Origin of the sequence: Streptomyces sp. WAC 01529 (assembly GCF_003945545.1) — a bacterium.
In the GTDB taxonomy this organism is placed as follows: domain Bacteria; phylum Actinomycetota; class Actinomycetes; order Streptomycetales; family Streptomycetaceae; genus Streptomyces; species Streptomyces anatolicus.
The window spans coordinates 2,022,751-2,137,010 of sequence record NZ_CP029617.1; the positions used below are offsets into that span (position 1 = coordinate 2,022,751).

Below are 114,260 nucleotides of genomic sequence, written 5' to 3' on the forward strand. Positions count from 1 at the left end.
GGCCACTCGGACCTGGTGCCGTTCTCCACGGAGCGCGCCATCGACGCCGCGATCGCGGCCGACGAGGCGGGCTTCGGGGACCTGCTCGTCGACTTCGCGCACACCTACGGGGCACGCGCGCGTGAGGACCACCAGATCTTCGTGGACCTGTTCCGCAACGGCCGGATCCCGGGCCTGTGAACCTCACAGGCACCCTTTAGGGGTCCCCTACGGAAACACATGGCACACTCCTCCGCGATGGACATATCCGGGACCCAGCTCAGAGCCGTGCGCGCGGCGCTCTTCACGGCGCTCGTCGTGACGCTCTCCGCCGCGTCGCACGTGCTGCTCTCCCGGGTCCCCCTGCCGCTGACGACCGTGGCCGCGATCGCCGCCGCCGTCTTCTTCATCGCGTACGCGCTCGCGGGCCGCGAGCGCGGCTTCGCACGGATCGCCGCCCTGGTGATCCCGCTGGAGCTGGCCGCCGACACGGTGTTCACCGCGGGCCAGCACGTCTGCTACGGCGAGGCGGGCGGCCCGGTGGCCGGCCCGCTGCGCTCCGTCGGCTTCGACGTGCTGTGCGGCGGCACGCCCGTCGGGACGCCGCTGGCCCGGATGACCGCCGACGGGCACGGCGGCGCCGCGGCCCTGCTCGCGGACGCCGAACCGGGCGCCGCCTGGCTGCTGCTCGGGGCGCACGTCGGCGTGGGTCTCCTCGCCGCGGGCTGGCTGCGGCGCGGCGAGCGGGCGCTGGCCCAGCTGCTGCGCGCGGTCGCCGGTGCCACGTTCCGGCCCCTGCTGATCGCGGTCGCCTCGGTGACCGCCACGCGCACACCCGTACGCCGCCTGCCGCGCCCCGAGCGCCGGGCGCGCGTCACGCGTACGCGCCTGCTGGTGCACTTCGTGGGGCGGCGTGGACCGCCGTGCTCGGCCGTCCTCGTCTGAGCACGACCCCCCACCCAGTTCACCCACACGGAGAAAAAGATCATGAGCAAGCGCAACAGCCAGGCCGCCAAGTCCGCCGCCCGTGAGCGGATCCGCGCCCAGCAGGAGGCCGAGCGCAAGCGCGAGAAGCGCAGGCGCACGGCGATCGTCGGCGTCTCGATCGTCGCCGTCCTCGCGATCGCCGGCGGCGTCGGCTACGCCGTGATGCAGGTCAACAAGCCCGACGCGCCCTCCAAGTGGGAGAAGGCCGCCGACGCGAAGGTGGTCGCCCCGGCCAACACCTCGGGCAAGAACGGCACCACGGTCACGCTGGGCAAGTCCTCCATCAAGAACACCGTCCACCTGTACGAGGACCCCCGCTGCCCCGGTTGCGCGGTCATGGAGCAGTCCATCGGCGAGGCGGTCAACAAGGGCATGAAGGACGGCGATTACAAGCTGTCCTTCACCATCGGCACCTTCCTCGACAACAACCTCGGCGGCGAAGGCTCGAAGAACGCGCTGAGCGCGCTCGGGGCCGCCCTGAACGTCAGCCCGGACGCCTTCCTCGAGTACAAGACCGCCCTGTACTCCACGAAGTTCCACCCGTCCGAGTCCACCGACACGTTCGCCAAGGACGACGAACTGCTCAAGGTGGCCGACACCATCGACGCGCTCAAGGACAACAAGAAGTTCGAGAGCGCCGTCAAGAAGGGCACCTACGACGCCTGGGCCATGAGGATGAGCGACTCCTTCCAGTCGGCCGAGGGCGTGGAGTCGACCCCGACGATCAAGATCAACGACAAGGTGATCGAGACGCCGAAGACCCCTGACGCCTGGAAGGCCGCGCTGAAGACGGCGGGCGTCACGAAGTAGCGCACCCTCTGTCCCACCGAAGAGCGGGTCGACTTTCCCTGTTGGCCCGCTCTTCGTCGGTACTGGTCAGTAGTGTGATCACTCGTGACCAGTCGCTTCTCTTCCGCACCCATAGGTGCTTCAACTCCCAGCCGCCGTACGGTCGTCAAGGCCGCGGCCGCCACCGCCGCCCTCGGCACCGCGCTCGCCGCCGCCCCCGCCCACGCCGCCGAAGGCCCCGCCTTCCACCACGGCGTCGCCTCCGGGGATCCGCTGCCCGACGGTGTCCTGCTCTGGACCCGGGTGACGCCCACGCCGGACGCCGTGCCCGGGTCGGGCAACGGGCCCGACACCGAGGTGCACTGGGAGATAGCCGAGGACAAGGGCTTCTCCCGAGTCGTCAGCAGCGGCAGCACCACCGCGCGCGCCACGTCCGACCACACGGTCAAGGCCGACGTAAGGGGCTTGCGCCCGGCGACCACCTATTACTTCCGCTTCTCCGTGGGGGACGCCTCCCCGGTGCACTCCCCCGTGGGCCGCACCCGCACCACCCCCGCGCACGACGCCACCGCGCACGGCGTCCGGTTCGGCGTGGTGTCCTGCGCCAACTGGGAGGCGGGCTACTTCTCCGCCTACCGCCACCTCGCGGCCCGCACCGAACTGGACGCGGTCCTGCACCTCGGGGACTACCTCTACGAGTACCCGAGCGGCGAGTACCCGGCCGCCAAGCACGTCGTACGCCCGCACGAACCCCGGCACGAGATCATCACGCTCGCCGACTACCGCACCCGGCACGGCGTCCACAAGACCGACGGGGACGCGCAGGCGATGCACGCCACGCACCCGGTCATCGCGATCTGGGACGACCACGAGTTCGCCGACAACGCCTGGTCGGGCGGGGCGGTGAACCACACCCCCGGGAGCGAGGGCCCCTGGGCGGCGCGCATGGCGGCGGCCAAGCAGGCGTACTTCGAGTGGATGCCGGTACGCCCCTCCACCGAGGGCACCGTCTACCGCCGCGTCCGCTACGGCAAGCTGGCCGACCTGCACCTGCTCGACCTGCGCTCCTTCCGCTCCCAGCAGGCGGGCACCGGCAGCGGCGCGGTCGACGACCCGGAGCGCACCCTCACCGGCCGCGCGCAGCTCGACTGGCTGAAGGCGGGGCTCGCGTCGTCGGACGCCGCCTGGAAGCTGGTCGGCACCTCGGTCATGATCTCGCCGGTCGCCTTCGGCGCCCTGCCGGCCCATCTCCTCAAGCCCCTCGCGGAGTTGCTCGGCCTGCCCAAGGAGGGCCTGGCGATCAACGTCGACCAGTGGGACGGCTACACGGACGACCGCAAGGAACTCATCTCCCACCTGCGGGACAACGCCATCCGCAACACCGTCTTCCTGACCGGCGACATCCACATGGCGTGGGCGAACGACGTACCGGCCAGGGCGGCCACGTATCCGCTGACGCCCTCGGTCGCCACGGAGTTCGTGGTCACCTCGGTGAGTTCCGACAACATCGACGACATGCTCGGGGTGGCCCCGCACACCGTCTCGCTGGCCGCCGCGGCCACCCTCAGGGCGGCCAACCGCCACGTGAGGTGGCTGGACATGGACTCCCACGGCTACGGCGTCCTCGACATCACCGCCGAGCGCTCCCAGATGGACTACTACGCCCTCTCGGACCGGAAGAGCCCCGGGGCGACGTCGTCCTGGCTCCGCTCGTACCGCACGCGCAGCGGCACGCAGAAGGTCGAGCGGGCGGACGCTCCCGTGCGCTGACCCGTCAGAGCGTCTCCGGCCAGAGCGCCGCCAGTCAGAGCGTCTCCAGGAACCCGAGCGCCGTGCGCCACGTCGTCTCCGCCGCCTCCGCGTCGTGGTCGTCGAGGTCCGGGTCGGTGTAGAGGTGCCCGGCGCCGGGGTAGCGGTAGATCTCCACGTCGGCGCCGGCCCGCCCCATCCGCAGATACCAGGCGCTCAACCAGTCGTCCGTCTCGAAGGGGTCGGGCTCCGCCACGTGCAGCTGCACCGGCAGCCCGTCCACGGACACGTTCTCCGCGATGTCGGACGTGCCGTGCAGGAGCAGCAGGCCGCGCGCCTTCTCGTCGCCGAGCGCGAGGGTCTGCGCGGTCGCGGCGCCCAAGGAGAAGCCCGCGTAGACGAGGCCCCGCTCCGAGTAGGGGGCGGCGGCGAGGATCGCCCGCTTCAGCAGCTCGTCCTTGCCGATCTCGTCCTGGTGGGCCCTTCCGGCCTCGACGTCGTCGAACGTACGCCCGTCGAACAGGTCGGGCGTCCACACCTCGTGCCCCGCGGCACGCAGCCGGTCCGCCGCCGCGCGCACCGCGGGTCGCAGGCCGTACGTCGAGTGGAAAAGCATGATGTTCATGGAGCCATCGTGCCATCCACCTGGGGCCTCCTCCCCCGGAGGAGGCGGGCCGGTACCCCTCCCCTCCGAGACCCGGAGGCGGTACCCCTACCCTCGGAGGCATGGAGAACGTACTGCGTCCGTTGATCGTCATCGGCGGCTCGGTCGTGCTCACAGTGGTGGTCGGCTGGCTGGTCGACTTCGCTTTGCGCCGGGCCGACGAGCGGCATCACGAGACCCCGCTGTGGGGTCTGCTGCGCCGCTGCCGAGTCCCCTTCCACCTGGTGCTGTGCACCGCCCTGCTGCGGGGTTCCTACGGGCAGGCCCAGCTCGCCAAGGAACACTCGGCGGCCATCGGGCGGATCCTCTCGCTCGTCCTGATCGGCTCCGCGGCCTGGCTGGTGGTGCGGATCGCCACGGCGATAGTGGAGTCGTCTTACGCCCGTTACGCCACGGTCCACCGCGATCCGGCCCGCGTCCGCAGGGTCCGTACGCAGGTGACGCTCATCCAGCGCGTGGTCTCCGCGATCGTCGGTGTCGTGGCGGTCTCCGCGATGCTGCTGACCTTTCCCGCCATGCAGGCGGCCGGGACCTCGCTGCTGGCCTCGGCCGGCATCCTCGGCATCGTCGCCGGTGTCGCGGCCCAGTCCACCCTCGGCAACCTCTTCGCGGGCCTGCAGATCGCCTTCGGCGACATGGTGCGGATCGGCGACACCGTCGTGGTGGACGGCGAGTGGGGCACCGTCGAGGAGATCACCCTGACGTTCCTCGCGGTGCGCACCTGGGACGAGCGCCGGATCACGATGCCCGTGTCGTACTTCACGTCCAAGCCGTTCGAGAACTGGTCCCGCGGTGGGGCGCAGATGACCGGCACGGTCTTCTTCCACCTGGACCACTCGGCGCCGGTCCACCAGATGCGCGACAAGCTCCGCGACATCCTGCGCGACTGCGCGGCGTGGGACGGCAGGGACTGGGGCCTCGCGGTCACCGACACGACGCCGAGCACCCTGCAGGTCCGCGCCCTGGTCACCGCGAAGGACGCGGACGACATCTGGACCGTCCGGGTCACGGTGCGCGAGCAGATGGTGCAGTGGCTGACCGAGAAGCATCCGTACGCGCTGCCGAAGGTCACCACGGCCTCGGCGGAACCCGCGCCGAACGGCCACCGCCCCCTGCACCTCGCGCCGAAGGCACCGCGGACCGGCCGCGGCTGACCCCGGGCCGCGCGGCTCAGCGCAGGCTGCGTACGTCGAGGTGGTGCAGCACCCGGTCGACGATCTCCGGATCGGCGCCGGGCTCGCTGCGCGCGGCGAGGACCTCGTGGCGCGCGGCCGACATCATCTCGCGCTGGATGCGCTGGACGGCCTTCAGCCGGTCCACGCGCTTGGCGTACCGCTCGCGCCGCTCCTCGTCGACCACGTCCGGGCTGATCCTGGCCCCGATGTCGAAGGCGCCGCGCAGCAGCCGCTCGGAGACGTCCTCGGGAAGCTCCTCGACCTCCTCGATCTCCTTGAGGCGGCGCTTGGCGGCCTTGGCGGCGCGGACCGCGAGCACCCGCTCCAGCTCCCGCTCCGCGTCGGTGTCGGCGCGCACCCCGAGCTTGCGGACCAGCCAGGGCAGCGTGAGCCCCTGGACGACGAGCGTCGCCATGATCACGCAGAACGCGATGAAGATGATCTCGTCGCGGGCCGGGAACGGAGATCCGTCGTCCGTCTTGAGCGGGATGGCGAGCGCGAGCGCCACGGACGCCACGCCCCGCATCCCCGCCCACCACATGACGACGGTCTCGCGCCAGGTCGTCGGGATCTCCTCGTCGTAGTCCCGGCGCTTGTGCAGCCGCTTGGCGAGCCAGGTCGCGGGCAGCAGCCACAGCAGCCGCCCGCCGACGACGACCCCGACGACGGCCGCGCCCCAGCCGAACATCTCCCACTCGCGGCCGCTCGCGATGCCGAAGACGTTGTGCAGTTCGAGACCGATGAGGCCGAACGCGGCGCCGGTCACCAGGGTGTCGACGATCTGCCAGAAGGTCTGCCCGGTGATCCGCCCGAGCACGTCGTCGGCGTCGACCGCGTTCTCCGCGAGGTAGAGCGCGGTGGTGAGGACGGCGAGCACGCCGGAGCCGAGCAGCTCCTCGGCCAGCACATAGCTGACGAAGGGCACGAGCAGCGTCAGGCCGGTCTGCAGGATGGCGTCGCCGAGCAGCCCCATGAGCTTGTTCGTCAGCCAGCCGAGCGCGAGCCCGACGAGGACGGCCACCACGGCGGAGAGCACGAGCCGGCCCGCGGCGGACGGCCAGGAGAAGGTTCCGCTCACCGCCGCCGCGATCGCCACGTGGTAGAGCACGATCGCCGTGACGTCGTTGAAGAGCCCCTCGCCCTCCAGGATCGACACGAGCCTGCGGGGCAGCCCGAGCGAGCCCGCGACGGCGGTCGCGGCGACGGGGTCGGGCGGCGCGACGAGCGCGCCGAGCGCTACGGCCGCGGCGAGCGGCAGCCCGGGCACGACGGCGTTGGCCATCGCGGCCACCGCCGCCGTCGTCACGAACACCAGTGCCACGGCGAGCAGGAAGATGGGGCGCCGGTTGGCCGCGAACTGCCGCCACGACGTGCGCTGCACGGAGGCGTAGAGCAGCGGGGGCAGCACCAGCGGAAGGATGTAGTCCGGCGGGATCTCGACATTGGGCACGAACGGCAGCAGGGCCATCCCGATCCCCGCGAGCGTCATCAGGACGGGCGCGGGCAGCCCCAGCCGGTCCCCCAACGGCACCGTGACCACGGCTCCCAGCAACAAGACGAGCAGCAGCGCCAGTTGATCCACGGTGCGCCCTCCGGGCGGTCGAGACTTCAACGATCAAGACTCAACCCTGCCACGCGAGGGCGCTCGACGCGTCAGTGCAGCGCCTTGCGCATCGCCTGATGCGGAATCCCGGCGTCCGGGAACTCCGGGCCGTACGCCTCGTACCCCAGGCGCTCGTAGAACCCCAGGGCGTGCGTCTGCGCGTGCAGGTCGACGGCGGTGAGGCCACGCGCGCGTGCCGCGTCCTCGATGGCGCGGACCAGGGCGGCGCCGATGCCGAGGCCGCGGGCCGCCGCCGTCACCGCGAGCCGGCCGAGGGCGCCCACGCCGGTGTCCCCGCCGTTCTTGGCGGCCGCCGCGGCGCCGGTCAGCAGCCGTCCCGCGCCCAGCGGGACGCCGTCCTCGCGCACGGCCAGGACGTGCACGGCCACGGAGTCGTACGCGTCGTACTCGACCTCCTCGGGCACCTGCTGCTCGGCCACGAAGACGTCCTTGCGGACCGCGAAACAGGCCTGGCGGTCGTCCTCGTCCCGCGCCACCCGGATCGTGACACCGGTCACGAGCTCTCCGCCCGCACCCGGTCCAGCGCCTTCTGGAGGTCCTCGGGGTAACCGCTCTCGTACTCCACCCACTGCCCGTCGCCCGGGTGCTCGAAGCCGAGCCGGACCGCGTGCAGCCACTGGCGGGTGAGACCGAGCCGCTTGGCGAGCGTCGGGTCCGCGCCGTACGTCAGGTCGCCCACGCAGGGGTGCCGGTGCGCCGCCATGTGCACGCGGATCTGGTGGGTGCGGCCCGTCTCCAGCTTGATGTCGAGCAGGGAGGCGGCCCGGAAGGCCTCGATGAGGTCGTAGTGCGTGACGGAGGGCTTGCCCTCGGCCGTGACCGCCCACTTGTAGTCGTGGTTCGGGTGGCGGCCGATGGGGGCGTCGATCGTGCCGCTCATCGGGTCGGGGTGGCCCTGCACCAGCGCGTTGTAGCGCTTGTCGACCGTGCGCTCCTTGAACTGGCGCTTCAGCGAGGTGTACGCGCGCTCGGACTTGGCGACCACCATCAGGCCGGAGGTGCCGACGTCCAGGCGGTGCACGATGCCCTGGCGCTCGGCGGCACCGGAGGTCGAGACGCGGTAACCCGCGGCGGCGAGGCCGCCGATCACGGTCGTCCCCGACCAGCCCGGGCTCGGGTGCGCGGCCACGCCGACCGGCTTGACGATCACGACGATGTCGTCGTCGTCATGCACGATCTCCATGCCCTCGACGGGCTCGGCCACGATCTGCACCGGGGCGGGCGCCTGCGGCATCTCCACTTCCAGCCAGGCGCCGCCGTGCACCCGCTCGGACTTGCCGACCACCGAGCCGTCGACCGAGACCTTCCCCGCCGCGGCGAGCTCGGCGGCCTTGGTGCGGGAGAAACCGAACATGCGAGAGATGGCGGCGTCTACGCGCTCGCCCTCCAGGCCGTCCGGCACGGGCAGGGTGCGGATCTCGGGAATCGTACTCACCCATTGAGTATGCAGGAGCCCACTGACACTCCCGCACCACAGGCCTGCCGCACCGACCCGGGCTCAGTCCTCGTGGACGGTGCCGTCCGGGTCGAGCCCCCGGAAGGAGAGCAGCACGATCAGGATGCCGCCGCAGACGATCGCCGAGTCGGCGAGGTTGAAGACCGCGAAGCCCTTGGGGGCGATGAAGTCGACCACCGCGCCCTCGAAGACGCCCGGCGCGCGGAAGATCCGGTCGGTGAGGTTGCCGAGCGCACCGCCCAGGAGCAGGCCGAGCGCGATCGCCCACGGCAGGCTGTAGAGCTTGCGGGCGAGGCGGGCGATGACCACGATGACGGCGGCCGCGATGCACGTGAAGATGATCGTGAAGGCCTCGCCGAACCCGAAGGCGGCGCCCGCGTTGCGGATCGCGTTGAAGCGGAGCCAGTCGCCGAAGATCTCGATCGCGTCGTGGTGCTCCAGCTTCGCGACCACGATCATCTTGCTGACCAGGTCGAAGGCGTACGCGATCGCGGCCACGACGAAGAGCACGGCGATCTTGCGCTTGCCCTTGGGCCGCTGCTCGCCCTCGCCCTCGCCCTCGCCGATGACCTCGCCGGACCGCTCCGGCTCGTCCCCGGCCGTCTCAGGGATGTCCGGCGTACCGATGATGCGCTCCGCCTCTGCCACGTGAGTCCCTCAACCTAGGTACCTGACTGGGGACGAGGGTACGGCACACACGTACGGGCCCGGGTGTCCAGGCCGTGCTCAGGAGCGCCGTTCCTGCTTCTGCTTGCACTCGACGCACAGGGTCGCGCGCGGGAAGGCCTGCATCCGCGCCTTGCCGATCGCATTGCCGCAGTTCTCGCAGAGGCCGTACGTCCCCGCGTCGAGGCGCTCCAGGGCGCGCTCGGTCTGCACCAGCATCTCGCGCGCGTTGGCGGCCAGCGCCATCTCGTGCTCGCGCGTGATGTTCTTCGTACCGGTGTCCGCGTCGTCGTCGCCCGCCCCGTCGCCGGAGTCCCGCATCAGCCCCGCCAGGGCCTCCTCGGAGGACGCGATCTCGCTGCCGAGGCGCAGCGCCTCGCTCTGCAGCTCCGCGCGGGCCTCCTGGACCTCTCCCGGAGTCCAGGGGTCCTCGCCCGGCCGGACCGCCAGCTCACCGGGGTGCGCCGCGGCCGCGCGCGCCTTGGGCACAGCCGTCGACTTCGCCGCCGCGGTCGCCGTGCCCGGAGTCTTCTTCGCAACCACTGTCGTGGCTCCCGTCGTCTCCGCGGCCTCAGCCGCATCCTCGGCCGCGGTCGCGACCGTCTCGTTCTCCGTGCCGTGTGCGCCTTGCGTGTCGGGGGTGCCCGGGGTGCCATGCCCGGTCGTGCGCTTCGCGGGGCTCTTCTTGGCGGGGCCCTTCTTGGCGGGACTCTTCTTGGCGGGACTCTTCTTGGCGGGACTCTCTTTGGCAGCGCTCTCAGAGCCCGCCTGGGACACCGGCTCCACCCCGTGAGTGACCCCCTCCTTGGACGCGGCCTTCTTGGCGGCAGCCTTCTTGGCCGGGGCCTTCTTCGCCGGGGCCTTCACTGGCTCCCCCATCACGGCCTTCTTGGCCACCGCCTTCTTGGCGGCCACCTTCTTGGCCACCGCCTTCTTCACCGCGGCCTTCTTGACGGCGGCCTTCTTCGCCACCGTCTTCTTCACCGCGGTCTTCTTCCCCGCCACCTTTCCCTCGGCTTCGGACGCCGCCCCCGCGCCGGTGGATCTGCCGGACGCCGACTGCTGTACGGCGGTCTTCTTCGCCACCATGGCCGCGGCCCCTTCACATATTGTGATCTTGCTCGCGAATCGTGCTGGGACGATAAATCGACTCCAGGCCCGCGGCAACGGGGCACGCCGCCCGATGCGCCGCCCCGCGGCTCCCGCACGGCGAGTCTGCAAGCGTTGTGCCCAACTCCCTGCCGGGTAATCCGCCGGCCGGCGCGCGCCCGGGATCCGCTCGCCCCCTGTCTCGCCATTCGGGTCAGTCCGCGCCCGCCCCCGGCGCCCCGCGCGGCTCCCGGAAAACCGGTCGGCCACGCCTGCCCGGGCGCCGTACACTGGGCGGCAGCGAGAAGCGTGGATGGGGACGAGTAGCGGCGTATGCGGCCATGAGCGACCCGGGGACGGTGTGAGCCCGGGGGCGAGCGCGACGTGAAGATCACCCCGGAGCCGCCGGAAGAAAGCCGAAGCCCCGACGCGGAGGCGAGTAGACCCGGTATCGCGACCCCAATGAGGGGGCTCACCGGCGCGGACCCCGTTCCGGAGAGCCAAGGAGGGTGGTACCGCGGGAGCGCGCCGCACCAGGCGCACACGGCTCTCGTCCCTCCGACGGAAGGCAGCACATCCGCCGGAGGAGCTCGTTGAATACGCCGCCGCAGTACCGCCAGGTGCCCGCCCAGGTCGACCTGCCCGCCCTTGAGCACGCCGTGCTCGACTTCTGGCGCGAGCAGAAGATCTTCGCCAAGAGCCTGGAGCAGTCCGAGGGCCGCCCCGAATGGGTGTTCTACGAGGGCCCGCCCACCGCCAACGGCATGCCGGGCGCCCACCACATCGAGGCCCGCGTCTTCAAGGACGTCTTCCCCCGCTTCCGCACCATGCGGGGCTACCACGTCGCCCGCAAGGCCGGCTGGGACTGCCACGGCCTCCCCGTCGAGCTGGCGGTCGAGAAGGAGCTGGGGTTCAACGGCAAGAAGGACATCGAGGCGTACGGCATCGCCGAGTTCAACGCCAAGTGCCGCGAGTCCGTCACCCGCCACACCGACGCCTTCGCCGAGCTGACGACGCGCATGGGGTACTGGGTCGACCTCGACGACGCGTACCGGACGATGAACCCCGAGTACGTCGACTCGGTCTGGTGGTCGCTGAAGGAGATCTTCAACAAGGACCTCCTCGTCCAGGACCACCGCGTCGCCCCCTGGTGCCCGCGCTGCGGCACGGGCCTCTCGGACCACGAGCTGGCGCAGGGCTATGAGACGGTCGTCGACCCTTCCGTCTACGTCCGCTTCCCCCTCACCTCCGGTCCCCTCGCGGGCGAGGCCGCCCTCCTGGTCTGGACGACGACGCCCTGGACGCTCGTCTCCAACACCGCCGTCGCCGCGCACCCCGACGTCACCTACGTCGTCGCGACCGACGGCGAGCAGAAGCTCGTCGTCGCCCAGCCGCTCGTCGAGAAGGCGCTCGGCGAGGGCTGGGAGACGACCGGTGAGACCTTCACCGGCGCCGAGATGGAGCGCTGGACCTACCAACGTCCCTTCGAGCTGGTGGAGTTCCCGGCTCCGGCGCACTACATCGTCAACGCCGAGTACGTCACCACCGAGGACGGCACCGGTCTCGTCCACCAGTCCCCCGCCTTCGGTGAGGACGACCTCAAGGTCTGCCGCGCCTACGGCCTGCCGGTCGTGAACCCGGTCCGCCCCGACGGCACCTTCGAGGAGGAGGTGCCCCTCGTGGGCGGCGTCTTCTTCAAGAAGGCGGACGAGGCGCTCACCAAGGACCTCGACGACCGCGGCCTGCTCTTCAAGCACATCGCGTACGAGCACAGCTACCCCCACTGCTGGCGCTGCCACACGGCGCTCCTCTACTACGCCCAGCCGTCCTGGTACATCCGCACCACGGCCCTCAAGGACCGTCTCCTCCAGGAGAACGAGAAGACCAACTGGTTCCCGGACTCGGTCAAGCACGGCCGCTTCGGCGACTGGCTGAACAACAACGTCGACTGGGCGCTCTCCCGCAACCGCTACTGGGGCACCCCGCTGCCCATCTGGCGCTGTGAGGAAGACCACCTCACCTGCGTCGGTTCGCGCGCGGAGCTGTCCGGCCTGACCGGCACCGACCAGTCGGACCTGGACCCGCACCGCCCCTTCATCGACGAGATCACCTTCACGTGCCCCCAGGAGGGCTGCGCCGCCACGGCCACGCGCGTGCCCGAGGTCATCGACGCCTGGTACGACTCGGGCTCGATGCCGTTCGCGCAGTGGGGCTACCCGTACAAGAACAAGGAACTCTTCGAGAGCCGCTACCCCGCGCAGTTCATCTCGGAGGCCATCGACCAGACCCGCGGCTGGTTCTACACGCTCATGGCCGTGGGCACCCTGGTCTTCGACAAGTCGTCCTACGAGAACGTGGTCTGCCTCGGCCACATCCTCGCCGAGGACGGCCGCAAGATGTCCAAGCACCTGGGCAACATCCTCCAGCCCATCCCGCTCATGGACCAGCACGGCGCCGACGCGGTGCGCTGGTTCATGGCGGCCGGCGGCTCCCCGTGGGCGGCGCGGCGCGTGGGCCACGGCACCATCCAGGAAGTCGTCCGCAAGACGCTCCTCACGTACTGGAACACGGTCGCCTTCCAGGCGCTGTACGCCCGTACGACGAAGTGGGCCCCCAGCGACGCCGACCCGGCGCCCGCCGACCGCCCGCTCCTGGACCGCTGGCTGCTCAGCGAGTTGCACGCGCTGACCGACCAGGTCACGCAGGCCCTGGAGGGCTATGACACCCAGCGCGCGGGCAAGCTCCTGTCCGTCTTCGTCGACAACCTCTCCAACTGGTACGTACGCCGCTCCCGCCGCCGCTTCTGGCAGGGCGACAAGGCGGCCCTGCGCACCCTGCACGAGGTCGTCGAGACCGTCACGCGCCTGATGGCCCCGCTGACGCCGTTCATCACCGAGCGCGTCTGGCAGGACCTGGTCGTGCCGGTCACCCCGCAGGCCCCGGAGTCGGTCCACCTCTCCTCCTGGCCCGAGGCCGATCTGTCGATGATCGACCCGGAGCTGTCCCGGCAGATGGTCCTCGTACGACGCCTGGTGGAGCTGGGCCGCGCCACGCGCGCGGAGTCGGGCGTCAAGACGCGTCAGCCGCTGTCCCGCGCGCTCATCGCGGCGACCGGCTTCGAGTCGCTCAACCCGGAGCTGCACACCCAGATCACGGAGGAGCTGAACGTCTCCTCCCTGGCGTCGCTCTCCGAGGTCGGCGGCTCGCTGGTCGACACCACCGCCAAGGCGAACTTCCGCGCCCTCGGCAAGCGGTTCGGCAAGGGCGTCCAGGCGGTCGCCAAGGCCGTCGCCGACGCCGACGCCGCCGCGCTTTCGCTGGCCCTGCGCGAGGGCACGGCCTCCGTCGAGGTCGACGGCGAGACGGTGACGCTCGCCCCGGACGAGGTCATCATCACGGAGACCCCGCGCGAGGGCTGGTCGGTGGCGTCCGACTCCGGTGCCACGGTCGCCCTCGACCTGGAGATCACGGAGGAGCTGCGCCGCGCGGGCCTGGCCCGTGACGCGATCCGCCTGATCCAGGAGGCCCGCAAGAACAGCGGCCTGGACGTCGCGGACCGGATCGCCCTGCGCTGGACCTCCACGGACCCGGCGGTGGAGACGGCCCTGTCCGAGCACGCCGGACTGATCGCGGACGAGGTGCTCGCCACGGACTTCGCCGCGGATGAGGCCGACGACACCTTCGGACAGCCGTTCACGGACGACTCCCTGAAGCTGACGTTCCGCCTCCGCAAGGCGTAAGCGCGCACGAAGGCCCGGTCCCGCCAGAGCTTCTGGCGGGACCGGGCCTTTCGCGTGCACGCCCGCATACGCGAAAGGCGTTCACGCCCGCACACGCAAAAGGGCCGGGCCCCCAGAGACTCTGGGGGCCCGGCCCTGAACGCTGCCGACGCCTAAGGCGTGCTCACGCCCGTCAGTTGTCGTCCTCGTCGATGAGGAAGCCACGCATCGGCGACGGAGCCTGCTGCATCGGCTGCTGGCCCTGCGGCCGCACCGGCGCCATCGGCTGGGTCATCGCCGGGGACATCTGCTGCTGGCCGCCGTAGGACGGACCACCGGCACCCTGGTTGCCACCCATCGACTGGTTGCCGCCGTAGGACGGGGCACCCGCACCGGCCGGAGCCATCGACGGCGCCGGGGACGGCGGCAGCGAGGCGGTGGCCGGAGTGCGCGGCGGGGCCAGCGAGTCGTCGGCCTGGGTCTCCAGCTGACGCAGCTGCGACTCCAGGTAGGACTTCAGGCGCGTGCGGTACTCGCGCTCGAAGCCTCGCAGGTCCTCGACCTTGCGCTCCAGCGTGGCGCGGGCGGACTCCAGGGAGCCCATCGCGACGCGGTGCTTCTCCTGCGCGTCCCGCTCCAGGGCATCGGCCTTGGCACGGGCGTCACGCTCGAGACCCTCGGCGCGCGAACGGGCCTCGCCGACGATCTTGTTGGCCTCGGAACGGGCCTCCGCGATCGCCTGGTCGGCGGTCTGCTGCGCAAGGGACAGCACGCGAGCGGCGCTGTCACCACCGGGGCCCTGACCGGGCTGCGGCATCTGCGGGCCGTGGCCACCCATGGGACCGCCCATGGGGCCGCCCATCTGACCCTGACCCATCGGGCCGGGGCCCTGCGGACCACCCTGCTGCGGGTGGCCCTGGCCGTGTCCGCTGGGGCCTGCGGGCAGCTGCGGTGCGCCGCCGGGCAGCTGCGGCGGGCCGCCCATCGGGCCACCCATCTGCTGCTGCGGCGGGACCGGCTGCGGACCCGATATAGCGGCGGGCACGGGGGCGCCGGGACCGCGCTGGTCCTGCGGCCCGTCGGGACCCTTGCGCATACCGCCCTGCTGCTGGTTCTGAGCAGCGGCGCGGGTGGCGGCGGCCAGCTTGGCGCGCAGGTCCTCGTTCTCGCGGAGCAGGCGGGTCAGTTCGGCTTCGACCTCATCGAGGAAGGCATCGACCTCGTCCTCGTCATAGCCTTCTCGGAGGCGGACGGTCGTGAACTGCTTGTTCCGCACGTCCTCGGGGGTCAACGGCATCTCTTCACCTCAACGTAGTCGTCGGCATTCGGCAAGACCGTAGTTGACATCGCGCTCACAGCCGGCTCACAACGGAGATCAGGATGTAGACGATGATCATCAGTACGAAGAAGGACAGGTCGAGCGCCACGCCCCCGAGACGCAGCGGCGGAATGAACCGCCGCAGAAGCTTGAGCGGTGGATCAGTGACAGTGTAGGTGGCCTCCAGAACGACCACCATCGCCTTGCCGGGTTGCCATGAGCGGGCGAACTGGAAGACGTAGTCCATGACCAACCGGAAGATCAGGACGATGAGGAAGCACATCAGCGCGATGTGAAGCACTTGCAAGACCACGCTCATGTCCGCGGTTCCCTCTCCCCTGTTTCTCGTACTGCGTCGTTCCGGTACTGCGTCTGAGGCAACTACTTCATCACTTACGTCTCAGCTCTGGTTGAAGAACCCGCCCTCTGCGATGCGAGCCTTGTCCTCCGCCGTTACATCGACGTTAGCAGGCGACAACAGGAACACCTTCTGCGTCACCCGCTCAATGCTGCCATGCAGACCGAAGACCAGACCGGCGGCAAAGTCGACAAGTCGCTTCGCGTCGGTGTCGTCCATCTCGGTCAGATTCATGATCACCGGAGTGCCCTCGCGGAAGTGTTCCCCGATGGTACGGGCCTCGTTGTAGGTCCGCGGGTGCAATGTGGTGATGCGGTAGGGCTCCCGCTCGGACACGACCTTGGGCATGATCACCGGTGCGTTCTTCTCCAGGCTCTGGCGTTCAGGTGTGATGGATGCCACGGGGGCGATTCGTGCCGGACGTCCGGATTCCGCGGCTAGCGAAGCGGAATGGGCCGCCGGTTCTCTGGGGGCGGGAGGCTGCACCACTCGTACCGATTCGTCCCGTTGAGACTGATGGGACTGGTGCGACTGATGCGGCGGTTCGTGCCGCCTGCGGTCGCGCTCGGGCTCCGGCTCGGGTTCGAACTCGTCATCGGGGTCGAACCCCGGACCGTCGTACCCATCGTCCTCCACGAGGCCGAGGTAGACCGCCATCTTGCGCATCGCGCCGGCCATGCTCTGAGTCCTCCGCTCTGTGGTGGATCGGCTGTCGTCACCAACTGCCCGCGATCCACGAGGTATCCCCGCCCAACAGCGAGAATGACCATATTTTCTGCTGTGGTCCGACTTCTTGGCGACGTTACCCGAGCCCGGGTCGGACTCCGAGTACCGCCGTACCGACGCGCACATGTGTCGCCCCGGCCGCCACGGCCTCTTCGAGGTCCGCACTCATCCCTGCTGACACCATGTTCGCAGCCGGATGAGTCGCGCGCATGAGGGTTGCGAATTCCATCAACCGCTCGAACGCCGCCTGTTGCCGTCCCGCGTACGGGCCGGTGAGCGGGGCCACCGTCATCAGGCCGTCGAGCCGCAGCCCCGGCGCCCCCGCGACGAGGTCGGCCAACTCTTCGATTCCGCCCGGGCCCACGCCGCCGCGCTCCCCGCGTCCGTTCTCCTCGGCGTCGAGCGCGACCTGGATCAGACAGCCGACCTCCCGCTCGGCGCGCACGGCGGCCGCCGAGAGAGCCGTGACGAGCCTGGGCCGGTCAACGGACTGCACCAGATCGGCATAACTGACCACGGAACGGACCTTGTTGGTCTGCAACTGACCGACGAAGTGCCAGGTGAGGGGGAGGTCCGCGCACTCGGCGGCCTTCGGTGCCGCGTCCTGGTCGCGGTTCTCCGCGACATGGCGCACACCCAGCTCCGACAAGATCCGTACGTCGCTCGCCGGGTAGGTCTTGGTGACCACGATCAGGGTCACTTCTTCCCGCTTGCGCCCGGCGGCGGCGCACGCGGCGGCGATGCGCTCCTCGACCTTCGAGAGATTCGCCGCGAGTTCGGTCCTACGGTCCGTCATGCGTTATCAGTCCAGCCAGACATAGCCCGCGAGGCGACCGGTCGTGCGGTCGCGGCGGTACGAGAAGTGGTCAGCGGATTCCAGCGTGCACACCGGCGACTGCTCCCGGTCGCGCACCCCGAGCCGCTCGAGCTGCGCGTGCACCCCCGCGGTCACGTCGACCGCCGGCGTACCCCAGCTCGTCTCGGCGTACGCCGCGGGCTCGACGGCGGCGACGTCGTCGCGCATCGCCCCGGGCACTTCGTAACAACGCCCGCAGACGGCGGGCCCGGTGCGGGCGACGATGCGTCCCGCCTCCGCGCCGAGCGCCACCATCGCCTCCACGGCGGCCGGGACGACGCCCGCGGCCATCCCGGGGCGTCCGGCGTGCGCCGCCGCCACGACCCCCGCGGCCGGATCGGCCAGCAGGACGGGCGTGCAGTCGGCGGTGAGGACGGCGAGCGCGAGGCCACGGCGGGCGGTGACCACCGCGTCGACGGCCGGGATCTCGGCCCCGGCACCCCAGGGCTCGTCGACCACGGCGACCTCGCGGCCGTGCACCTGGTTCATCCAGACGACCCGGCCCGGGTCGACGCCGAGGGACTTGGCGGCCAGCGTCCGGTTCTCCCGCACGGCTGCGGCGTCGTCGCCGACCGCGCCGCCGAGGTTCAGCTCCTCGTACGGAACGGCGCTCACCCCGCCCCACCTGTCGGTGAAGGCGAAGTGCGCGCCGCTCACGGTGCTGTGCTCGCTTATCACTTCAAGAAGTCCGGCACGTCCAGCTCTTCGGCCTGGCTGTCCTGGTACGGACGGGCCGGCGGGACCTGCGGCGGGGTCGCGGGCGCGGAGGGCGCCTCGCTCGCCGGGGCCGCCTCGGCGGGCTCCGGGGTCGAGGGCTCGTCGCGCGTCGTGACGCTGCCGAGACCGCTGAAGGCCGGCCGGGACGGTTCGGCGGGGCGCGAGACCGGCGCCGCGGACGGTGCCGGCTCGTCGCGCTTGGCGGCGGAGCCCGAGCCGGACGCCGCGCCAAGGACGGTGTCCCGCTTGGACGGTGGCTGCCCGCCGTCGAAGCCGGCCGCGATGACGGTGACCCTGACCTCGTCGCCGAGCGCGTCGTCGATGACCGCGCCGAAGATGATGTTGGCCTCGGGGTGCGCGGCCTCGCTGACCAGCTGGGCCGCTTCGTTGATCTCGAAGAGGCCGAGGTCCGAGCCGCCGGAGATGGAGAGCAGCACACCGCGGGCGCCGTCGATGGACGCCTCCAGGAGCGGCGAGGAGATCGCCATCTCGGCGGCGGCCACCGCGCGGTCGTCGCCGCGGGCCGAGCCGATGCCCATGAGGGCCGAACCGGCCTCGGACATGACCGACTTCACGTCGGCGAAGTCGAGGTTGATCAGGCCGGGCGTGGTGATGAGGTCGGTGATGCCCTGGACGCCGGAGAGCAGGACCTGGTCCGCCGACTTGAAGGCGTCGAGGACGGAGACCTGGCGGTCCGAGATGGACAGCAGTCGGTCGTTGGGGATGACGATGAGGGTGTCGACCTCTTCGCGCAGCTCCGCGATGCCGTCCTCGGCCTGGTTGGCGCGGCGGCGGCCCTCGAAGGTGAACGGCCGGGTGACCACGCCGATGGTGAGGGCGCCGAGCGAGCGCGCGATGTTGGCGACGACGGGTGCGCCGCCGGTGCCGGTGCCACCGCCTTCGCCGGCGGTGACGAAGACCATGTCGGCCCCCTTGAGGACCTCCTCGATCTCCTCGCGGTGGTCCTCTGCGGCCTTGCGGCCGACGGCCGGGTTGGCCCCGGCGCCGAGGCCGCGGGTGAGTTCACGGCCGACGTCGAGCTTGACGTCGGCGTCGCTCATCAACAGGGCTTGCGCGTCGGTGTTGATGGCGATGAACTCGACGCCCTTGAGACCGACCTCGATCATCCGGTTGATGGCATTGACACCACCGCCGCCGACACCGATGACTTTGATGACTGCGAGGTAGTTCTGCGGTGCTGCCACGTCGAAGGCCTCTCGCCTCGAGTTACGTGTCGCCGTTTCGCATCGATGCGAGGCGGCGACTGATGCCGAATGGGACGGTCCGAACGCCGACCCGAACCCTAACGCTGAAGTTTAGGGTTACCAGTGTGTCTGTTCTCTGGACTCTTCCGAACAGGACACTAAGTCGACAAGTGGCGCACGTTCAACGAACACGCCGAACCTCCCGTTTTTCTTTTCACCCTATGTGATCAGCCATAGCGATGCCGAACCAGGGTGCTGGCCTGCACGGATACGCGTCAACTCCCCGATGACGCGGGGGCCGTGGGGACGCTCACATCGAAGTGCCGTGCCTCCGGCGCCGCTTTCATCAGTGCGGTGAGGGTAGTGGCTTTCGTACGCCCCTTCTCGCCACTTCCCCAGACGACCGTGCGGCCGCGGCTCAACTCCAGCGAGATGGAGTCGTACGAACGGACCTTGACGCTCCGCGTATCCCGGGCGACCGCTCCGGGCAGGTCGCCCGCGACCCGCACGGCTTCCCGCAGCAGGCGGTCGGTGCCGAACCGGCGCAGGCTGGCCGCCGCCCCGCTCTCCCGGTCCGGCGTCAATTCGAGCAGCGGGATGCCCGTGGGCGCGTGCTCGACCGTGGCGAATCGCACTCCCTCGGCGTCCACTTCGACGAACTTTTTGCCCTTTTCGATGAGGAGAACCGGCTTGCGTTCCGTCACTTTGAGACTGATTCCGTGCGGCCATGACCGGACGGCCTCAACCGAGTCAATTCGGGGCAATTTCGAGCGGAGACGGCTCTCGAGAGCGTCCGTGTCGACCGAAATCAGCGGTTCCCCGACAGGGGCCCGCGCCGCCTCGACGACCTCTCGCGGCGTCAGCACCTGGGTGCCGGACGTCCTCACGCGCTCAAGACGCAGCCACTGCGAGCCGTAGAGCATCCACAGGCCCCCGGCCGTCAGGAGCACGGCGAGGGCCAGGAGCGCGACCAGGGTGCGTGAGCGGGGCAGCCTGACGCGGCGGACGCGCTGCGGGCGGGGCGGGCCGGACTTCTGCTGCTGCCGTTCGGCGGTGGTCGGTCCGGCCACGGTCCCCTGCCTTCTCACGCGTTGCGGCGTGACGCAATCGCCTCGTACACCATGCCGACGAGCAGCTCGTCGGCGTCCCTGCGGCCGAACTCCGAGGCGGCGCGGGACATCTCGTACAGCCGGTGCGGATCGGCCAGTACGGGCAGGACGTTGCCCTGGACCCACTCGGGCGTCAGTTCCGCGTCGTCGACGAGCAGTCCACCGCCCGCCTTGACCACCGGCTGGGCGTTGAGCCGCTGTTCGCCGTTGCCGATCGGCAGCGGGACGTAGGCGGCGGGGAGCCCGACGGCGGAGAGTTCGGCGACGGTCATCGCGCCCGCGCGGCAGAGCATCATGTCGGCCGCGGCGTACGCGAGGTCCATCCGGTCCACGTACGGTACCGGGATGTACGGGGGCATTCCCGGCATCTGCTGCACATGCGGCAATTCGTTCTTCGGGCCGACCGCGTGCAGGATCTGGATGCCCGCGCGCTGGAGCACCGGCGCGACCTGCTGGACGACCTCGTTGAGCCGCCGGGCGCCCTGGGAGCCGCCGGAGACGAGCAGCGTCGGCAGGTTGGGGTCGAGGCCGAAGGCGGCGCGCGCCTCCGGGCGGACCCGGGCCCGGTCGAGCGTGGCGATCGTGTGGCGCAGCGGGATGCCGATGTAGCGGGAGTTGCGCAGCTTGCTGTCGGGGGTGGCGACGGCCACCCCGTGCGCGTACCGCGAACCGATCTTGTTGGCGAGGCCGGGGCGCGCGTTGGCCTCGTGCACCACGATCGGCACCCCGGCCCGCTTGGCCGCGAGGTAGCCGGGCAGGGCCACGTAGCCGCCGAAGCCGACGACGCAGTCCGCCTTCGTGCGCTCCAGGATCTGCTCGGCCGCCTTGATGGTGCCGCGCAGCCGTCCCGGGACGGTGATCAGCTCAGGGGTGGGCTTGCGCGGCAGCGGGACGGCCGGGATCAGCGCGAGTTCGTAGCCCCGCTCCGGTACGAGCCGGGTCTCGAGTCCGCGCTCCGTGCCCAGGGCCGTGATGCCCACGGTCGGGTCCTGCCTCCGCAGGGCGTCCGCGAGGGCGAGCGCGGGCTCGATGTGGCCGGCGGTCCCCCCACCGGCGAGTACGACATGCACCGAAATTCACCGCTCTCCGGACGAACGCGCCTTGACGCGCCGTCGCATCGTGTTCCATCTCACCCGAGGTTGCCGCATGGCCAGGGCCGCCTTCGCAGCGGGGTCCGATCGCGCGAAGGCGATGAGGAGCCCGATGGCGAACATGGTCGGCAGCAGGGCCGAACCCCCGTAGGAGAACAGCGGGAGCGGGACACCGGCGATCGGCAGCAGACCGAGCACCGCACCGACATTGATCACGGCCTGGGCCGTGATCCAGGTGGTCACGCCTCCCGCGGCATACCTCACGAAGGGGTCCTCCGTGCGTCCGGCCACGCGGATACCCGCATAGCCTAGAGCCGCGAACAGGGCGAGCACCGACAGTGTCCCCGCCAGACCGAGTTCCTCCCCGGTGATGGCGAAGATGAAGTCGGTGTGGGGTTCAGGGAGTTGACCCCATTTTTCCACACTCGCGCCCAGTCCGGAACCGAAGAATCCGCCGGAGGCCAGAGCATAGATGCCGTGCACGGCCTGCCAGCACTGGTCGCCGGGGCCCGGGTCGGTGGCGCCGATGCAGGCGAGCCTCGCCATGCGGTTGGGGCTCGTCTTGATGAGGATCACACCGAGCAGGGCCGCGACGCCGAGCACCCCGGCGAAGAGCCGGGTGGGGGCACCCGCGAGCCAGAGCAGGCCGAAGAGGATCGCGGTGAGAATGATCGCGGTGCCCATGTCGCCGCCGAGCATGATGAGCCCGAGCAGCATGAAGGCGACCGGGACGAGCGGCACCAGCATGTGTTTCCACTGGGTCAGGAGCCGCTTGTCGTGTTTACGGGCGAGCAGGTCGGCGCCCCACAGGACCAGGGCGAGCTTGCCGAACTCACTGGGCTGGAGCTGGAACGGGCCGCCCAGATAGATCCAGTTCTGGTTGCCGTTGACGCTGCGCCCTATCCCCGGGATCTGCACGAGCACCATCAGGAAGACGCTCACCGCGAGCATCGGATAGGCCAGCGCGCGGTGGAGTTTGACGGGCATCCGCATCGCGACGAGCAGCAGGATCGCGCCGAGCACGGCGGCGACGAACTGCTTGCGGAAGAAGTACGAGGCGGGCAGGGAGAGCTGGAGCGCCTGGATCATCGAGGCGGAGTAGACCATCACCAGGCCGAGCACGGTGATCAACAGACTGCTGCCGAAGATCAGATAGTACGCCGTGAGCGGCCGGTCCCAGGCCCGGCGGACCCTGGCGGGCAGCCGCCGGAGCCCGTTCTCGCCCGGGGGGTGGGAGGCGCCTCTGGCGCGTACCGGAGCCGGTCGTTTGGCGACCCGCACGGAAGACCTGGCCACGTTCCCCTCCCAAGGGTGTGCCCGGCGCCGGCCGGACGGAAGACCCGGTCAGGCGCGCGTGGAGCCGAGTTCGCGGACGGCGTCCGCGAACGCTTCACCACGCTTGTTGTAGTTGGTGAACATGTCCATCGACGCACAGGCCGGGGCCATCAGCACGGTGTCCCCCGGCTGAGCCAGCTCCGCCGCCCGGCGCACCGCCTCGGACATCGCCCCAGTGTCGGTCCGGTCGAGGTCGACGACCGGGACCTCGGGGGCGTGTCGCGCGAGGGCTTCGCGGATCAGCGCGCGGTCGGCGCCGATGAGGACGACGCCGCGCAGCCGCTTGGCGGCGCCCGTGACGAGTTCGTCGAAGGTGGCGCCCTTGGCGAGCCCGCCCGCGATCCACACGATCGACTCGTACGCCGCCAACGACGCCTGTGCCGCGTGGGTGTTGGTCGCCTTGGAGTCGTCGATGTAGGCGACGCCCGCGACCTCGGCGACGTGCTCGATGCGGTGGGCGTCGGGGCGGAAGGCGCGCAGGCCGTCGCGGACGGCCGTGGCCTGGACGCCGAAGGCGCGGGCGAGGGCGGCGGCGGCGAGCGCGTTGGCGATGTTGTGCGGCGCGGGCGGCTCGACGTCGGAGACCTCGGCCAGCTCCTGGGCCTGCTTCTGGCGGTCCGGCACGAACGCGCGGTCGACCAGGATGCCGTCCACGACGCCCAGTTGCGAGGGGGCGGGCGCGTTCAGCGTGAAACCGATGGCGCGGCAGCCCTCTTCGACGTCGGCCTCGCGGACCAGGTCCTCGGTGGCCTTGTCGGCGACGTTGTAGACGCAGGCGACGTGATTGCCCTCGTAGATACGCCCCTTGTCGGCGGCGTACGCCTCCATGGAGCCGTGCCAGTCGAGGTGGTCGGGCGCGAGGTTCAGGACCGCCGCGGAGTGGGCGCGCACGGAGGGCGCCCAGTGCAGCTGGTAGGAGGACAGCTCGACGGCGAGCACGTCGTACGCGTCGTCGCCCGCCAGGACGACGTCCACGATCGGGGTGCCGATGTTGCCGACGGCCGCCGTGCGCAGGCCCGCCGCCTGAAGGATCGAGGCGAGCATCTGCGTGGTCGTGGTCTTGCCGTTGGTGCCGGTGATGGCGAGCCAGGGCGCCGCGTCCGGCCCGCGCAGCCGCCAGGCGATCTCGACGTCGCCGACGACGTCCACGCCCGCCTTCGCGGCCTCGGCGAACAGCGGCGACGAGGGCTTCCAGCCCGGCGAGGTGACGACGAGGTCCGTGCCGGGCGGCAGGCTCGTGGCGTCCCCGAGGCGTACGGAGATGCCCTCGCCCCGCAGCGCGGCGGCGCGCTCCTCGTGCACCGCGCCGGAGCCGCCGTCCACGACGGTCACCGACGCGCCGAGGCCGGCCAGGGCGCGAGCGGCGCTGATGCCGCTCACGCCGAGACCGGCGACGGTGATGTTCCTGCCCTGCCAGTCGTGCGCAGTGCTCACTTTTCGGCTGCCCATCCCGCGTAGAAGAGACCGAGGCCGACGATCACGCACATGCCCTGGATGATCCAGAAGCGGACCACGACAAGGACCTCGGACCACCCCTTGAGTTCGAAGTGGTGCTGGAGCGGCGCCATCCGGAAGACCCGCTTCCCGGTCATCCGGAACGAGCCGACCTGGATGACGACCGACATGGTGATCAGGACGAAGAGGCCGCCGAGCAGCGCGAGGAGCAGCTCCGTGCGGGAGCAGATCGCGAGGCCCGCCAGCGCGCCGCCGAGGGCGAGCGAGCCGGTGTCGCCCATGAAGATCTTGGCGGGCGAGGTGTTCCACCACAGGAAGCCGAAGCAGGCGCCCATCAGGGCGGAGGCCACGACCGCGAGGTCGAGCGGGTCCCTGACCTCGAAGCACGCCTGGGGGTTGGTCAGCGTCGTGGCGTTGGCGCAGGACTCCTGGTACTGCCAGACACCGATGAAGGTGTAGGCACCGAAGACCATCACGGAAGCGCCGGTGGCGAGGCCGTCCAGACCGTCGGTGAGGTTCACGCCGTTCGACATCGCGAGGATCATGAACAGCGCCCAGACCACGAACAGGACCGGGCCGATCGACCAGCCGAAGTCCGTGACGAACGACAGCTTGGTGGAGGCCGGCGTCTGGTTGCGGTTGTCCGGCCAGTTCAGCGCCAGCACGGCGAAGCCGATGCCGACGATCAGCTGGCCGGCCATCTTCGCCTTGGCGCGCAGACCGAGCGAGCGCTGCTTGACGATCTTGATGTAGTCGTCGAGGAAGCCGACGAGGCCCATGCCCGCCATCAGGAAGAGCACCAGCAGGCCGGAGAGGGTGGTCTCCGTGCCCGTGATGACCTTCGTGAGGAAGTACGCGATGAGCGTGGCCAGGATGAAGGCGATGCCACCCATGGTCGGCGTACCGCGCTTGCTGTGGTGCTCGCGCGGGCCGTCGTCCCTGATGAACTGGCCATAACCCTTGCGGGCCAGGAGTTTGATCAGCAGCGGCGTGCCGACCAGGGTCAGGAAGAGCCCGATCACACCCGCGAAGAGGATCTGCCTCATCGGCCGGAGACCTGCCCCTCAGAAGACACCGCGGCGCCGTCGAGCAGCGCCGTGGCGACCCGCTCGAGACCGACCGATCTGGACGCCTTCACCAGCACGACGTCTCCCGCGCGCAGCTCGCTGCGCAGCAGGTCGATCGCCGCCTGTGCGTCGGACACGTGCACCGACTCCTCACCCCACGAACCCTCGTTGTATGCGCCCAGTTGGAGCCAGGACGCTTCCCTGCCCCCGACTGCCACGAGCTTGCTCACGTTGAGCCGGACGGCAAGGCGTCCGACCGCGTCGTGCTCGGCGAGACCCTCGTCCCCCAGCTCGGCCATCTGACCGAGCACCGCCCACGTACGGCGCCCCTTGCCCATGGCCGCGAGCGCGCGCAGGGCGGCTCGCATGGACTCGGGGTTCGCGTTGTAGGCGTCGTTGACGACCGTCACACCGTCCGGGCGCTCGGTGACCTCCATCCGCCAGCGGGACAGCGTGCCCGCCTCGGAGAGCGCGAGGGCGATCTCGTCGACGGACATGCCCAGCTCATGGGCGACGGCGGCCGCGGCAAGCGCGTTCGACACGTGGTGCTCACCGTACAGCCGCAAGGTCACGTCGCTGCACCCGGAGGGTGTGTGCAGCGTAAAAGCAGGCTGTCCGTTCTTCGTGAGACGGACATTCTCGGCACGTACGTCGGCGTCCTCGGCCTCTCCGAAGAGCACCACGCGCGCCTTGGTGCGCGACGCCATGGCGCGTACGAGCGGGTCGTCGGCGTTGAGGACCGCCGCCCCGTCCGCGGGCAGCGCCTCCACCAGCTCACCCTTTGCCACCGCGATCTGCTCACGGCCGCCGAACTCGCCGATGTGGGCGGTGCCGACGTTCAGGACGAGGCCGATCTTCGGCGGGGTGAGGCCGGCGAGGTAGCGAATATGGCCGATTCCGCGCGCCCCCATCTCCAGGACGAGGAACCTCGTCTCGTCGGTGGCGCTGAGCGCGGTCAGCGGCAGGCCGATCTCGTTGTTGAGGGAGCCGGGCGTGAAGACCGTGGGTGCCTTGCGCCGCAGCACCTGGGCGAGCAGGTCCTTGGAGCTGGTCTTGCCGACCGAGCCGGTCAGCGCCACCAAGGTGGCGCCGAGCCGGTTGACGACATGGCGTGCGAGGGCGCCGAGCGCCGCCTGCACGTCGTCCACGACGATGGCGGGCACGCCGACCGGCCGCGAGGCGAGCACGGCGACCGCGCCCGCCGCGACCACGTCGGCCGCGTAGTCGTGGCCGTCCACGCGCTCGCCGACGAAGGCGACGAAGAGGCTGCCGGGCTCCACCTCACGGGAGTCCCGGACGACGGGTCCGGTGACCTGGGTGGCCGGATCCGGTATGTCGTACGTCTGCCCGCCGACGACGGTGGCGATCTCGGCGAGGGAGAGGGCGATCACAACTTCATCCCTGGGTTTGCTGGATAGCTTCGCGAAGTACCTGGCGGTCGTCGAAGGGACGCACCACCCCGGCGATGTCCTGTCCCTGCTCGTGGCCCTTGCCCGCGACCAGGACGGTGTCGCCCGGCTCGGCGCGGGCGACGGCCGCGGCGATGGCGGCGGCGCGGTCCTCGAAGACGGCGACCTCGCCGCGCTCGTGGATCGGCACCTCCGCGGCGCCCGCGAGCATCGTGGCGAGGATCGCGAGGGGGTCCTCGCCGCGGGGGTTGTCGGAGGTCAGTACGGCGGTGTCGGCGAGGCGGGCCGCGGCCGCGCCCATCGGCATCCGCTTGGTCTTGTCGCGGTCGCCGCCGCAGCCGAGCACGATGTGCAGCTTGCCCTCGGTGACCTTGCGCAGCGCGCGCAGGACCGATTCGACGGCGTCCGTCTTGTGGGCGTAGTCGACGACCGCGAGGTAGGGCTGGCCCGCGTCGACACGCTCCAGGCGGCCCGGGACGCCGGGCACCGCGGCGATGCCGTCGGCGGCCTGCTGCGGGTCGATCCCCGCGGCGGCCAGCGAGACGATCGCGGCGAGGGTGTTGGCGACGTTGAACGGCCCGGCGAGCGGCGACTTGGCGGTGACGCGCTCGCCCTTGGGGCCGACGGCGACGAACGTCGAGTCGAGCGGCCCGACCTCGACGTCCTCGGCGCGCCAGTCGGCGTCCGGGTGCCCCTCGGCGGAGAAGGTGATGACGGGCACCTCGGACTCGGTGATGAGCCGACGCCCGTACTCGTCGTCGAAGTTGACCACGCCGAGCCGCGAGCGCCGCTTGGTGAACAGCTGCGCCTTGGCCTGGAAGTAGTCCTCCATGTCGGAGTGGAACTCCATGTGCTCCGGGCTGAGGTTGTTGAAGACGGCGACGTCGAAGACGCAGCCGTCCACCCGCCCGAGCACCAGGGCGTGGCTGGAGACCTCCATGGCGACCGCCTCGACGCCGCGCTCGCGCATCACCGCGAAGAGCGCCTGGAGGTCGGTGGCTTCCGGGGTCGTCCGCTCCGACTTGATGCGGGTCTCGCCGATGCGCATCTCGACCGTGCCGATGAGGCCGGTCGCGCGCAGGCCCTTGAGGCCGCCCTCGACGAGATACGCGGTCGTGGTCTTGCCGGACGTGCCGGTGATGCCGATCTGCAGGAGGTCGCGGCCGGGGTGGCCGTAGACCGTCGCCGCCAGCTCGCCCATCCGCGCGCGCGGGCTCTCGACGACCAGGACCGGGAGGCCGGTCGCGGCCGCGCGCCCGGCGCCGGTCGGGTCGGTGAGGATCGCCGCGGCGCCGAGGTCGGCGGCCTGCGCGACGAAGTCGGCACCGTGCATCCGGGCTCCGGGCAGTGCTGCGTAGATGTCGCCGGGGCGGACCGCGCGGGAGTCGTGCGTGATGCCCGTGATCTCCGCCTCGCCTTCGACGGCGACGCCCAGCTGGCCCGCGAGCTCCGTCAGTGAGGCCGCGAAGACCTGGTCCGGCCGCGGCGGTCCCGGATATGTCACGGGAGCGCCCTTCTGGGTGGTTTGGGACTGATCAGCGTGTGGCACGGCGGTGAGCGTACCGGGCTGACCCCTCTCGGAGCGAAGTGAGGGGCGTGGCGAGGGGTGGTTCCCGGGGTCCGGGGTGATCGTTGTCACGGGCGGTTCCTGGTCGGTCTCAGGGCTCGAAGGTGACGGGGAGGCGTGCCGGACCGCTTCCCGTGGGCGGGACTTGGAGGGTCTTCAGGGCGAACTCCATGACTTCCTTGTAGATGGGCCCGCAGATCTGGCCGCCGAAGTAGCTGCCCTTGGTGGCGTTCTGGATCGCGCAGTAGACCGTGACGCGCGGCTTGTCGGCGGGGGCGAAGCCGGCGAAGGACGAGGTGTAGCCCTTGTAGCGGCCGGTCGCCGGATCGACCCGGTTGGCCGTACCGGTCTTGCCGGCGACGCGGTAGCCGGGGATGCGGGCCTTGGTGCCCGTGCCCTCCTCGTCGTCGACCACGGATTCGAGCATCTGCGAGACCGTCTTGGCCGTCTTCTCGCTCACCACGCGGGTCTTCTTGGGCTTCGGCGCGGGCGTGAAGCGGCCGTCGGGGCCCTTCGTGCCGCGCACCAGCGTGGGCTCGACGCGTACGCCGCCGTTGGCGATCGTCGAGTAGACCGAGGTGGCCTGCATGGCGTTGATGGAGACGCCCTGCCCGAAGGGGATGGTGAACTGCTGCGAGGTGGACCACTTGGCGGCGGGCGCGAGGATGCCGGAGGTCTCGCCGGGGAAGCCGAGCCCGGTCTCCTTGCCGAGGCCGAACTTGCGCAGGTAGGAGTAGAGGACCTTGTTGGCCTCCTGCTGCGTCTTGCCCAGCTGCCCGGTGGCGAGGATCGTGCCGATGTTCGAGGACTTGGCGAGGACGCCGTTGAGCGTCAGGTGCCAGGTGGGGTGGTCGATGTCGTCCTGGAAGAGGCGGTCGCCGCGGTGCAGGCGATTGGGGACCGTGACGTGCGTGCCGGGGGTGGCCACGTTCTCCTCGAGGACCGCCGCCATCGACATGACCTTGGCGGTGGAGCCGGGCTCGAAGGCGTCCTGGAGCGCGGCGTTGCCGAGCGCCGCGCCGTTGGCCTTCGAGAGGTCGTTCGGGTCAAAGCCGGGGGCGTTGGCCATCGCGAGGACCTCGCCGGTCCTGCTGTCCTGCACTATCACGTAGCCGCGGTCGGCCTTGGACTTCTCGACCTGCTCGGTGATGGCGTTCTGCGCGGCCCACTGGATGTCGCGGTCGATGGTGAGTTCGACGTCGGAGCCGGGCACGGCGGGCGTCTCCGTGGAGCCCGCGGTCGGCACCTGGCGGCCGCCGGACTGGGCGTAGCGGATCTTGCCGTCCTCGCCCGCCAGCTGCTTGTCGAGCTGCCGTTCGAGACCGCCGCCGCCCTCGCCGTCGGCGTTGACCCAGCCCAGTATCCCGGCGGCCAGGTCGTGGTTCGGGTAGACCCGCTTGCTGCTCGGGTCCGCGAGGACACCGGCCAGGACGTTCGGGGAGCCGGGGTCGATGCCCGCCTTCTCGGCGAGCGCGCCGCGCAGGTCCTTGATCTGCTTCCACACCTGGGGGGTCTGGCGGCGCGCGAGCAGGACGTAACGCGTGTTCGACTTCTTGAGCTTTCGGGTCAGCTCGGAGACGTCCTTGTCGAGGATGGGCGCCAAGAGCGCCGCCGCCTGCTCGGGGGCGTCCTTGGTCTTCATCTCCTTGGGCGTGAAGAGCGTGGGGTCGGCCGTGATGTCGTACGCGTCCACGCTGGCGGCAAGCTCGACGCCGCCGCGGTCGGTGATGCGCCCGCGCTCAGCCGCCAGGGTGTGCGTGAAGTAGCGGTTCTTCTCGGCCTTGGCGGCGTACACATCGGCGTCCACTGCCTGCACCTGGAGCAGCCGCACGACGAAGGCCAGCATCACCAGCGTCAGGCCCAGGCTGACCATGCGAAGGCGCGGGCGGGGGCTGCCCAGGCGGATGGTGCGGGGCTTGGCCTTCGGGGCGGGGCGGCGGGCGGCGGGGCGGCGCCCCGGGGGTGCCGGGCGGCGGGGCGCGGCGGAGCGCGCGGGCCTCGCGGGCCTTGGCACCCGGCGCCGCGGGGGTTCCCTGTCGGACACTTAACGTCACCTGCCGGAGGTCGTCGTTTGGCCGGGGTTCGTGGGCCGGGGAGCCGCGGTCGGCGCGGTGGTGGGCGCCGGGGCGGAGGCCTGGGCCGGGGGCGAGGGCGGGATCGAGACGGAGGCGGCGGGGGACGCCACCTCCTGGGGGCGCGGCTCGGACTGGCGCAGCGCCGCGGGCCGGTCGGCGGCGGCGCCGGGCACGCCGCGCACGGTCCCGTCAGGGTTCAGGAAGGCGGGGTCGCCGCCGGGGACCATGCCGAGTTCGTCGGCGCGGCGCTGGAGGGCGTCGGGGGCCGCGTAGCCGTCGACGTCGCGCTGGAGCTGCTGCTCCTCCTCGGTGAGGTCCTTCGTCTCCCTCTTGAGTTCGCTCACCTGGAACGAGCCTTCGTTGAGCGAGGAGTTCAGGATGAGCAGCGTGATCAGGCCGCCGCCGAGGAGCAGGACGACGAGGAGGACGAAGGGCGTGCGCGCGGCCTGGCTGGGGCCCTGGGGCAGCAGTCGCGCGAGGCGGGCGGCCCTCCCCCGCAGCTCGGGCTTCTTGCTCATGGAGCCTCCTCGCGGACTCGGCTCGGCGGACTTCGGCTCACGGGCCCTTCGGTGTTCCGGCGGGCCGGGGCTCAGCCGACGTCCTCACGGACGCGCTGGGCGCCCCGCAGTCGCGCCGGGGCCGCCCTGCGGTTCTCGGCGACCTCTTCCTCGGTGGGCAGTTCGGCGCCGCGGGTCAGGAGCTTGAGGCGCGGCTGGTAGCGCTCGGGGACGACGGGCAGGCCGGGGGGCGCCGTGTTCGCGGCGCCGGCCGCGAACACCTGCTTGACCAGGCGGTCTTCGAGCGAGTGATACGACAGGACGGCGATCCGGCCGCCGACGGCGAGCGCCTTCACGGCCGCCGGGATCGCCCGCTCCAGGACGCTCAGTTCGCCGTTGACCTCGATGCGCAGGGCCTGGAAGGTGCGCTTGGCGGGGTTGCCGCCGGTGCGCTTGGCGGCCTGCGGCAGGGAGTCGCGGATGAGCTCGACCAGCCGCGCGCTGTTGGTGAACGGCTCCTTCTCGCGCTCGCGGACGACGGCGCTCACGATGCGCTTGGCCTGCTTCTCCTCGCCGTACTGGCGCAGGATCCGCACCAGTTCGCCGGGGGCGTACGTGTTGAGGACCTCGGCCGCGCTGATGCCGGTCGTCTGGTCCATGCGCATGTCCAGGGGCGCGTCCTGGGCGTACGCGAATCCCCGGTCCGCCTCGTCGAGTTGCATGGAGGAGACGCCGAGGTCGAACAGGACGCCCTGGACGCGCCGGATGTCCAGGCGGTCGAGCACCTCGGGAAGCTCGTCATAGACGGCGTGCACGAGGGTGGCCCGGTCGCCGTAGGGGGCGAGGCGTTCGCCGGACAGGCGCAGCGCTTCCTTGTCGCGGTCCAGGGCGATGAGGCGGGCCGCGGGGAAGGTCGCCAGGAGGGCTTCGCTGTGGCCGCCGAGGCCGAGGGTGCAGTCGACGACGACGGCGCCGGGCTCGGCGAGGGCGGGGGCCAACATGTCCAGGCACCGCTGGAGCATCACCGGGACGTGTCGGCTGTTGTCGGTCAAGGGGCCCTCTCAGGTCCGGCGCGGCGTCCGTACGCACTGCCGGGTCCCCGCCCGCTCCGTGAAGGGGAATGGGCCTGCCGGCGCCGGGGAAGTGGCGTCAGCCGACCGGGAGCGGGAGGAGGCCGAGCCGTACGTACGCGCCGCGCACGTGGGGATTCAGGGAATCTCCGGGATGTGCGGTCCAGCGGGGAGCAGGTCACGTCTCCCGCTTCGCGTCACTTTAGTCCACGGTGTCTCCCGGTCAATCAACCGGCCTGCGCGTCGCGGGCCGGTCCGAAGAGAGGCATGAATCGGCCGGAGCCACCCGTTCGGCCGCCGCCCCACACCCCTGTGGAGTACCTCACAACAAGAGTTTTTGGCGATCTTTGTCCCTTCTCACGGCGGGCCATGTCGATCAGTGACCACTAACGTCTGAACCATGTCGACTTCCGCATCCCCTTCGGGCCACTCCCCCGCAGAGCCGATCGGCGAGTCAGCCGCCGGCCCCGTCATCGAACGTCTGGTCGAGGCGAACGCGCGGTACGCCGCCGACTTCACCGACCCCGGCATGGACGCCCGTCCCGTGCTCGGCGTCGCCGTCGTCGCCTGCATGGACGCCCGCCTCGACCTGCACGGCGCGCTCGGCCTGCGGCTGGGCGACTGCCACACCATCCGCAACGCGGGCGGCGTGGTCACCGACGACGTGATCCGCTCCCTGACCATCAGCCAGCGCGCGCTCGGCACCCGCAGCGTGGTCCTCATCCACCACACCGGCTGCGGCCTGGAGTCCCTCACCGAGGAGTTCCGGCAGGACCTGGAGAAGGAGGTCGGGCAGCGGCCGACGTGGGCGGTGGAGTCCTTCCGCGATGTCGACCAGGACGTACGCCAGTCGATGCAGCGCGTGCGGACCTCGCCGTTCCTGCTGCACACCGATGACATCCGCGGATTCGTGTTCGACGTGACGACGGGACTGCTGCGGGAGATCGACCCTGCGTGACTGACAAAAGGTCGTAAGACCCGACAAATCGCCGCCAGTTATCCACAGGCGAGTGACACGACCCGCCATGCCCAACAACAATGCGGGGGTGGCATCACGCGGACCATCTACGCGTGGTGCCGGTGAATTCGGGGTGGACCGGGCCGCACACACGAGGGGCGGCCCGGAGAACGGGCCGAGGAGGGCCGGGTGACGACCTATGACGATCGAGCGAGCCTCACAGATCTGACCACCACAGCGGAGCGTGTCCGCAGGTCGGTGGAGGGTGTGATCGAGGGCAAGCCGGAGGTCGTACGGCTTTCGCTGACCGTGCTCCTCGCCGAGGGCCATCTGCTCATCGAGGATGTGCCGGGCGTGGGCAAGACCATGCTCGCCAAGGCACTGGCGCGGTCCATCGACTGCTCGGTGCGGCGGATCCAGTTCACGCCGGACCTGCTGCCGTCGGACATCACCGGGGTGTCCATCTTCGACCAGCAGCGCAGGGACTTCGAGTTCAAGCCGGGGGCGATCTTCGCGCAGATCGTGATCGGCGACGAGATCAACCGCGCCTCTCCGAAGACGCAGTCCGCGCTCCTGGAGTCCATGGAGGAGCGCCAGGTCACCATCGACGGGCAGACGTACGAACTGCCCAGCCCGTTCATGGTGGTCGCCACGCAGAACCCCGTGGAGATGGAGGGGACCTATCCCCTGCCCGAGGCGCAGCGCGACCGTTTCATGGCGCGCGTCTCGATCGGCTATCCGGGCCCGGAGGCCGAGTTGCAGATGCTCGACGTGCACGGTGGCGTCTCGCCCCTGGACGACCTCCAGCCGGTGGCGCACGCGCACGACATCGTGAAGCTCATCGACGCGGTCCGCACGGTCCACGTCGCCGAGGCCGTGCGGCGGTACGCGGTCGACCTCGTCGGCGCCACCCGCAACCACCCGGACCTGAGACTCGGGGCCTCCCCGCGCGCGACGCTGCATCTGCTGCGCGCGGCCAAGGCCTCCGCGGCGCTCAGCGGCCGGGAGTTCGCCCTGCCGGACGATGTGCAGGCCCTGGCCGTCGCGGTCCTCGCGCACCGCCTGCTGCCCACCGCGCAGGCCCAGCTGAACCGGCGTACGGCCGAGTCGGTGGTCCTCGAGATCCTGCAGCACACCCCGGTCCCCGCCGCCGCCCAGCCGGGCGGCGGTTTCTTCGCCCAGCAGCCGCCCGGCGCACGGAGGCTGTGATGACGGCCGGGGGGAGGCCGGCGGGCACCGCCGAGGACGACAAGGGCGGGGTGCGCACGGCTCTCGCGGGCCTGACCACCCGCGGGCGCTCCTTCCTCGCGGCCGGTGTCGCGGCCGCCATCTGTGCCTACGTCCTCGGCCAGAGCGACCTGCTGCGCGTCGGGCTGCTGCTCGCCGTGCTGCCGCTGGTCTGCGCCGCCGTCCTCTTCCGCACCCGCTACCGCGTCGCGGGCAGCCGGAGGCTCTCCCCCGCGCGCGTGCCGGCCGGTTCGGAGGCCCGCGTCCATCTGCGCATGGACAACGTCTCCCGGCTCCCCACCGGCCTGCTGATGCTCCAGGACCGGGTGCCCTACGTCCTCGGGCCCCGGCCCCGCTTCGTCCTCGACCGCGTCGAGGCGGGCGGGCGCCGCGAGGTGTCCTACCGCGTCCGCTCCGACCTGCGCGGCCGCTATCCGCTCGGGCCGCTGCAACTGCGCCTGGCGGACCCCTTCGGGATGTGCGAACTGACCCGCTCCTTCTCGACGTACGACACCCTGACCGTCATCCCGCGCGTGGAGGCACTGCCGCCGGTGCGGCTCACGGGCGAGGCCAAGGGGTACGGCGACGGGCGCAACCGCTCACTGGCGCTCGCCGGTGAGGACGACGTCATCCCGCGCGGCTACCGCCACGGCGACGACCTGCGCCGGGTGCACTGGCGCTCCACCGCGCGCTACGGCGAGCTGATGGTCCGCCGCGAGGAGCAGCCGCAGCGGGCCCGCTGCACGGTCCTCCTGGACACCCGGGGCGTCGGCTTCCGGGGCGCGGGACCCGACTCGGCCTTCGAGTGGGCGGTCTCGGGCGCGGCCTCCACCCTGGTACACATGCTCGAACGGGGCTTCTCGGTGAGGCTGTTGACCGACACGGGCACCTCCGTGCCGGGCGAGGGCTCCGACGGCTTCGCGGGCGCGAGCCAGGAGTCGGCGGACGCGGCCGGGCTGATGATGGACACCCTCGCGGTGATCGACCACTCCGAGGAGGCCGGGCTCTCGCGCGCGTACGACGTCCTGCGCGGGGGCAACGAGGGCCTTCTCGTCGCCTTCCTCGGCGACCTCGACGAGGAGCAGGCGGCGGTGGTCGCCAAGATGCGCCAGCGCAGCGGCTCCGCGGTCGCCTTCGTCCTGGACGGCGAGGCCTGGGCGCGGGGCCCGGGGGCGGCGCCGTCCGCCGCCGGTGACGCGCGGGTGGAGATGCTGCGCGCGGCGGGCTGGACGGCCCTCGCCACGCCCGCGGGCGCGAGCCTGACGGAGCTGTGGCGGCAGGCGGACCATGCCCGCGCCAGTGCGGGCCCCGCGCCCGCCGCGGGGACGACGACCGGGGGCTGGGCATGACGACCGGGGCTGGGCACGAGGGCCGGGGGCCGCGCGTGCGGACGCGTACGACAGTGGGGGGACGGTCATGAGTGGACGCGCGCGGCTCGCGCTGTGTGCCACCACGGCGACGCTGATGGCCTCGGGCGCGCTGCTGCCGCTCGTCGATCCGGCGACGTGGTTCCTCCAGGCGGTGATCCTGCTGGCGGTGCAGAGCGGGGTGGGCGCGCTGGCCCGGCGGGTGCCGCTCGCCAGGCCGCTCACCGTGGCGGCGCAGGCGCTGGTGACGCTGCTCATGCTCACCCTGGTCTTCGCCCGCGAGCAGGCCCTCGCGGGGCTCCTGCCGGGCCCCGACGTGTTCCGGCGCTTCGGGATGCTCCTGGAGGCGGGCGGCGAGGACGTCGGGCGGTACGCGATCCCGGCGCCGCTGAGCGACGGCATCCGGCTGATGCTGGTCGGCGGCGTCCTGGTGATCGGCCTCGCGGTGGACGCGCTGGCGGTGACGTTCCGTACGGCGGCCCCCGCGGGCCTGCCGCTGCTCGCGCTGTACTCGGTCGCGGCGGGGCTCTCCGGGGACGGCGCGGGATGGCTGTGGTTCCTGCTGGCCGCCGCCGGGTATCTGCTGCTGCTCCTCGCGGAGGGGCGGGACCGGATCGCGCAGTGGGGCCGGGTGTTCGGCGGCGCGGCGCGCGCTCCGGGGCGGGTCTCCGGAGGCCTGGAGAGCAACACCGGAGTGATCGCCCCGGTCCGCACGGGGCGGCGGATCGGCGCCTTCGCGCTGGGTGTCGCCCTGGTGGTGCCGCTCGCGCTGCCGGCCCTGGACGGGGGTCTGCTGGGCGGCTCCGACGGTCCCGGCGGCAGCGGCTCGGGCGGCGGCGGGACGATCTCCGCCGTGAACCCCCTGGTCGCGCTTCAGGACAGCCTGAACCAGCCGGAGGACCGCGAGGTCCTCTCGTACCGCACGAACGCGGAGCGGACCGACGAGCTGTATCTGCGGATCGTCTCGCTCGACCAGTTCGACGGCACCACCTGGAAGACCACCGTCCGCGGCATCGAGGACGTGCCGTCACCGCTTCCCGAGCCCCAGGGACTGCTGCCCGACGTCCGCAGGACCGAGATCCAGACCAACATCACGGCCGACGGCGACTACGCGCAGAACTGGCTGCCCATGCCGTTCCCCGCGAGCCAGGTCGAGATCGGCGGCCGCTGGCGGTACGAGCCGGTGGGCCGCGCGCTCGTCGGCGACCGGGGGCAGACCACGCGCGGCGCCGAGTACCAGGTCAAGAGCCTGGTCCTGGAGCCCACGGCCGAGCAGCTGGCCACCGCGGCCGAGCCCCCCGCCGCTCTGCGACGCGAGTTCACCAAGGTGCCGGACTCCCTGCCGCAGATGGTCGCGGACACGGCCCGGCGGGTCACCAAGGGCTCGGCGAACCCCTACGAGCAGGCGGTCAAGCTCCAGGACTACTTCGCGTCGGACGGCGGCTTCACGTACAACACCCAGGTGCGGGCGGGCAGCGGTCCCGCCGCGATCGAGAAGTTCCTGCGGCAGAAGGAGGGCTTCTGCGTCCACTTCTCCTTCGCGATGGCCTCGATGGCGCGGACCCTGGGCATACCGGCGCGCGTCGCGGTCGGTTTCACGCCGGGCTCCGCGCAGGCCGACGGCACGATGTCGGTGGGGCTGCGGGACGCGCACGCGTGGCCCGAGCTGTACTTCGAAGGCGTGGGCTGGACCCGTTTCGAGCCGACCCCGAACCGCGGCACGGCCCCCGAGTACACCCGCTCCGATGTCCCCTCCGGTGACGCGGGCGACCCGGACACCCCCGAGCCCTCCCGCTCGGCGGAGCCGTCCGCGGCGCCTTCGGCGTCCGACAGCTGCCCGCCGGACATGCGCAGGCAGGGCGGGTGCGCGAGTGCCGCCCCGCAGGTCGCGGCCGGTTCGAGCGGTGGCGGGCCGCCCCTCGGGACGATCGTTCTGGTGGCCCTCGCGGCGCTGCTCGTGATCACGGTGCCGCTGCTGCCGCTGCTGTGGCGGGCCCGGGTCCACGCGGCGCGGCTGGGTTCCGGGGGGCGTGCGCCCGCGGACGCCGCGGCGCGGACGCTCGCCGCCTGGCTGGAAGTGACGGATACGGCCTGGGACCACGGCATTGAGCCGGACGAGTCACAGACCCCCCGGAAGGCCGCCGCGCGGATCGTGCGCATCGGGCAGTTGCCGACGGGTCCCGCGGAGGCCGTCCATCGGGTGGCGACCGCCGTGGAGCAGGTGCTTTACGCGCCGAATCCGCGGCTTCCCGCGACCGGGCTCTCCGAGGACGTGCGGCGGGTGAGCGAGGGGCTGCGCGCCACGTCGACCCGGTCCGCGCGGCTGCGGGCGACGCTCGCGCCGCGTTCGGCCGCACGGGTGGTGTGGGCGGTCTCGGACCGCTGGACGGCGTTCGGCGCACGCTGGAGCGAGCGGGTCGCCAAGCGGTGGACGGCACTGACCCGGAGGCTGCCGCGGCGGGCTTCGCAGGAGGGGTGAGGGGGCGGGCCTTCGGCCTGGGGCCGGGAGGCTTGAGGCGGCCGGGAGGCTTGAGACGCCAGGGCCAAGGCGCCGCGCCTTCGCCCGGACGCACGTGAGGGGTGACCGCCGACCGGCGGTCACCCCTCACGCACACTCACTTCTGCTGGGTCGGCCTTGCGGGGGCCGGGCTACTGACCACCCTGCTGTTCGTCGCGGCGGCGCTGCCACCGCTGCTCGATGCGGTCCATGACGGAACGGCGCTGTCGCGTCTGCCGACGGGCCTGGGGCCCACCCTGCGCGGCGGCCGCGCCCGTGGGCTGTTCGCCCGGCTTCGGCGCCTTGCGCCAACCGGTGACGGCAAGCACCGCACAGCCCAGCATGACGAGGAATCCCACCACGCTGATCCAGATCTGCTGGGCGACCATTCCGGCCATGAGAAGGGCGATGCCCACCAGGAAGCCGACGACCGCTTGGTAGACCCGCTTCCGGGTGTACGTACGCAGCCCGCTGCCCTCAAGCGCTGTCGCGAACTTGGGATCTTCGGCGTACAGCGCTCGCTCCATCTGCTCGAGCATGCGCTGCTCGTGCTCCGAGAGCGGCACGGAGTCCTCCTCATCGTGCAGTCGCCGGGGCGACTGGGGGTCCCCTTCAGGATAGGCAGGGAATCGCCCCCGTGAAACCCGCCCCTCTGCGCCAACTTCGCCAAACCGGACCTTCACATCGCTCCGGCTCACTAGAGCGTGCATTCCCCAGCGGCCGGACCGTCATGCAGGACGGTGTCCCTCGATCATACGGCGCCTGTAGCCCGTTCGGGGGGCCTGTGGCGTACTCCATCTGCGGCTGCGTCGCTGATCAGCAGGGCAGCCCCAGCCGAACCTCAGGCCTCGCCGGTACCGCGCGCCTCACCGAGCACGTGCAGCTGGGTGGCGACGGAGTGGAAGGCGGGCAGTTCGGCGGCGGCGGCCTCCAGCTGGAGGAGGGCCTCCATGGCACCCGGCTCGGTGTCCACGAGGACGCCGGGGACCAGGTCGGCGAAGACCCGCACGCCGTGCACCGCGTCCACCCGCACGCCTGCGGCCTCGACCAGCTCGGTGAGCTGCTCGGCGGTGAAGCGGCGCGGCACGGGGTCGCCCGCGCCCCAGCGGCCCGCCGGGTCGGCGAGCGCCGTCTGCGCCTCCTTGAAGTGGCCGGCGAGGGCGCGCGCGATGACGGCCCCGCCGAGGCCCGCGCCGAGCAGGCTGAGCACGCCGGAGGGCCGCAGCGCGTCGACGGCCAGGCGCACGCCCTCGGCCGGGTCGTCCACGTACTCCAGGACGCCGTGGCACAGGACGGCGTCGAAGCCGCCGCGCTCGACCACGTCGAAGAGGCCGAGCACATCGCCCTGGACTCCGCGCACCCGCTCGGCGACACCGGCCTCGGCGGCCCTGCGCTCCAGCGCGAACAGGGCGTTCGGGCTGGGGTCGACGACCGTGACGCGGTGGCCGAGGGCGGCGACGGGCACCGCGAAGTTGCCGCTGCCGCCTCCGGTGTCGAGTACGTCCAGCGCGGGGCGCGACTCCCGCCCCGTGACCTCGGCGCGGCGGTCCAGGGCATCCTTCAGGACGTCCCAGACCACGGCGGTACGGAGCGAGGCGCGGGGGCGGGAAGGGTCGGAGCGCACCGACGCCGTGTGCGGGCGGTGGTGGGAGACGGGCGGGCGCATCGGGTCCGACACGGCAGTTGACTCCTCGGCGCGTGGGGTTGCGATCGTCCCCACCCTATTGCCTGCCGCGCGGTGCCCCGGACGTCCGTCCCAGGGCGTGGACGCGCCGGTCAGAGCGCGTCCGGCGCTTCTCCCCGGCCCGGGCGCTCACCTCCCCCGTCCGGCCGCGCCTCTCCCCCGCCCGGCCGCGCCTGTTCCCCGTCCGGCCGCGCCTGTTCCCCGTCCGGCCGCTCCTGCCTCGGCTGGGGCAGCACGGGCTGGAGCACCAGCGTCCGCTCGACCAGGCGCAGGAACATCGCCACGTCACGGAGCAGGTCGTCGGCGTCGCGGGCGGTGGCGGCGCCCCGGATGCCCGCCTCGGCGCGGGCCCTGCGGGCGGCGCCGGAGGCGAACAGGGCGCTCCACTCGGTCAGTTCGGGGGCTATCTCGGGCAGGACTTCCCAGGCGCTGCGGATGCGCTGCCTGCGGCGCGGGCTCGTCTCGGGCCGCCCGCGCGCGGCCAGCACGGCGGCGGCGGTGCGCAGGGCGGCGAGGTGGGCGGTGGCATAGCGCTCGTTCGGAGCGTCCAGGCGGGCGGCCTCGTCGATTCCGGCGCGGGCCTGGGCGAGCAGTTCGAGGGCGGCGGGCGGGGCGGTCGCGCGGCGCAGGACGGGGTGGACATCGCTCGCCGGGCCGGCCAGTGAGGGTGCGGGGCGCACGGCGTGGTGCCGGTGCGCGGCTGCTGCGGAAGTGCTGGCCATGACGAACCTCCTGTCGTCGTGTGACGGCGCAGTGGCCGTATGTGCCCATCGTGGAGTACGGCACTGACAATCGGCTCTGACCTGCCCCTTTGCCTGGGGCGGGGGTACGGGCTTACTTTTGAACTGACTGGTCAGTACAGAAGAGAGGTCAGGGGGGACTGTGGACGGATCGACCGACGGCGTGCACGCGGCCGCCGTCACCGCCGAGGACTTCGGGCTCAAGGGGCCGCGGGGCTGGGCGTTCCGCGGCATCGACATCGACGCCGAGCCCGGGTCGCTGATCGCGCTGGAGGGCCCGTCGGGGTCGGGCCGCACCTGTCTGCTGCTCGCTCTGGCGGGACGTATGCGCGCCACCGAGGGCCACGCGTGCGTGGGGCGCTTCCGGCTGCCCAAGCAGTTGGCCGCGGTGCGCCGGATCAGCGGGCTCGGGCCCGTGCCCGGCGTCACCGATCTCGACCCGGCCCTGACCGTCGCCGAGCACCTGCACGAACGGGCGCTCCTGGAGCGGCGGTTCGGCGGACCGCTGCGGGGGCTGCTGCGGCCGCGCGACGAGCGCAGGAAGGAGACGCGGCTGCGCGTCGACACCGCGCTGGCCGCCGCCGGGCTCGACATGGAGTCGCTGCCCAAGGGCCGCCGGACCTCCGTGCGCGACCTGGAGCGGCTCGAGATCCTGCGGCTCTCCGTGGCCCTCGCGCTGATCGGCGAGCCGCTCGTGCTGGGCGTCGACGACACCGACCTCAAGCTCTCGGACCGCGAACGGGCCGAGGCCTGGGGCCTGTTGCAGTCCCTCACCGAGCGCGGGACGACCGTCGTGGCGGTGTGCGGTGAGGCGCCCGAGGGCGCGGTCGTGGTGCGCACCGGCGCCCGGGACGAGGAGACCGGGCGGGAAGAGCCCGGCACCGACGACGACACCGACGACGACAAGGAGACGGCGGATGCGCTCGCCGAAGCTGGCCGCACTTGAGCTGAGGCGCTTCGGCAGGGGGAAGCTGCCACGCGCCGCGCTCGTCGCGCTCCTGCTGCTGCCCCTGCTGTACGGCGCGCTGTACCTGTGCTCCTTCTGGGACCCGTACGGCCGGCTCGACCGCATCCCCGTGGCGCTCGTCAACGACGACAAGGGGGCCACCGCACAGGGCAAGAAGCTTCAGGCGGGCGACTCCATCGTCGACGGGCTGCACGAGAGCAAGACCTTCGAGTGGCACGAGGTGAGTGACGCCGAGGCACGCCGGGGCGTGGAGGACGGGACGTACTACCTGTCGCTCACCATGCCGTCGGACTTCAGCAAGCGCATCGCGTCGAGTTCGGGGGAGTCTCCGGAGACGGGCGCTCTGCGGGTGCGTACGAACGACGCCAACAACTACATCGTCGGGCAGATCTCGCGGACGGTCTTCTCCGAAGTGCGCAGGGCCGCGTCGACCAAAGCCTCGCGCTCCTTCCTCGACAAGATCTTCATCTCGTTCTCCGACATCCACGACAAGACCCAGAAGGCCGCCGAGGGCGCCGACCGGCTCGAAGGCGGCATCGGCAAGGCCGAGAAGGGCACCAAGGACCTCGCGAAGGGGCTGGGGGACGCCAAGAAGGGCAGCGGCGACCTGGCATCGGGCATCAAGAAGCTCCACAAGGGCGCGGGTGAACTGAAGGACGGCTCCAGGCGGGTCGCGGACGGTACGCACAAGCTCGCGGGCAAGGTGAACGGCACCGCGGACAAGGTGCGGCCCTTCCTGAAGGACAACGGCAAGACCATCGGGGACACCGCCCAGTTGGTCGCCGACTCCTCCAAGGCGATGCGCCGCAACCTCGACGACTGGGTCAGGCTCGCGCCCGGGGCCGCCAAGGACGCCGAGAAGAGCTCCAAGGTCATCGGCGACCTCTACACGAAGCGGTGCGAGAAGGCTCCGGTGCCCGACCCCGGCTGCCCCGAGTTGAAGGAGGCCAAGAAGGCCGCCGAGAACGTGTCGGCCATCGCGGACGACATGAACACCTTGATCAAGGACCAGCGGGGCGACGTCAAGAAGCTCGACAAGCACCTGGCCACCCTCCAGAAGAAGTCGCAGGCGCTCGCCGACCGCGCCCCGCACCTCGACGAGGACCTGGAGAAGGCCGTCACCCGGATCAACCAGCTCGACAAGGGCGCGGGCAAGGTCGCCGACGGCGCCAGGAAGCTGCACACGGGCCTCGGCACCGCCAAGACGGGGGCCAAGGACCTCGACTCGGGCATCGGCAAGCTGCAGACGGGCGCGAACGACCTCAAGGGCGGCATGTTCAAGCTGGCCGACGGCTCGGCGAAGCTCTCCGGCGGGCTGCACGACGGCGTCAAGAAGATCCCCGACTACGACAAGAAGGACCGCGACGAGCGCACCGACGTCATGGCCGACCCCGTGCAGCTCGCCTCCCGGTCGATGCACAAGGCGCCCAACTACGGCACGGGCTTCGCGCCCTACTTCATCCCGCTGTCCCTGTGGGTCGGCGCGATGGTGGCGTACATGGTGATCCAGCCCCTCAACCGGCGCGCGCTCGCCGCGGGCGCCTCCGCGTGGCGCATCGCGCTGGCGGGCTGGCTGCCAGTGGCAGCCCTCGGGGTCCTCCAGACGGCCGCCCTGATGTCCGTACTGCACTGGGGCCTCGGCCTCCAGATGGCCAGGGCGGCCGGCACGATCGGCTTCCTCTGCCTGGTCACGGCCTGCTTCGCGGCCATCGTGCAGTGGCTCAACGCCCGCTTCGGGGCGGCCGGGCGGATCCTCGTCCTCGCCGCGCTGATGCTCCAGCTGACGTCGGCGGGCGGCACCTATCCGGTGCAGACCAGCCCCGGCTTCTTCGGCGCGATCCACCCCTTCCTGCCGATGACCCACGTCGTCGACGCCCTCCGGAGGCTGATCACTGGCGGCGGCCTCGGCCCCGTCTGGCAGGCCTGCGCCGTCCTGACGGCGTTCACGCTGGGCGCGCTCGCGCTCACCGCGCTCTCCGCGCACCGCAAGCAGGTGTGGACCCTGGACCGGCTGCACCCGGAGCTGACCCTGTGAGCGCGACACGGCCGGGGAGCCCGGCGAGACCTGTGAGAATCAAGACCATGGACAGCAGTGCAGGCAGCACCCGCCGCGAGGCCACCCGGCAGAAGCTCTACGAGGCGGCCGTCACCCTCATCGCGGAGCAGGGTTTCTCCGCCACGACGGTCGACGAGATCGCCGAGCGGGCCGGGGTCGCGAAGGGCACCGTCTACTACAACTTCGCGAGCAAATCGGTCCTCTTCGAAGAGCTGCTGCGGCACGGCGTGGGCCTGTTGACCGCCTCCCTGAAGGAAGCGGCCGAGGCGACGGAGAAGAGCGGCGGCAGCAAGGTCGACGCCCTGGACGCGATGATCAGGGCCGGTCTCGTCTTCATCAACCGCTACCCCGCCTTCACCCAGCTGTACGTCGCCGAGCTGTGGCGCACCAACCGGGCCTGGCAGTCCACCCTCCTGGTCGTCAGGCAGCAGGCCGTCGCCGTGGTCGAGGACGTCCTGCGCGGGGGCGTGGAGAACGGCGAGCTGAGCGACGAGATCGACATCCCACTGACGGCCGCCGCGCTCGTCGGCATGGTGCTTGTGGCCGCCCTCGACTGGCAGGCCTTCCAGCCGCAGCGCTCCCTGGACGAGGTGCACGCGGCGCTCTCGCGGCTGTTGCAGGGCCGGGTGAGCGGCACGCGCGCGTAGCGCGCACGGCAGCGCGCACGACGGCGCCGGTCCGGTGCCCCCTGTTCTCCAGGCGGCACCGGACCGGCGCTTTCCTCGTGTCCCCCCGAACCCCCGTTCGCCCCCCGGGTGGTCGCCCCCCGAGTCACCCCCGTACCTCGCTCCCGCCTCGCGGCGGGAGGAGCGGCCAAGGGCGCGGCGCGGTTCCGCCGCCCCGTGTCGGCGGTACCGGCGCCGTGCCCTTCTCCGTGCCCCACACTCTGCCGTCCGCGCAGGTGGGGGCCCATCCGCGCGCGTACTCATCTCGCGATCTAGGTACACGTACTCAGGAGTGCGCGCTCATCCCCAGGCCGGCCCGCCCCGGAGTGGTTACGATCACGTCCGTGTCCGTACTCCCCCTGGTGTTCACCAGCGGCTGGGCGAGCGGGATCAACGCGTACGCCGTTGTCCTGCTGCTCGGCGTCTTCGGCGCGACCGGGATCAGCGACGAGGTCCCCGAGGCGCTTCAGCGGCCGGATGTGCTGATCGCCGCCGGTGTGCTCTTCGTCTGTGAGGCCGTCGCCGACAAGATCCCGTACGTCGACTCGGTCTGGGACTCGGTGCACACCGTGATCCGGCCGGTGTCCGGAGCCGTGGTGGGGGCGCTCCTCGCGGGGCAGAGCGGGTCCCTTCCTGACCTCGCCGCGGGGGCCGTCGGCGGGTCGACGGCGCTGGCGAGCCACGCGGTGAAGGCCGGGACGCGGATGGCGATCAACACCTCGCCCGAGCCGTTCAGCAACGTCGTGATGAGCACGGCCGAGGACCTCGGGGTCGGCGGGATCATCTCCTTCGCGATGTTCTACCCGGAGGCCGCCGCGATCATCGCGGCGGTGCTCCTGCTGCTCGGCCTGTTCGTGCTGTTCTTCCTCGTCTCGCGCATCCGCCGGTTCCTGCGGCGCAGGGCGCAGCGGCGCGAGGAGAGGCGGCTCGCGGCGCGCACGGGGCCGCCACCGCCCTGAGGCCGGGGCCGCGGCGTGACTGTCGGTGGCGGCCGATAAAGTCCCTGGCATGGCACGGATTGTGGTGATCGGCGCCGGGATGGGCGCCATGACGGCCGCCGCCCGGCTGGCCGTCGCGGGCCACCGGGTGGTGGTGTACGAGCGCGGGCGGACGTACGGCGGCTCGCTCGGCGTGGTCGAGCGTGACGGGTTCACCTTCGACACCGGCCCGGGACTCCTCCCGCTCCCCGCGGTCTACCGCGACGTGTTCGTCAAGACCGGCAAGGAGCCCCTGGAGAAGTGCGTCACGCTCTCCCAGGTGGAGCCCGCCGTGCGCCATGTCTTCGCCGACGGCACCACGACCGACCTGCCGAACGCCTCTCGCGCGGGCGTCGGCGAGGCCCTGGACGCGGCCCTCGGCGACGGCGCGGGCGCCCGCTGGGCGGCGTTCATGAACCGCGCGCGGGAGACCTGGGATCGCACCCGCCGCCCCCTCCTGGAAGAGCCCCTGTACGCGAACTGGCAGGTGCTCGGCGCCCGCGAGCCGTACCCCGCGGTGCCCCACAAGCGCCTGCTGCGCCGCGAGCGCCGCGCGGCCACGCTCGCTGAGATCGGCGCTCTCGAGCTGGGCGGCGACGCCCGCCTGTCCGCGCTCCTGGAGCAGTTCGCCCTCGCGCAGGGCCTCGATCCCCGGACGGCCCCGGCGAGCGCGGCCGTCCTGCCGTACCTGGAGCAGACCTTCGGCACCTGGTCGGTGCGGGGCGGTATGCGGGCGCTGGCCACCGCGGTGTACGAGCGGTGCCTGGCCCGTCGGGTCGAGTTCGTGTTCGATGCGGCGGTGGTCCGGATCGTCGAGAAGGACGGCCGTGCGGCGGGCGTGGAGCTGGCGGACGGTACGACGGCCGACGCGGACTTCGTGGTCGCCGGAGTGGCCCCCACCGCCCTGCGCCAAATGCTCTCCGGCGTGGACATCCGGGCGGAGGGTGACGTCCCCCCGCGTGCCGGGCTCCCCAGCCGTCTGACGGTCCTCCTCGCCCTGTCCGGCGCCCGCCCCGAGGGCACCCCGCACCGGACGGTGGTGCACTCCGCCGACCGTCAGGACGAGTTGGGCCGCCTCTTCGGGGAGCGCCCCGGACTCCCCGCCTCCCCCACGGTCACGGTGCTGCGCCCCGACGACCCGGACCTCACGCCCGACAGCGCGCACGAGGCGGTGACGCTCACGGCGACGGTGCCCGCGCACCTGGAGGTGACCCCGGCCGATGTGGAGCGGGTGATCTCCCGCGCCGAGGCCGCGGTCCCCGGGCTGCGCGAGCGCCTCCTGTGGCACGAGGTGCGCACCCCGGCCGACATCGCGGAGGCCACCGGCGCCGAGGGCGGCGCGGTCCCGGCCCCGGCGCTCGCCGCGGCCGGCGGAAAGCTCCTGCACCCGGCCAACAGCACCCGCATGCCGGGCCTGTTCGCGGTCGGCGGCTGGTCGCACCCCGGCGGCGGCCTGCCCCACGCGGGCATGTCGGGCGCGCTGGTGGCGGGGCTGATCGTCGAGGGGCCGGAGTTCCGCGGCTCGCAGTGACAGTGCCGCCCTCCGGAGAGGCTCAGCAGGGCCTCAGTAGCGGTACTGCTGCCCGTTGTGGCCGGAGTGCCCCTGACCGTCGGCGGGCCCGTCCTGGTAGGGGTACGGCTGCTCCTGCGGGAGTTCACCGCCGTAGGGCTCGTCGGTGGTGCGCTGGTGGGGCACCCAGACACCGCCGGGCGGGGTGTCGGTGTAGGCCTCGCCGAGCCCCGGCCCCCCGAGCCCCGACTCGCCGAGCCCGCCGTAGGTGTCGCCGCCGTACGGGGCGTAGCTCTGCTGATCGCTCTGCTGGTCGCCGTACGCGTCGTAGCCCTGCCCGGCGCCATAGGTCTGCGTGCCCACGTACGGATCGGAGTACGCGGCGTACTGCTGGTGCCCGGTCTCGTCGTAGCCGTAGCTCTGCTGGTCGTAGCCGGTGTAGGCCGCGGCGTCATAGCCCTGGCCGTCACCCTGATAGGTGTCGCCCGCGGCCGGCGGGGCGTACGCCGCGTCGCTGTACACGCCGTACTGCCCGGTGTCGTCGGGCAGCGGCTCCGGTGCGTAGACGCCCGGGTCGTGCGCGGGCGGCGGCGGGACCTGCTCGTACTCCAGATCGGAGACCTGGAGCGCCGGTTCCGTCACCGGCGCGGCGGCCCGCGACGGCTTCTTGCGGCGCTTGCTGAGCCCCGGCTTCCCGCCGAGCGCCCAGCCGGTGGAGAAGCCCCGGCGGAACGAGAGCGTCACATACGTCTGGCCCGTGGCGAAGGCGATGGCGCCGACCGCGATGACCCACACCGCCGGCAGCAGCACGCCGACGACGACACCGAGGAAGCCCACGAAGGCCAGCAGGCGCCAGCGCAGCCTGGCCTTGTACTGCAACAGGACCTCGCCGAGCAGCCACAGCGCGACGAACCCGAACGCGATGTAGAGGACCGTCCAGCCCACGTACGCCCCTCTCCCCTACGGCCGCCGCCCGTGGATACGGGGGTACGGCCGTTCAAGCCTGCCGGTGCAGGCCAAGATTCTCGTAGATTTCCAGCGTCGCCGTGGAGTTGTTGAGCGTGATGAAGTGCAATCCCGGCACGCCTTCGGCCAGCAATCGCGCGCAGAACTCCGTCGCGAACTCGATGCCAATGGAGCGTACAGCGGCGGGATCGTCTTTCGCCGCGAGGATCCTGTCTTTCAGCTCGGCCGGGAACACGGCGTTGCTGAGCTGGGGCAGCCGGTCGAGCTGGCGGACGTTGGTGACCGGCATCATCTCGGGGATGATCGGCGTCGCGCAGCCCGCCGCCTCGACGCGGTCGCGCAGCCGCAGGTACTCCTCGGGGTCGAAGAACATCTGCGTGATCGCGTAGTCCGCGCCGGCCCGGCACTTGTCGATGAAGTGCCGGGTGTCGGACTCCCAGTCGGGCGAGCGGGGGTGCATCGCGGGGAAGGCGGCGACGCCCACGCAGAAGTCGCCGGACTCCTTGATCAGTTCGACCAGCTCGGCGGCGTAGGTCAGGCCCTCGGGGTGCGCGACCCACTCGCCGAGCGGGTCGCCCGGCGGGTCGCCGCGGACCGCGAGCATGTTCCGGATCCCGGCGTCCGCGTACTGCCCGATGATGTTGCGCAGCTCGGCCACGGAGTGGTCGACGGCGGTCAGGTGCGCGACGGGCGTCAGGGTGGTGTCGGCGACGATCTGCTGGGTCTCCTTGACCGTGCCCGTACGCGTCGAACCGCCCGCTCCATAGGTCACGGAGACGAAGTCCGGGGCCACCGCCTCGACCCGGCGCAGCGCGTTCCACAGATTCCGCTCGCCCTTCGGGGTCTTCGGCGCGGAGAACTCGAACGAGTACGTCTTCTTGCCGGTCGCGAGCATGTCGCGCACGGTGCGTGCGCGGTCAGTCCTGGTGGAAGCTGTGCCTAGGGCCATACGGGCAGGTTAGCCAGGCCTCGGCGGTCCCCCAACCGAGTCTTGGGATTTCGCCGTATTTGCCGGTTTCTTGTCCACGGATCGGACACGGACCGGACACGGCCCGGGGCGGCGCTCGGGCACCGCCGAACCGCGGCTCGGGCGGCCGCGGCTCAGTCTGCCGTACGCAGCCGCTTCGCGAAGTCCGCCGCGGCCGCACCCGGGTCGTCGGCCTCGGTGATCGCCCGCACGACGACCACGCGCCGCGCGCCCGCCTCGAGCACCTGGTCGAGGTTGCCCGCGTCGATGCCGCCGATGGCGAACCAGGGGCGGTCCGTGCCGAGCGCGGCCGTGTAGCGGACCAGGTCGAGGCCCGGGGCGTAACGGCCCGGCTTGGTGGGGGTGGGCCAGCAGGGGCCCGTGCAGAAGTAGTCCACGCCCTCCTGGGCGGCGGCCGCGGCGGCCTCGGACTCGGCGTGCGTGGAGCGGCCGATGAGCACGTCGTCGCTGCCGGCGCCGAGGATGGCGCGGGCGGCGGGGACCGGCAGGTCGCCCTGGCCGAGGTGCAGCACGTCGGCGCCGATGGCGTGCGCGACGTCCGCGCGGTCGTTCACCGCGAGGAGCTTGCCGTGGCGGCGGGCGGCGTCGGCGAAGACCTGGAGGTGCTCCAGCTCCTCGCCGGCCTCCATGCCCTTGTCGCGCAGCTGCACGATGTCGACGCCGCCCGCGAGGACGGCGTCGAGGAACTCGGGGAGGTCTCCCTGACGCTTGCGGGCGTCCACGCACATGTAGAGCCGGGCGTCGGCGAGCTGGGCGCGCGGATGGTCGGCGGCCATGGAGAGGTCCCCCCGGTGTCGATGGGCGCGCGGGCCGCGCGTCACGCGGCCCGCACCCCGAACGGTGTCTTCAGTCGTACGACGAACGCCTGCTCAGACGGCGAGCGCCTGGGCGCGGCGCTTCACCTCCGTGCCGCGATTCTCGCTCAGTGCCTGCGCGGGGGTACCGGGCAGGGACGGGTCGGGGGTGAAGAGCCACTCGAGCATCTCTTCGTCGGAGAAGCCGTCGTCCCTCAGGAGCGTCAGGGTGCCTGCCAGGCCCTTGACGACCTTGTCGCCGTCGATGAAGGCGGCCGGCACCTGAAGCGTCCGGTTCTCACCACGGCGTACGGCGATCAGCTGGCCCTCCTTGACCAGCTGGCGCACGCGCGTGACCTCGACATCGAGCATTTCCGCGATGTCGGGGAGGTGGAGCCAGGCGGGGACGAGAGCGTCGGTCTTTGCGTCAATCTCGGTCACGGGGCAAGGGTATCTCCGGCCGGGGGCGTGGGCGTGCGGGGCGCTCCTGTGGGGGAGCGTTCTACAGCGCCGCCTTCTTGAGCGGGACCGAGGGGTCCACCGCCAGGGCCGGGTCCAGGCGGGTGGCCGTCTCGATCAGTTTGCGGCCCTGTGCCAGGTCCCTGGGGCGGCCCACCGCGAGGACCGCAACCAGGGCGCCCTCGCGCAGCCAGCAGGCCGACCAGGCCACACCGGCGGGGTCGCCGCGCCAGACCAGTTCGTCGGAGTCGGTGTGATGGCCCGCGTACTGCACGAAGCGGCCGAACTGCTCCGACCAGAAGTACGGCACCGGGTCGTACGCCATCGGGGTCTCGCCGATGATGTTCGCCGCCACCGTGCGCGGGCCCTGGAGGGCGTTGTCCCAGTGGTGCACGAGCAGGCGCTCGCCGTACCTCCCCGACGGGAAGGAGGCGCAGTCGCCGACCGCGTACACATCCGGCGCCGAGGCGCGCAGGTGGTCGTCGGCCACGACCTCCCGGTGGGCGCCGAGAGCGATGCCGGAGCCGGTCAGCCAGGCCGTCGCGGGCCGAGCGCCGATGCCGACGACGACGGCGCCCGCGGGCAGCCGCGCCCCGTCGGCGAGGATCACGGCGCCGGGCTCGACGCGCTCCACGCGCGCGTGGGTGCGCAGTACCGCTCCGGAGTCGGCGTACCAGCCCGCCATGGGAGCGGCGACCTCCGCGGGCAGCGCCCCCATGAGCGGGCGGCCCGCGGCCTCCACCACGGTGACGGCGCAGCCCGCCTCGCGGGCGGCCGTGGCGAACTCGGCGCCGATCCAGCCCGCCCCCACGACCACGATGTCGTGCTGCTCGGCGAGGACCGGCCGCAGCCGCTCGGCGTCGTCCAGGGTGCGCAGGAGGTGGACCCCGGGGACGCCGTCGGCGCCCGGCAGCCGGATCGGTTCGGCGCCGGCGGCGAGGACCAGGACGTCGTAGGCGACCGGGCCGTCGGCGGTGTCCAGTTCGTGGTCGGCGGGCCGCACCCCGGTGACCTCGCGGCCCAGGGTGAGGCCGATGCCGAGCGCCTCGAAGTCGATGTCGAAGGCGGAGCCCTCCGCCTTGCCGAGCAGCACCGCCTTGGACAGCGGCGGCCTGTCGTACGGCTGGTGGGGTTCCGCCCCGATGAGGCTGACCGCGCCGGTGAACCCCTGTTCGCGCAGGGCCACGGCGGTCTGCACCCCGGCCATTCCGGCACCGACGATGACGACGTGCCGACCGGCCCCGCCCTGCTGCTCGCTCTGCCTCTGCTGCTCGCTCTGCCTCTGCTGCTCGCTCACCCGATCACTGTAGGGCGGCGGGCGGCGACGCCTTCAGAGGCGGGTGAGGAGATCTCTGACACACCGTCACCGCCCATACCCGGACAGCTCCCCCTACTGCCGCGCGGGGCGACGGGCTAGGGTGGCCGGTGCAGAGCACTCGCGGGAGCCCGGACGCACCGGGCTGAGAGGGAGGCTGGGACGGCCTCCGACCGTACGAACCTGATCCGGGTCATGCCGGCGAAGGGAGGGGCTGGACGCCCATGCAGCCATGTACCTCATCAGATACGTCACCATCCGATACGCCACCACCACGGACCTCGCCCTCACGCACCCCAGCGGCGGACGCGCCACCGGCGGGATCGAGGGCCCCGACGGACGTCCTCGTCGTGGGGGGCGGGATCATCGGCCTGGTCACGGCCTGGCGGGCCGCGCAGCGCGGGCTCTCCGTCGCCGTCGTGGACCCCGCTCCCGGCGGCGGTGCCGCGCAGGTCGCTGCGGGCATGCTGGCCGCCGTCACCGAGCTGCACCACGGCGAGCAGACCCTGCTCGCGCTCAACCTCGCCTCCGCGCGCCGCTATCCGGGCTTCGCCGCCGAGCTGACCGAGGCGAGCGGCTGTGGTCCCGACGGCCTCGGCTACCGCGCGTGCGGCACGCTCGCCGTCGCACTCGACTCCGACGACCGCGCCCATCTGCGCGAACTGCACGCCCTCCAGCGCCGGTCCGGACTCGCATCGGAGTGGTTGAGCGGCCGCGAGTGCCGCCGTCTCGAACCGATGCTCGCGCCGGGTGTGCGCGGCGGGCTGCGCGTCGACGGCGATCACCAGGTCGACCCGCGCAGGCTCGCGGCGGCCCTCCTGGTGGCCTGCGAGCGGGCGGGCGTGATCCTGCACCGCGCGTGGGCCGAGCGGCTCTCGGTCGTACGCGAGCGGGCCCGCGGAGTGGTCCTGGCGGACGGCACCGAGCTGCACGCGGGTCAGACCGTGCTGGCGGCGGGCAGCCTCAGCGGGCGCCTCGCGGGCGTCCCCGATGACGTCCTGCCGCCCGTACGGCCGGTGAAGGGGCAGGTGCTGCGGCTGAGCGTGCCGAAGCCGTACGCGCCGTTCCTGAGCCGCACCGTGCGCGCCGTCGTGCGGGGCAGCCACGTCTACCTCGTGCCGCGCGAGAACGGCGAACTCGTCGTCGGCGCCACCAGCGAGGAGCTGGGCTGGGACACCACGGTCACCGCGGGCGGCGTCTACGAACTCCTGCGGGACGCCCACGAACTCGTACCCGGCATCACGGAACTGCCGCTGACCGAGACCCGCGCGGGCCTGCGCCCCGGCTCCCCGGACAACGCGCCCCTGCTCGGGCCGACGCGGCTGCCCGGCCTCCAGCTGGCCACCGGCCACTACCGCAACGGCGTCCTGCTGACGCCCCTGACGGGCGATGTCATGGCGCACTCCCTGGCCACCGGCGAACTTCCCGACGAGGCGCTGGCGTTCACCCCGAGGCGCTTCGCCGAGCCCTCCCTCGTCCCCCCTACGCAGTCGTTCACGGAGCAACCCGCATGAGTACGCCCTTGTCCGTATCCGTCAATGGAGAGGTGCGGGACGTGGCCTCGGGCACCACGCTCGACGCCCTTGTCGCCACCCTCACCGCGGCGCACTCCGGTGTCGCCGCCGCCCTCAACGAAACCGTCGTCCCGCGCGCGCGGTGGGCCAGCACGGAGCTGGCCGCCGGTGACCGCGTCGAAGTACTCACCGCCGTCCAGGGAGGCTGATCCGACCATGGCAGACGACCCCTTCGTCCTCGGCGGGCTCACCCTCTCCTCGCGCCTGATCATGGGCACGGGAGGGGCGCCGAGCCTTGACGTCCTGGAGCGCTCCCTGATCGCGTCGGGCACCGAGCTGACCACGGTCGCGATGCGCCGGCTCGACCCGGGCGTGCAGGGCTCGGTGCTCTCCGTCCTCGACCGGCTCGGCATCCGCGTCCTGCCGAACACGGCGGGCTGTTTCACCGCGGGCGAGGCCGTCCTGACCGCCCGTCTCGCGCGTGAGGCGCTCGGCACCGACCTGGTGAAGCTGGAGGTCATCGCGGACGAGCGCACGCTGCTGCCCGACCCGATCGAACTCCTGGACGCCGCGGAGACCCTCGTCGACGACGGCTTCACGGTCCTGCCGTACACGAACGACGACCCGGTGCTCGCGCGCAAGCTCCAGGACGTGGGCTGCGCGGCGATCATGCCGCTGGGCTCCCCCATCGGCTCGGGGCTCGGCATCCGCAACCCCCACAACTTCCAGCTGATCGTCGAGCACGCGCGCGTGCCGGTGATCCTGGACGCGGGCGCGGGCACGGCGTCCGACGCCACGCTCGCGATGGAGCTGGGGTGCGCGGGTGTGATGCTCGCCTCCGCCGTGACGCGGGCGCAGGAGCCGGTCCTGATGGCGGAGGCCATGCGGCACGGCGTCGAGGCGGGGCGCCTCGCGTACCGTGCCGGGCGGATCCCGCGGCGGCACTTCGCGGAGGCGTCCTCTCCCGCGGAGGGCATGGCCAGGCTCGATCCGGAGCGGCCCGCGTTCTGACATCCTCGCCGCGCCAGGGGGCCTGTTCGCTCGCAGCTGGCCGCCGGTGGGGGCTTGGCGCGCAGCTCCCCGCGCCCCTTACGGGGCGCCCCTTCCCGTCGCCTGTCACAGCTCGGCTTCAGTCCCGCCCTGAATTCACCCGGGCGGAACGGGCTGTCGGTGGCGGCTCGTAGACTCCCCTGCGTGGACACGACCCTTCAGGACCCCCTCGTCGGGCAGCTGCTCGACAGCCGTTACCGGATCGAGGGGCGCATCGCGGTCGGCGGGATGGCCACGGTCTACCGGGCCGTGGACACCCGCCTCGACCGCGTGCTCGCGCTCAAGGTGATGCACCCCACGCTGGCGGCCGACGCCTCCTTCGTGGACCGTTTCATCCGCGAGGCCAAATCGGTCGCCCGCCTCTCGCATCCGAACGTGGTCGGCGTCTTCGACCAGGGCACCGACGGGTCGTACGTCTATCTGGCGATGGAGTACGTCGCGGGCTGCACGCTGCGTGACGTCCTGCGCGAGCGCGGCGCGCTCCAGCCGCGGGCCGCGCTCGACATCCTGGAGCCGGTCCTCGCCGCCCTCGGCGCAGCGCACCGCGCCGGGTTCGTGCACCGCGACATGAAGCCGGAGAACGTCCTCATAGGGGACGACGGCCGGGTGAAGGTCGCCGACTTCGGGCTCGTACGCGCGGTGGACACCGTCACGAACACGACCGGCACCGTCCTTGGGACCGTCTCCTATCTCGCCCCCGAGCAGATCGAGCACGGCACGGCGGACACCCGCGTGGACGTGTACGCGTGCGGGGTCGTGCTCTACGAAATGCTGACCGGCGCCAAGCCGCACACGGGCGACTCCCCCGCCCAGGTCCTCTACCAGCACCTCAACGAAGACGTGCCGTCCCCGTCGGCTGCCGTACCGGGGCTCGCCCTCGAACTGGACGAGCTGGTCGCCTCCGCCACGGCCCGCACCCCCGACGTGCGTCCGTACGACGCGGTGGCCCTGCTCGCCCAGCTCAGGGAGGCGCGGTCCGCGCTCAGCGAGGAGCAGCTGGACGCGGTGCCGCCGCAGGCCCGCACCACGGGGCACGACCACCACGACAACGCCGAGGACCGCACCAGCGTGATCCCGCGCGCGGCGCGCTCCACGCAGCTCCCGCTCCCCGCCGGCGGCGACCAGGACCAGGACCAGGACCAGCGGGGTCAGCGGGACCCGATGAACCGCACCAGCGTCCTGACCACACCGCCGCCCGCGCCGCCCGCCGGGGCGCGGTCGGGGCGCGCCCGGTTCGACCCGCGCCGCCGCACGCTCGTGGTGGTCGCCGCGGTGCTGCTGGCCCTCGGTCTCGGCGCGGGCGTCTGGTACATCAACTCCGGCCAGTTCACGGAGGTCCCGCCGCTGCTCGCCAAGACCGAGGCGCAGGCGAGGCAGCGTCTCGAAGAGGCCGGTCTCGAGGTCAAGGACGTCAAGCGCGCGTACAGCGACACCGACAAGCGCGGCACGGTCATGGACACCGACCCCGCGGCGGGCGACCGCATCCGGCAGAACGGCCAGGTGACGCTGACCGTCTCGCGCGGCCCGGAGAAGGTGAAGGTGCCGGACGTCAAGGGCATCCCGCTCGCGGAGGCGAAAAAGGAGCTGAAGAACTCCGGCCTCGCGCCCGGCATGGTCACCAAGGGCTTCAGCAGCACCATCGACAAGGGCTCCGTGATCAGCACCGACCCGCGGGCAGGCTTCACCCGCAAGGCGGACTCGGCCGTCGCCCTGGTCGTCAGCAAGGGCCGCGCGGTCCTGGTCCCGGACGTGACGGGCGAGTCCGAGGCGGACGCCGTCGCCGACCTGAAGGAGGCCGGGCTCAAGGCGAAGATCATGCCGACCCGTGTCCACTCCGAGGACGAGGACAAGGGTGACGTGGCCAGGCAGTCCCCGGTGGAGGACAGGCCGCTGGCCGAGGGCGACACGGTCGAGCTGACGATCTCCAAGGGCCCGCCGATGGTCGCGGTCCCGGACGTGACCGGGATGGACGTCGACGACGCCGTGGCCAAGCTGGAGTCGGCGGGCTTCGACGTCGAGAAGGACCGCGGCCTGCTCGGCCTCTTCGGGGACACGGTGAAGGACCAGTCGGTGGACGCCGGCGACAAGGCACCGAAGGGGTCGACGATCACCATCGAGATCCGGTGACGAGCGCCGCCCCCTCCGGGGCCGGTGCCACCCGCCTTTCGATGGCCGATCCCACTCACCTTTCGATGACCGATCCCGCCCCTCGCCGATGACCTATCCCACCCCGCTCCGGTGGCCGTCCGCCCCCGCGGCCGTGCCACCCTGGACGGTGTGAGCAGCAACAAGTCCCCCCTGAAGGCGCCCATGGCGTCCCTGGGCGCCGCGTCCCGCAATCCCGTCGGCGCCCATGTCCCCGTCGCCGGCGGTCTCGCCTCCGTAGGCCTGCCGTACGCCCGCGACCTCGGCGCGGAGGCCGTCCAGGTCTTCGTCGCCAACCCGCGCGGCTGGGCGACCCCGCCCGGCAACCCGAAGCAGGACGAGGCGTTCCGCGCGACCTGTGCCGCCGAGGGCATCCCGGCGTACGTCCACGCGCCCTACCTCATCAACTTCGGCTCGCACACCGAGGCGACCGCCGAGAAGTCCGTGGACTCCCTGCGGCACTCGCTGCGCCGGGGCCGCGCGATCGGGGCGCTCGGAGTCGTCGTCCACACCGGTTCGGCAACGGGCGGACGGGACCGCGAGGTCGCCCTCAAGCAGGTGCGCGAGCTGGTGCTGCCGCTGCTCGACGAGCTGACGCACGACGACGACCCGTTCCTGCTCCTGGAGTCCACGGCGGGCCAGGGCGCCTCCCTCTGCTCCCGCACCTGGGACTTCGGGCCGTACTTCGAGGCGCTGGACTCCCACCCCAAGCTGGGCATCTGCCTGGACACCTGCCACATCTACGCCGCCGGCCACGACCTGACCGGCCCGAGCGGCATGAAGCAGACCCTGGACCTGCTCGTGGACACGGTCGGCGAGGGCCGTCTGAAGCTCGTGCACGCCAACGACTCCAAGGACGTCGTCGGCGCCCACAAGGACCGGCACGAGAACATCGGCACCGGTCACATCGGTGAGGACCCCTTCCGCGAGCTGATGCTCCACCCCGCCACCGAGGGCGTACCGCTGATCATCGAGACGCCCGGCGGCAAGGAGGGGAACGCGGCGGACGTGGCGCGGCTGAAGGGGCTCAGGAGCAGCTAGCGACTCTTGAAAGGTACCCCTGGGGGGTATACGGTTCCTGTGCGGCAACAGGAACCGTTATCCGACGTTGGGGGCTCTCATGCAGCACGACACACACGCCGAACACGCGCACCACGGCCACGAGCACGGCCCCGGCAAGGTCAGCTGGCGTATGGCCGCCCAGGCCACCCTGCACTGCCTCACCGGCTGCGCCATCGGCGAGGTGCTCGGCATGGTCATCGGCACCGCGCTCGGCTGGGGCAACGTGCCGACGATGGCGCTCGCGATCGCCCTGGCGTTCACCTTCGGCTACGCCCTCACCCTGCGCGGCATCCTCAAGGCGGGCGTCGACTTCAAGACGGCGTTCCGCGTCGCGCTGGCCGCCGACACCCTCTCCATCGCGGTGATGGAGCTGATCGACAACGGCGTGATCGCGCTGTGGCCCGGCGGCATGGACGCGCACCTGAGCGACCCGATGTTCTGGTGGATCCTCGCCCTCGCCCTGGCCGCCGCGTTCGTGATCACCACGCCGGTGAACAAGTGGATGATCGGCCGCGGCAAGGGCCACGCGGTGGTGCATCAGTACCACCACTGAGCGGGTGCGCCGGCTAGAGCTCGGGGCCGTCCCCGGGCTCTTCCTGGTAGGAGTAGCGCTGCTCCCGCCAGGGGTCGCCGACGTTGTGATAGCCGCGCTCCTCCCAGAAGCCGCGGCGGTCGGCGGTCATGTACTCGACGCCGCGGACCCACTTGGGGCCCTTCCAGGCGTACAGATGGGGCACCACGAGGCGCAGCGGGAAGCCGTGCTCGGCGGTGAGCAGTTCGCCGCCCTTGTGGGTGGCGAAGATCGTGCCTTCGGCGGCGAAGTCGGCCATCCGCATGTTCGAGCTGAAGCCGTACTCGGCCCAGACCATGACATGGGTGGCCTCGGGCGCGGGCGGCGCCAGCTCCAGGAGCGTGCGGGCCGGCACCCCGCCCCACTCGGCGCCCAGCATGCTGAACTTCGTGACGCAGTGCAGATCGGCGACGACCGTGGCGTACGGCAGGGCCGAGAACTCCTCATGGGTCCAGCAGTGCTTCTCGCCGTCCGCGGTGGCCCCGAAGACCCTGAACTCCCAGCGCTCCGGGCGGAACTTCGGCACCGGGCCGTAGTGCGTGACCGGCCAGCCGCGCTGCAGCCGCTGACCCGGCGGAAGCTCCGGCTCCGCTGCCTGTCGAGATGCGCGTTCCGCCAGCTGACCCATGACTCCATCCTGACAGACGGGGGAAGGTGGACGTGACCAGACGAAGTCTGACAGATACGGATTCGGGCAACTCCTACTAAGCGTGCACTTACTGGACGGCTTCCGAACGCCGGTGCAAAGATGCGCGCTACCTGCCCAGTTACCCGTGTGGAAGGAGCCTCTGCGATGCAGGGCGACCCCGAGGTCATCGAATTTCTCAACGAGCAGCTGACCGCCGAGCTGACGGCGATCAACCAGTACTTCCTGCACGCCAAGATGCAGGAGAACTTCGGCTGGACGAAGCTCGCCAAGTACACCCGCGCAGAGTCGTTCGACGAGATGAAGCACGCGGAGGTGCTGACCGACCGGATCCTCTTCCTCGACGGTCTGCCCAACTACCAGCGGCTCTTCCACGTCCGGGTGGGCCAGACGGTCACCGAGATGTTCCAGGCGGACCGGCAGGTGGAGGTGGAGGCGATCGACCGCCTCCGGCGCGGGATCGAGGTGATGCGGGCCAAGGGCGACATCACGTCCGCCAACATCTTCGAGTCGATCCTCGCGGACGAGGAGCACCACATCGACTATCTCGACACCCAGCTGGAACTGGTCGAGAAGCTGGGCGAGCCGCTCTACCTGGCGCAGCTCATCGAGCAGCCGGAGAGCTAGGCCGCCGCAGGGCTGGACCGCCGGAGGCCTAGGCCGCCTCGTCCAGCGAGGTCAGCACGGGCTCTCCCTGGTCGACGAGCTCGCGGCGCGGGCACGCGCCCCGGCCGAGGAGTGCCTGGATGCGGCGCACGCACGAACCACAGTCCGTGCCCGCCTTGCAGGCCGAGGCTATCTGGCGGGGGGTGCAGGCACCGTCCTCCGCGTGCTTCTTCACCTGCGCCTCGGTGACCCCGAAGCAGTTGCAGACGTACACGCGGCTCACCTCCCGGACGGGGACGGACGGACAGGACTCATCGGTAGCGCCGTCCCGATTGATCGGTGAGGCTAACCTAACCTTACCCATGTCTCCGGGCACACAAAAGCCCCCGATACGCCGGTGGGGCGCGGATCACATGGATCCGCGCCCCACACGTACGTACAGCCGATTTCCTACTGGTCGCGGTACATCTCCGCCACCAGGAACGCCAGGTCGAGCGACTGGCTGCGGTTGAGCCGCGGGTCGCAGGCCGTCTCGTAGCGCTGGTGCAGGTCGTCGACGAAGATCTCGTCGCCGCCGCCCACGCACTCGGTGACGTCGTCACCGGTCAGCTCGACGTGGATGCCGCCCGGGTGCGTGCCGAGGGCCTTGTGGACCTCGAAGAAGCCCTTGACCTCGTCGAGCACGTCGTCGAAGCGGCGGGTCTTGTGGCCGGAGGCCGCCTCGTAGGTGTTGCCGTGCATCGGGTCGGTGATCCAGGCGACGGTCGCGCCGGACGCGGTGACCTTCTCGACCAGCTCGGGCAGCTTGTCGCGGACCTTGTCGGCGCCCATGCGGACGATGAAGGTCAGCCGGCCGGGCTCGCGGTCGGGGTCGAGGCGCTCGATGTACTGCAGCGCCTCCTCGGCCGTCGTCGTCGGACCGAGCTTGACGCCGATGGGGTTGCGCACCTGGGAGGCGAACTCGATGTGCGCGCCGTCCAGTTGACGGGTGCGCTCGCCGATCCAGACCATGTGGGCCGAGGTGTCGTACAGCCGCCCGGTGCGGGAGTCGACGCGGGTCAGCGCGCCTTCGTAGTCGAGCAGCAGCGCCTCGTGGGAGGCGTAGAACTCGACGGTCTTGAACTCCTCCGGGTCGGTGCCGCAGGCCCGCATGAAGTGGAGCGCGTTGTCGATCTCGCGGGCCAGCTGCTCGTAGCGCTGGCCGGAGGGGGACGACTTTACGAAGTCCTGGTTCCAGGCGTGCACCTGGCGCAGGTCGGCGTAGCCACCGGTGGTGAAGGCGCGGACCAGGTTGAGCGTGGAGGCGGAGGCGTTGTACATCCGCTTCAGGCGCTCGGGGTCCGGGATCCGGGCCTCTTCGGTGAAGGCGAAGCCATTGACGGAGTCGCCCCGGTAGGTCGGGAGCGTCAGGCCGTCGCGGGTCTCGGTCGGCTTGGAGCGCGGCTTGGAGTACTGCCCCGCGATGCGGCCCACCTTCACGACGGGCACGGAGGCCGCGTACGTGAGGACGGCGCCCATCTGGAGCAGGGTCTTCAGCTTGTTGCGGATATGGTCGGCCGATACGGCGTCGAAGGCCTCGGCACAGTCGCCGCCCTGGAGCAGGAACGCCTCTCCCTTGGCGACAGAGGCCAGTCGGGCGCGCAGCTGGTCGCACTCGCCCGCGAAGACGAGCGGCGGATACGACTCGAGGTCCGCGATCACATCGCGCAGAGCCTCGGCATCCGGGTACTCGGGCTGCTGCGCCGCGGGCAGGTTTCGCCAGGTGTTGCCACCGCTGGCGGTGGTCTTAGCGTTCACGGTCACCTCGTCAACATTACGGGGTCCAACGCGCCGTCCATTCACCCGCTCACCAAGTGAGACGCAGGAGACACGGACGAGCGCCCGGCCCGTGCGGCCCGCTCCCCCGCGCTCGGTGCCGTGAGGGCGAGCCTCCGGTGCACGCGGCGGAGCATCAGGCGGGCCATGAAGGGGTGGGCGGGCCTGACCGCGCCCCAGTAGAGCCGGGCGCGCCAGGTGTCGGCCCGCACGGCCGTACTGAGCGTGACGTGCCGCTCGTCGACCAGGATCGAGGCGCGGGCGTTCAGGCCCGCCGTGTTCACGTCCATCAGCAGTTCGTCCTCGTCGCGGGCGAGGACCGGGAAGGAGTCGCCAAGGACGCCGGTCCACGCGCCGGGGTCGCGGGGCAGGCCGGGGCGCATGTCCAGGCGGTACGCGTCCTGGTAGCCGGGCCGCTCCACGGAGGCGCGGAGCAGGCGGGCCTCCTGAGGCACCTCCACCGTGCGAGCCCTCGGCCACCAGAGCCTGTGGAGCAGCCGCAGCCAGGGCGACCAGCGCACGGGCCGCGCGCAGCCGCCCGCCACCGCGCGCTCCATGTTGTCGAAAAGCTCTTCCACGATCGAGTCGTGGGCCGGGCGGACGGCCGTCGGCCACAGGAGGCGGTCCACTCCGCGCCAGCGCGTCTCCAGGACGTGCCGCACCCGGCAGCGCCCCTCGTCCAGCGGCTCGACGGTCAGCTCGTGGAAGCCCTCTTCCGGCGGGGTGAAGGCGAAGCGGACGCGGCGGCCCGGTTCATGGGCCACGACCGCGTACCGGATCGGGCCGTGGCCGCCGGTCGCGCCGACGCCCAGGGGGCGGTCGAAGGTCATCGGCTCCCAGGCCGGGGAGGGGAAGACCGGGTCATCCTCGGCGGAGAGCCGGTCGAGCAGCGCTCCGACCGCCTCCGCCGAAGCCTCGATGACCCGCTCGTGCTCGTTGCGTACGACTCCCATGCCGCACCTCCATACGCTGGCGTATGGTCCACCGTACGGTACCGTATGGACATGGCGCAACGGCAGCAGAGGAAGAGTCCGGCCAAGCCCCGGCTGTCCGCCGACGACTGGGCGGACGCCGCGCTCGCCGCGATCGGCGAGGGCGGTCTCGCGGCCGTCGCGGTGGAGCCCCTCGCCGTCCGTCTGGGCACGACCAAGGGCAGCTTCTACTGGCACTTCGCGGGCCGTGACGCGCTCATCGAGGCCGCCCTCGACCGCTGGGCCAAGCTCCACACCGAGGGGATGATCAGCCACGTGGAGGCCGAGCCCGACCTCCGCAAGCGGATCCGCCTGCTTTTCGCCGAGTCGGTCGGCGCCGCCGCGTCCGGCTCGCTGGAGGTCTCCCTGCTCGCGACCGCCGGCCACCCGCAGGTGGCGGCGGCCCTGCGGAAGGTGACCGAGCGCCGCGTGGCGTACGTCGCCGAACTCTTCGCGGGACTCGGCTTCCCCGAGGCGGAGGCCCGCAGGCGCGGCCTGCTCGCGTACAGCGTCTATCTGGGCCACACCCAGCTCGGCCACGCGGTGCCCTCGGTACTGCCCGCCGCGCACGAGTTCGGCGCGTATCTCGACGAGAGCCTCGATCTGCTGATGATGCGCTAAGGTGCCGGACATGCACGCGCAGACGACGACTCGTAACTGGTGGTGGCCCGCTCATCCGGCGGCCCACTGACTGCGCGTACCTAAAACTCGCGAAGGCCGCCCGAGGGGCGGCCTTCTGTGTTTCCCGGACTCCCGGGGGCGGGGCCGTTCCTCTCCGAGTGAGAAGGAACAGAACCCATGCACACGACAGGACCCCGGCAGTCGGCCGTCCTCGCCGACCTCCTCTCCGATGACCGCCCCTTCGCCCTGCTGCGCCGCCGCACACCGGGCCGCGACCACGACACGGTCGAGGTCCTCATCGGCCCCACCGGCACCTACGACCGTCTCGCGGACATCCCCGAGGGCCTGGCGCTCGTGCCCTTCCGGCAGATCAGGGAGCGCGGCTTCGACGTCCGCGACGACGGCACACCGCTGACCGTCCTCACCCCCGAGGAGAGTCACGAACTCCCGCTCGAAGCGGCCCTGTCCGCGCTGCCCGCGCACGAGGTGCGGGTCGAGGGCGGCGCCTTCGACGTGGACGACGCGGCGTACGCGGACATCGTGGGGCGCGTCCTGCGCGAGGAGATCGGGCGGGGCGAGGGCGCCAACTTCGTCATCCGCCGTACGTACGAGGGTGAGATCCCCGGCTTCGGCAGGGCGGACGCCCTCGCACTCTTCCGGCGGCTCCTGGTGGGCGAGCGGGGCGCGTACTGGACGTACGTCGTGCACACGGGGGACCGCACGCTCGTCGGGGCGAGCCCCGAGGTGCATGTGCGGATGTCCGGCGGGACGGTCGTCATGAACCCCATCAGCGGCACCTACCGCTACCCGGCCGACGGGCCCACCCCCGACGACCTGCTCGCCTTCCTCGCCGACGGCAAGGAGATCGAGGAGCTCTCGATGGTCGTCGACGAGGAGCTGAAGATGATGTGCACCGTCGGCGACAAGGGCGGCGTGGTGGTCGGGCCGCGCCTGAAGGAGATGGCCCATCTCGCGCACACCGAGTACGAGCTGCGGGGCAAGTCGTCGCTGGACGTGCGCGAGGTCCTGAAGGAGACCATGTTCGCGGCGACCGTCACGGGGTCGCCGGTGCAGAACGCCTGCCGGGTCATCGAGCGGCACGAGGCGGGAGGGCGGGGCTATTACGCTGGCGCGCTCGCGCTCGTCGGGCGGGACGCGGGCGGCGCGCAGACCCTGGACTCCCCCATCCTGATCCGCACCGCCGACATCTCCGCCTCGGGGAGGCTGCGGGTGCCGGTCGGCGCCACGCTCGTGCGCGGCTCGGACCCGGCGGGCGAGGTCGCGGAGACGCACGCCAAGGCGGCGGGCGTGCTTGCCGCCCTCGGCGTACGCCCCGGGCGGCCGCGCCAGGAGGCCGTGCGCCCCGCCCTCGCCGACGATCCACGCGTGCGTGCCGCTCTGGACGGGCGGCGCGCCCACCTCGCGCCGTTCTGGCTGCGGATGCAGGAGCCGACTCGTGAGCTTGCCGGGCACGCGCTCGTCGTGGACGGCGAGGACACGTTCACGGCAATGCTCGCGCACGTCCTGCGCTCCCTGGGCCTCGCGGTCTCGGTGCGGCGGTACGACGAGGCGGGGCTGCGGGAGGCGGTGCTCGCGCACCGGGGGCCCGTCGTGCTCGGTCCGGGGCCCGGCGACCCGTCCGACCTCACCGACCCGAAGATGCGGTTCCTGCGCTCCCTGACGGCGGAGGTGCTCCGGGGCCACGAGTACGGCGTGCTCGGCGTCTGCCTCGGGCACGAGCTGATCGCGGCGGAGCTGGGCCTGGAGATCGTACGCAAGGACGTGCCCTACCAAGGCGCGCAGACGGACGTCGACCTGTTCGGGCGGACCGAGACGGTCGGGTTCTACAACAGCTTCGTGGCGCGCTGCGACGACGAGGCGGCCGCGGAGCTGGCCGCGCACGGGGTCGAGGTCAGCAGGGACGCGGCGAGCGGTGAGGTCCACGCGGTGCGTGCGACGCGTCGTGCCGGAGGCGCGCCAGGAAACGCGTTCGCGGGCGTGCAGTTCCACCCGGAGTCGGTGCTGACGCTGCGCGGGGCGGGGATCGTGCGCGAGCTGCTCGGTCAGGTCCTCGCGGAGGCGGGGACGAGGAAGTTCTCGGAGCGGCGGCCCGCCGTGTAGTCCAGGACGTTGCGCAGGGTGGTGTCGATGATCTGTCCGACGGCGTCCGCGGTGTAGTACGCCTGGTGAGAGGTGACCACCACGTTCGGGAACGTCACGAGGCGGGCCAGGGTGTCGTCCTCGACGACCTCAAGGGACTTGTCGAGGAAGAAGAGGCCCGCCTCGGCCTCGTACACATCGAGCCCCACACCCGTGAAGCGCCCGGCGCGCAGCTCCGCGACGAGCACGTCGGTGTCGATCAGCCCGCCGCGGCTGGAGTTCACCAGGATCGCGTCGTCCTTCATCGTCCGCAGCGCGGCGGCGCCGATGAGGTGCTGCGTCGAGGGGAGCAGCGGCACGTGCAGGCTGATCAGGTCGGCCTCGGCGAAGAGCTGCTCCTTCTCCACGTACGTCATGCCCAGCTCGACGCAGGCCGGATTGCGCACGGCGTCCCAGCCGAGCAGCTTCATGCCGAAGCCGTGCGCGATCCGGGTGAACGCCTCGCCGATCTTGCCGGTGCCGAGCACGCCGACGGTGCGGCCGCGCAGATCGCGGCCCATCAGGCCGTCGAGGCGGAAGTCGAAGTCGCGGGTGCGGTTGCTCGCGCGGACGATGCGGCGGTTCACGGCCATCGCCAGGGTCCAGGCGAACTCGGCCACGGAGTACGGCGAGTACGACGAGACGCGGGCGACGGTCAGGCCGAGGCGCTCGGCGACCTGGAGGTCGATGTTGTTGAACCCGGTGGAGCGCTGGGCGATCATCTGCGTGCCGCCCGCGGCGAGGGTCTGAAGGACGTGGTTGTCCAGGGTCGCGTTGACGCTGGAGGAGATGATCTCGTAGCCGGTGGCGATGGGGGCGGTGTCCTCGTTCAGGAACACGTCCAGACAGCGGATGTCATGGTGTCCCTCGAAGGCCTTCTCGATCAGCGGCTTCTCGTCGGACTGCACGCCGAATGCGAGGATCTCCATGGCGTGAGTCTAAGTACCGGGTGCTGGGACGGCACCCGGAGCGTTGGCCGGGGCCGTCCCTCGTGCGCCTACGTCTGCGGGCCGTCGTGGGCTGGTCGCGCAGTTCCCCGCGCCCCTTTGGGGCGCTCCTCTGCGGGGTGCTCCTTAGCGGGGTGCTCTGCTCAGCCGAAGAAGACACCGACCTCCGTGTACAGCGCCGGGTCCACCGTCTTCAGCTTCGCCGTCGCCTCCGCGATCGGGACGCGGACGATGTCCGTGCCCTTGAGGGCGACCATCTTGCCGAAGTCGCCGTCCCGTACCGCCTCGATCGCGTGCAGGCCGAAGCGCGTGGCGAGCCAGCGGTCGAAGGCGCTCGGGGTGCCGCCGCGCTGGACGTGTCCGAGGACCGTGGTGCGGGCCTCCTTGCCGGTGCGTCCCTCGATCTCCTTGGCGAGCCATTCGCCGACCCCGGAGAGGCGGACGTGCCCGAAGGAGTCCTGCGTACCGTCCTTGAGGACCATCTCGCCGTCCTTGGGCATCGCCCCTTCCGCGACGACGACGATCGGGGCGTACGACGCCTTGAAGCGGGAGGTCACCCATGCGCAGACCTGCTCGACGTCGAAGCGCTGCTCGGGGATGAGGATGACGTTCGCGCCGCCCGCGAGGCCCGAGTGCAGGGCGATCCAGCCCGCGTGACGGCCCATGACCTCGACGACCAGGACGCGCATGTGGGACTCGGCGGTGGTGTGCAGGCGGTCGATCGCCTCGGTCGCGATGCCGACCGCCGTGTCGAAGCCGAAGGTGTAGTCGGTGGCGGAGAGGTCGTTGTCGATGGTCTTCGGGACGCCCACGACCGGGACGCCGTACTCGTCGGTGAGGCGAGCGGCGACGCCGAGCGTGTCCTCGCCGCCGATCGCGATGAGGGAGTCGACCTCGTACTTGGCGAGGTTCTCCTTGATGCGGCGCACGCCGTTCTCCGCCTTGAACGGGTTGGTGCGCGAGGAGCCGAGGATCGTGCCGCCGCGCGGCAGGATGCCGCGGACCGCGGGGATGTCGAGCGGGACCGTGTCGCCCTCCAGCGGACCGCGCCAGCCGTCCCGGAAACCGACGAAGCCGTAGTCGTACTCCTGCACGCCCTTGCGGACGATGCCCCGGATGACGGCGTTGAGCCCGGGGCAGTCGCCGCCGCCGGTCAGTACGCCGATTTTCTTGGCCCCCATGGAAGAGTCCCTTCGCCTCAGTGACCTGACGCGAGTCACGCTAATGGTGATCCAGGTCACTCAGGGACGGGGCGGACGGTCAATTCCTCTGCCACGCTGGGGAGTTGATCACGGGCGTTCACTCTTACGAGGGGTCACGCGTCGTCGGCCTTGTCGGCCTAGTCAGCCTTGTCACCCTTGTCACCCTTGTCGATGCCCCGCTCTATCGCGTACCGCACCAGCTCCACCCTGTTGTGCAGTTGGAGCTTGCCCAAGGTGTTCTGGACGTGGTTCTGCACGGTGCGGTGGGAGATGACGAGGCGCTCGGCGATCTGCTTGTAGCTCAGGCCCTTGGCGACCAGGCGCAGGACCTCCGTCTCGCGGTCGGTGAGGCGCGGGGCACCCGGGTCGTCCGGGGTGCCGGCGGCGGGCTCGGTGGCCAGGCGGCGGTACTCGCCGAGGACCAGGCCCGCGAGGCCGGGGGTGAAGACCGCGTCGCCGACGGCCGTACGGCGCACGGCGTCGATCAGCTCCTCCGTCGACGCCGACTTCAGGAGATAGCCGGTGGCGCCGGACTTGACCGCCTCCAGGACGTCGGCGTGCTCGCCGCTCGCGGAGAGCACGAGGACGCGCAGCGCGGGGTTGGCGGCGACCAGCTCCTTGCAGACCTGGACGCCGGGCTTCAGCGGGAGGTTCAGGTCCAGGACGAGGACGTCGGGGGCGGCGGCCTGCGCGCGCCGGACGGCCTGCTCGCCGTCCCCCGCGGTGGCGACCACGTCGAGGCCGGCCTCGGCGAGGTCACGGGCGACGGCGTCCCGCCACATGGGGTGGTCGTCGACGACCATGACCTTGACGGGGCCCGCTCCCCCGCCGGTGTCCGCGGCCGGTTCCCGCGGATCCGCCTGCCGGTCCAGCTGGCTCTGCTCGCTCATCGTCTCTTTCCTGCCTTCCCCCGTGCGTCCCGCGCCGCTTCGCGCGGGACTCTCAGTTCCACTTCCGTGCCCTGGCCCGGCACCGAGATCAGCTCGGCCGTGCCCCCGATCTCCCGCAGCCGCCCCCTGATCGACAGGGCGACACCCAGGCGTCCCTCCCCCTCGGCCTCGGCGAGCCGTCCCTCGGGGATGCCCGGGCCGTCGTCCCTGACCGTCACGATCACCCCGTCCGGCTCGTCCTCGACCAGGATCCAGGCGTGGGCGTCCGCTCCGGCATGTCTGCGGACATTGTCCAGCGCGGCACCGACAGCGGCCGCCAGCTCCCTCGCGGCGGGCGCCGGGAGGAGGACCGGGGCCCCCGGTTCGGAGAGCGTCACCCTCGACCCGGCGTGCGGGGCGAGGAGCGGGCGCAGATCGCGGGGCACGGCGGCGGTGCCGTACTCCTCGTCCGGCTCCTCGACCGCCCGTACGAGCGCGCCCTGCGAGGCGTCCTCCGAGGCGCGCGAGGCGGGCACCAGGCCCCCGGCGACCAGGGTGCGCAGCGCCACCTCCTGCTCGCCCGCCAGCCTGCCCAGCTCCGCGGCCTCGCCGCCGATGGCGGTGCCGCGCCGCTGCACCATGGCGAGGACCTGGAGGACGCTGTCGTGGATGTCGCGGGCGAGACGTTCGCGCTCGCGGGTGGCCGCCTCGATCTCCAGGGCGCGGGCGAGGGTGCGCTCGGAGGCGCGGGCCACCTCGACGACGTATCCGATGGCGATGGAGGCGATGCAGACGAGCAGGACGTTGTGGACGGTGTCGCGGCTGAACGCCCCGCGCTCCACCACGTTGGCGACACCCACCAGCAGGGAGGCGAAGGCCGCCCAGCGCCAGCCGCCCTTGATGGCGTAGGCGAGGACGGCGCCGGCGGTCCATATGGAGGGCAGCGTCGGACCGCCCTCGACGATCCGCTGATGCGAGTCGGCGAACGGGGTGAGCAGGATGCCGGTGAGGGCCACGGTCAGGTCGATGACGAGGAACCGCTTGGTGCAGCTCGCGGCGTTCGCCACGCGGGGCAGCGTGCCGAGCGTCCACCCGGCGAGCACCACGTAGTAGGCGATGGCGAGCCAGGGGCGGTCGAGCTTCTCGTGCGCCGTCGCGAAGAGCCCGATGGCGTACAGCATCGTCAGGACGCGGTAGCCGGTGAGCGCGCGCCACAGCGGCTGCTCCACCGACATCCGCATGACTCTCTCGCGCTTGGCCATGTCCCCCACCGCCGCGTCCCGACCGCCGTGCCCCGCACCGCCGTGTCCCTGCCCCCGCCCCTGAACGGACGCGGCTAGGCGCCCGACCGTTCCTTGTCCCCCGTCTTGGCGGCCGCCTTCTCGGCGGCCGCCTTCTCCGCCGCCTTCTCGATCGCCTTGGCGGCCTTGGCGGCCTCGGCGATCTGGCGCTTCGCGGCCGTCGCGTACATGTCGACGTACTCCTGGCCGGAGAGCTTCATGATCTCGTACATGACCTCGTCGGTCAGCGCCCGCAGCACGAAGCGGTCCTGCTCCATGCCCTGGTAGCGGCGGAAGTCGAGCGGCTTGCCGATGCGGATGCCGGGGCGCATCAGCTTCGGCATCAGCTTGCCGGGCGGCTGGATCTTCTCCGTGTCGATCATGGCCACGGGGAGCACCGGCGCTCCCGTGGCGAGCGCCACGCGCGCGAGGCCGCCCGGTTTGCCGCGGTAGAGGCGCCCGTCGGGCGAGCGCGTGCCCTCGGGGTAGATGCCGAACAGCTCGCCGCGCTCCAGGACCTCGATGCCGCTCTTGATGGCCGCCTCGCCCGCGCCGCGGCCGCCGGAGCGGTCCACGGGGAGCTGGCCGACGCCCTTGAAGAAGGCGGCGGTCAGCTTGCCCTTCACGCCGGGGGAGGTGAAGTACTCCGCCTTGGCGATGAAGGTGACCTTGCGGTCGAGGACCGCGGGGAGGAAGAAGGAGTCCGAGAAGGAGAGGTGGTTGCTCGCCAAAATCGCGGGGCCCTCGGCGGGGACGTTCTCAAGGCCCTCCACCCAGGGCCTGAAGCCGAGCTTCAGCGGCCCTCCGATGGCAACCTTCATTGCGCCGTAGATCAAACCGAGTGCCTCCTGTTTCTGTGGATCAGACCTTAACCCGGGGTACGGCCAATGGGCCCGACGACCCTGGTCGGTGTCAGTCCGGTCGCGTACGGTGAAGTACTCCTCTCCACTTCTCGCAAGCTGTCACGTTCTCCCTAGCTGTCACGACTCCCCTTGCCACATCTCACGAAGGAGACCGAAGGTGCCGGTCCTCCCCGGAGCCGAGCCATACCGCCACGAAGGCGGCGAGGTCGGCGTCCTGCTCTGCCACGGCTTCACCGGATCCCCGCAGTCGCTGCGCCCCTGGGCCGAGTATCTGGCGGAGCGCGGCCTGACCGTCTCGCTGCCGCTCCTTCCCGGGCACGGCACCCGCTGGGAGGACATGCAGGTCACCGGCTGGCAGGACTGGTACGCGGAGGTGGAGCGCGAGCTGCGGGGCCTGCTGGAGCGGTGCGAGCGGGTCTTCGTCTTCGGGCTCTCCATGGGCGGCGCGCTCGCTCTGCGCCTCGCGGCCAAGCACGGCGACGCGATCAGCGGCATCGTCCTGGTCAACCCGGCGAACAAGCTGCACGGCCTGTCCCCCTACGCGCTCCCGGTCGTCCGGCACCTCGTGCGGACGACGAAGGGCATCGCGAGCGACATCGCCAAGCCCGGCTCGGTGGAGATCGGCTACGACCGGGTGCCGCTGCACGCCGCGTACTCCCTGCGGATCTTCTTCCGCCTTGTCGACGGCGAACTGCCGCAGGTCACCCAGCCGTTGCTGCTGCTCCACAGCCCGCGCGACCACGTGGTGCCGCCCGCCGACTCGGCGCGCGTCCTCAGCCGCGTCTCGTCCAGGGACGTCACGGAGATCCTGCTGGAACAGAGCTACCACGTGGCGACGTTGGACCATGACGCGGACCGGATTTTCGAGGAGAGTTACGCCTTCGTCGGCCGGCTCGCCCCCAGTGTCGGCAAGGAAGGGACGGCCACCGGTGGCTGAGCACGAGGCGGACCGCGACGAGAGCCGCGACGAGAGCCGCGACGACGAGAGCCGCGAGCCCGAGCGGGCCCCCGCGAAGAACCCCGAGAAGAGCGCCGAGAAGAACCTCGAGAAGAGCAGGGCGCCCCGTGACGGCGGGCTGCCGCTGGATGAGGACGCCGCCTGGCAGGCGATCGTCGCGGGGTACGGCGAGGAGCCCGCGGACCCGCCCGGCGCGAAGCCCTTCAAGTCGGTCGAGGACCTGGCCCTCCTGGAGTCGGAGACCAACGGCCCGACGGACGCCGCCCCCGCGCAGGACGGCCCCGTGAAGGACGCCCCCGACGCCAAGTCCGGCCCGGGACCCGGCGGCGACAAGCCGCTCGGCAGCTCCGTCTCCTTCGCGCCCGGCGTCGGCGGCCCCCGCGACTACACCGCCCCTGAGCCCACCGAGGACGACTTCGACGCGGACGACGAGGGGCACTTCGTGCCGCCGGAGCCGCCGCCGCTGCCCGAGGCCGACGTGACGGCCAAGTTCGCCTGGCTCGCGGTGCTCGGCGGCCCGCTGCTCATCCTGCTCGCCGTGCTGCTCGGCTGGCAGATGACGTGGTGGCTGACGACGCTCGGCATCGGCGGCTTCCTGGGCGGCTTCGCCACGCTCGTGACGCGGATGCACAGCGGGGACGAGGACGAGGACGACGATCCGGGGCGCGGCGCGGTCGTCTGAGCCCGCGCGCAGCCGCGCAGCCCCACTTCAAGGCCCGTCCGGAGCGCTCCGGGCGGGCCTTCGGCGTGCCCGGGACACGCGGGACACGGCGAGGGAGCCGCCCGCGGCACGGGAATGGAACCCGATCCCGCCGAGCGGCGAAGGAGAGGTGAACCACCCGCACGAGCCCAAGCCTTCGAGGCGTTCGTACGAACGAAAGGAGCCCCGATGACCGTCGACCCCGGCGTCCCCCTTCCCCTGGGGCAGGGCGAGCAGAGCGACGCCTGGTCCATCGAGCGGTCCCGGGACGAGCCCGAGCAGTTCGCCGCCCTCTTCGACCGGCACGCCGACTCCGTCCATCGGTACGCGGCGCGCCGGCTCGGTCCCGAGGCGGCGGAGGATCTGATGGCGGACACCTTCACCACCGCCTTCAAGGAGCGCCACCGCTACGACCTGGCGCGGGCCGACGCCCGCCCCTGGCTCTTCGGCATCGCGACCAACCTCATCGGGCGGCACCGCAGGGCCGAGGCCCGCCGCTTCAAGGCGCTCGCCCGGGTGCCCGAGCCGGTGCCGCACGAGGAGCCGGTCGCCGACCGCGCGGTCGCCCGCGTGGGCGCCGAGAGGATGCGCGGGGAGCTGGCGGCGGCGCTGGCCCGGCTCCCCGCACGCCACCGTGACGTGGTGCTCCTCGTGGCGTGGGCCGACCTCGGCTACGAGGAGGTGGCGCACGCGCTGGGGGTGCCCGTCGGCACCGTCAGATCCCGGCTGCACCGGGCCCGCAGAACACTGCGCGAAGCACTGGGCGGATCCGATCCGACAGCTTTCCAGGAGGTACACGCCCATGAACGAGCTCGATGAACTGCGCCGCTGGGAGGCGGGGGCGCCCCCGCTCGACGACGACACCCGCCACCGCGCGCGGGTGCGGCTCTTCGCCGCGATGAACGAACAGCCCGCAGCGGTACGGCCGCCGGGGCGCCGGCGCGTGCCGCGTATCGCCCTCACCGGCCTCGTGGCGGCCGCGGTGGCCGCGACCGTCCTGGTCACCGTCGACGGCGCGCGGGAAGGACAACAGGCCAAGCCGCCCGCCGTCGACTCCCCGAACGTGGCCAACGTCGCCGCGCCGAAGGTGCTCAACGGCGCGGCCGACTGGGAGCGCAGGCACGAGCGGCAGACCGTGGTGCCTCGCGACGACCAGTTCATCTACTCCAAACGGATCATCAGGGAGACGGAACGGAAGACCGGCAAGGTCAGGACGTACACCGACGAGATGTGGGACTCGGTGGACGGCTCCCGGAGCTCATTGACCATGGAGCTCGGCAACATCATGTGGGAGGAGCCCCTGGGCGAGGGCGAGAGCGTGTGGCCGCCCCGCAGGTGGGACGAGCTGAAGAAGCTGCCCACCGACCCCGAGAAGCTCGTCCCGGCCATCGTTTCCGCGGGCGCCTCCAACGGGTCGATCAGCGACTTCACCGAGGACGACCGGTGGCAGGCCTACTTCCTGCTGGGCGAGCTCCTGAAGGCGCCGGTGCTGCCCGAAGGGCTGCGCGCCGCAGCCTACGAGGGGCTGGCGCTCGTGCCCGGCGTCAAGACGGTCGAGGGGGTCGAGGACTCGGCCGGGCGTACCGGTGTGGGGATCGCCTACCCCGGCCGGTTCAAGGGCCGGTACCTCATCTTCGACGCGAAGTCCTATGAATTCCTGGGCTTCCGCGACGAGCGGATCTCGCGCGACGGGAAGAAGACGTACGTCCAGCTGTCGCACACGGTCGAGTGGGCGATCGTCGACAAGGTGAGGCAGCGCCCGTGAGGCTCACCGGGTAGCGGGAACCCTGAGGGCGGCCAGGACGGGCAGATGGTCCGTGGCCGCCCTCAGGTCTTCCCCGGTGACCCCGGGCAGGTCCAACGGCACGCCGCAGCCGAGCACTTCGATGCCGGGCGTGGCGAAGATCGCGTCGATGCGCTGGTGCGGGTCGGCGGGCGTGGAGGTGTTCTCGCCGCCCCAGGGCTTGGCCGTCCAGCAGTCCTGGAGCCCCTCCGCGAGCCTGCGGAACGTACGCCCCTGCGGCCGCTCGTTGAGGTCGCCGCCCGCGACCGCGTGCTCCACGCCCATCCCGGCGAGCCGGTCGAGCAGCATTCCGCCCTGCGCGTACCGCTCGTCGGTCTGCAGGCTCAAGTGGCAGCTCAGGACGCCGAGTCGGGCGCCCCCGAAGCGGACGACCGCGGTCGCGAAGCCGCGCCGGTGCAGCCCCGGGGTGAGGGGCAGCAGGACGTCCTCGGTGTGCTCGACGGTCGCCCGGAGCGAGCAGAGCAGCGCCGGGCCCGACGCGGTGCCGCCGCCGGAGAGGATCACGAGGTCGGCCGCGCGCGCGAGGCGGGCCAGCTTCTTGCGCCAGCGGAAGAACCGCGGCGCCTCCTGGATCAGGACGAGGTCGGGGGCGCAGGCGGCGATGACCCGGGCGAGCGCGTCGGTGTCGTCCCGCATCGAACGGATGTTGTAGCTGAGCACCCGGATGACGGCGGAACCGTCGGATTCGGTGCGCGAGTTGGGGAGCGAGGAGGTCGAACTCGTCGGCATGGCGATCAAGATACGCGAACGCGGGACAGAGACAGCGAACGCCGGACGGGCTGGGGAGATCCAGCCCGTCCGGCGTTTGAGGACGAGCGCGCAGCGCGATCGACGGCACCCGTGGCGCGGCCAACGGCACTCCGGCGCAGGGTCACATGACCGGATCAGGCTCCCGAGCCAGGTCCGCCGCGCCGACAAGCCCCGCCTTGTTGCCCAGCTGGGCGGCGATGACCTGGGCCTCGGGGCGCCAGGCGGCACCGACGAGCCAGCGCTTGAAGGACTTGCGGATCGGGTCGAGGACCAGCTCGCCCTCGTCCGAGAGGCCGCCGCCGACGATGAACGCGGACGGGTCGAAGAGGGACGCCAGGTCGGCGAGGCCCGCGCCCGCCCAGCGGGCCAGCTCGCGGTAGGAGTCGATGGCGACGGCGTCACCCTGCCGGGCGGCCATCGAGATGTGCTTGCCCTCGATGCCCTCGGGGGTGCCGTCACCGAGCGAGAGGAGGTACTCGGCGTTCTCGGGGGTGGCGTTGGCCCGCTGGCGCGCGTACCGCACGAGGGCGCGGCCGGAGGCGTACTGCTCCCAGCAGCCCTGGCTGCCGCAGCCGCAGAGCAGGCCGTCCGGGACCATCCGGATGTGGCCGAACTCGGCGGCCACGCCGAAGTGGCCGCGGCGCAGCTTGTTGCCGATGATGATGCCGCCGCCGAGGCCGGTGCCGAGCGTGATGCAGATGACGTTGCGGTGGCCCTTGCCGCCGCCGAACTTGTACTCGCCCCACGCGGCCGCGTTGGCGTCGTTCTCCACGACGACCGGCAGCCCGACGCGCCTTTCGACCTCGTCCTTCAGCGGCTCCTGCCGCCAGTCGATGTTCGGCGCGAAGTAGACCGTGGAGCGCTGGCGGTTGACGTAGCCGGCGGCGCCGATGCCGACGCCGACGATCTCGTGTCCGGCCCGCGCGCCTTCCACGGCGGAGGCGATCGCGTCGACGATGGCCTCGGAAGTACCAGGGGTGGGCACCTTGAAGGTCGAGAGGATGTTGCCGTCCTCGTCGACCACTCCGGCCGCGATCTTGGTGCCGCCGATGTCGACGCCGATGGTGAGTCCCATGAATCCCTCAGTTCGATCGAGCCCCGCTACGGCCCACCGTACCCGAGGGGGGTCAGTCGAGATCGATGTGTTCCCCGGTCGCGGGCCCCTCGTCCCGGCGATCGGTGCCCTTGGCGTCGCCGCCCGCCGCGCCGCCCGACGTGTCGCCGCCCGCCGCGCCGCCGCGGGTCCAGCGGCTCTCCTGCTTCTCGACCGCCGAACGGTAGGCGGCGAGCAGTTCGGAACCGGCCGCCGCCAGGTGGTCGAAGACGTCGGGGTTGCGCTCGATGACCGGCTCGACCACGGCCTTCGCCTGCTGGACGACCTGCTTCACGGTCTGCTCGACGACGCCCTGGCCGACCGCGCCGAGCAGCGGCGACTGGAGGCCGGAGAGCTTGTCGGAGACGGCGTCGACGAGCTTGCGCAGCTCCTCGGCCGCGGAGCCGGGCTGCGGCCCGTACTCGGCGCGGCGGCGGGCCTGCTCCGCCGCGAGATCCTCGGCGCACGCCTTCTCCCACGCGTCGGCGTCAGCTTCGGCAGCGGCTGCGGCTGCGGCTTCGACGTGCGGAGCTTTACGCTCGGATGCATCGCTCATACCACTCGACGTTACCCGAATGGCGGTATCCCGTTCACCGTCCGTCGGGCCACAGCCGCGGGTCCGGCGTGAACCGCACCCGCAGCTCGCCCTCGCGCAGCCCGGCCCCCGCGACGGAGCAGCGGCGCAGCGCGGACGGCAGGGGGACGATGCGGCGGAAGGCTCCGGCGGTGACGACGAGTTCGTCGCCCCGCCGGACCAGGCCGAGCTGCTCACGTACGGCGCCGGGGAGCGGTATGTGCCAGATGTAGGCATGGTCCTCCTCGTCGGCGGACGCCTCGGTGACGGGCCACTCGACGGGCGCCGGGGCGGGGCTCGGGGCGGGCAGGCCGAGGGCGGCGAGGTCGTCGGCGCCACGCGGATCGTGGCCGAGGTGGCGGACCGTTCGGACGGGCTCGTACGCCGTCTCCCACTCGTCCAGCGTCTTGCGCTGCTGCGCGAGGAGCGCCGCCGACCAGGTGTCCGCGGACGCGTCGGGCAGGACGCGGTTGGCGAGCAGGAGGTCAGTGCGCAGGCCTTGCAGGGCGAGGCCGGTGGCGGCGGAGGCGAGGGCGTCGGCGCCCGCGGGGCCCGGCTCGGCGACCAGGCGCACGGTGGTCTCGGGTGCCTCGATGACGGCCTGGGCGGCGGCCAGCTCGCCCTCCAGGCGGGCGGCGCTCTCGTACAGCCAGGCGGCGGGCATCGGGACGCCCGCGAGGCGCCCGAGCATGGGGCGCAGGGCGCGGGCGGCCTGCCGTTCGGGCGGCAGGAGCCTGCGCAGATAGCGGCGCAGCTGCTCGGGCAGGGCGAGGACGGCGAGGGCTTCGGGGGCGGGCGGCAGGTCGACGACCACGGTGTCGTGGGCGCCCTCTCGGGCGGCGTCGCGCAGGGCGCGCAGCAGGGCCAGCTCGCCGCTGCCGGGCAGCGGGGTCAGCTCCTCGCCGTCGAGCCGCTCGGCACCGAGCAGGTCGAGTGCGGAGGCGGCACGTTCCTGCAAGGCGAGCAGGTCGTCCCGGAAGCGGTCGGCGGGCGCGAGGCGCCGCGCGGTGAGTCCGGGGTGCGCGTCCAGGTCGCCGAGCACCGCGCCCAGGGTGTCGGTGCGGTCGGCGCTGATCACCAGCGTCCGGTGGCCCGCGCGGGCGGCGGCGAGCGCGGTGCCCGCGGCCGCGGTGGTTCGTCCGGCGCCGCCGGGGCCGGTGACGAGGAGGGTGCGCATAAGGGTGAACGGTACGTCAGCGCGGGGCGCGGGCCTGGGGTGCGGGTCCGCCTGCTCGCCGTGGGGGTGGGGTTGTCTGGCGGCTGACGGTGGTTGTGGGTTGCTCGCGCAGTTCCCCGCGCCCCTGAAAGCAGGGGCTCCGCCCCGCTTTCCCGCTTGTCCCTCGGCCCCTCAGCCCTCCCCAGGCCCCTCGGACCCCTCAGGCCTCTTTGGACTCGACCCGCTTCTTCAGGCCCGCGAGTGCGCGGTCGATGATGACCTTCTCGGCCTTGCGCTTGATCATGCCGAGCATGGGGATCTTGACGTCGACGGTCAGCCGGTAGGTGACCTCGGTGCCGGTGCCCGCGGGCTTCAGGAGGTACGAGCCGTCCAGGGAGCGCAGCATCTGGGACTTGACGAGGGTCCAGCTGACCTCGTTCTGCCCGGTCCAGGTGTAGCCGAGGGTCTGGTCGTCCTTGATCGCGCCCGCGTCCATGACGAGGCGGACCTGCTTGGCGCGGCCCTGCTCGTCGGTGGCGAGCACCTCGGCCTCCTTCACCTCGCCCGTCCAGTCCGGGTAGCGGGCGAAGTCGGCGATCACTCCCATGACCTCGGCCGGGGCCGCCTCGATCATGATGCTCGAGCTGGTGTGTTCCGCCATCGCTGTGGCTCCTCCAGATGCGGTCCGGGTCCGGTACGGGACGTCTACCGCGTGAAGGCTACCGCGCGCCACGAGGTCACCACTCCAGGGCCCAGGGCCTGCCCGACCCGGCGAAGTGGCCCACGTTCACGCACTCCGTCGCGCCGACGCGCATGCGCCGGACCAGGGGCTGGTGGACGTGGCCGAAGAGCGCGTACTTGGGGCGGGTGGCGCGGATCGCGTCGAGCAGGGCGCGGCTGCCGCGTTCGAAGCGGCGGGCCACGGTGTCGTAGAGGAGTTCGGGGACGTCCGGCGGGATGTGGGTGCACAGGACGTCGACCTCGCCGACCGCCTCGATCTTGGCCGCGTACTCCTCGTCGCTGATCTCGTACGGCGTACGCATGGGGGTGCGCAGGCCGCCGCCGACGAAGCCGAAGACGCGGCCGCCGATCTCGACGCGCTGGCCGTCGAGGACGGTGGTGCCGGGGCCGGCGTATTCAGGCCACAGAGCCGGGATGTCGACATTTCCATAGGTGGCGTACGTGGGGGTGGGAAAGGCCGCGAAGAGTTGCGCGTACTGCTTGCGGACCGCGCTCTCGATCGCCGGGCCCCGGTCCACTCCCGCCCACAGCCGCCTGCCGAACTCCCTGGCCTCCTCGAAGCGGCGGGCGGTGCGCAGCTCCACCAGCCGGGTCGCGTTCCGCGCGCCGAAGAGGTCGGGGAAGATGCCGCGCGAGTGGTCGGCGTAGTCGAGGAAGAGTACGAGGTCACCGAGGCAGACGAGCGCGTCGGCGCCGTCTTTCGCGCGGGCGAGATCCGCCGCGTTGCCGTGCACGTCACTGACCACATTGACCCGGAAAGCTGGCATACCGATCACCCTAGGACGGGCGCCTGACGGACGGTAGGGCCCGGGCCGGCGGCCGGACCTGCGGTTACTTCCGAGTCGTAAAGGCGGTGGCGTACTCTGCGGTTCAGACCAACGGCGACGTGTGACGCACCGAACATCTGGGGCCGCCCCCCTACCGAACAAGCCATACCGATGGGTAACGTCCGGGCAGTCCAGTAGTGCTCAGCCCCCCACTCGACTGAGCACCTGCCCGATCTTGGACCGCACCGTCGCAGCACACAACGTCGTGGCGCCGGCGCCCTATGTAGGAGCAGCAGTCTTGCGCGAGTTCAGCCTTCCGGCCCTGTACGAGGTCCCTGCGGACGGCAATCTGACCGACATCGTCCGTAGAAATGCCGCGCAGCACCCGGATGTCGCCGTCATCGGCCGCAAGGTCGACGGCAGCTGGCAGGACGTTGACGCCAGGACCTTCCTCGCGGAGGTGCGCGCCACCGCCAAGGGCCTGATCGCCGCCGGTGTGCGGCCCGGCGACCGCGTCGGCCTGATGTCCCGTACGCGCTACGAATGGACGCTCCTCGACTTCGCCATCTGGAGCGCGGGCGCGGTGACCGTGCCGGTGTACGAGACGAGTTCGGCCGAGCAGATCCAGTGGATCCTCGGTGACTCCGGTGCCGTCGCCTGCGTCGTCGAACTGGACGCGCACGCCGCCACCGTGGAGTCCGTACGCGACCGGCTGCCCGCCCTCGCGCACATCTGGCAGATCGACAAGGGCGCCGTCGAGGAGCTGAACCGCGCGGGCGCCGAGGTCACTGACCGGACCGTCGACGAGCGCTGCGCGGCCGTCGGCGCCGACGACCCGGCCACCATCGTCTACACCTCGGGCACCACGGGCCGCCCCAAGGGCTGCGTGCTGACCCACCGCAGCTTCTTCGCGGAGTGCGGCAATGTGGTGGAGCGCCTCAAGCCCCTCTTCCGTACGGGCGAGTGCTCGGTCCTGCTCTTCCTGCCCGTCGCGCACGTCTTCGGGCGCCTGGTCGAGGTCGCCGCGCTGATGGCGCCGATCAAGCTGGGCCACGCGCCGGACATCAAGCACCTCACGGACGAACTCGCCTCCTTCCGCCCGACCATGATCCTGGGCGTCCCGCGCGTCTTCGAGAAGGTCTACAACGCGGCGCGCGCCAAGGCGCAGGCCGAGGGCAAGGGCAAGATCTTCGACAAGGCGGCGGACACGGCGATCGCGTACAGCTGCGCGCTCGACACGGTCTCGGGGCCGTCCCTCGGCCTGAAGATCAAGTACAAGGTCTTCGACAAGTTGGTCTACAGCAAGCTGCGGGCGGTACTCGGCGGCCGCGGCGAGTACGCGATCTCCGGCGGCGCCCCGCTCGGCGAGCGCCTCGGCCACTTCTTCCGCGGCATCGGCTTCACGGTCCTGGAGGGCTACGGCCTGACGGAGTCCTGCGCGGCCACCGCCTTCAACCCCTGGGACCGCCAGAAGATCGGCACGGTCGGGCAGCCGCTGCCGGGCTCCGTCGTGCGCATCGCCGACGACGGTGAGGTCCTGCTCCACGGCGAGCACCTGTTCTCGCGGTACTGGAACAACGAGGGCGCCACCGAAGAGGCCCTCGCCGACGGCTGGTTCCACACCGGTGACATCGGCACGCTCGACGAGGACGGCTATCTGCGGATCACCGGCCGCAAGAAGGAGATCATCGTCACGGCGGGCGGCAAGAACGTCGCCCCGGCCGTCATCGAGGACCGCATCCGCGCGCACGCGCTGGTCGCCGAGTGCATGGTCGTCGGCGACGGCCGCCCCTTCGTGGGGGCGCTCGTCACGGTCGACGACGAGTTCCTGGGCCGCTGGGCCGCCGAGCACGGCAAGCCCGCCGGGTCGACGGCGTCCTCCCTGCGTGACGACGCGGATCTGCTCGCGGCGATCCAGAGCGCGGTGGACGACGGCAACGCGGCGGTCTCCAAGGCGGAGTCCGTACGGAAGTTCCGGGTCCTCAGCTCCCAGTTCACGGAGGAGTCGGGGCATCTGACGCCGTCGCTGAAGCTGAAGCGGAATGTGGTGGCCAAGGATTATGCGGACGAGATCGAGGCGATTTACCGCGGGTAGCGTGGGCGGGGCGCCCACTCGCCGTGGGGGGTCCTCCCGGTTCGCGGCTCTCGGTCTCGTCGTGGTTGCTCGCGCAGTTCCCCGCGCCCCTAAAAGCCGGGCTGCGCCCGCTTTTATGGGAAGCGGGGCGGAGCCCCTGCTTCAGGGGCGCGGGGAACTGCGCGAGCAAGCGACGACGGCCGTCGGACGCCCGACGGCCTCAGGCCGCAGCCCCGTAGGCGCTACAAGAGTTCCCGGAGCCTCTCCGCCAGGAGGTCCCAGCGCCATTTCTCCTCGACCCAGAGGCGCCCCCGCCCGCCCATGCGGGCCCGCAGCTCCGCATCCGCGAGCAGCGCGGTGATCCTCTCCGCCGCCTCCTCGGGGGCGCCGCCCCGGACCACCCAGCCCGTCTCCCCGTCGAGCACCGCGTCCGGCGCCCCGCCGGAGTCGCCGGCGACCACGGGAAGGCCCGTCGCCGACGCCTCCAGGTAGACGATGCCGAGGCCTTCCACGTCCAGGCCCCCGCGCCGCGTCCGGCACGGCATGGCGAAGACGTCGCCCGCGCCGTAGTGCGCGGGCAGCTCCGACCACGGCACCGCCCCGGTGAAGCGGACGGAGTCGGCGACGCCGGTCTCGGCGGCGAGCTTGCGCAGGTCGTTCTCGTACGGCCCGCCCCCGACGATCAGAAGCACCGCCTCCGGCTCCGCGGAGAGAATCCTCGGCATGGCGAGGATCAGCGTGTCCTGTCCCTTGCGCGGCACCAGCCGCGAGACGCACACCACCACGGGCCGGTCGGTCAGCCCGAGCCGCGCCCGCACCACGTCCCCGCCGGAGCCGGGGTGGAAGGTCTTCTCGTCGACGCCGGGCGGGAGTTGCACCATCCGCCCGGCCGCCGCGGGCGTCAGCGCGGCGGCGATCCGCGAGCGCGTGTACTCCCCGAGATAGGTGATCGTGTCCGTCGACTCGCCGATCCTGCGCAGCAGTTGACGTGAGGCGGGCAGCTGGGCCCACCCGGCCTCGTGCCCGTGCGTCGTGGCGACGAGCCGCCTCGCCCCCGCCTTGCGCAGCGCGGGCGCCATGAGTCCGAGCGGGGCCGCCGCCCCGAACCACACCGACGTACAGCCGTGTTCGCGCAGGAGCGAGGCCGCGCGGCGCGTGACGCGCGGGGTCGGCAGGAGCATCGTCGTGGGGTCGCGTACGACCTTGAAGGGCTGCTCGGCGTCGAAGGCCGCGGTGGCCTCGGCGCCCTCGCGGCCGCGCTTCCAGGTGGAGGCGTAGACGACGAGCTCGGCGGGGTCCAGGCGCAGCGCCATGTTGTGCAGGAACGCCTGGATGCCACCGGGCCTGGGCGGGAAGTCGTTCGTGACGATCAGGGTCTTGTGCATCGCGCCCGACAGTACCGAAGGCGCCGGTGCCGGAAGCGCCCGGCCGCACCGATCGGCCCCGCCTCTTCGTCCGCGCCCGCCCCGGCCCGGCATCATGACTCCCCGAATCACAATGAAGTACGCAAAAAGGGGCGACAAGCACATGGCGTACATGGCGCGCATCCTGGCCGTCTGGGTCCTGACCAGGGCCCTCCTGCTGCTCTGCGTCTTCCGTGTGCTGACCGCCCCCGGCCCGGATGTCACCAGCGACGTCTCCGTCATCTACCAGGGCTGGTACGAGATCCTGCGCACCGGCACCTTCCCGCTCGACGACGTCACCTGGCAGTACCCGCCCGCCGCCGCCCTCGCCGTCCTCTCCCCCGCCCTGCTGCCCTTCCTCGGGTACGCCTCCGCCTTCTTCGTCCTCGCCCTCCTCGCCGACGCGGCGGTCTGCGGGCTGCTCCTGTACACGGGGCGGCGGCCCGGCAAGTCGCTGCGCGGCCTGTGGGTGTGGGTGGCGGGCGTGCCCCTGCTCGGCCCGACCGTGTACGCGCGCTACGACGTGATGGTGACCGCCGTCGCGGTCGCCGCGCTGCTCGCCGGGGCCCGGCATCCGCGCACGATGGGGGCGCTCGCCGGGTTCGGGGCGCTGCTCAAGGTGTGGCCGGTGCTGCTGCTCGTCGGGGTCCCGCGCGGGCGGGCCACCCAGCGGTCCTGGACGGCGGCCGCGTGCGCGGCCCTCGGCGCGACGCTGGCGTTCCTCGTGGCGATGCCGGGCGCGCTCGCGTTCCTCACCTTCCAGCGCGACCGCGGCACGGAGGTGGAGTCCCTCGGCGCCCTCGTCTTCCACGTGGGGCGCCACCTCGGCTGGCGGGGCGAGGTGCGGCTCAACTACGGCTCGGTGGAGTTCCTCGGCCCGTACGTCCCACTGGTGAGCACGGCGGCGCAGGCGCTGTCCGCGGCCGCCTTCTGCTGGCTCCTTGTGTGGCGGCTGCGCGCGCGGGCCTGGTCGGCGAGCACGCTCGCGGACGCGGCGTTCGTGGCCGTGCTGCTCTTCACCGCCACCAGCCGCGTGATCAGCCCTCAGTACATGCTGTGGCTCGTCGGCGTCGCCGCCGTCTGCCTGGCGTTCCGCACGAGCCGCATGGAGGTGCCGGCCCGGCTGGTCCTCGCGGCCACGTTCGTGACGTTCCTGGAGTTCCCGGTGTGGTTCTCGCACGTGGTGGCCAGCGACCCGCTCGGCGTCGCGCTCTTGGTCGTACGCAATGGCCTGCTGGTCGCGGCGGCCCTGCTGGCGTGCCGCAACCTGTGGCGGCAGACCGTGTCCGAGCCGCGCGGGCGGGCGCGGCAGCCGGTGCCGGAGCAGGTCAGCCAAGCTCCGAGCGCAGATACGTACGCCAGCGCGCCGTGAACTCCTCGGGCGTGGTGTCCAGGACGTCGTGCAGCGCGTCCCGCACCGCGCCCGCCCGCTTCCCGTGGTCGCCGACGGCCCGGTAGAAGTCCGTCAGCTTCCGCTCGCCCCACCGCTCCGCGATCATCCGGCAGGCCAGCCACGCGCCCTCGTACGACGCGGCGAGCCGCCCGGCGTCCCGGCCGAAGCCGAAGTCCGCGTCTCCCGGGAGCGCGTCCGGCAGCTGTCCGCCGCGCACCGCCCGCCGCAGCTCGGGGGCGGCCTGCGGCGCGGTGCGCCCCGTGCCGCGGTAGCCCACCCAGTCCGCGAAGCCCTCGGAGAGCCAGAGCGGGGTGGCCGGTGACGTCTGCGTGCGGGTCGCCACGTGGGCCGTCTCGTGGGTCAGGACGACCTGCTTGCCGAAGTCGCCGAGGACGCCGTACGCCTCGGGGTTGACGATGATCCGGTCCGCCGGGGCCCGCCCCGAGCCGCCCGCCTCGCCCGTGGTGACCGCCGCTATCCCCCGGTACCCGGAGGCGGGCGCCCCGAGGAGGCCCGCCATGCCCTTCAGGGAGCGGGGGACGATGACGACGACCTTCCGCGGCCACTTCCCCGGCCAGGCCGCCCGCACCGCGGGCACCGCCCGGTCGGCCAGCTCGCGGTAGCCGCGCAGTTCCCGCGCGCTCCGCCCGACGCCGAGGACGAGGCTGGTGGCGCCCCGCACCGCCCGCACCCTTCCCTGGTCCCACAGCTGCTCGCCCGCCTTCTTCGCGGGCCGCTCGGAGGTGACGTACCACTGCCCGCCGTGCCGTGCCAGCGAGAGCGTGCGTTCGGCGACGAGCGGGGCGCGGTCGTGGCCCTCGACGCGGTAGCGGATTTCGGCGCTCGCCGTGGCCCGGGAGCCGGAGCGCTCCAGGCGGTTGAGGCGGTACTCCCAGGCGTCCAGCGGGATGCCGCGGACGTGCGCGAAGAGGTCGGCCGCACCGGGCGCGGGCCGCTCGGTGCGCGCGTACGCCTTCTCGTCCCCGTCGAGGACGGCGTGTGCCCGGCGCTCCAGGAGTCTGCGCACCTCGCCCGCGGCGGAGTCCGGGACCGGGTCGGCGCCGCATCCGGCGAGCACGGCGAGGCAGAGCGCGACGCACAGCGCCACCACCCACGACCCACGTCTGTGACCAGCCACCACCCGCCCGATCGTACGGGGCGGTGGTGAACCGGCCGCCGGTCAGACCCGCGTGACGGAGGAGACCGGCATCATGCCGACGGGGTCGTAGCGGACCGGGGCGCCGGGGTAGGGGGCGTGCACCACCTGGCCGTTGCCCACGTACATCCCGATGTGGCTGGCGTCGTCGCGGTAGGCGACGAGGTCGCCCGGCTGCGCCTGGGCGAGGGGCACCTGCCGTCCGGCGTACCGCTGGGCCTGCGAGGTGCGCGGCAGGCCGACCCCCGCCTGGGCGTACGACCACTGCATGAGGCCCGAACAGTCGAAGCCGGAGGGGCCGTTGGCGCCCCACACGTAGGGGCGGCCGACCGCGGACCTGGCGGCGGCGATGGCGGCGGCGGCCCGCGAGGAGGACGGGGCGCCGCCCGCTTCGGGCGCCACGGGGCGGCTGCCGGAGCGCGAGGACCTGTCGTGCGCGGCGCGCTCGTCGCCCGACAGCGAGTTGAGCAGCTTCCGGGCCTTGGCCAGCTTGTGTTCGACCGTGCGCTTGTGGCGGGCGACGAGGGTGCGGCTCTTCTCCAGCTCGGCGAGCTTGCGCCCGGCCTCGGTGCGCTTCTGCGCGAGGCCGCGCTGGGCCTGCTGGAGATCGAGGAGCTGTCCCGCGTGCCGGGCGCTGACGCGGTCCAGGGCGGTGGCCTTGTCGAGGTAGCCGTCCGGGTCGGAGGAGAGCATCAGCTGGAGCGCGGGGTCGATGCCGCCCTCGCGGTACTGGGCCCCGGCGAGCGCGCCGAGCGCGCCGCGCATCTGGTTGATCCGCTCCTGGCCCCGCGCGATGCTGTCCCGGGCCCGCTCGACCTGGGCGCGCAGCTTGTCCGCGCGCTCGTCGGCCTTGTTGTACGCCTCGGTCGCCCGCTCTGCCTGTGCGTACAGCCGGTCCACCGTGGCCCGGGTGTCGGACGGCTTGTCCTGCGGCGCGGCGCCCGCGGGCGCCGCGGCGAGGGCGGCGGCCGCGGTGGCCGCCGCCGCCGAGAGGACGGTGACGCGTGTGCCCCGGTCCGGGCCGGGCTGTGCGGGACGGCGATGGAACCCCACGGGTGGCCGCTCTCCCTTCCGCTGACGACCCCCCGGCTCTCCGGGGGAATGCGCGCCGACAGTAGCCGTGCGACTACGCGGCGGCCAACGACCCGCAAGGGTGCGGACAGCCCGGCGCCCCGCTTCAGACGCAGGTCATCAGCGGGGCGCGGGGTCAGCGGCGGTTGCCGGAATTCGCCCGTTTGGGCGGCTGCGGCGGGGTGTTGACGTCAGAGGGGCTCCGGGCGCGGCGGCCGGGTCAGACGCGGACGCCGAACTGGAAGTCGCCGAGGTACCCGATGGCCTCGTAGCGCACCACGGCGCCGGGCTTGGGAGCGTGCAGCACCTGGCCGTTGCCCGCGTAGAAGCCGACGTGCGCGAGGTTGTTGAAGAACACCAGGTCGCCGGGCTTCAGTTCGCCCCGGCCGATCCTCGTGCCGTCGTTCTGCTGCGTGTACGTGGTCCGGCTGATGGAGACACCGGCCTGCGCGTACGCCCACTGGGTGAGGCCGGAGCAGTCGTAGGAGTTGGGGCCGGTGCCGCCGGAGACGTACGGCTTGCCGATCTGGGTGGCGGCGGCGCTCAGGGCGGCGGCGCCGCGGTTGGAGGCGGGGGCCTCGTCGCCGAGGTCGGCGCGCTTGTCGGCGGCGCGGCTCGCGCGCTGCTTCTCCTTGGCGGCCAGGTCCGACTTCTCCTTGGCCGTCAGCGTGTTGAGGAGCCTCTGCGCCTCGCCGAGCTTGCCCTGGACCTCTCGCTTCTTCTTGCCGAGTTCCGTGCGGGTGTCGGCGAGGTCGTCGAGCTTGCCCGCGGCCTCCTTGCGCTGCTGCGCGAGGTCCCGCTGCTTCTTCTGGATCTTCTTGAGCGAGTCGACCTGCTGGCTGCTCAGCTGGTCGAGGGTGGACGCCTTGTCGAGGTAGTCGTCCGGGTCGGAGGAGAGGAAGAGCTGCAGGGAGGGGTCGATGCCGCCGGAGCGGTACTGGGCGCTGGCCATCGAACCGAGGCCGTCGCGCAGCTCGTTCAGCTCTTCCTGGCCGTCGGCGACCTTGTCCTGGAGAGCGCCGATCTGCTTCTCCAGCTTCTCCTGCTTCTCCTTGGCGCCGTTGTACCTGTCGGTGGCCCGCCCCGCGTCTTCGTAGAGCTTGTCGACCTTGGACTTGACCTCGTCCTTGCTCGGCTTCGGCGCGGCCTGGGCGGCGCCTTGCGAGGTGAGGGCCACGGCAGCGGCGGCGGTCGCGGTGAGCACGGTCACGCGGGTGCGGCTCGGCTGCTTGGGTCGACGGTGGGACGCCACTCGGGCGGCTCCTTCTTCCTCCAGCCGCCCTACCAGGCGCGGCGGGCGGGTACCACCGCCGCCACCCCGGATGGGTGATCAACCGAGCGGGGGTTCGAAGGGTGACCCTAGTGACCTTCTTGTGATCAGTTCAAATCTCATCAGTAAAAAATCGGTCGCCAAGCGCATTCTTTACCGATAACGCACAGCCAGTGATGATCTTCTGACGCTATGTCGTACGAGGCACTGCCCAATTCGGGCATAGGGCCCAGGAGTTACTTGCGGCTCCTTAGCCCCGCGAAAGCCTCTTCAGCAGCACCGCCGAAGCCACCGGCCGCGCCCCCGCCTTGGCGATCCCGTCGGCCACCTCGCGGTCGGTCGAGACCACGACCACGGGCCTGCCCGGCGGCTCCGCGCGCACCAGCTGACGGATCAACTCATCAGCGGTCACACCCGGCTTGGAGAAGAGCACCCGCACCCCGCGCGGCGGCGCGAGCAGCACGGGCGCGGCCAGCTCCGCCCCGTCGAAGACGCAGGTGACCTCGGCCCCCGACTGGAGGGCGAGCTGGGAGAGCGAGCCGAGCAGCCGCAGCCGCTGCTTCTCCAGCGGCATGGTCGGATAGCCGGTTTTAGTGACGTTGTAACCGTCGACGACCAGGTGCGCCTGGGGCAGCGCCAGCAACTGGTCGAGGATCGCCGGGTCGTTCTCGGAGAGCGCGCGGGCGGCGATGTCCTTCGGTGACATCCGGCCGGGCTCTACGGCGTCGACGGTCTCGGCGGGGCGTACGGAGACGGGCGGCAGGGCCAGTTCGCGCCGCAGCCCCTGGGCCGACTCCAGGACCGTGTCGAGCAGCAGCCGCACCCGCATGTCCTCGACGCTGCGCCCCTCGCGCGCCGCCCTGCGGCTGGCCTCCAGGGCGGCCTCGGTCTCGCCGAGCCGCGCCTTGAGCCGGCGCGCCTCGCTCTCGGCGGCGGAGATCTGGGCCTGCCCCTCGGCACGGATGGCCTCGGTCTCGGCGGTGGCCTTGCGCAGCGCCGCCTCCCCGCGCTTGACGTCGCTGAGCGCCCCGCGCAGCTTGCGATGCATCGATTCGGCTTCCCGGCGCGCCGCCTCCAGCTCCGCGCGCAGCCGCTCGGTCTCCGCCCTGGTCTGGCCGCGGGCCGCGGCCAGCTCCGCGCGCAGCCGCTCCAGCTCGGCCTTGGTCTCCTCGCCGGCGCGCTCGGCGTCGGCCCGCTGGGCCTCCTCGCCCGCGGCGGTCACCAGCTTCACCCAACCGGGGGGACGCAGCACATAGGCCGCCGCGGCCACGTCCAGGGGATCGGCGGCCGGGGGCGGGGATCCCGCGTCCAGCGCGCCGGCCAGCTCGGCCTGCGCCTCCCTGAGGCGTTCGCCGATGCGCTGGCGGAAGAGGGTGTCGTTCTCCAGCGCCGCCGCCATGGCGTTGGCCGCGAACTTCGCGCGCCGGGTGGGCGTGAAGCGGGCGTACTGCCGCAGCTGGCCGGGCAGCTCGGCCAGGGTCAGTCCGCCGAAGCCGTCCGAGACGATCTGGACGACCCGTCGGCGTACCCCGTCGGGCAGCGGGCGGTCGAGCACCTCAGCGGTGCCGTCGTCCGGCTCCCCGCCTGCGCTCTCCACCATCCGTCACCCCACTAGCTGTGCGGGCCCCGCTCCCTCAGGAGCCGGTGCCCGGCCTGTCCACGAGTTCCACCTGATCCACCGCGTTGCACCAGCGGCAGCGCACCGACTCGATGGTCTCACTGACCACCTCGCGTTCCTCGACGTTCGACTCACCGGCCAGGTCGAGATGCACATACTCGACGACCTTCGACGTCCGGGTCACGTCGAAACGCGTGAGATTGCCGCAGAGCGTGCAGCGCCACCGGGTGGTGTCGGTCGGCAGGGGAACCGTCATCGTTGCTGTTCGCTTCCGTCGGTGGCCGTGGCGCGTCCGCGCTCTTGCGCGGTGCGTATTGCCCGTAACCCTAAGGCCTGTAAGGGGCGCCATGCGGCGGCCTCCGGTGCGGCATGGCGGTCTATGCGGTTAGCGCCCGTTACGTCATGCTCTGACCATGATCAATGCATGGGGTCCGAAGGGGGCCCGGCTGCTCAGGTGCCGGTCCGCCCCGGTGACGTACGGACTGATCGCCGTCTGCTGCCTGGTCTTCGTGATCTCCCCGGTCTCCGGGTTCAATCCCGTCCACGGCACCGGAGAGCGGCTGCTCGCCGCGCAGCAGGCCTACTTCGAGCGCTGGGGAGTGGTGCCCGCCGAGCTGTTCAGCGGCGCCCCGCGCGCCGCGCTCGGCCCGTTCACCGCGCTGTTCGTGCACGGCAGCTGGGTGCACCTGCTCGGGAACATGCTCTTCCTGTACGTCTTCGGGGCGATGGTCGAGGAACGGATGGGCCACCTCCAGTACGCGCTCTTCTACGTCAGCTGCGGCTACCTCGCCCTCCTCGCCTACGCCGCGGCGCACGCGGGCTCCGGCCAGACGCTCGTCGGGGCGTCGGGGGCGATCTCCGCCGTGCTCGGCGCCTTCCTCTATCTCTTCCCGAAGGCGCGCGTCACCAGCCTCTTCCCGTTCCTCTTCTTCCTGCCGCTGCGCTTTCCCGCGTGGGTGGTGCTGCCGTTCTGGGTGGCGTTGCAGTGGCTGGCGGCGGGGCAGGGCGGCAAGGGCACGGGGGTGGCCTATCTGGCGCACCTGGTGGGCTTCTCGCTGGGGTTCCTGTACGCCTGGGGGTGGTCCGTACGGAGGGCTAGAGTGAAAGCCCCAGCAGTACCGGCCACCGAGGGAGACAGCCAGCCGTGATCACCGCGATCGTGCTCATCAAGACCAGCGTGGACCGGATTCCGGAGATCGCCGAGTCGATCGCCGCGCTCGACTCGGTCAGCGAGGTCTTCTCCGTGACCGGTACGTACGACCTGATCGCGATGGTGCGGGTGCCGCGCCACGACGACCTCGCGGACGTCATCCCCGGCAGGATCAGCAAGATCCCCGGCGTGGAGGCGACGGACACGCACGTGGCGTTCCGTACGTACTCGCAGCACGACCTGGAGGCGGCGTTCGCGATCGGCCTCGACTCGTAGCCGGGCGCCGCCCCGCCGGGGCACTGTCCGCCGGGGCACTGTCCGCCGGGGCGCCGTCCGCCGGGGCGCTGTCCGCCGGGCTCCGTCCATGAGGGTTTCTTCATCTTCGGCTCATCCTGACGAAGAGGTACGCCGTGCACCCTCGCTCTCATGGTCTTCTCCCACCGCATGGCCGCCCTGGCCGCCGTCGTGGCGATCCCGCTCGGCATCGCCGCGACCAGCTATGCCCTGACCGACGATCCCCAGCCGCCCAAGGTCCCGCCGAAGGTGCGGCTGGAGAGCGGCTCGCCGTCCGCGGAGCCGACCATTCCCCGGCCCACCCCCAGCGACGAGACGGTCTCCCCGCCGCCGGTCAGCGAGAAGTCCTCGGGCGATGACAACGACGACGACGGCAGCGACGGCCGGCACGACGACTCCGACGACTCCACCGACGACGACGGCCCCGGTGACGACGGCTGAGCCACCGCGCCACCGGATCTCCGCCCGGGTCCGCATCCTGCTGTGGCTGCTCGTGGTGATGGCCGCCGCGCTCGCCGCGGTCGCGACCACCACCCGCTCGGTGCTGCTGCGCGACGCCGACCACCGGATCGACCGCCTCCTCGCCCAGGAGACCGGGGAGTTCACCCACTTCGTACGCGAAGGCGTCGATCCGCGCACGGGCGAGAAGTTCACCGACCCCGACCCGCTCCTGCGGCTCTTCCTGTCACGGCAGTACGCCGACCCCGACGAGGAACTGCTCGGCCTGATCGGCCGCGCCGGCGCCGGGCCCGCCACGAAGGAGCAGTCCCGCGAGCCGCGGTCCGGTCCCCCGCTCGCCGAGGACCCCGCGTCGCTGAAGGCCGTCTTCGACTCCTCCGGCGCCACCGGCACGCTGCACCGCCCCGACGGCGAGGTCCGCTGGTCGAAGGTGGTGATCAAGGCGAGCGGCACCCATCCGGAGGCGGCCTTCGTCGTCGCCTTCCACCCGGCCGGCGAACAGGCCAAGGCCAATGACGTGTTCACCATGCTGCTCGCCATCTCCGGCGTCGCGCTCCTGATGACGACCGGCATCGGCTGGGCGGTCGCGGGCCGCATCCTCCGACCGGTGCGGCTGGTGCGCACGACCGCGGCGCACCTCACCGAGCAGGACCTCACCCAGCGCATCCCCGTGCAGGGCCGGGACGACATCGCGGCCCTCGCCGAGACCTTCAACGGCATGCTGGACCGGCTGGAGCGGGCCTTCGCCGCGCAGCGCGAGTTCGTCGACGACGCCGGGCACGAACTGCGCACCCCCATCACCATCGTCCGCGGCCACCTGGAACTGATGGACACCGCCACCGAGAACGCGGCGGAGCGCGAGGAGACGATCCGCATCGTCACCGAGGAGCTGGACCGGATGAGCCGCATCGTCGAGGACCTGCTGCTGCTCGCCAAGGCCGAGCGCCCCGACTTCGTCACCCCGGAGCCGGTGCAGCTCGCCGAGCTGACCGCGGACGTCTTCGTCAAGGCACGCGCGCTCGGCGAGCGCGACTGGCACCTCGCCGAGGTCGCCGACGCCGAGGCCGACCTCGACGCCCAGCGCGTCACCCAGGCGATGGTGCAGCTGGCGCAGAACGCCGTCCAGCACACCGTCCCCGGCCAGCGCGTCAGCATAGGGTCCCGGCTGCGCGAGGGGCAGATCGAGCTGTACGTCGCCGACAGCGGGCCCGGGGTGCAGCCGCAGGACGCCGCGGTGATCTTCGAGCGGTTCCGCCGGGGCACCGCCCGGCGCGGCGCGCGCGGCACCGGGGCGGGGCTCGGCCTCGCCATCGTGAAGGCCATCGCCGAGAGCCACGGCGGGCGCGTCGAACTGCGCCCCACGCCCGGCGGCGGCGCCACCTTCGTACTCGTGCAGGCACAGCCGGAAGGGGCGGCCCACCCATGAACCGCATTCTGATCGTCGAGGACGAGGAGCGCATCGCCTCCTTCGTCGAGAAGGGCCTGCGCGCGGGCGGCTTCACGACCACGGTGGTCGGCGACGGCGAATCCGCCCACGACTACGCCCTGACCGGCGGCTTCGACCTGATCGTGCTGGACATCGGACTGCCCGGCAAGGACGGCTTCACGGTCCTGCGGCAGCTGCGCGAGGCCCGGGTGACCACGCCCGTGATCGTGCTGACCGCGCGCGACTCCGTGCGGGACACCGTGGCGGGCCTGGAGGGCGGCGCCGACGACTGGATGACCAAGCCGTTCCGCTTCGAGGAGCTGCTGGCACGGGTGCGGCTGCGGCTGCGCACGGCGGCGCGGGCGCCCGAGGTGACGGTGTTGCGCAGCGGTGGACTGAGCCTGGACCTGCGGACCCGCAGGGCGCGTTCGGAGCAGCGGACGGTGGACCTGACGGCACGTGAGTTCGTACTCCTCGAACTCTTCCTGCGCCATCCCGGGCAGGTCCTCTCGCGGGAGCAGATCCTCTCCCACGTGTGGGGGTACGACTTCGATCCCGGGTCCAACATCGTGGATGTGTACGTGCGCGCGCTGCGCAAGAAGCTGGGGTCGCAGCGGGTGGAGACGGTACGCGGAATGGGGTACCGCCTCCCGGCGTGACGACCGGCACCCCGCGACCGGCATCCCGCGGCCGGCGCCCGGCCCCCGGCGGCCTGACGGCCCGTGAAGTTCCCTTCATGTACCGCTCATCGAGGGCTCACCGCACCGCCCCACGCTGAAGAGCGTGCCCCTGAACCCCCGTCAAGCCGTGACTGCCTGCGCGGCGCTCAGCGTCTGCGCACTGCTGCTCGTCCCCGGCAACTTCCCTGGCCTGAGCGGCGACGCCCGCCTCACCCTTACCGTCTTCGCGCTGGCGACCTGCGCCTGGATCAGCGCGCCGATCGACGACACCTACATCGCGCTCGGCGCGGGTCTCGCCCTCACCGCGACCGGCGTGATCAGCAGCGACACGCTCTTCGGCACCCTCGGCGAGGAGACGGTGTGGCTGCTGATCTGCGCCTTCGTGCTCGCCGCCGCCGTCGCGCACAGCGGGCTCTCGGGGCGGGCCGCGGCCTTCCTCGTCAGCGGGGCGCGCAGCGTACGGCAATTGACGCATCTGACGACCGCCGCCCTGGTCGTGACGGCCTTCGCGGTGCCCGCCACCTCGGGGCGCGCCGCGCTCGCGCTGCCCGTCTTCCTCGCCCTCGCCAAGGTCCTCGCCGACCGCAGGCGGCTCGTGGTGATGCTCGCGCTGCTCTTCCCCACCGTCATCCTGCTCTCCGCCGTGGCGACCCTGATCGGCGCGGGCGCGCATCTGATCACCGTGTCGGTGCTGTGGGAGGCGACCGGTGAGCGGATCGGGTTCACGCAGTGGCTGCTGCTCGGGCTGCCGCTCGCCCTGGCGTCCTCGCATCTGGCGGCGGAGGCCGTGCTGTTGACGACCACGCGGCGCGCGGATCGCGAGGGCCCGGTCCGCATCACCCTCGACCAGCTCCAGGAGCACAGCGAGCAGCCGGTGACCGGCCCCTGGGAGCCCGCCGAGACGCGCTGCGCCCTGCTGCTCGCCACGGTCGTCGCGCTCTGGTGCAGCGAGCCGCTGCACCAGGTGCCGCCCGCCGTCGTCGCGTTGATCGGCGCGGTCGTGGCGGCCTCCCCTGCCCTCGGCACCGTACGGCTCAAGGACGCCCTGAAGACCGTGCCGTGGTCACTGCTCCTGTTCATGGCGGCCACGATGGCGATGGGCGTCGCGCTCGCCGAGTCGGGGGCGGCGAAGTGGCTGGTCAGCGGCTTGCCGCCAAACCTGCCGCCGTGGCTGTTCCTCACCGCCGTCGTCACGGTCAGCACGGCCGCTCACCTGGTCCTGCAATCCCGCTCGGCGCGCTCCTCGGTACTGGTCCCGCTGGTCGTCGCGGCGGCCGTCGGCGCGGGCGTCAACCCGGTCGCCGCCGCCCTCGCCTCCACGGCCGCCGCGGGCTTCTGCCACACGCTGCCCGCCTCCGCCAAGCCGGTCACGCTCTTCGCCGACCTCCCGGGCACCCCCACCTACACCCCCCGTGACCTGCTGCGCCTCTCCGCGGTCCTGGCGCCGCTGACCGCCGCGCTCGTCCTGCTCTTCGCCCTGACGCTCTGGCCGCTGCTCGGCGTCCCGCTGCGCTGACCACCCCCGCCGCCACCACCCTGGAGACCCGCATGCTGACCCGATTCGCCATCGCCCCCAGCGGCTTCAAGGAGTCCCTGTCCGCGAACGCCGCCGCCGAGGCCATCGCGGCGGGCGTACGCCGTGTCGTCCCGCACGCCGAGACCGATCTGATCCCCCTGGTGGACGGCGGCGAGGGCACGGCCCGCGCGCTCGCCGCCGCGGAAGGTGGCCGCCTCGTCGCGCTGCCCGCCACCGGCCCCGTGGGCCAGCCGATCGGCACGCACTTCGCGCTGCTGCCCGACGGCACCGCGGTCGTCGAGATGGCGGCCGTGGCCGGGCTCTCCCTGGTCCCCCGCGAGCTGCGCGACCCGGGCGCCACCACGACGTACGGCGTCGGCGAGCTGATCCGCGCCGCGCTCGACACGGGCGCCCGCCGCATCCTGGTCGGCTGCGGCGACTCGGGCACCTCCGACGGCGGCGCGGGCGCCCTCCAGGCCCTGGGCGCCCGCCTCCTGGACGTGGACGGCTGGGAACTGCCACGCGGGGGACGGGAGTTGAAGCGGCTGAGCCGCATCGACACGAGCGGCCTCGACCCGCGCCTCGCCGAGACCGACATCCGGGTGGCCTGCAACCCGTTCAACGTCCTGTGCGGCGAGCGTGGCGTGGCCCGCGTCTTCGGCCCGCAGAAGGGCGCGACCGCCACACAGGTGGCGGAACTGGCGGCTGCCCTGGAGCACTGGGCGTACGTCCTCACCCGCGACCTGCGCGTCACGGCGGACCTCTTCGACGGCCCCGGCACCGGCGCGTCGGGCGGCCTCGGCGCCGGGCTCGCCGCGCTCGGCGCCCGGCTCCTGCCCCGCTTCGACGTACTGCTCGGCCGGCTCGACCTGGACGCCAGGCTGGCCCGCGCCGACCTCGTCGTCACCGCGGAGGGCGCCCTGGACCACCAGACGCCGCGGGGCAAGATCCCCGCCGAGGTGGCCCGGCGCGCCAAGCGGTCCGGCCGCCCGGTCCTGGTGCTCGCGGGCACCATCGGAGAAGGCGCGCACACCGTCCGGGCGCTGGGCGTCGACGCCTACAGCGCCATCCTGCCCGCCCCGGTCTCGCTGACCGAGGCGCTCGGCCGGGGCGGCGAGTTCCTCACCGACGCGACCGAGCGGGCCTTGCGGATGATCCAGCTGGGGTCGCGGCTGCCGACCGGTCCGGCGACGGCACGGCTGCCCGCGGGTCAGGCGGCGGCGCTGGTGTCGGGCACGCAGCGGCCGTCCTCGGTGCGGTAGTTCCACCGAGCGCCGTCCGCCACCAGCTCCTTGACGGCGCGTACGAAGCGCTCGACGTGTTCGTCCGGGGTGCCCGCGCCGAAGCTCACGCGGATCGCGTTGAGCGACTTCTCGCCGGGCGCGGCCTCGGGGGCGCCGCACTCACCGGGCTCGTCGGCTTCGCCGCCGAGCAGGGTGCGCAGCAGCGGGTGGGCGCAGAACAGGCCGTCCCGTACGCCGATGCCGTACTCGGCGGAGAGCGCGGCGGCGAAGTGCGAGCTGTTCCAGCCGTCCACGACGAAGGAGATGACACCGACGCGCGGCGCGTCGTCCCCGAAGAGCGAGAGCACCCGAACGGCGGGCACCTCGGCGAGCCCTTCGCGCACCTTGCGGATCAAGTACCGCTCGCGGGCCACCAGCTCGTCGAAGCCCGCCTCGGTGAGCGCCTTGCACGCGGAGGCGATGGAGTAGACGCCGATGACGTTCGGCGAACCGGCCTCGTGGCGGGCGGCGGTCTCGTGCCACTCCACGTCCACGCCGCCGCCCGCTTCCTTGGGGCGTCGCGCCACCTTGCGCGAGGCGCCGCCGCCCGCGAGGTACGGCTCGGCCACCCGCAGCCAGTCGGAGCGGCCCGCGAGCACGCCCGAGCCGAAGGGCGCGTACAGCTTGTGCCCGGAGAACGCGACCCAGTCGACGTCCGACTCCCGCACCGATACCGGGTGGTGGGGCGCGAGCTGCGCGGCGTCGAGGACGATCCGGGCGCCGTGCGCGTGCGCGGCGGCCGCCAACTCCCGGACGGGCCACAGCTCGCCGGTGACGTTCGAGGCGCCGGTCACGCACACCAGGGCGGGCCCGTAGGGGTCGCGGTCGGCGAGGGCCCGCTCCAGGGTCTGGACGGCCTCTACGGGGGTGCGGGGCGCGTCGAGGTAGGTGACGCGGGCGTCCCGCCACGGCAGGAGCGAGGCGTGGTGCTCGGTCTCGAAGACGAAGACCTGGCACTCGGCGGGCAGCGCGGCGGCGAGCAGGTTCAGCGAGTCGGTGGTGGAGCGGGTGAAGACGACCTGGTCGCCCTCGCGGCAGTCGAGGAACTCCGCGACGGCCGTACGGGAGTTCTCGAAGAGGTCGGTGGAGAGCTGCGAGAGGTATCCGGCGCCGCGGTGCACGCTGCCGTAGTACGGCGCGTACGCGGCCACGTCGTCCCACACCCGCTGGAGCGCGGGCGCGCTCGCCGCGTAGTCGAGCGCGGCGTACGTCACCTCGCCGCCGGTGACGAGCGGCACGGTGACGTCACGGCCGAGGACGGCCAGCGGGGCACAGACGGACGAGTCGGCGGCGACAGCGGAAACAGACATGGCGAACTCCCGTAAGAGGCAAGTGAGTTCACTGCGAGGACGCACGTACGGCGCGCATGCGACAGGGGCACGGCATGGGTACGGCGGTGCAGTGAGGAAGAGAAAAAGGTGTGCGGAAAGGGGCCGAAGGCCCTAACACATTCGCTTGCTCACGAGACTGCTCCCTTGAGGACCAGGACCCCAGGGCTGTGACATTCACCGATGTCCAGGGGTCCGCGCTTGCCATACGCCTTGCTGCGTACGACCTGGTCTTCACCCGGGGCACCCCGCCACGGACGGAGGGTTGCCGGACAGCGGGCCGGGGCCGTAGTCGCTGTCACTCATGACCTGTCCAGCATCCTGCCACACGATCTTCGACGCGCAAGGCGCAGTCCAGAATCCGGACTGCGCCTTGCGTCACACGGGTGGCCGGAGGGTCAGCGGTTGCTGGCCGCCACCCACCGCTCCAGGGCCTTCTTCGCGGCCCCGGAGTCGATCGCCCGGGCCGCCTTCTCGATGCCGGCGCGGATCTGCTCCTCCAGGGAGGCGTCGGTCGGGTCGAGGGCGACGAGCGCCGCCGCGGAGTTCAGCAGCACCGCGTCCCGCACCGGCCCGCTCTCGCCGTCGAGCAGCCGCAGGGCGACCTCCGCGTTGTACGAGGCGTCCGCGCCCCGCAGCGCCTCCACGGGCACCAGCTCGATGCCGACGTCACGGGGGTCGAAGGCCTCCTCGCGCACCGTCCCGTCCCGCACGACCCACACCCGGGAGGTGGCCGTCGTCGTCAGCTCGTCGAGCCCGTCGTCGCCGCGGAAGACCAGCGCCGAGGAGCCGCGCTCGGCGAGCACCCCGGCGACGATCGGCGCGACACGCGCGTCGGCCACGCCCGTGGCCTGGGCCCGCACCTTGGCGGGGTTGGTGAGCGGGCCGAGGAAGTTGAAGGTCGTCCGGATCCCCAGCTCCTTGCGGGCCGGGGCCACATGGCGCAGCGCCGGATGGAACTTCACCGCGAAGCAGAAGGTGATGCCCGCCTCCTCGGCCACCTCGACGACCCGCTGGGGCGTGAGGTCCAGATTGACGCCCAGCTTCTCCAGTACGTCGGAGGCGCCGGACGCGCTGGAGGCGGCGCGGTTGCCGTGCTTGACGACCTTCGCGCCCGTGCCCGCGACGACGATCGCGGACATGGTCGAGATGTTGACGGTCTTCGCGCCGTCGCCGCCGGTGCCGACGATGTCGACGCTGGGCCCCGGCACGTCGATGACCCGGGCGTGCGCGTACATGGCGCGTACCAGGCCGGAGATCTCCTCGACGGTCTCCCCCTTGGCCCGCAGCGCGACCGCGAACCCCGCGATCTGCGCGTCGGTGGCCTCGCCGCGCATGATGCGGTCCATGGCCCAGGCCGTGTCGTCGGCGCTCTGGTCGCGCCCGTCGAGCAGGCCGTTCAGTACGTCGGGCCAGGAACGGCCCGCCGCGGTAGTGCCTCCTGCGGGGGTCACAGCGCTCATAGCCGCTCCTGGTCTTCGTCCGTATGGAAGGAAACCCCGGTCTGCCGGGGTGGGACCACCCGGGGTGGGACCACCCTATCCAGCCCCGGGGACGGCAAAGAGCCCCGTCCAGGCAATGGACGGGGCTCTCGCCGTGGCGACCGTGTTGGTCAGGGCTCTAAGAGCCTCAGGTGATCAGTGGTGGCCGTGGCCGCTGGTGATCTCCTTGTACTCCTCGGCGGTGGGCTTGGGGATCTGGTTGTCCTCCCCGTAGTAGCCCTTGGAGAGCTTGGCCCGGAGCTTCTGCGAACCGGACACCTTGCGCTCGACACCGTTCTCGTCGACCGTCGGGCCGATCTCGACCGGCGCGTACTGCTCGTGCGCCGTGAGGGTGTGCAGCTGACCCTGGTCGAGCGGCTCGTGGACCTCGATGAACTCACCGTGCGGCAGGCGCTTGATGATGCCCGACTCGCGGCCGTGCAGCACCTTGTCCTTGTCGCGGCGCTGGAGACCCAGGCAGATCCGCTTGGTGACGATGAAGGCGATGACCGGGGCGACGAAGAACCCGATCCGCACGAACCAGGTGATCGCGTTGATCGACAGGTGGAAGTGCGTGGCCCAGAGGTCGTTTCCACCACCGATCAGCAGGACCATGTACCAGGTGATCCAGGCGACACCGAACGCGGTCCGGGTCGGCACGTTGCGCGGCCGGTCCAGGACGTGGTGCTCGCGCTTGTCGCCGGTGACCCAGGACTCGATGAACGGGTAGACCGCGATGGTCACGAGGACCAGCGGGAAGATGACCAGCGGGATGAAGACGCCCAGGACGAGCGTGTGACCCCAGAGGTTGATCTCCCAGCCCGGCATGACACGGATCAGGCCTTCGGAGAAGCCCATGTACCAGTCGGGCTGGGCGCCGGTCGACACCTGGTCCGGACGGTAGGGGCCGAGCGCCCAGATCGGGTTGATCGAGGCGATCGCCGAGATGGCCGCGATGACACCGAAGACCAGGAAGAAGAAGCCTCCGGCCTTGGCCATGTACACGGGCAGCAGCGGCATGCCGACGACGTTCTTGTTGGTCTTTCCGGGGCCCGCGAACTGCGTGTGCTTGTGGTAGAAGACCAGGATCAGGTGCGCCACCATCAGGCCGAGCATGATGCCGGGCAGCAGCAGGATGTGGACCGAGTAGAACCGGGCCACGAAGTCGCCGCCGGGGAACTCCCCGCCGAACAGGAACATCGACAGGTACGTGCCGACGACCGGGACGGACAGGATCGCGCCCTGCATGAAGCGGACACCGGTGCCGGAGAGCAGGTCGTCCGGGAGCGAGTAACCGGTGAAGCCGGTGAACATGCCGAGGACGAACAGCAGGAAGCCGAACAGCCAGTTGACCTCACGCGGCTTGCGGAAGGCGCCCGTGAAGAACACGCGCATCATGTGCACGAACATGCCGGCGAGGAAGATCAGCGCCGCCCAGTGGTGGATCTGCCGGATCAGCAGACCACCGCGCACATCGAAGGAGATGTGCATGGTCGAGTTGAACGCCTCGGACATCAGCTGTCCCTGGAGCGGGACGTAGCTGCCGTGGTACTCCACCTCGTTCATCGACGGGTGGAAGAACAGCGTCAGGTACACACCCGTGAGGATGATGATGATGAAGCTGTACAGGCAGATCTCGCCGAGCATGAAGGACCAGTGGTCCGGGAAGATCTTGCGCATGTTGGCCTTGGCCAGGGAGTAGATCCCAAGACGGCCGTCGGCCCAGTCGGCCACCCGCTCGCCGGCGGGTGCCTTCTTCTTGTTGTCGCTGCTCATCAGGTCAGCCCCTCTCGAAGAAGGCAGGACCGACGGGCTCTTCGAAGTCGCCGAGCGCCTCGAGGTAACCCTCCTCGTTCACGCCGATCCGCAGCTGCGGCAGGGCGTGACCAGCGGGGCCGAAGATCACTCGGGCGCCGTCGGAGAGGTCGAAGGTGGACTGGTGGCACGGGCAGAGGACGTGGTGCGTCTGCTGCTCGTACAGGGAGATCGGGCAACCCACGTGGGTGCAGATCTTGGAGTACGCGACGACGCCTTCGTGCGACCACTCGAGCTCGCGCTTGTCCTTGATGTTCTCCGGCTGAATCCGGACGATCATCAGGGCGGCCTTGGCGATCTGGGTCTGGAAGTCGTGGTCGTGCTCCGACATGCCCTCGGGCATGGCGAACGTCAGCGATCCGACCTGGACGTCCGAGGGGCGCAGCGGCTCGTGCGTGTTCATGTTGACGAGCTTCTTACCCTTGGCCCACTTGGTGTGCCGGAGCTTGTCCTCCGGCAGCGGACCGAGGTCGCGCAGGAGGACGACGCCGGAGAGCGGGACCAGGGCGAGCGCGCCGAACATCGTGTTGCGGATCAGCTTGCGCCGGCCGAACTGCGACTCCTCGGCACCGGCCTTGAAGTCGGCCATGACCTTGGCCCTGACCTCGGGCTCCGCCTCGATCGGGTGACGCTCGTCAGCGACCTCCACGTCGGACATCAGGGTGCGGGCCCAGTGGACCGCGCCCGCGCCGATGCAGAAGAGCGCCAGACCGAGAGTCATGCCCAGGGCGAAGTTCAGACCGCTGATGTGACCGATCGGCCAGATGAAGACGCTCTTGTCCGCCGGGATGGTCACGAACGCCGCGATGAAGCCGACGGTCGCCAGCATGGAGAGCATGAACATGAAGGCGATCGCACGCTCGGAGCGCTTCGCGGCCCGCTCGTCGATGTCCTGGATGCGGTGCTGGTGGGGCGGAAGGCCCGGGTCGGCGAACGGGTTCTCGTCCGCGACCGCGACCGAACCGTGCTCGGGCTCGGTCACCTGCTTGCTGGGCAGGTTCTCTTCTGGAATCTCTTGGCTACTCATGACTTCTTGGCCTTTGCGGTCCGAGCGGCGACCCACACGGCGACCGCGATCAGCGAGCCGAGACCGAAGATCCAGCCGAAGAGGCCTTCACTGACCGGACCCAGACCGCCCAGCTTGAGACCACCAGGGCTCTGGGTCTTCTCGCCGTTGACCGCGTCGAGGTACGCGATGATGTCCTTCTTCTCCTTCTCCGGCATCGTCGTGTCGGGGAAGGACGGCATGTTCTGCGGGCCGGTCTGCATGGCCTCGTAGATGTGCTTCGGGGAGACACCTTCGAGCGACGGCGCGAACTTGCCGTGCGTCAGCGCGCCACCTTCACCGGTGAAGTTGTGGCACTGGGCGCAGTTGGTGCGGAACAGCTCGCCACCCTTGGCGATGTCCGCCCCGTCCGGGTTGTACTGCTTCTCGGTGGGGACCGAGGGACCGGCACCCAGCGACGAGATGTACGCCGCCAGCTGGTCGATCTGGGCCTGGTTGTAGATGACCTTCTTCTTGGGCGCCTGGGCGCCCTGCTGCTGGAGCGGCATGCGCCCGGTGCCGACCTGGAAGTCGACCGCCGCGGCGCCCACGCCCACCAGGCTCGGACCGTCGGAGGAGCCCTGACCGCCGGTTCCGTGGCAGCTGGAGCAGCCCACGGCGTAGAGCTTCTTGCCCTCGTCGATGGCGAGGGACTGGGCGGTGTCATCGGCTTGCGCCTTGTCCGCCGGCGCGAACGCGGCGTACAGCCCCCCGGTGGCCGCCAGCGCGAGGAGTAGGACGACGACCGCCGCCAGCGGATGGCGTCGTCGTGCGGAGAGCTTTTTCACGGATTACCCCGGTGTCAGGATCTTCTGCGTCGATGCTTCTGGAATGTTTCGGTACGTCGCGTGAGCGACCCCGCCGATTACTTGATCATGTAGATCGTGGCGAAGAGGCCGATCCAGACCACATCGACGAAGTGCCAGTAATAGGACACGACGATGGCTGCGGTCGCCTGTTCATGGGTGAACTTCCTGGCCGCGTAGGTCCGGCCGAGGACCAGCAGGAAGGCGATCAGGCCGCCTGTCACATGCAGTCCGTGGAAGCCGGTGGTCAGGTAGAACACCGAGCCGTACGGGTCGGAGGAGAGCGAGAGCCCGTCCTTCTTGACCAGCTCGGTGTACTCGTACACCTGACCGCCGATGAAGACCGCACCCATGATGAAGGTGACGATGAACCACATCCGGAGCTTCTTCACGTCGCCACGCTCAGCGGCGAAGACGCCGAGCTGACACGTGAGGGAGGAGAGCACCAGGATGGTGGTGTTCGTCGCCGAGAACGGGAAGTTAAGGGCCGAGGCCATTTCCTTCCAGTGATCAGGACCTGTCACCGATCGCAGGGTGAAGTACATCGCGAAGAGGGCCGCGAAGAACATCAGCTCGGAACTCAGCCAGATGATGGTTCCGACGCTGGTGAGGTTCGGTCGATTGACCGGCGGGTGCGCGTGCCCGGTATCTACTGTCGTTGCTGTCGCCACGACCGACATTATGTCGGTCGCTTATCCCGCCCTCACCCCGGGGGGTGCCGTTCGGAGTGTCTGCGGGGTGTGTCCTGCCCGTATGGCCCATCGCGGGGCCGTCCGAACCGCTGTTGACGGGGTGTCGGGAGGAGTAGCATCCGCGCATCGCTTCCCGATCCCACGCAGCTCGACGTATCGGAGGAACAATGCAGCCGACCGCCACGGTGCTGGTCTACAGCGACAACGCGAGCACCCGCGAGCAAGTCCGGCTGGCCGCCGGGCGCAGGCCGGCGACGGACGTTCCCGAGGTCGAGTTCATCGAGTGCGCCACGCTGCCCGCGGTGCTCGAACACCTGGACCAGGGCGGTATCGACGTCTGCGTGCTCGACGGCGAGGCGAAGCCCGCCGGCGGCATGGGCGTGGGCCGCCAGATCAAGGACGAGATCTTCCAGGCGCCGCCCGTACTGCTCCTCATGGGCCGCCCGCAGGACGCCTGGCTGGCCACCTGGAGCCGCGCGGAAGCGGCGGTGACCCTTCCGATCGAGCCGGTGGAGTTCGCGGACGCGCTGGCCGCCCTGCTGCGCAGCAGGCGGGCCGTGCAGGCCTGACGGATCCCAGCGGTCCCGGAACGGGTCCCAGCGGCCCCGGGGAGGGCCTCGCGCCACGGCGTGGGGCCCTCTGTGCCGTCTCCTGCGGCACCGCTAGACGTGCGGCCGCAGTCGGGCCGCGTCGGCGGCCGAGGGGCCTTCCTTGGTGCCGGAGAGCAGCGCGCTGCCCTTGCGCCAGTTCTGCCAGCTCATGTTCCAGTCGCCGAGGCCGTTGCCGAACGTCGGCATGTCCTCGCCGTAGCTGTTGACGACCTTCACCAGGTCGCCCTGGCGCACGGTCTCGTAGAACCAGGCGGCGTTCCCGGTGCTCATGCCGGTGCAGCCGTGGCTGGTGTTGGCGTTGCCCTGGGAGCCGGTCGACCAGGGCGCGGCGTGCACGTACTCACCGGAGTCGGTGACGCGCGTCGCGTAGTAGACCTGCTTGTCGTAGAAGTCCGATGCCCCGATGCTGGCGCTGGTCATGCGTACGGAGTACTCCTTGCCGAGCACGACCTTGACGCCGTTGCGGGTGGAGTAGCCGGGCTTGCCCGTGGTCACCGGGATCGAGTTGATCTCCTGGCCGTTGCGGTAGACCGTCATCCAGTGGGAGGAGGCGTCCGTCACGGCCTCGATCCGGTCGCCGGTGGTGAACTTCAGCGGCTTGGTCTCGGTGCCCCACAGCTTGTCGCCGACCTTGATGCCGTCGAGGTTGCTGGAGACGTTGATGGTGGCGTGGGTGGGCCAGTACTCCTTGGGGCGGTAGTGCAGCGTCTCGCTGTCCACCCAGTGCCAGGCGCCCTCGGCCGCGGGCACCGATCTGACCTTCAGGGCGCGCTCGACGGCCGCCCTGGCCTCCTTGTCCTTGACCGGGGCGCTGAGCGTGGCCGTCACGGGCTGTCCCACGCCGTACTTGCCCGCCTCCGGGCCGAAGGTGACCTTCAGCCGCTTCTTCTCGGCGGGGGTCTGCGTGTCGAAGGCCAGCATCTTGCGGCCGGGTGAGCCCTCGTCGTCCTCGGTGCTCACCCGGACCGTGTAGTGGGCGCCGGCGGCCAGTGGCGTGGTGCTGTGCCAGCGGGTGCCGTCGGCGGAGAGTTCGCCCGCCACGTACCGCCCCATCGCGTCGGTGGCCGTCACGTCGGTGATGCGCCCGTCCTTGCCCTCGGCGGTCACTTCCAGGGGCTTGTCCGGGTCCGCCTTCTTGCTGCCCACCGGGCCGTTGAAGGCGATCTGGCCGGCCGCGTCGTACGGCTTCGCCGAGAGCGGGTGGCCGTCGGAGCTGCCGCACGCCGTGGCCCCCGCACCGAGGGCGGCCACCAGCGTCGTGCAGCTCAGTACCGTGCGGATTCGCGGTGAGTGACTCATGAACCCACGGTATGGACGATCATTCCGTCCGGCGCGGTGAGTGACCCGTCCGGGGGTCAAGCACGACACGCCGAGAGGCCCGGACGCTCCGTCAGGAGCGTCCGGGCCTCTCGGTGCGGATCGGGAACTACAGACTCACTGGGTCTGGTTCTCGCCGCGGTAGTACTCGAAGACCCAGCCCCACAGGCCGATGAGCAGCAGGGGGGCCGAGAAGTACAGCAGCCACCAGCCGATGGCGATGCTCATGAAGGCGAGCGCGCCACCGACGGCGAGGGAGAGCGGCTGCCAGCTGTGCGGGCTGAAGAAGCCCACCTCGCCGGCCTCGTCCGCGACGTCGGCCTCCTTGTTGTCCTGTGCGGAGGCGTCGACCCGCCGGGCCGTGAAGGCCAGGTAGTAGCCGATCATGATGCACAGGCCGAAGGCCAGGAAGAGCGCCGTGGTGCCGGCGGGCTCCTTCGACCACACGCCATAGACGATCGCCATGGCGAGGACGAAGACGCTCAGCCAGATGAACATCTTGCCCTGGATCTTCACTTCGCGGCCTCCTTGTCGCCACCGAACATCTTGGTGTCCTTCTGCCCGGCGTTCTCGAGCTGGCCGAGCGCGGCGATGTCCGGGTGGTGCAGGTCGAAGGCCGGCGATTCACTGCGAATGCGCGGCAGCGTGAGGAAGTTGTGCCGCGGCGGCGGGCAGGACGTCGCCCACTCCAGCGAACGGCCGTAGCCCCACGGGTCGTCGACCTCGATCTTCTTGCCGTACTTGGCCGTCTTCCAGATGTTGTAGAAGAACGGCAGGATCGACAGACCGAGCAGGAACGAGCAGATCGTCGAGATCGTGTTCAGCGCGGTGAAGCCGTCGGCGTGCAGGTAGTCCGCGTACCGGCGGGGCATGCCCTCGGCGCCCAGCCAGTGCTGGACCAGGAACGTGCCGTGGAAGCCCACGAAGAGCGTCCAGAAGGTGATCTTGCCGAGGCGCTCGTCCAGCATCTTGCCGGTGAACTTCGGCCACCAGAAGTGGAAGCCGGAGAACATCGCGAAGACCACGGTGCCGAAGACGACGTAGTGGAAGTGCGCCACCACGAAATACGAGTCCGAGACGTGGAAGTCCATCGGCGGCGAGGCCAGGATGACGCCCGTCAGACCACCGAAGGTGAAGGTGATCAGGAAGCCGACGGCCCAGAGCATCGGGGTCTCGAAACTCAGTGACCCCTTCCACATCGTGCCGATCCAGTTGAAGAACTTCACGCCTGTTGGCACGGCGATGAGGAACGTCATGAAGGAGAAGAACGGCAGTAGTACGCCGCCTGTGACGTACATGTGGTGCGCCCACACCGTCACGGAGAGACCCGCGATGGCGATGGTCGCGCCGATCAGACCCATGTAGCCGAACATCGGCTTGCGGGAGAAGACCGGAATGACCTCGGAAATGATTCCGAAGAATGGCAGCGCGATGATGTACACCTCTGGATGGCCGAAGAACCAGAAGAGGTGTTGCCACAGCAGTGCGCCGCCATTGGCCGCGTCGAAGATATGGGCACCGAATTTGCGGTCCGCCTCGAGGGCGAACAGCGCGGCGGCCAGAACCGGGAAGGCCAGCAGAACCAGCACGGCGGTCAGCAGCACGTTCCACACGAAGATCGGCATGCGGAACATGGTCATGCCGGGCGCGCGCATGCAGATGATCGTGGTGATGAAGTTGACCGAGCCGAGGATCGTGCCGAAGCCGGAGAAGGCCAGACCCATGATCCACATGTCGGCGCCGATGCCCGGGGAGCGGACGGCGTCCGAGAGCGGGCTGTAGGCGAACCAGCCGAAGTCGGCCGCGCCGTTCGGCGTGAGGAAACCGCCGACCGCGATGAGCGAGCCGAACAGGTAGAGCCAGTAGGCGAACATGTTCAGCCGCGGGAAGGCGACGTCGGGCGCGCCGATCTGCAGCGGCATGATCCAGTTGGCGAAACCGGCGAACAGCGGCGTCGCGAACATCAGCAGCATGATCGTGCCGTGCATCGTGAACGCCTGGTTGAACTGCTCGTTCGACATGATCTGCGTACCCGGGCGGGCGAGTTCGGCGCGCATGAAGAGCGCCATCACTCCGCCGATGCAGAAGAACGCGAACGACGTGACCAGATAAAGCGTGCCGATCGTCTTGTGGTCAGTGGTGGTCAACCACTTGGTGACGACGTTTCCCGGCTGCTTGCGCCTGACGGGCAGCTCGTTCTCGTACGAGTCTTCTGCTGCCGCGGCACCCTGGGGTTCGTTGAGGATGCTCACAGGTTGTTCGTCTCCCGGTTCTTCTCGTGGGGCGTCTGCTCGATGCCGGCCGGGATGTAACCGGTCTGGTTCTTCTTCGCCAGGTCCTCGAGGTGCTGCTTGTAGCGCTCGGGAGAGACGACCTTGACGTTGAAGAGCATCCGCGAGTGGTCGACGCCGCACAGCTCGGCGCACTTGCCCATGAAGGTGCCCTCCTTGTTGGGAGTCACCTCGAAGGCGTTGGTGTGACCCGGGATGACGTCCTGCTTCATGAGGAACGGCACCACCCAGAAGGAGTGGATGACGTCACGCGAAGTCAGGACGAAGCGGACCTTCTCGCCCTTGGGGAGCCAGAGGGTCGGACCGGGGTTGCCGTTCTGGGGGTTCCGGTCGCCGGGGGTGCCGACTTCGTAGACGCCGTTGGCCTTGGCCGGGAAGTCCTCGCGGAACCTCTCCGGGATCGCCTCGAGGTCCTTGGACGTCTTGGCGTTCTCCTTGCCGGCGCCCGGCACGTTCTCGACGTAGTTGAAGCCCCAGCTCCACTGGTAGCCGACCACGTTGATGGTGTGGGCCGGCTTCTCCTCCAGCTTGAGGAGCTTCGACTCGTCACGTGCCGTGAAGTAGAAGAGCACGGAGACGATGATGAGGGGGACGACCGTGTACAGCGCCTCGATGGGCATGTTGTAACGGGTCTGAAGAGGTACTTCCACCTTGGTGCGGCTGCGCCGGTGGAAGATGACGCTCCACAGGATCAGACCCCAGACCAGCACGCCCGTGGCGAGCGCTGCCGCCCACGAGCCCTGCCAGAGGGAGAGAATCCGCGGAGCCTCTTCCGTTACCGGGGTGGGCATTCCAAGGCGGGGGAAATCCTTGTATGTGCAACCGGTGGCGGTCGCCAGGATCAGGCCCGCAGTCAGCACCTGCGGCAGCTTCCGCCGCATCGGGCGCCGCGACGAGCGGTCGGAGCCGTTGGGACTCACGTAGCGCCTTCCCGAGAGTCTCGCCCGCGCGGTCGGCTGCGGCCTTCACGCTGGTCGGTCGCCGCCCTGCGACGGGCAGGGGTTTGGATGTTTATGCGGAGCAAACCCTACTGGACGCATTTTGGGGTCGCGCGGGGAGGGTGCCTAACGCGCCGCGGGTCACTCCGAAGGGTGGGGTCGGCCGGTGCCGGGGGGTTTCTGACGGGGGGTTGGGGGCCTCTCGGCTCGGCGGAATCTGTTCGTCCGTGGGTGCGGGCTCGGTGGGGGCTGGGCGCGCAGTTCCCCGCGCCCCTGGGGAGCGGCCCCTGCGGGGCGCTCCCTCGGGGCGCGGGGTCTAGCGTTGAGGCGTGGCCTACTTTGATGTTGCTTCGTCCGCTCCTCTTCATCCCGTTGCCCGGCAGGCCCTGGTGGCCTCGCTCGATGAGGGGTGGGCCGATCCTGCTCGGCTCTATCGGGAGGGGCGGCGGGCCCGGCTGCTGCTCGACGCGGCGCGGGAGGCGGCCGCGGAGGCCGTGGGGTGCCGGGGCGACGAGCTGGTCTTCACCTCCTCCGGCACCCGCGCCGTGCACTCCGGGATCGCGGGCGCGCTCGCGGGGCGCCGCCGCGCCGGAGGTCACCTGATCGTGTCGGCGGTCGAACACTCGTCGGTGCTCCATTCGGCGGCGGCACACGAGGCCGGGGGTGGGACGGTGACCGAGGTGCCGGTGGACCGGGGCGGGGCGGTCGATCCGGAGGCGTACGCCGCCGCGCTGCGCGAGGACACCGCGCTCGCCTGTCTGCAGTCCGCCAACCACGAGGTGGGGACCGAGCAGCCGGTGGCCGAGGTGGCGGCGGCCTGCCGGGCGGCCGGGGTGCCGCTCCTCGTGGACGCGGCGCAGTCGCTGCCCTGGGGGCCGGTCGACGGGGACTGGTCGCTGCTGACCGGCAGTGCCCACAAATGGGGCGGACCGGCAGGGGTCGGGCTTCTCGTCGTACGCAAGGGGGTGCGCTTCGCCGCCCAAGGCCCCGTCGACGAGCGGGAGTCGGGGCGCGCCGCCGGTTTCGAGAACATCCCGGCGATCGTCGCGGCGGCGGCCTCGCTGCGCGCGGTGCGGGCGGAGGCCGTGGCGGAGGGCGCGCGGCTGCGGGAGCTGACCGAGCGGATCAGGGCGCGGGTGCCGGGGAGCGTGCCGGACGTGGAGGTGGTGGGCGACCCGGTGCGGCGGCTTCCGCACCTCGTCACCTTCTCCTGTCTCTATGTCGACGGAGAGACCCTGCTGCACGAGCTGGACCGGGCGGGCTTCTCCGTGTCGTCGGGCTCGTCGTGCACCAGTTCGACGCTGACTCCGAGCCATGTGCTCAGGGCGATGGGCGTGCTGAGCGAGGGCAACGTCCGGGTCTCGCTGCCGGTCGGCACGGAGGCCGCCGAGGTGGAGCGGTTCCTCGACGTGCTGCCCGGCGCCGTCCGCGAGGTGCGGGAGAAGCTGGGCGCGCCGGGCGGGGCGCGGGCGCGCGAGGAAGGGGGGTCGCTCGTGGTCGACGCGGTCGGCAAGCGGTGCCCGATCCCCGTCATCGAGCTGGCCAAGGTCATCGGGGACGTCCCGGTGGGCGGGACGGTGACCGTGCTCGCCGACGACGAGGCGGCGCGGCTCGACATCCCGGCGTGGTGCGAGATGCGCGGGCAGGAGTACGTGGGTGAGCGGCCGGCGGACCGGGGCAGCGCGTACGTGGTCCGCCGGCGCTCGTGATCAGACGAGGTGGGCGCTGACCTCGGCGGCGGCCTCGTGGCCGTACGCCTTGGTGAAGCGGTCCATGAAGTTGCTGCGCCGCAGCTCGTACTCCTGGGTGCCGACGGTCTCGATGACCAGGGTGGCGAGCATGCAGCCCACCTGCGCGGCGCGCTCGTGGGAGACGCCCCAGGCGAGGCCGGAGAGGAAGCCCGCGCGGAACGCGTCGCCGACGCCGGTCGGCTCGACCTTCGCCTCCTCCTCCGGGACGCCGACCTCGATCGGGTCCTGGCCGACGGACTCGATGCGCACGCCGTGGGCGCCGAGGGTGGTGACGCGGTGGCCGACGCGGGAGAGGATCTCGGCGTCGGTCCAGCCGGTCTTGGACTCGATGAGGCCCTTCTCGTACTCGTTGGAGAAGAGGTACGTGGCGCCGTCCAGGAGGGTGCGGATCTCGGCGCCGTCCATGCGGGCGATCTGCTGCGAGAAGTCAGCGGCGAAGGGGATCCCGCGGGTACGGCACTCCTCGGTGTGCCGGAGCATCGCCTCGGGGTCGTCGGCGCCGATCAGGACGAGGTCGAGCCCGCCCACGCGGTCGGCGACGGTCTTCAGTTCGATGAGGCGGGCCTCGCTCATCGCGCCGGTGTAGAAGGAGCCGATCTGGTTGTGGTCGGCGTCCGTGGTGCAGACGAAGCGCGCGGTGTGCAGTGTCTCGGAGATCCGCACCGAGGCGGTGTCCACGCCGTGCCGGTCGAGCCAGGCGCGGTACTCGTCGAAGTCGGAGCCGGCGGCGCCGACCAGGATCGGGTGGGTGCCGAGCTGGCCCATGCCGAAGGTGATGTTGGCGGCCACGCCTCCCCTGCGGACGTCGAGGGCGTCGACCAGGAAGGAGAGGGAGACCGTGTGCAGCTGATCGGCGACCAGCTGGTCGGCGAAGCGGCCGGGGAAGGTCATCAGGTGGTCGGTGGCGATGGAGCCGGTGACTGCGATACGCACGGCTGGGTGCTCCTGTGGAGGAGAGGCGAGGGGTTGACAGTTCACGTTACCGGGTCGAACACCCGCACCTGAAGAGGCAAAACTACCCGATAGTAGGGCTTTGTTCCTCGACGGTCACATGCCTACGGTGCCGTTATGACCCTTATCTCGAAGGATGTCGTCATGAAGCGTCCCGCCGGGCTCTCCGCCGAGGGGCCGGAGTCCCCGGAGACCATGGCGACCCTGCGCGGCGACTGCGCCCGCATGGCTCCGCACTGGACGGCGCCCGCCAAGGCCGCCGCCACCCCCGTGCCGCCGTCCCTGATCCACGGCGTCACCGTGCCGTCCTCCTCCGCCCGCCTCATCGACGGGATGTCCGAGTACGGGGACTGAGGAGCCCGGCCCCGGGGCCGGGCGCGCGCCGAGGGAACCGTGCGCTCCCCCGCTGCGTCCCATCGCCGTCCCCCGTTGAGGGGAACTGGGATACGACGAAGCCCATTCTCGGGTTTCCAGGGATACCTGTGGGTGTCCAGGGACGGTAGTGCAGCGAAGGAGCGATGCGGTGAGCACCGAGCGATCCGATCATGAGGTGGCCGAGCGGCAGCGGCGGCGTGCGCGCCTCGCCGTCGCCTCGGTCGCGGCCACCGTGCTGCTGGTCGGCGGCGGTGGCGCGTACTTCGCCGCGACCGCGTCCGGCGGTGGCGGCCAGGGCGGCGACGGGGCCCCGGCGGGGGACGGCGGCGATCCGCCGCCGCTCGCGCTCGACGGCTATACGGGCGCTGACCGGCAGGGCGAGGGCGCCCACAAGGGCACGGACGGCACGGGCGGGACCGCCGGCATCGCGCCGGGCGAGCCCGACCCGAGCGGCGCCAGGTACAAGGCGACCGGCAAGCTGCCCAAGGGCCCGGAGTCGGCCTCCGTCCACCACGCGCGCGGCGAGGTCACCCGCGCCGAGGTCACCGCGCTGGCGAAGGCGCTCGGCCTCTCCGGGACGCCGACGTCACGCGACGGCGCCTGGCGGGTGGAGCAGGACAAGGACGGCTCGGGCCCCTCGCTCCAGGTGACCAAGCAGGCGCCCGGCACCTGGACATACTCCGGGCACGGCACGGGCGGCACGGACAACTGCCCGAAGGCCAAGCCCTGTTCGGCCACCTCCCCCCTCCCGAACGGCGACGCGGACGACGCCGTCGGCGAGAAGGCGGCCAAGAAGGCGGCGGCGCCGCTCCTCAAGGCGCTCGGCCAGGACGACGCGAAGCTGGACGCCCGCCAGCTCATGGGCGCCGTGCGCGTGGTGAACGCCGACCCGAAGGTGGACGGCCTGCCGACCTACGGCTGGTCGACCGGCGTCCAGGTCGGCCCGGACGGCCAAGTGGTGGGCGGCAGCGGCCAGTTGAAGGCGCCGGTGAAGGGTGCCGAGTATCCGGTGATCGGCGCCCGGGAGGCACTGGACCAGCTGAACTCGACCCGCGGTGACGGGCGCGTCGGCATCGGCGGCTGCGCGACTCCGGTGCCGCACGCCGACGACAGCACGAAGACGGAGGGCGGCTCCACCAAGGCGGAAGGCGGCGCGGAGCAGGCGCCCTGCGAGCCGTCCTCCACGCCCCCGAAGCCGCGTTCGATCGCCGTCAGCGGCGCCACGTTCGGGCTCGCGACGCACTTCGTGGGCGGCAAGCAGACCCTCGTACCGTCATGGCTGTTCGAGGTGAAGCCGCAGGGCGCGACGGACACCTTCACGGTGACGCACCCGGCGGTCGCCCCCAAGTACCTGACGTCGCCGAGCACTCCGGGCACTCCCACGCCCCCCGGGGAGCCGGAGAAGCCCCGCGCCAAGGGCTCGGTGCCCATCGAGTCCTACAGCGCCGACGGTAAGAAGCTGACGGTGCACTTCTGGGGCGGCGTGTGCAGCGAGTACTCCGCGTCCGCGCGCGAGGACGGCGACCGCGTGAGGGTGACCGTGAAGGAGACCAAGCAGGAGGACAAGGTCTGCGTCATGGTCGCCAAGAGGCTCTCGGAGACGGTCACCCTGGGCAAGCCGCTGGGTGAGCGCGAGGTCGTGGACGCCTCCGGCGAGACGGTGAAGCGGAAGTAGCGGGTGAAGCGGAAGTAACGACCGGCGCATACGACGGCGGCGGCTCCCTGGACTTCCAGGGAGCCGCCGCCGTCGTACGTATGCCCGCAGACTCAGCTGAAGGAGTCGCCGCAGGCGCAGGAGCCGGTGGCGTTCGGGTTGTCGATCGTGAAGCCCTGCTTCTCGATGGTGTCGACGAAGTCGATGGAGGCGCCGCCCAGGTAGGGAGCGCTCATCCGGTCGGTGACGACCTTGACGCCGTCGAAGTCCTTGACGACGTCGCCGTCGAGCGTGCGCTCGTCGAAGAACAGCTGGTAGCGCAGGCCCGAGCAGCCGCCGGGCTGGACGGCCACGCGCAGCGCCAGGTCGTCCCGGCCTTCCTGCTCCAGCAGGCCCTTCACCTTGGCCGCGGCGGCGTCCGACAGGAGGATGCCGTCGCTCACGGTGGTGGTCTCGTCCGATACGGACATCTGCTTCTCTCCCGGGTTGTACGGAGACTGCTTGCCGACGGTTGCAACCGGCGGGGCCGCGGATTCATTCCGGGCCGAGCGCTTACGTCTTACCCCTTCATGCTCGCACATGGTTCTCCGTGGGGCGCCGGGCATGGGACCCGCGAATTCGTCACATCGACAATATGGCCATCGTCAAACTGACGTGAAGCGGTTATGATAGATAACGTCAATTAGACGAAAAGGCTCGTCTGCTGAAGAGAAAGGGTGCGTGTCGTGACCACCGCCCAGTCCCCCGTGGACCTCGTGGACCTCGTGGACCTTGAGGTTCAGCCCACGCCGCTCGCGCTGCTGCTGCTCGGCCGCGAGGCCGACCCCAAGAGCGAGCGCGGCGTGGAGTGCCCCGGCGACCTGCCGTCCCCCTCCGACCCGGACCTGGTGGAGCGTGCCCGGGCCGCCAAGGAGAAGCTCGGGGACAAGGTCTTCGTGCTCGGCCACCACTACCAGCGCGACGAGGTCATCCAGTTCGCGGACGTGACCGGTGACTCCTTCAAGCTGGCACGCGACGCCGCCGCGCGGCCCGACGCCGAGTACATCGTCTTCTGCGGTGTGCACTTCATGGCCGAGTCCGCCGACATCCTGACCGGCGACGACCAGAAGGTCGTCCTGCCCGACCTGGCCGCCGGCTGCTCGATGGCCGACATGGCCACCGCCGAGCAGGTCGCCGAGTGCTGGGACGTGCTGACCGAGGCCGGCATCGCCGAGCAGGTCGTCCCCGTCTCGTACATGAACTCCTCGGCCGACATCAAGGCCTTCACCGGCAAGCACGGCGGCACGATCTGTACGTCGTCGAACGCCAAGCGCGCCCTCGAGTGGGCCTACGCGCAGGGGGACCCCGCGTCGACCAAGGTGCTCTTCCTGCCCGACCAGCACCTCGGCCGCAACACCGCCGTGCGCGACATGGGCTTCTCGCTCGACGACTGCGTGGTCTACAACCCGCACAAGCCGAACGGCGGCCTCACCGTCGAGCAGCTGCGCGACGCGAAGATGATCCTGTGGCGCGGGCACTGCTCGGTGCACGGCCGCTTCTCGCTGGAGTCGGTCGAGGACGTGCGCGCGCGGATACCGGGCGTGAACGTCCTGGTGCACCCGGAGTGCAAGCACGAGGTCGTGGCCGCCGCCGACTACGTGGGCTCCACGGAGCACATCATCAAGACCCTGGAGGCGGCGCCCGCCGGCTCGAAGTGGGCCATCGGCACGGAGCTGAACCTCGTACGCCGTCTGGCGAACCGTTTCGCCGCCGAGGGCAAGGAGATCGTCTTCCTCGACAAGACGGTCTGCTTCTGCTCGACCATGAACCGCATCGACCTGCCGCACCTGGTCTGGACGCTGGAGTCGCTGGCCGAGGGCAACCTCGTCAACCAGATCCAGGTCGACCGCGAGACCGAGCAGTTCGCCAAGATGGCGCTGGAGCGGATGCTGGCGCTTCCGTAACCGGTCTGCATGCGTAAGGGGCGCCCGCCATTGGCGGGCGCCCCTTACGGCGTTCTCCGGGCCAGTCAGCCGCGGGTCAGACCTTCGCCGGCTCCGGGTCGGTCGAGTCGGTGCTCTGCGGCGGGAGCCCCGCCTTCTTCGCCCGCCTCGCCTCGCGCTTGGCCCGCCTGCGCTCCTTGCGCAGCTCCACCATCGCGTACAGCGTCGGGACGAGCAGGAGGGTGAGCAGCGTCGAGGTGACCAGACCGCCGATCACCACCACCGCGAGCGGCTGCGCGATGAAGCCGCCCTGGCCCGTGATGCCGAGGGCCATCGGGAGCAGCGCGAAGATCGTCGCCAGGGCCGTCATGAGGATCGGGCGCAGCCGGTGGCGGCCGCCCTCGATGACCGCGTCGACGATCCCGTAACCCTGCGCGCGGTACTGGTTGATGAGGTCGATCAGCACGATCGCGTTGGTGACGACGATGCCGATGAGCATCAGCATGCCGATCATCGCGGGGACGCCCATCGGGGTGTCCGTGGCGACCAGCAGGCCGATCGCGCCCGTCGCCGCGAACGGGATGGAGACCAGCAGGATCAGCGGCTGGACCAGGGAGCGGAAGGTCGCGACCAGCAGCATGAAGACGATCGCGATCGCCGCCAGCATCGCGAGGCCGAGGGAGGCGAAGGCCTCGTCCTGGTCCTCGGAGACGCCGCCGATCGA

Annotated in this window: 106 protein-coding genes and 2 riboswitches (2 of these 108 only partly in view); of the genes, 42 read left to right on the top strand and 64 right to left on the bottom strand. The window is 71.4% G+C overall.

Going from position 1 to position 114,260, the window contains the following annotated elements:
* The 4 genes from DMA15_RS09150 to DMA15_RS09165 all read left to right on the top strand — a co-directional run.
* Positions 1-180: the 3' portion of a DUF2252 domain-containing protein gene (locus tag DMA15_RS09150; protein ID WP_125512279.1), read on the top strand. The gene continues 1,149 nt to the left of window position 1, outside the view; 180 of the gene's 1,329 nt are visible here — the last part of the coding sequence; its start codon lies beyond the left edge, outside the window; its stop codon occupies positions 178-180.
* A 57-nt stretch (positions 181-237) separates the two neighbouring features.
* Positions 238-924: a hypothetical protein gene (locus DMA15_RS09155; RefSeq protein ID WP_125517500.1), complete on the top strand. Its 687-nt coding sequence runs from the start codon at positions 238-240 to the stop codon at positions 922-924.
* 42 nt (positions 925-966) lie between these two features.
* Positions 967-1,776 carry a DsbA family protein gene (locus tag DMA15_RS09160; protein ID WP_125512280.1) on the top strand — a complete coding sequence of 270 codons (810 nt, stop codon included), beginning with the start codon at positions 967-969 and terminating at the stop codon, positions 1,774-1,776.
* Between the two features lie 84 nt (positions 1,777-1,860).
* On the top strand, positions 1,861-3,525 hold the full coding sequence (locus DMA15_RS09165) for an alkaline phosphatase D family protein (protein ID WP_125512281.1): 1,665 nt from the start codon (positions 1,861-1,863) through the stop codon (positions 3,523-3,525).
* Positions 3,526-3,559: 34 nt separating this feature from the next.
* On the opposite strand, the gene DMA15_RS09170 is transcribed toward DMA15_RS09165, so the two are convergent.
* Positions 3,560-4,129: a dienelactone hydrolase family protein gene (locus DMA15_RS09170; protein WP_125512282.1), complete on the bottom strand. Its 570-nt coding sequence runs from the start codon at positions 4,127-4,129 to the stop codon at positions 3,560-3,562.
* Positions 4,130-4,230: 101 nt separating this feature from the next.
* Between DMA15_RS09170 and DMA15_RS09175 the strand changes: the two genes are divergently transcribed.
* Entirely contained in the window at positions 4,231-5,322 is a 1,092-nt protein-coding gene (locus tag DMA15_RS09175) for a mechanosensitive ion channel domain-containing protein (RefSeq protein ID WP_125512283.1), read from the top strand.
* A gap of 16 nt (positions 5,323-5,338) precedes the next feature.
* Here the strand turns inward: DMA15_RS09175 and DMA15_RS09180 are convergent, their stop codons facing one another.
* From DMA15_RS09180 to DMA15_RS09200, 5 genes are all read right to left on the bottom strand, one after another.
* Entirely contained in the window at positions 5,339-6,925 is a 1,587-nt protein-coding gene (locus tag DMA15_RS09180; RefSeq protein ID WP_125512284.1) for a Na+/H+ antiporter, read from the bottom strand.
* Between the two features lie 71 nt (positions 6,926-6,996).
* Positions 6,997-7,464 carry a GNAT family N-acetyltransferase gene (locus DMA15_RS09185; RefSeq protein WP_125512285.1) on the bottom strand — a complete coding sequence of 156 codons (468 nt, stop codon included), beginning with the start codon at positions 7,462-7,464 and terminating at the stop codon, positions 6,997-6,999.
* A complete protein-coding gene (locus DMA15_RS09190) occupies positions 7,461-8,402 on the bottom strand; it encodes an RluA family pseudouridine synthase (RefSeq protein ID WP_125512286.1) in 942 nt (313 codons plus the stop codon). Before DMA15_RS09190 ends, DMA15_RS09185 begins: the two co-directional genes overlap by 4 nt.
* A gap of 63 nt (positions 8,403-8,465) precedes the next feature.
* On the bottom strand, positions 8,466-9,071 hold the full coding sequence (gene lspA, locus DMA15_RS09195) for a signal peptidase II (protein ID WP_125512287.1): 606 nt from the start codon (positions 9,069-9,071) through the stop codon (positions 8,466-8,468).
* 78 nt (positions 9,072-9,149) lie between these two features.
* Positions 9,150-10,178: a TraR/DksA family transcriptional regulator gene (locus tag DMA15_RS09200; RefSeq protein ID WP_125512288.1), complete on the bottom strand. Its 1,029-nt coding sequence runs from the start codon at positions 10,176-10,178 to the stop codon at positions 9,150-9,152.
* 593 nt (positions 10,179-10,771) lie between these two features.
* Between DMA15_RS09200 and ileS the strand changes: the two genes are divergently transcribed.
* A complete protein-coding gene (gene ileS, locus DMA15_RS09210; RefSeq protein ID WP_125512289.1) occupies positions 10,772-13,918 on the top strand; it encodes an isoleucine--tRNA ligase in 3,147 nt (1,048 codons plus the stop codon).
* Between the two features lie 172 nt (positions 13,919-14,090).
* Here the strand turns inward: ileS and DMA15_RS09215 are convergent, their stop codons facing one another.
* The 16 genes from DMA15_RS09215 to rsmH form a co-directional block, all read right to left on the bottom strand.
* Entirely contained in the window at positions 14,091-15,194 is a 1,104-nt protein-coding gene (locus tag DMA15_RS09215; protein WP_125512290.1) for a DivIVA domain-containing protein, read from the bottom strand.
* A 55-nt stretch (positions 15,195-15,249) separates the two neighbouring features.
* Positions 15,250-15,534, bottom strand: a complete 285-nt coding sequence (locus tag DMA15_RS09220) for a YggT family protein (protein ID WP_125512291.1) — start codon at positions 15,532-15,534, stop codon at positions 15,250-15,252.
* 81 nt (positions 15,535-15,615) lie between these two features.
* A complete protein-coding gene (gene sepF / locus DMA15_RS09225) occupies positions 15,616-16,251 on the bottom strand; it encodes a cell division protein SepF (RefSeq protein WP_125512292.1) in 636 nt (211 codons plus the stop codon).
* A gap of 124 nt (positions 16,252-16,375) precedes the next feature.
* Positions 16,376-17,095: a YggS family pyridoxal phosphate-dependent enzyme gene (locus DMA15_RS09230; RefSeq protein ID WP_125512293.1), complete on the bottom strand. Its 720-nt coding sequence runs from the start codon at positions 17,093-17,095 to the stop codon at positions 16,376-16,378.
* Between the two features lie 6 nt (positions 17,096-17,101).
* A complete protein-coding gene (pgeF, locus tag DMA15_RS09235; RefSeq protein ID WP_164551712.1) occupies positions 17,102-17,812 on the bottom strand; it encodes a peptidoglycan editing factor PgeF in 711 nt (236 codons plus the stop codon).
* A 17-nt stretch (positions 17,813-17,829) separates the two neighbouring features.
* The gene (ftsZ, locus tag DMA15_RS09240; protein WP_125512295.1) at positions 17,830-19,077 is read right to left on the bottom strand and encodes a cell division protein FtsZ; all 1,248 of its coding nucleotides are present in this window, start codon (positions 19,075-19,077) and stop codon (positions 17,830-17,832) included.
* Positions 19,078-19,352: 275 nt separating this feature from the next.
* Positions 19,353-20,147 carry an FtsQ-type POTRA domain-containing protein gene (locus tag DMA15_RS09245; protein ID WP_125512296.1) on the bottom strand — a complete coding sequence of 265 codons (795 nt, stop codon included), beginning with the start codon at positions 20,145-20,147 and terminating at the stop codon, positions 19,353-19,355.
* Between the two features lie 14 nt (positions 20,148-20,161).
* Positions 20,162-21,256, bottom strand: a complete 1,095-nt coding sequence (murG, locus tag DMA15_RS09250; RefSeq protein WP_055528648.1) for an undecaprenyldiphospho-muramoylpentapeptide beta-N-acetylglucosaminyltransferase — start codon at positions 21,254-21,256, stop codon at positions 20,162-20,164.
* Between the two features lie 6 nt (positions 21,257-21,262).
* Positions 21,263-22,558, bottom strand: a complete 1,296-nt coding sequence (ftsW, locus tag DMA15_RS09255) for a putative lipid II flippase FtsW (protein ID WP_346428943.1) — start codon at positions 22,556-22,558, stop codon at positions 21,263-21,265.
* Positions 22,559-22,621: 63 nt separating this feature from the next.
* Complete coding sequence (gene murD, locus DMA15_RS09260; RefSeq protein WP_206302694.1) at positions 22,622-24,061, bottom strand: UDP-N-acetylmuramoyl-L-alanine--D-glutamate ligase; 1,440 nt, start codon at positions 24,059-24,061, stop codon at positions 22,622-22,624.
* Positions 24,043-25,113, bottom strand: coding sequence for a phospho-N-acetylmuramoyl-pentapeptide-transferase (gene mraY, locus DMA15_RS09265; RefSeq protein WP_125512299.1), 1,071 nt, complete (start codon positions 25,111-25,113; stop codon positions 24,043-24,045). Before mraY ends, murD begins: the two co-directional genes overlap by 19 nt.
* A complete protein-coding gene (gene murF, locus DMA15_RS09270; RefSeq protein WP_125512300.1) occupies positions 25,110-26,525 on the bottom strand; it encodes a UDP-N-acetylmuramoyl-tripeptide--D-alanyl-D-alanine ligase in 1,416 nt (471 codons plus the stop codon). Before murF ends, mraY begins: the two co-directional genes overlap by 4 nt.
* A 4-nt stretch (positions 26,526-26,529) precedes the next feature.
* Complete coding sequence (locus DMA15_RS09275; protein WP_125512301.1) at positions 26,530-28,182, bottom strand: UDP-N-acetylmuramoyl-L-alanyl-D-glutamate--2,6-diaminopimelate ligase; 1,653 nt, start codon at positions 28,180-28,182, stop codon at positions 26,530-26,532.
* A 19-nt stretch (positions 28,183-28,201) separates the two neighbouring features.
* Positions 28,202-30,154: a penicillin-binding protein 2 gene (locus DMA15_RS09280; RefSeq protein WP_125512302.1), complete on the bottom strand. Its 1,953-nt coding sequence runs from the start codon at positions 30,152-30,154 to the stop codon at positions 28,202-28,204.
* A gap of 6 nt (positions 30,155-30,160) precedes the next feature.
* The gene (locus DMA15_RS09285) at positions 30,161-30,703 is read right to left on the bottom strand and encodes a hypothetical protein (protein WP_125512303.1); all 543 of its coding nucleotides are present in this window, start codon (positions 30,701-30,703) and stop codon (positions 30,161-30,163) included.
* A 71-nt stretch (positions 30,704-30,774) separates the two neighbouring features.
* Positions 30,775-31,734 (bottom strand): 16S rRNA (cytosine(1402)-N(4))-methyltransferase RsmH, encoded by a 960-nt coding sequence (gene rsmH / locus DMA15_RS09290; RefSeq protein WP_125512304.1) that lies wholly within the window; start codon positions 31,732-31,734, stop codon positions 30,775-30,777.
* A 418-nt stretch (positions 31,735-32,152) separates the two neighbouring features.
* On the opposite strand from rsmH, the gene DMA15_RS09295 reads away from it, so the two are divergent.
* From DMA15_RS09295 to DMA15_RS09310, 4 genes are all read left to right on the top strand, one after another.
* Positions 32,153-32,710, top strand: coding sequence for a carbonic anhydrase (locus DMA15_RS09295; RefSeq protein WP_125512305.1), 558 nt, complete (start codon positions 32,153-32,155; stop codon positions 32,708-32,710).
* A 189-nt stretch (positions 32,711-32,899) separates the two neighbouring features.
* Positions 32,900-33,919, top strand: coding sequence for a MoxR family ATPase (locus tag DMA15_RS09300; protein ID WP_125512306.1), 1,020 nt, complete (start codon positions 32,900-32,902; stop codon positions 33,917-33,919).
* On the top strand, positions 33,919-35,286 hold the full coding sequence (locus DMA15_RS09305) for a DUF58 domain-containing protein (RefSeq protein ID WP_125512307.1): 1,368 nt from the start codon (positions 33,919-33,921) through the stop codon (positions 35,284-35,286). Before DMA15_RS09300 ends, DMA15_RS09305 begins: the two co-directional genes overlap by 1 nt.
* A gap of 67 nt (positions 35,287-35,353) precedes the next feature.
* Complete coding sequence (locus DMA15_RS09310; protein ID WP_125512308.1) at positions 35,354-37,783, top strand: DUF3488 and transglutaminase-like domain-containing protein; 2,430 nt, start codon at positions 35,354-35,356, stop codon at positions 37,781-37,783.
* A gap of 170 nt (positions 37,784-37,953) precedes the next feature.
* Here the strand turns inward: DMA15_RS09310 and DMA15_RS09315 are convergent, their stop codons facing one another.
* The 3 genes from DMA15_RS09315 to DMA15_RS09325 all read right to left on the bottom strand — a co-directional run bounded on the left by DMA15_RS09315 (position 37,954) and on the right by DMA15_RS09325 (position 40,207).
* Complete coding sequence (locus DMA15_RS09315) at positions 37,954-38,367, bottom strand: DUF3040 domain-containing protein (RefSeq protein WP_125512309.1); 414 nt, start codon at positions 38,365-38,367, stop codon at positions 37,954-37,956.
* A gap of 275 nt (positions 38,368-38,642) precedes the next feature.
* Positions 38,643-39,479, bottom strand: a complete 837-nt coding sequence (locus DMA15_RS09320; RefSeq protein ID WP_164551713.1) for a methyltransferase — start codon at positions 39,477-39,479, stop codon at positions 38,643-38,645.
* 98 nt (positions 39,480-39,577) lie between these two features.
* Positions 39,578-40,207, bottom strand: a complete 630-nt coding sequence (locus tag DMA15_RS09325) for an SAV_6107 family HEPN domain-containing protein (protein ID WP_125512310.1) — start codon at positions 40,205-40,207, stop codon at positions 39,578-39,580.
* Positions 40,208-40,367: 160 nt separating this feature from the next.
* On the opposite strand from DMA15_RS09325, the gene DMA15_RS09330 reads away from it, so the two are divergent.
* The 5 genes from DMA15_RS09330 (at position 40,368) to DMA15_RS09350 (ending at position 46,421) form a co-directional block, all read left to right on the top strand.
* Positions 40,368-41,171, top strand: coding sequence for an ATP-binding cassette domain-containing protein (locus DMA15_RS09330; protein ID WP_240659725.1), 804 nt, complete (start codon positions 40,368-40,370; stop codon positions 41,169-41,171).
* Entirely contained in the window at positions 41,143-43,227 is a 2,085-nt protein-coding gene (locus DMA15_RS09335; RefSeq protein ID WP_125512311.1) for a YhgE/Pip domain-containing protein, read from the top strand. The genes DMA15_RS09330 and DMA15_RS09335 overlap by 29 nt, the downstream gene beginning before the upstream one ends.
* Positions 43,228-43,274: 47 nt before the next feature.
* On the top strand, positions 43,275-43,895 hold the full coding sequence (locus DMA15_RS09340) for a TetR/AcrR family transcriptional regulator (protein ID WP_125512312.1): 621 nt from the start codon (positions 43,275-43,277) through the stop codon (positions 43,893-43,895).
* Positions 43,896-44,257: 362 nt separating this feature from the next.
* Positions 44,258-44,872, top strand: a complete 615-nt coding sequence (locus tag DMA15_RS09345; RefSeq protein WP_125512313.1) for a DUF4126 domain-containing protein — start codon at positions 44,258-44,260, stop codon at positions 44,870-44,872.
* Between the two features lie 49 nt (positions 44,873-44,921).
* Positions 44,922-46,421 (top strand): NAD(P)/FAD-dependent oxidoreductase, encoded by a 1,500-nt coding sequence (locus DMA15_RS09350; RefSeq protein WP_125512314.1) that lies wholly within the window; start codon positions 44,922-44,924, stop codon positions 46,419-46,421.
* A gap of 33 nt (positions 46,422-46,454) precedes the next feature.
* On the opposite strand, the gene DMA15_RS09355 is transcribed toward DMA15_RS09350, so the two are convergent.
* The 5 genes from DMA15_RS09355 to DMA15_RS09375 all read right to left on the bottom strand — a co-directional run bounded on the left by DMA15_RS09355 (position 46,455) and on the right by DMA15_RS09375 (position 50,814).
* On the bottom strand, positions 46,455-47,345 hold the full coding sequence (locus DMA15_RS09355) for a hypothetical protein (protein WP_125512315.1): 891 nt from the start codon (positions 47,343-47,345) through the stop codon (positions 46,455-46,457).
* Positions 47,346-47,397: 52 nt separating this feature from the next.
* Positions 47,398-48,315 (bottom strand): methylenetetrahydrofolate reductase [NAD(P)H], encoded by a 918-nt coding sequence (gene metF / locus DMA15_RS09360; RefSeq protein ID WP_125512316.1) that lies wholly within the window; start codon positions 48,313-48,315, stop codon positions 47,398-47,400.
* Positions 48,316-48,467: 152 nt separating this feature from the next.
* On the bottom strand, positions 48,468-49,130 hold the full coding sequence (gene thiE / locus DMA15_RS09365; protein ID WP_125512317.1) for a thiamine phosphate synthase: 663 nt from the start codon (positions 49,128-49,130) through the stop codon (positions 48,468-48,470).
* 93 nt (positions 49,131-49,223) lie between these two features.
* Positions 49,224-49,589 (bottom strand): DNA-binding protein, encoded by a 366-nt coding sequence (locus tag DMA15_RS09370; protein WP_125512318.1) that lies wholly within the window; start codon positions 49,587-49,589, stop codon positions 49,224-49,226.
* Positions 49,590-49,650: 61 nt separating this feature from the next.
* Positions 49,651-50,814 (bottom strand): FAD-dependent oxidoreductase, encoded by a 1,164-nt coding sequence (locus tag DMA15_RS09375; RefSeq protein ID WP_240660185.1) that lies wholly within the window; start codon positions 50,812-50,814, stop codon positions 49,651-49,653.
* Positions 50,815-51,035: 221 nt separating this feature from the next.
* Positions 51,036-51,149: riboswitch (TPP riboswitch) on the top strand.
* 123 nt (positions 51,150-51,272) lie between these two features.
* Between DMA15_RS09375 and thiO the strand changes: the two genes are divergently transcribed.
* The 6 genes from thiO to DMA15_RS09405 all read left to right on the top strand — a co-directional run bounded on the left by thiO (position 51,273) and on the right by DMA15_RS09405 (position 57,246).
* On the top strand, positions 51,273-52,436 hold the full coding sequence (thiO, locus tag DMA15_RS09380; RefSeq protein ID WP_240659726.1) for a glycine oxidase ThiO: 1,164 nt from the start codon (positions 51,273-51,275) through the stop codon (positions 52,434-52,436).
* Positions 52,433-52,645, top strand: coding sequence for a sulfur carrier protein ThiS (gene thiS, locus DMA15_RS09385; protein ID WP_164551714.1), 213 nt, complete (start codon positions 52,433-52,435; stop codon positions 52,643-52,645). Before thiO ends, thiS begins: the two co-directional genes overlap by 4 nt.
* Positions 52,646-52,652: 7 nt before the next feature.
* Positions 52,653-53,447 carry a thiazole synthase gene (locus DMA15_RS09390; protein ID WP_125512321.1) on the top strand — a complete coding sequence of 265 codons (795 nt, stop codon included), beginning with the start codon at positions 52,653-52,655 and terminating at the stop codon, positions 53,445-53,447.
* A gap of 183 nt (positions 53,448-53,630) precedes the next feature.
* Positions 53,631-55,613, top strand: a complete 1,983-nt coding sequence (pknB, locus tag DMA15_RS09395) for a Stk1 family PASTA domain-containing Ser/Thr kinase (protein WP_125512322.1) — start codon at positions 53,631-53,633, stop codon at positions 55,611-55,613.
* 183 nt (positions 55,614-55,796) lie between these two features.
* Positions 55,797-56,672, top strand: a complete 876-nt coding sequence (locus tag DMA15_RS09400) for a deoxyribonuclease IV (RefSeq protein ID WP_125517510.1) — start codon at positions 55,797-55,799, stop codon at positions 56,670-56,672.
* Positions 56,673-56,751: 79 nt separating this feature from the next.
* Complete coding sequence (locus tag DMA15_RS09405; RefSeq protein ID WP_125512323.1) at positions 56,752-57,246, top strand: DUF4396 domain-containing protein; 495 nt, start codon at positions 56,752-56,754, stop codon at positions 57,244-57,246.
* Positions 57,247-57,259: 13 nt separating this feature from the next.
* Here the strand turns inward: DMA15_RS09405 and DMA15_RS09410 are convergent, their stop codons facing one another.
* Complete coding sequence (locus DMA15_RS09410) at positions 57,260-57,892, bottom strand: sulfite oxidase-like oxidoreductase (RefSeq protein ID WP_125512324.1); 633 nt, start codon at positions 57,890-57,892, stop codon at positions 57,260-57,262.
* A 165-nt stretch (positions 57,893-58,057) separates the two neighbouring features.
* Between DMA15_RS09410 and bfr the strand changes: the two genes are divergently transcribed.
* Positions 58,058-58,537, top strand: a complete 480-nt coding sequence (gene bfr, locus DMA15_RS09415) for a bacterioferritin (RefSeq protein ID WP_125512325.1) — start codon at positions 58,058-58,060, stop codon at positions 58,535-58,537.
* 28 nt (positions 58,538-58,565) lie between these two features.
* Here the strand turns inward: bfr and DMA15_RS09420 are convergent, their stop codons facing one another.
* The 3 genes from DMA15_RS09420 to DMA15_RS09430 form a co-directional block, all read right to left on the bottom strand.
* Positions 58,566-58,799: a (2Fe-2S)-binding protein gene (locus tag DMA15_RS09420; RefSeq protein ID WP_125512326.1), complete on the bottom strand. Its 234-nt coding sequence runs from the start codon at positions 58,797-58,799 to the stop codon at positions 58,566-58,568.
* A 167-nt stretch (positions 58,800-58,966) separates the two neighbouring features.
* Entirely contained in the window at positions 58,967-60,319 is a 1,353-nt protein-coding gene (locus DMA15_RS09425) for a 3-deoxy-7-phosphoheptulonate synthase class II (RefSeq protein WP_125512327.1), read from the bottom strand.
* Positions 60,320-60,354: 35 nt separating this feature from the next.
* Positions 60,355-61,284, bottom strand: coding sequence for a DUF2867 domain-containing protein (locus DMA15_RS09430; RefSeq protein WP_125512328.1), 930 nt, complete (start codon positions 61,282-61,284; stop codon positions 60,355-60,357).
* Between the two features lie 45 nt (positions 61,285-61,329).
* Between DMA15_RS09430 and DMA15_RS09435 the strand changes: the two genes are divergently transcribed.
* A complete protein-coding gene (locus DMA15_RS09435; RefSeq protein WP_164551715.1) occupies positions 61,330-61,923 on the top strand; it encodes a TetR/AcrR family transcriptional regulator in 594 nt (197 codons plus the stop codon).
* 177 nt (positions 61,924-62,100) lie between these two features.
* Positions 62,101-64,044, top strand: coding sequence for an anthranilate synthase family protein (locus DMA15_RS09445; RefSeq protein WP_125512330.1), 1,944 nt, complete (start codon positions 62,101-62,103; stop codon positions 64,042-64,044).
* Here the strand turns inward: DMA15_RS09445 and DMA15_RS09450 are convergent.
* The 5 genes from DMA15_RS09450 to DMA15_RS09470 form a co-directional block, all read right to left on the bottom strand.
* A complete protein-coding gene (locus tag DMA15_RS09450; RefSeq protein WP_125512331.1) occupies positions 63,987-64,991 on the bottom strand; it encodes a 2-hydroxyacid dehydrogenase in 1,005 nt (334 codons plus the stop codon). The two genes, DMA15_RS09445 and DMA15_RS09450, sit on opposite strands and share 58 nt — an antisense overlap.
* 161 nt (positions 64,992-65,152) lie before the next feature.
* Positions 65,153-66,190: a 6-phosphofructokinase gene (locus DMA15_RS09455; protein ID WP_125512332.1), complete on the bottom strand. Its 1,038-nt coding sequence runs from the start codon at positions 66,188-66,190 to the stop codon at positions 65,153-65,155.
* A gap of 158 nt (positions 66,191-66,348) precedes the next feature.
* A complete protein-coding gene (locus tag DMA15_RS09460) occupies positions 66,349-67,101 on the bottom strand; it encodes a response regulator transcription factor (protein ID WP_206302696.1) in 753 nt (250 codons plus the stop codon).
* Positions 67,098-68,342, bottom strand: coding sequence for a DUF5931 domain-containing protein (locus DMA15_RS09465; RefSeq protein WP_125512333.1), 1,245 nt, complete (start codon positions 68,340-68,342; stop codon positions 67,098-67,100). The genes DMA15_RS09460 and DMA15_RS09465 overlap by 4 nt, the downstream gene beginning before the upstream one ends.
* Positions 68,343-68,416: 74 nt before the next feature.
* Positions 68,417-69,181 (bottom strand): lysophospholipid acyltransferase family protein, encoded by a 765-nt coding sequence (locus tag DMA15_RS09470; protein WP_240659727.1) that lies wholly within the window; start codon positions 69,179-69,181, stop codon positions 68,417-68,419.
* Between the two features lie 199 nt (positions 69,182-69,380).
* Between DMA15_RS09470 and DMA15_RS09475 the strand changes: the two genes are divergently transcribed.
* From DMA15_RS09475 to DMA15_RS09490, 4 genes are all read left to right on the top strand, one after another.
* Positions 69,381-70,160 carry an alpha/beta fold hydrolase gene (locus tag DMA15_RS09475; RefSeq protein ID WP_125512334.1) on the top strand — a complete coding sequence of 260 codons (780 nt, stop codon included), beginning with the start codon at positions 69,381-69,383 and terminating at the stop codon, positions 70,158-70,160.
* A gap of 139 nt (positions 70,161-70,299) precedes the next feature.
* Positions 70,300-70,863 carry a hypothetical protein gene (locus DMA15_RS09480; RefSeq protein WP_240660186.1) on the top strand — a complete coding sequence of 188 codons (564 nt, stop codon included), beginning with the start codon at positions 70,300-70,302 and terminating at the stop codon, positions 70,861-70,863.
* Positions 70,864-71,070: 207 nt separating this feature from the next.
* A complete protein-coding gene (locus tag DMA15_RS09485) occupies positions 71,071-71,700 on the top strand; it encodes an RNA polymerase sigma factor (protein WP_125512336.1) in 630 nt (209 codons plus the stop codon).
* Positions 71,684-72,646 carry a CU044_5270 family protein gene (locus DMA15_RS09490; protein WP_125512337.1) on the top strand — a complete coding sequence of 321 codons (963 nt, stop codon included), beginning with the start codon at positions 71,684-71,686 and terminating at the stop codon, positions 72,644-72,646. Before DMA15_RS09485 ends, DMA15_RS09490 begins: the two co-directional genes overlap by 17 nt.
* Before the next feature lie 3 nt (positions 72,647-72,649).
* Here DMA15_RS09490 and DMA15_RS09495 read toward each other — a convergent pair whose 3' ends face one another.
* From DMA15_RS09495 to DMA15_RS09520, 6 genes are all read right to left on the bottom strand, one after another.
* Positions 72,650-73,414: an endonuclease/exonuclease/phosphatase family protein gene (locus DMA15_RS09495; protein ID WP_125512338.1), complete on the bottom strand. Its 765-nt coding sequence runs from the start codon at positions 73,412-73,414 to the stop codon at positions 72,650-72,652.
* Between the two features lie 142 nt (positions 73,415-73,556).
* Entirely contained in the window at positions 73,557-74,510 is a 954-nt protein-coding gene (locus DMA15_RS09500) for an ROK family glucokinase (RefSeq protein WP_125512339.1), read from the bottom strand.
* A 52-nt stretch (positions 74,511-74,562) separates the two neighbouring features.
* The gene (locus tag DMA15_RS09505) at positions 74,563-75,084 is read right to left on the bottom strand and encodes a DUF5304 domain-containing protein (RefSeq protein WP_164551716.1); all 522 of its coding nucleotides are present in this window, start codon (positions 75,082-75,084) and stop codon (positions 74,563-74,565) included.
* Positions 75,085-75,118: 34 nt separating this feature from the next.
* Positions 75,119-76,279: an ArsA-related P-loop ATPase gene (locus tag DMA15_RS09510; protein WP_125512340.1), complete on the bottom strand. Its 1,161-nt coding sequence runs from the start codon at positions 76,277-76,279 to the stop codon at positions 75,119-75,121.
* 199 nt (positions 76,280-76,478) lie between these two features.
* The gene (locus DMA15_RS09515) at positions 76,479-76,919 is read right to left on the bottom strand and encodes an SRPBCC family protein (RefSeq protein ID WP_125512341.1); all 441 of its coding nucleotides are present in this window, start codon (positions 76,917-76,919) and stop codon (positions 76,479-76,481) included.
* 76 nt (positions 76,920-76,995) lie between these two features.
* Positions 76,996-77,766, bottom strand: a complete 771-nt coding sequence (locus DMA15_RS09520; RefSeq protein WP_125512342.1) for a metallophosphoesterase — start codon at positions 77,764-77,766, stop codon at positions 76,996-76,998.
* Positions 77,767-78,064: 298 nt separating this feature from the next.
* Here DMA15_RS09520 and DMA15_RS09525 point away from each other — a divergent pair, with 298 nt between their 5' ends.
* Positions 78,065-79,861 (top strand): AMP-dependent synthetase/ligase, encoded by a 1,797-nt coding sequence (locus tag DMA15_RS09525; RefSeq protein WP_125512343.1) that lies wholly within the window; start codon positions 78,065-78,067, stop codon positions 79,859-79,861.
* A 221-nt stretch (positions 79,862-80,082) separates the two neighbouring features.
* Here the strand turns inward: DMA15_RS09525 and DMA15_RS09530 are convergent, their stop codons facing one another.
* A complete protein-coding gene (locus DMA15_RS09530) occupies positions 80,083-81,225 on the bottom strand; it encodes a glycosyltransferase family 4 protein (RefSeq protein WP_125512344.1) in 1,143 nt (380 codons plus the stop codon).
* A gap of 142 nt (positions 81,226-81,367) precedes the next feature.
* Here DMA15_RS09530 and DMA15_RS09535 point away from each other — a divergent pair, with 142 nt between their 5' ends.
* Positions 81,368-82,615: a glycosyltransferase family 87 protein gene (locus tag DMA15_RS09535; protein WP_125512345.1), complete on the top strand. Its 1,248-nt coding sequence runs from the start codon at positions 81,368-81,370 to the stop codon at positions 82,613-82,615.
* Here the strand turns inward: DMA15_RS09535 and DMA15_RS09540 are convergent.
* From DMA15_RS09540 to DMA15_RS09560, 5 genes are all read right to left on the bottom strand, one after another.
* Positions 82,572-83,774, bottom strand: coding sequence for a hypothetical protein (locus DMA15_RS09540; protein ID WP_240659728.1), 1,203 nt, complete (start codon positions 83,772-83,774; stop codon positions 82,572-82,574). The two genes, DMA15_RS09535 and DMA15_RS09540, sit on opposite strands and share 44 nt — an antisense overlap.
* A 42-nt stretch (positions 83,775-83,816) precedes the next feature.
* Entirely contained in the window at positions 83,817-84,845 is a 1,029-nt protein-coding gene (locus DMA15_RS09545) for a C40 family peptidase (RefSeq protein ID WP_125512346.1), read from the bottom strand.
* A gap of 238 nt (positions 84,846-85,083) precedes the next feature.
* Positions 85,084-86,115, bottom strand: coding sequence for a C40 family peptidase (locus tag DMA15_RS09550; RefSeq protein ID WP_125512347.1), 1,032 nt, complete (start codon positions 86,113-86,115; stop codon positions 85,084-85,086).
* A 268-nt stretch (positions 86,116-86,383) separates the two neighbouring features.
* The gene (locus DMA15_RS09555; protein WP_125512348.1) at positions 86,384-87,733 is read right to left on the bottom strand and encodes an NYN domain-containing protein; all 1,350 of its coding nucleotides are present in this window, start codon (positions 87,731-87,733) and stop codon (positions 86,384-86,386) included.
* 34 nt (positions 87,734-87,767) lie between these two features.
* Entirely contained in the window at positions 87,768-88,007 is a 240-nt protein-coding gene (locus DMA15_RS09560) for a hypothetical protein (RefSeq protein WP_125512349.1), read from the bottom strand.
* Positions 88,008-88,164: 157 nt separating this feature from the next.
* Here DMA15_RS09560 and DMA15_RS09565 point away from each other — a divergent pair, with 157 nt between their 5' ends.
* The 7 genes from DMA15_RS09565 (at position 88,165) to DMA15_RS09595 (ending at position 94,538) form a co-directional block, all read left to right on the top strand.
* Positions 88,165-88,899, top strand: coding sequence for a rhomboid family intramembrane serine protease (locus DMA15_RS09565; protein ID WP_125512350.1), 735 nt, complete (start codon positions 88,165-88,167; stop codon positions 88,897-88,899).
* Entirely contained in the window at positions 88,896-89,177 is a 282-nt protein-coding gene (locus DMA15_RS09570) for an Lrp/AsnC ligand binding domain-containing protein (protein ID WP_125512351.1), read from the top strand. Before DMA15_RS09565 ends, DMA15_RS09570 begins: the two co-directional genes overlap by 4 nt.
* A 150-nt stretch (positions 89,178-89,327) precedes the next feature.
* Entirely contained in the window at positions 89,328-89,636 is a 309-nt protein-coding gene (locus tag DMA15_RS09575; RefSeq protein ID WP_125512352.1) for a small secreted hydrophilic protein, read from the top strand.
* A complete protein-coding gene (locus tag DMA15_RS09580) occupies positions 89,623-91,080 on the top strand; it encodes an ATP-binding protein (protein ID WP_125512353.1) in 1,458 nt (485 codons plus the stop codon). The genes DMA15_RS09575 and DMA15_RS09580 overlap by 14 nt, the downstream gene beginning before the upstream one ends.
* Positions 91,077-91,739: a response regulator transcription factor gene (locus DMA15_RS09585; RefSeq protein ID WP_125512354.1), complete on the top strand. Its 663-nt coding sequence runs from the start codon at positions 91,077-91,079 to the stop codon at positions 91,737-91,739. Before DMA15_RS09580 ends, DMA15_RS09585 begins: the two co-directional genes overlap by 4 nt.
* Positions 91,740-91,863: 124 nt before the next feature.
* Positions 91,864-93,276 carry an SLC13 family permease gene (locus DMA15_RS09590; RefSeq protein ID WP_125512355.1) on the top strand — a complete coding sequence of 471 codons (1,413 nt, stop codon included), beginning with the start codon at positions 91,864-91,866 and terminating at the stop codon, positions 93,274-93,276.
* A gap of 32 nt (positions 93,277-93,308) precedes the next feature.
* Positions 93,309-94,538, top strand: a complete 1,230-nt coding sequence (locus DMA15_RS09595; RefSeq protein ID WP_125512356.1) for a glycerate kinase — start codon at positions 93,309-93,311, stop codon at positions 94,536-94,538.
* Here the strand turns inward: DMA15_RS09595 and DMA15_RS09600 are convergent.
* From DMA15_RS09600 to DMA15_RS09625, 6 genes are all read right to left on the bottom strand, one after another.
* Positions 94,487-95,869, bottom strand: coding sequence for an aminotransferase class V-fold PLP-dependent enzyme (locus DMA15_RS09600; protein ID WP_125512357.1), 1,383 nt, complete (start codon positions 95,867-95,869; stop codon positions 94,487-94,489). The two genes, DMA15_RS09595 and DMA15_RS09600, sit on opposite strands and share 52 nt — an antisense overlap.
* Positions 95,870-96,079: 210 nt before the next feature.
* Positions 96,080-96,197: riboswitch (SAM riboswitch) on the bottom strand.
* A gap of 88 nt (positions 96,198-96,285) precedes the next feature.
* Complete coding sequence (gene trpD / locus DMA15_RS09605; protein ID WP_125512358.1) at positions 96,286-97,350, bottom strand: anthranilate phosphoribosyltransferase; 1,065 nt, start codon at positions 97,348-97,350, stop codon at positions 96,286-96,288.
* Between the two features lie 174 nt (positions 97,351-97,524).
* Entirely contained in the window at positions 97,525-99,144 is a 1,620-nt protein-coding gene (locus tag DMA15_RS09610) for a cytochrome bc complex cytochrome b subunit (protein WP_125512359.1), read from the bottom strand.
* Positions 99,145-99,148: 4 nt separating this feature from the next.
* Entirely contained in the window at positions 99,149-100,210 is a 1,062-nt protein-coding gene (locus DMA15_RS09615; protein ID WP_125512360.1) for a Rieske 2Fe-2S domain-containing protein, read from the bottom strand.
* On the bottom strand, positions 100,207-101,016 hold the full coding sequence (locus tag DMA15_RS09620) for a cytochrome c (protein WP_125512361.1): 810 nt from the start codon (positions 101,014-101,016) through the stop codon (positions 100,207-100,209). The genes DMA15_RS09615 and DMA15_RS09620 overlap by 4 nt, the downstream gene beginning before the upstream one ends.
* A 77-nt stretch (positions 101,017-101,093) precedes the next feature.
* The gene (locus DMA15_RS09625) at positions 101,094-101,714 is read right to left on the bottom strand and encodes a heme-copper oxidase subunit III (RefSeq protein ID WP_125512362.1); all 621 of its coding nucleotides are present in this window, start codon (positions 101,712-101,714) and stop codon (positions 101,094-101,096) included.
* 179 nt (positions 101,715-101,893) lie between these two features.
* On the opposite strand from DMA15_RS09625, the gene DMA15_RS09630 reads away from it, so the two are divergent.
* Positions 101,894-102,295 (top strand): hypothetical protein, encoded by a 402-nt coding sequence (locus DMA15_RS09630; protein ID WP_125512363.1) that lies wholly within the window; start codon positions 101,894-101,896, stop codon positions 102,293-102,295.
* A 93-nt stretch (positions 102,296-102,388) separates the two neighbouring features.
* Here the strand turns inward: DMA15_RS09630 and DMA15_RS09635 are convergent, their stop codons facing one another.
* From DMA15_RS09635 to coxB, 4 genes are all read right to left on the bottom strand, one after another.
* The gene (locus tag DMA15_RS09635) at positions 102,389-103,636 is read right to left on the bottom strand and encodes an Ig-like domain-containing protein (RefSeq protein ID WP_125512364.1); all 1,248 of its coding nucleotides are present in this window, start codon (positions 103,634-103,636) and stop codon (positions 102,389-102,391) included.
* Positions 103,637-103,771: 135 nt separating this feature from the next.
* Positions 103,772-104,170, bottom strand: a complete 399-nt coding sequence (locus DMA15_RS09640) for a cytochrome c oxidase subunit 4 (RefSeq protein WP_030786995.1) — start codon at positions 104,168-104,170, stop codon at positions 103,772-103,774.
* On the bottom strand, positions 104,167-105,906 hold the full coding sequence (gene ctaD / locus DMA15_RS09645) for a cytochrome c oxidase subunit I (protein ID WP_125512365.1): 1,740 nt from the start codon (positions 105,904-105,906) through the stop codon (positions 104,167-104,169). Before ctaD ends, DMA15_RS09640 begins: the two co-directional genes overlap by 4 nt.
* Positions 105,903-106,865, bottom strand: coding sequence for a cytochrome c oxidase subunit II (coxB, locus tag DMA15_RS09650; RefSeq protein WP_125512366.1), 963 nt, complete (start codon positions 106,863-106,865; stop codon positions 105,903-105,905). The genes ctaD and coxB overlap by 4 nt, the downstream gene beginning before the upstream one ends.
* Before the next feature lie 347 nt (positions 106,866-107,212).
* On the opposite strand from coxB, the gene DMA15_RS09655 reads away from it, so the two are divergent.
* Positions 107,213-108,592 (top strand): cysteine desulfurase/sulfurtransferase TusA family protein, encoded by a 1,380-nt coding sequence (locus tag DMA15_RS09655; protein ID WP_125512367.1) that lies wholly within the window; start codon positions 107,213-107,215, stop codon positions 108,590-108,592.
* On the opposite strand, the gene DMA15_RS09660 is transcribed toward DMA15_RS09655, so the two are convergent.
* Positions 108,593-109,567, bottom strand: coding sequence for a carbohydrate kinase family protein (locus DMA15_RS09660; protein WP_125512368.1), 975 nt, complete (start codon positions 109,565-109,567; stop codon positions 108,593-108,595).
* Between the two features lie 162 nt (positions 109,568-109,729).
* Between DMA15_RS09660 and DMA15_RS09665 the strand changes: the two genes are divergently transcribed.
* Entirely contained in the window at positions 109,730-109,939 is a 210-nt protein-coding gene (locus DMA15_RS09665) for a hypothetical protein (protein ID WP_125517522.1), read from the top strand.
* A gap of 169 nt (positions 109,940-110,108) precedes the next feature.
* The gene (locus tag DMA15_RS09670; RefSeq protein ID WP_125512369.1) at positions 110,109-111,635 is read left to right on the top strand and encodes a hypothetical protein; all 1,527 of its coding nucleotides are present in this window, start codon (positions 110,109-110,111) and stop codon (positions 111,633-111,635) included.
* Between the two features lie 92 nt (positions 111,636-111,727).
* Here DMA15_RS09670 and DMA15_RS09675 read toward each other — a convergent pair whose 3' ends face one another.
* Positions 111,728-112,084 (bottom strand): iron-sulfur cluster assembly accessory protein, encoded by a 357-nt coding sequence (locus tag DMA15_RS09675; RefSeq protein ID WP_030786960.1) that lies wholly within the window; start codon positions 112,082-112,084, stop codon positions 111,728-111,730.
* A gap of 276 nt (positions 112,085-112,360) precedes the next feature.
* Here DMA15_RS09675 and nadA point away from each other — a divergent pair, with 276 nt between their 5' ends.
* Complete coding sequence (nadA, locus tag DMA15_RS09685) at positions 112,361-113,557, top strand: quinolinate synthase NadA (RefSeq protein ID WP_125517525.1); 1,197 nt, start codon at positions 112,361-112,363, stop codon at positions 113,555-113,557.
* Positions 113,558-113,633: 76 nt separating this feature from the next.
* Here the strand turns inward: nadA and DMA15_RS09690 are convergent, their stop codons facing one another.
* Positions 113,634-114,260: the 3' portion of an efflux RND transporter permease subunit gene (locus DMA15_RS09690; protein ID WP_125512371.1), read on the bottom strand. 2,520 nt of this gene lie beyond the right edge of the window; the window shows 627 of its 3,147 coding nt (coding positions 2,521-3,147); its start codon lies beyond the right edge, outside the window — the gene reads right to left on this strand; it ends in the stop codon at positions 113,634-113,636.

Excerpts from the sequence above, each read along its gene's own strand:
- DMA15_RS09155 (WP_125517500.1), top strand. The coding sequence starts at position 238 with ATGGACATATCCGGGACCCAGCTCAGAGCCGTGCGCGCGGCGCTCTTC.
- DMA15_RS09160 (WP_125512280.1), top strand. The coding sequence starts at position 967 with ATGAGCAAGCGCAACAGCCAGGCCGCCAAGTCCGCCGCCCGTGAGCGG.
- DMA15_RS09170 (WP_125512282.1), bottom strand. The coding sequence starts at position 4,129 with ATGAACATCATGCTTTTCCACTCGACGTACGGCCTGCGACCCGCGGTG.
- DMA15_RS09175 (WP_125512283.1), top strand. The coding sequence starts at position 4,231 with ATGGAGAACGTACTGCGTCCGTTGATCGTCATCGGCGGCTCGGTCGTG.
- DMA15_RS09200 (WP_125512288.1), bottom strand. The coding sequence starts at position 10,178 with ATGGTGGCGAAGAAGACCGCCGTACAGCAGTCGGCGTCCGGCAGATCC.
- DMA15_RS09215 (WP_125512290.1), bottom strand. The coding sequence starts at position 15,194 with ATGCCGTTGACCCCCGAGGACGTGCGGAACAAGCAGTTCACGACCGTC.
- DMA15_RS09220 (WP_125512291.1), bottom strand. The coding sequence starts at position 15,534 with ATGAGCGTGGTCTTGCAAGTGCTTCACATCGCGCTGATGTGCTTCCTC.
- sepF (WP_125512292.1), bottom strand. The coding sequence starts at position 16,251 with ATGGCCGGCGCGATGCGCAAGATGGCGGTCTACCTCGGCCTCGTGGAG.
- DMA15_RS09230 (WP_125512293.1), bottom strand. The coding sequence starts at position 17,095 with ATGACGGACCGTAGGACCGAACTCGCGGCGAATCTCTCGAAGGTCGAG.
- murD (WP_206302694.1), bottom strand. The coding sequence starts at position 24,061 with ATGGGCAGCCGAAAAGTGAGCACTGCGCACGACTGGCAGGGCAGGAAC.
- mraY (WP_125512299.1), bottom strand. The coding sequence starts at position 25,113 with ATGAGGCAGATCCTCTTCGCGGGTGTGATCGGGCTCTTCCTGACCCTG.
- DMA15_RS09285 (WP_125512303.1), bottom strand. The coding sequence starts at position 30,703 with ATGAGCAAGAAGCCCGAGCTGCGGGGGAGGGCCGCCCGCCTCGCGCGA.
- DMA15_RS09295 (WP_125512305.1), top strand. The coding sequence starts at position 32,153 with ATGTCGACTTCCGCATCCCCTTCGGGCCACTCCCCCGCAGAGCCGATC.
- DMA15_RS09305 (WP_125512307.1), top strand. The coding sequence starts at position 33,919 with ATGACGGCCGGGGGGAGGCCGGCGGGCACCGCCGAGGACGACAAGGGC.
- DMA15_RS09310 (WP_125512308.1), top strand. The coding sequence starts at position 35,354 with ATGAGTGGACGCGCGCGGCTCGCGCTGTGTGCCACCACGGCGACGCTG.
- DMA15_RS09325 (WP_125512310.1), bottom strand. The coding sequence starts at position 40,207 with ATGGCCAGCACTTCCGCAGCAGCCGCGCACCGGCACCACGCCGTGCGC.
- DMA15_RS09335 (WP_125512311.1), top strand. The coding sequence starts at position 41,143 with ATGCGCTCGCCGAAGCTGGCCGCACTTGAGCTGAGGCGCTTCGGCAGG.
- DMA15_RS09340 (WP_125512312.1), top strand. The coding sequence starts at position 43,275 with ATGGACAGCAGTGCAGGCAGCACCCGCCGCGAGGCCACCCGGCAGAAG.
- DMA15_RS09350 (WP_125512314.1), top strand. The coding sequence starts at position 44,922 with ATGGCACGGATTGTGGTGATCGGCGCCGGGATGGGCGCCATGACGGCC.
- metF (WP_125512316.1), bottom strand. The coding sequence starts at position 48,315 with ATGGCCCTAGGCACAGCTTCCACCAGGACTGACCGCGCACGCACCGTG.
- thiE (WP_125512317.1), bottom strand. The coding sequence starts at position 49,130 with ATGGCCGCCGACCATCCGCGCGCCCAGCTCGCCGACGCCCGGCTCTAC.
- DMA15_RS09375 (WP_240660185.1), bottom strand. The coding sequence starts at position 50,814 with ATGGCCGGGGTGCAGACCGCCGTGGCCCTGCGCGAACAGGGGTTCACC.
- thiS (WP_164551714.1), top strand. The coding sequence starts at position 52,433 with ATGAGTACGCCCTTGTCCGTATCCGTCAATGGAGAGGTGCGGGACGTG.
- DMA15_RS09390 (WP_125512321.1), top strand. The coding sequence starts at position 52,653 with ATGGCAGACGACCCCTTCGTCCTCGGCGGGCTCACCCTCTCCTCGCGC.
- DMA15_RS09400 (WP_125517510.1), top strand. The coding sequence starts at position 55,797 with ATGGCGTCCCTGGGCGCCGCGTCCCGCAATCCCGTCGGCGCCCATGTC.
- DMA15_RS09405 (WP_125512323.1), top strand. The coding sequence starts at position 56,752 with ATGCAGCACGACACACACGCCGAACACGCGCACCACGGCCACGAGCAC.
- DMA15_RS09410 (WP_125512324.1), bottom strand. The coding sequence starts at position 57,892 with ATGGGTCAGCTGGCGGAACGCGCATCTCGACAGGCAGCGGAGCCGGAG.
- bfr (WP_125512325.1), top strand. The coding sequence starts at position 58,058 with ATGCAGGGCGACCCCGAGGTCATCGAATTTCTCAACGAGCAGCTGACC.
- DMA15_RS09430 (WP_125512328.1), bottom strand. The coding sequence starts at position 61,284 with ATGGGAGTCGTACGCAACGAGCACGAGCGGGTCATCGAGGCTTCGGCG.
- DMA15_RS09435 (WP_164551715.1), top strand. The coding sequence starts at position 61,330 with ATGGACATGGCGCAACGGCAGCAGAGGAAGAGTCCGGCCAAGCCCCGG.
- DMA15_RS09445 (WP_125512330.1), top strand. The coding sequence starts at position 62,101 with ATGCACACGACAGGACCCCGGCAGTCGGCCGTCCTCGCCGACCTCCTC.
- DMA15_RS09450 (WP_125512331.1), bottom strand. The coding sequence starts at position 64,991 with ATGGAGATCCTCGCATTCGGCGTGCAGTCCGACGAGAAGCCGCTGATC.
- DMA15_RS09455 (WP_125512332.1), bottom strand. The coding sequence starts at position 66,190 with ATGGGGGCCAAGAAAATCGGCGTACTGACCGGCGGCGGCGACTGCCCC.
- DMA15_RS09460 (WP_206302696.1), bottom strand. The coding sequence starts at position 67,101 with ATGAGCGAGCAGAGCCAGCTGGACCGGCAGGCGGATCCGCGGGAACCG.
- DMA15_RS09465 (WP_125512333.1), bottom strand. The coding sequence starts at position 68,342 with ATGGCCAAGCGCGAGAGAGTCATGCGGATGTCGGTGGAGCAGCCGCTG.
- DMA15_RS09470 (WP_240659727.1), bottom strand. The coding sequence starts at position 69,181 with ATGAAGGTTGCCATCGGAGGGCCGCTGAAGCTCGGCTTCAGGCCCTGG.
- DMA15_RS09485 (WP_125512336.1), top strand. The coding sequence starts at position 71,071 with ATGACCGTCGACCCCGGCGTCCCCCTTCCCCTGGGGCAGGGCGAGCAG.
- DMA15_RS09490 (WP_125512337.1), top strand. The coding sequence starts at position 71,684 with ATGAACGAGCTCGATGAACTGCGCCGCTGGGAGGCGGGGGCGCCCCCG.
- DMA15_RS09495 (WP_125512338.1), bottom strand. The coding sequence starts at position 73,414 with ATGCCGACGAGTTCGACCTCCTCGCTCCCCAACTCGCGCACCGAATCC.
- DMA15_RS09500 (WP_125512339.1), bottom strand. The coding sequence starts at position 74,510 with ATGGGACTCACCATCGGCGTCGACATCGGCGGCACCAAGATCGCGGCC.
- DMA15_RS09505 (WP_164551716.1), bottom strand. The coding sequence starts at position 75,084 with ATGAGCGATGCATCCGAGCGTAAAGCTCCGCACGTCGAAGCCGCAGCC.
- DMA15_RS09510 (WP_125512340.1), bottom strand. The coding sequence starts at position 76,279 with ATGCGCACCCTCCTCGTCACCGGCCCCGGCGGCGCCGGACGAACCACC.
- DMA15_RS09515 (WP_125512341.1), bottom strand. The coding sequence starts at position 76,919 with ATGGCGGAACACACCAGCTCGAGCATCATGATCGAGGCGGCCCCGGCC.
- DMA15_RS09520 (WP_125512342.1), bottom strand. The coding sequence starts at position 77,766 with ATGCCAGCTTTCCGGGTCAATGTGGTCAGTGACGTGCACGGCAACGCG.
- DMA15_RS09530 (WP_125512344.1), bottom strand. The coding sequence starts at position 81,225 with ATGCACAAGACCCTGATCGTCACGAACGACTTCCCGCCCAGGCCCGGT.
- DMA15_RS09535 (WP_125512345.1), top strand. The coding sequence starts at position 81,368 with ATGGCGTACATGGCGCGCATCCTGGCCGTCTGGGTCCTGACCAGGGCC.
- DMA15_RS09555 (WP_125512348.1), bottom strand. The coding sequence starts at position 87,733 with ATGGTGGAGAGCGCAGGCGGGGAGCCGGACGACGGCACCGCTGAGGTG.
- DMA15_RS09560 (WP_125512349.1), bottom strand. The coding sequence starts at position 88,007 with ATGACGGTTCCCCTGCCGACCGACACCACCCGGTGGCGCTGCACGCTC.
- DMA15_RS09565 (WP_125512350.1), top strand. The coding sequence starts at position 88,165 with ATGATCAATGCATGGGGTCCGAAGGGGGCCCGGCTGCTCAGGTGCCGG.
- DMA15_RS09575 (WP_125512352.1), top strand. The coding sequence starts at position 89,328 with ATGGTCTTCTCCCACCGCATGGCCGCCCTGGCCGCCGTCGTGGCGATC.
- DMA15_RS09585 (WP_125512354.1), top strand. The coding sequence starts at position 91,077 with ATGAACCGCATTCTGATCGTCGAGGACGAGGAGCGCATCGCCTCCTTC.
- DMA15_RS09595 (WP_125512356.1), top strand. The coding sequence starts at position 93,309 with ATGCTGACCCGATTCGCCATCGCCCCCAGCGGCTTCAAGGAGTCCCTG.
- DMA15_RS09600 (WP_125512357.1), bottom strand. The coding sequence starts at position 95,869 with ATGTCTGTTTCCGCTGTCGCCGCCGACTCGTCCGTCTGTGCCCCGCTG.
- trpD (WP_125512358.1), bottom strand. The coding sequence starts at position 97,350 with ATGAGCGCTGTGACCCCCGCAGGAGGCACTACCGCGGCGGGCCGTTCC.
- DMA15_RS09610 (WP_125512359.1), bottom strand. The coding sequence starts at position 99,144 with ATGAGCAGCGACAACAAGAAGAAGGCACCCGCCGGCGAGCGGGTGGCC.
- DMA15_RS09615 (WP_125512360.1), bottom strand. The coding sequence starts at position 100,210 with ATGAGTAGCCAAGAGATTCCAGAAGAGAACCTGCCCAGCAAGCAGGTG.
- DMA15_RS09625 (WP_125512362.1), bottom strand. The coding sequence starts at position 101,714 with ATGTCGGTCGTGGCGACAGCAACGACAGTAGATACCGGGCACGCGCAC.
- DMA15_RS09630 (WP_125512363.1), top strand. The coding sequence starts at position 101,894 with ATGCAGCCGACCGCCACGGTGCTGGTCTACAGCGACAACGCGAGCACC.
- DMA15_RS09635 (WP_125512364.1), bottom strand. The coding sequence starts at position 103,636 with ATGAGTCACTCACCGCGAATCCGCACGGTACTGAGCTGCACGACGCTG.
- DMA15_RS09665 (WP_125517522.1), top strand. The coding sequence starts at position 109,730 with ATGAAGCGTCCCGCCGGGCTCTCCGCCGAGGGGCCGGAGTCCCCGGAG.
- DMA15_RS09675 (WP_030786960.1), bottom strand. The coding sequence starts at position 112,084 with ATGTCCGTATCGGACGAGACCACCACCGTGAGCGACGGCATCCTCCTG.